The organism is Microbacterium phyllosphaerae (assembly GCF_050628115.1).
Taxonomy (GTDB): Bacteria; Actinomycetota; Actinomycetes; order Actinomycetales; family Microbacteriaceae; genus Microbacterium; species Microbacterium phyllosphaerae_A.
The window spans coordinates 1,753,011-1,864,340 of record NZ_CP192502.1; the positions used below are offsets into that span (position 1 = coordinate 1,753,011).

Genomic DNA, 111,330 nt, shown 5'->3' on the forward strand with positions numbered 1-111,330 from the left:
CCGGGACGCCGCGGTCGGAGAAGACCTTGGCGACGCCCGTCCAGACGAGGTGCATGTTGATGGCGAGGGCGGTCGCGGGGGCAGCCGTCGCGAGGCGCTGCTGCAGGATCGCCGCCTCGGCGAGGCCCAGACCCGCGCCCCCGCGTTCGGTCGGCACGAGGATCGAGAGGTAGCCGGCATCGCGGAGCTCGTCGAGGTCCTGTGCGGGGAAGGTGTTGTCTTGGTCGTGGATCGGCGCCCGGTCGCGGATGCGCTCGAGCAGGTCGTCCGGGAGGAAGGCGGTCGGGTCGAACGTGCTCATGCGAGTGCCTCTTCCAGCTGTCGGATGGTCTCCTCCGGCTTGTCGCGGTGCAGCGAGTGCCCTGATCCCGCGACCACCGACATCGTGATGAGCGGGTTCGAGGCGAGCACGCCGGCGGCGACGTCTCCCGTGAAGATGCTGTACACCGCAGGGTCGGAGGCGATCACATGCGTGGGGACGGTCAGCCGCGCGGCATCCGCCGTGACGTCCCAGGGGGTGTTCTGCTGACTCGTCTGCTCGACCGCCCAGGCGCTCGTGCGGTGCACCGCGTCGACCTTGAGCTCCCAGTCCTGCGGATGCCAGTGCGGATGCTCCTGCTGCACCAGCTCGACCCTGTTGTCGGCGAACGCGCGCTCCTGGCTCTTGCGCACGATCGTGGCGTCGCGGCCGCCGACGAGGATCGCGGGGTCGAGGAGTACAAGCCTGCGGGTCCACTCGGGGGCGGATGCCGCGGCCACCGTGGCGGAGGCCCCTCCGAGCGAATGGCCGATGACGGCATCCCAGGGTCCGCCGCCGTCGGGCGGCGTCGAGACGAGGTCGGCGCCGTACGCGGCGACCGAGTAGTCGAGCGCGCGCGGCGCATCGCCGTGGCCCCGCAGGTCGATCGCTGTCGCGTACCAGCCGACGTCTGCCAGAGCGGTGCCGAGGCGCCACATGAGCGCGCCGGACGAGCCGAGTCCGTGCACGAGGAGGACGCGGCGATCAGACGCCGGGTGGCCCCAGGAGATGCGAGGCAGCGTGAGCGGTGCGGGCATGCTGCAAGCCTACGACCGGGTTGCGCGGGGCAGCCAGGTCGCGGTCACGCGGGGTCAGATCAGCGGAGGCAGATCACCGTGCGTCGTGAGCACCAGGGCGGCGGCGGCGTGCCCTGCAGAGAGGCGGTCGGCGAGGTCGGCGCCGTCGAGGGTCGCGGCGAGGAACCCCGAGGCGAAGGCGTCGCCGGCGCCGACCGGCTCGACGACGTCGACCAGGGGAGCCGGCACGAAGACCGGCTCGTCGTCACCGCGGAACGCGGTCGCGCCGACGTCGCCGTCCTTGACGATCAGCAGCCCGCAGTGCGGCAGGTGCGCGCGGATCTCGGCGGGCGTCGCAGTGCCCCAGATGCGCTCGGCCTCGTCGCGGCCGACGAACGCGATGTCGGCGGCATCCGCGAGTCTGGCCAGCGTCTCGGCGGCGTCCTGCATGGTCCACAGCGCGCGGCGGTCGTTGACGTCGAACGAGACGAGCGCGCCGGCCGCGCGGGCGTCGACGAAGAGCTGGTCGACCATCGCGCGGCACGACGCAGAGAGTGCGGGGGTGATGCCGGTGGTGTGGACTATCCGCACGCCGGCGAGCTGTGCGGCGTCGAGGAACCCGGGACCCATCAGCGAGGCCGCCGATCCGCGGCGGTAGTAGTAGACGGAGGAGGACTCGACGCCGGGGTCCTTGAACATGACTCCGGTGGGAGCATCCGCATCGGTCGTGACCCAGAGGTCGACGCCCCGGCGCGCGAGCTCGGTGGAGATGCGGTTGCCGATCGGGTCGTCGCCCAGACGTGAGGCCCATGCCGCCGTGTGCCCCGCCGCCACGAGCCCGACCGCGACGTTGCCCTCGGCTCCCGCCAACCCGAGCGCTGCCGTCTCGGTCTCGGCGAGCGGTGCTCCGAGGGCTGTGACGAGGCCCATGGACTCACCCACGCAGATGACCTCGGGGGCGGCTGCGGTGCTGTCTGCAGCGGAAGAGGAGGGGGAGTCGGAGCTCATGAAGGGGTGACCGCCAGGGGTTCGGTGTCGGGGTGGGGGCTCGCGTCGCGGTGACGCAGATCGGGGAAGAAGCGGACGAACACGATCGAGACGACGAGACCGGCCGCCACGAACAGGGTCGCTGCGAGGTAGGCGCCGCGGGGGTCCGTCGCGTCGACGAGGAACCCGGCCACGGCGGATCCGGCGGCCGCGCCGATGAGCTGGCCGGTGCCCGCCCAGCCGAACGCCTCGGCCGTCTCGCTGAACTTGACGCTCGCGGTCGTGATGGCGAACAGCACGGCCAGCGCCGGGGCGATGCCGATGCCGGCGACGATCAGCGTGCCGCCGAGCCAGAACTCGTTGAGAGAGAACATCGTGAGGGCGAGGCCGATCGTGACGATCGTGAGGCGGCGGGCCATCGCCCAGGGGCCGATCGGGATGTGGCCGAACGAGAGGCCTCCGGCGAGGCTGCCGACGGCGAACACCGCGAGCACCAGACCCGCAGCGAGGCTCCCGTGCTCGAACGTCGCGACGACGCCGACCTCGACGGCTGAGCAGGCCCCGATGAGCAGGAAGCCGATGACTGTGGCGAGGAGCACCGGAGGCTTGAGCACGACCTTGCCGAGCGCGCTGCGACTGCGGGGGATGCGCACGCGGCCGACCTCGGGGGAGAGGATGAACCAGGCCCCTCCGCCGACGAGCACCGCGGCGACGAGGAGCAGGCCCTCTGCCGTGCCCACCTGCGTCGACACGAGCGTGATCACGACGGGCGCCAGCACCCAGATGATCTCCTGCAGAGAGGCGTCGAGCGAGAACAGCGGTGTGAGCTGCTTCGAGTTCACGAGCTTCGGGTAGATGGTGCGCACCGCGGCCTGCACCGGCGGCGTCGAGAGCCCGGCGATCATGCCCAGGATCATGTAGCCGGGAACGTTCAAGGGGAGGAACGCGAGACCCAGCACCGCGACCACGCACACGCTGAGCGTGAGGGTGAGCACGCGGCGCATGCCCCAGGCACCCATCCATCGGCTGGTGATGGGGCCGGCGACGGCCTGCCCGACGCTGGTCGCGGCGAGCACGAGGCCTGCCGATCCGTACGAGCCGGTCTGCTGCTCCACATGCAGGAGGATCGCGAGCGAACTCATGCCGTTGGGGAATCGAGCGGTCAGCTGTGCTGCGATCATGCGCGCCACTCCGGGCGTGCGAAGAAGGTCCCGATATCCCGCCACGTGTCAACGCTACCGGGAGCCGGCGGCGGGGGTCGAAGCGGCTCCTCGGCGACACGCCGCGACACGCCCAATCGGAGTTTCCACAGAAAATCCGATGTCCGAGGTCGGTCGTATCGTGCCACCTGTGGATGGATCTCTCACAGCTCCCTCCCAGCCGCGATTTCTCGCGGTTCGGAGGTGCCTCCGACGCGGCTCAGCCTGTGGAAGAAACGGTGGAGAACCTGTGTTGTACCAGTGGAGAGCGGTGGAAAACTACACGTATGTAACTACTACCCCTAGTGGTCACCCCGAATGTCCGTACCTATATGTAGTATTGAGATCCCGGTGAGGGTCTACCGGAAAACAGCCCGATTCAGAACCGGGCCAGAGATTTGAGGGGAAGCGAAAAGATGTCGATCACGGTCTACACGAAGCCGTCCTGCGTTCAGTGCAACGCCACCTACCGCGCGCTCGACGCCAAGGGCATCGAGTACGAAATCCTCGACCTGTCGGAGGACCCGACGGCCCTGGAGCAGGTCAAGGCGCTCGGCTACATGCAGGCGCCCGTCGTCGTCACCGACGAGGGCCACTGGTCGGGCTTCCGTCCCGACAAGATCGACGAGCTCGCCTCGCGTCTGGCGTAATGAGCCATGAGCGCCGTCGCGACCGCTGCGCCGCTCCTGGTCTACTTCTCGAGCGCCTCGGGTAACACCGCGCGCTTCGTCGAGAAGCTCGGGCTTCCGGCCCGACGCATCCCACTCCTCCGGCAAGAAGAAGAACTCGTCGTCGACGAGCCCTTCGTGCTGGTCACCCCCACCTACGGCGGGGGTGAGGGGCGCGGCGTCGAAAAGGGTGCCGTGCCCAAGCAGGTGGTCCGGTTCCTCAACGACGAGCGAAACCGGCGCCACATCCGCGGAGTGATCTCGGCGGGCAACACCAACTTCGGCGAGTCCTTCTGTCTCGCCGGTGACATCATCAGCCGCAAGTGCCACGTGCCTCACTTGTATCGGCTCGAGATCTTCGGCACACAAGACGATGTTGATCGCGTGAGCGACGGATTGGAGCGACGGTGGGTACCGCAGTTGACGAGCAGGCAGGAACGGACTCAGTGACCGACACGGTGGCGTTCAAGATGAACCCGACCTACGAGGGCCTGGACTATCACGCCCTCAACGCGATGCTGAACCTGTACGACGCGAACGGCAAGATCCAGTTCGACGCCGACAAGCGGGCGGCACGCGAGTACTTCCTGCAGCACGTCAACCAGAACACGGTGTTCTTCCACTCGCTCAAGGAGCGCCTCGACTACCTCGTCGAGAAGGAGTACTACGAGCCGGCCGTGATCGAGCAGTACTCGCTCGAGTTCATCCAGCAGCTCAACGACCTCGCGTACGGCAAGAAGTTCCGCTTCGAGACCTTCCTCGGCGCCTTCAAGTACTACACGAGCTACACGCTCAAGACTTTCGACGGCAAGCGCTACCTCGAGCGCTTCGAAGACCGCGTCGTGATGACGGCCCTCGGCCTCGCCGGCGGCGACGAGAAGCTCGCGATCGCCCTGGTCGAGGAGATCATCTCCGGTCGCTTCCAGCCCGCCACCCCGACCTTCCTGAACTCGGGCAAGGCACAGCGCGGCGAGCTCGTCAGCTGCTTCCTGCTGCGCATCGAAGACAACATGGAGTCGATCGCCCGCGGCATCAACTCCGCTCTCCAGCTCTCCAAGCGCGGCGGCGGCGTGGCGCTGCTGCTCTCGAACATCCGCGAGGCCGGTGCACCGATCAAGCAGATCGAGAACCAGTCCTCGGGCATCATCCCCGTGATGAAGCTCCTCGAAGACAGCTTCAGCTACGCCAACCAGCTCGGAGCCCGTCAGGGTGCAGGGGCCGTGTACCTCAACGCGCACCACCCCGACATCATGCGCTTCCTCGACACCAAGCGTGAGAACGCCGACGAGAAGATCCGCATCAAGACGCTGTCGCTCGGTGTCGTCGTTCCGGACATCACGTTCGAGCTCGCCAAGAACGGCGAGGACATGTACCTCTTCTCGCCGTACGACGTCGAGAAGGTCTACGGCGTTCCCTTCGGTGACATCTCGGTCACCGAGAAGTACCGCGAGATGGTCGACAACCCGCGCATCAAGAAGACCAAGATCAACGCGCGCGAGTTCTTCCAGACCATCGCCGAGATCCAGTTCGAGTCGGGCTACCCGTACATCATGTTCGAGGACACGGTGAACAAGGCCAACCCGATCAAGGGCCGCATCAACATGTCGAACCTCTGCAGCGAGATCCTGCAGGTGAACACGCCGACCACGTACAACGACGACCTGTCGTACGACCAGATCGGCAAGGACATCTCCTGCAACCTCGGCTCGATGAACATCGCGCTGTCGATGGATGCCGATGACCTGGGCCAGACGGTCGAGACTGCCATCCGTGCGCTGAGCGCGGTCAGCGACCAGAGCCACATCCGCTCGGTCCGTTCGATCGAAGACGGCAACGACCGCTCGCACGCGATCGGCCTCGGCCAGATGAACCTGCACGGCTTCCTCGCTCGCGAGCACGTGCACTACGGCTCCGAAGAGGGCATCGACTTCACGAACATCTACTTCTACACGGTGCTGTTCCACGCGCTGCGCGCCTCGAACAACATCGCGATCGAGCGCAAGCAGGCCTTCGACGGCTTCGAGGACTCGACGTACGCGTCGGGGGAGTTCTTCGACAAGTACATCGAGCGCGCCTGGGAGCCCGAGACCGAGAAGGTCAAGGAGCTCTTCGCGGGCAAGCACATCCCGACGCAGGCCGACTGGGTGGCGCTGAAGTCGTCGATCCAGGAGCACGGCATCTACAACCAGAACCTGCAGGCGGTGCCGCCGACCGGCTCGATCTCGTACATCAACAACTCGACGTCGTCGATCCACCCGATCGCGTCGAAGATCGAGATCCGCAAGGAAGGCAAGCTCGGCCGCGTCTACTACCCGGCGCCGTTCATGACGAACGACAACCTGGAGTACTACCAGGACGCCTACGAGATCGGCTACGAGAAGGTCATCGACACGTACGCCGCCGCCACGCAGCACGTCGACCAGGGCTTGTCGCTGACGCTGTTCTTCAAGGACACCGCCACGACGCGTGACATCAACAAGGCTCAGATCTACGCATGGCGCAAGGGCATCAAGACGATCTACTACATCCGTCTGCGTCAGATGGCACTGGAGGGCACCGACATGGCGGAATGCGTCTCCTGCATGCTCTGAGCCCGTCACTGAACACGAGAAACGACGAAGACATGACTCCTCACCCCCCGATCAAGCTGGTTGCCGAGGTTCAGGCGATCAACTGGAACCGCATCATCGACGACAAGGACCTCGAGGTCTGGAACCGTCTGGTGAACAACTTCTGGCTGCCCGAGAAGGTGCCGCTGTCGAACGACATCCAGTCGTGGAACACGCTGACGCCCGACGAGCAGCTGCTCACGATGCGCGTCTTCACAGGCCTGACCCTTCTCGACACGATCCAGGGAACCGTCGGCGCCGTCTCGCTGATCCCGGATGCGATCACCCCTCACGAAGAGGCCGTGTACACCAACATCGCGTTCATGGAGTCGGTGCACGCGAAGAGCTACTCCTCGATCTTCTCGACGCTCGCGTCGACGAAGGAGATCGACGAGGCGTTCCGCTGGTCGACCGAGAATCCGAACCTTCAGAAGAAGGCTCAGATCATCATGGATTACTACCAGGGCGACGACCCGCTCAAGCGCAAGATCGCCTCGACGCTGCTCGAGTCGTTCCTGTTCTACTCGGGCTTCTACCTGCCGATCTACTGGTCGTCGAAGGCGAAGCTGACGAACACGGCCGACCTGATCCGCCTCATCATCCGTGACGAGGCCGTGCACGGGTACTACATCGGGTACAAGTTCCAGAAGGGTCTCGAGAAAGAGACCGAAGAGCGTCGCCAGGAGCTGAAGGACTACACCTTCAACCTGCTGTTCGAGCTCTACGACAACGAGGTGCAGTACACGCAGGATCTCTACGACGGAGTCGGCCTGACCGAAGACGTCAAGAAGTTCCTGCACTACAACGCCAACAAGGCGCTGATGAACCTCGGCTATGAGGCGATGTTCCCCTCGACCGTCACGAACGTGAACCCGGCGATCCTGTCGGCGCTCTCGCCGAACGCCGACGAGAACCACGACTTCTTCTCGGGGTCGGGCTCTTCCTACGTCATCGGCAAGGCCGAGGCCACGGAAGACGACGACTGGGACTTCTGAGTCACTGTACGTCGTCAAATAACGTGACCCTAGCCACTATCTAACTTGACCCGGTCAGAAGAAGATGACCCAATCAAGCAAGATGGCCCACGGAATTTCGCGGATCTCTGACGATGCGCTCCCAGAAGCTCTGAGATGAGCAGAGTATCGCGTCCGACTCCGGCTGACCTGACCCCAGGTTGGCCGGAGTCACGGTCGTCGGATCATGCGGCGTAGACGGCGCGACTGTTCGCTCAGAACTTGCGGATTTCGCTGCAAGGGCGGAGCGTACGTTCGGTTGCGGACGCAGCTAAGGCCGGCGGAATCGGGACTCCTCTCGCGGGAACCGCGTCTCGGCTTGGCGTGTCGTGGGTGACACCCACTGACGCCGCCCGCCGAAGCTGTGGTTAAGCCCCGGCACAGCCATGTCGTGGCGCGAACTCAGAATGCCCCTCTTGGTTCTTCTGAGAAGCTTGCATGCACTCTTGGCCATTCCGGGGATTCAACAGTGGGACAGCGACAACTGGGGGGCGATCGGGGCGAACGCGACGTTCACATCGTCCAGGATGGCGATCTCACTTACCACCTCGAGAGCCTTAGGGGCAGATTTCATTCAGGCGCTCCGCGTGTGCGCTGGGTGATCGCGGCGGCTCGATGTGCAGGCAGAAGCCTAATGCATGTAGGATTGGGCCATGGATCGAAAGGGAATCACCCACGATTTCGTTATCTCTGCAGCGGCTGACCTAGCCGACAGTGAGGGGTTCGAATCGATCTCCGTCTCCGCGCTAGCGCGACGAGTTGGAGTTCAGCCGGCCAGTCTCTACTCCCATGTGCGCGATCGGGCTGCCGTACTAAACGGGGTTCACCAAGTGGCCCTCGCAGAACTCGCCGACCGCATTGCAACGGAAACTTCGGGTCGTTCCGGCCGCGACGCTCTCGGCGGCTTCGCCGACGCGCACCGCGGCTACGCGCTCGAACATCCGGGTCGCTGGGCCGCACTGCAGCGACCGGCCGCTGCCAGTACCGTGAGCTCGGACGCGGCGGGCAGACTGGTCTCGTTCACGTCGGCCGTATTGCGGGCGTACGCGCTCGACGAGGCCGAACTGGTGCACGCTACTCGGTTTGTGGGGGCTGCCATCAACGGGTACCTCGCCCTGGAGCGGTGGGGGTCCTTCGGGCATAGCGAGGTATCGATTGTCGAGTCTTGGACACGGTCGATCGACGCTCTTGACCGGTCATTGCGGTCGTGGCCCGAGGCATCGAAGGAGACTTCATGATCACAATTCCAATCACGCCCGAACTCGTGGGCGGAGTCGCCGAACTCGAAACCACCGGACGCGGAGTGCGGCTGCACCGCCTCCCCGCTTGGGTGCGCAGCTGTTACGCCGACCCGCAGCTGCTCTCAGCAGAGAGTCAGCCCTCTGGTGCACGACTGAGCTTCTCGACCCGGGCGAACCGTGTCGAGCTACAGACGCACTCGAGCCGCACGGTCTTCCGTGGCGTCCACCGCCCGCGTGGTCGCCTCGACGTCGTCGTGGATGGGGAACTCCTACTGCGCGACACGCTCACTGGAGGCGACCTCACCGAGATCGACTTGCAGACAGGAACCGCGTCGTCGCATACCGGGGAATTCCATACAACGGTGATCGAACTGCCGAAACCGACACCAGCCAGGGGCGAGATCGAGAGGTTGGTAGAGATCTGGTTACCGCATAATGAAAGTCTAGAACTCATCGCCCTGCGCACCGACGCCCCGATCAGGGCGCTGTCACCTCGCGGCACTGCGGCAGACCCGTTCCGCACTCCCACCCGTTGGCTGCACCATGGCAGCTCGATCAGCCAGGGCTCAAACGCCGTTGGTCCGAGTGAGATTTGGCCCGTGGTGGCGGCTCGCCGCGCCGGAGTGTCCCTGCGAAACCTCGGCTTCGGAGGGAGCGCTCTGGTCGATCCGTTCATGGCCCGGGTTATTCGCGATACGCCCGCCGACGTTATTAGTGTGAAGCTCGGCATCAATGTGGTGAACCTCGACGCCATGCGCGTGCGCGCCTTTGTGCCGGCAGTGCAGGGATTCATCGACACCATACGCGAGGGCCATCCGAACACCCCTCTGCTGCTGGTGTCGCCGATCTTCTGTGGGATCCACGAGCACGCCTCCGGGCCCGGTGCCATCGATCCAGAGGGCCTCGCCGTGGGGCAAGCAAAGTTCCTCGCCACCGGCGTACCCGGTGACGTGGCCCAAGGTCGGCTCACGCTCGACGTCATTCGTCGTGAACTGCGGGCTTTGGTCGAACGCCGTGCGGACGACTCGAATCTTCACTACCTGGACGGCACCACTCTCTACAGCGCAGACGACGCCGAGACCTACCCGTTGCCCGACAACCTGCATCCTGACTCGGCTACACACGAACTCATCGGGTCCCGCTTCGCCGCCCACGCCTTTGGGCCGTCGGGGGTGCTCGTCCGCTGAATGCTGGTCAGGGCCTCACGAGTGTGCGCATCATCCCGACGCGGTGTCGCACGATTCCGAGGCTCAACTGCTCCAAGATTTCCATGCCCTGGCGACCACGAGTGCACGTCGCTCGACTCAGGCGCGAGGGCGGCGATCAGGTCCGCCGGGTGAGGTCTGCTGAGATGGGACCACGCATGCTCGCGAATACCCGAATGCGGCGATCAGGTCGGCGAATATGCCCTTGGTTCTGGACCGTAAAGCTGTTGCGCCGCGGCCCCTCGATGCCCGAGTCAACGGGAGCGATGACGCGGGAACAAGCGCTGAGTTGCTCGGCGATGGGAGCCCTCGCGGACGGGGCGCGGGACACTCCGTCGACGAGCGCCCACCGAGGCGCGTGCCCTCGACGAACTGGTTACTGAGGTCTGGCCAAACTGTGCTGAGCTCGGATGCCGGGCGTTTCCTCTCCGGTGTTGTGCAGGACGAGTGGCGATCAGACGGAGCCGGGTCGGATCGCAAGTCGAAGGGAGTTGATGCGGTCCTCTAGGGTGGGCCCCTGGTGAACGAGCATCAGCTCGTCCGCCCGACTCGCCCGAGCAATTTCCTCAAGCTGCCCGATCACCTCCGGCCCGGTGCCGACCGCAGCGAAGCGAAAGATGGCCGCGGCCTTCTTGCCATCGGCGCTGTCCAGATAGACATCGACGTCATCATCTCCCCAGTGCATGTTCGGACGGTCAAGCAATTTGCGGGCTTCTGTCCTCAGCATCTGTCGATATTGTGTTGCGGCCGCTTCGGCGTCCGCCGCAGCTAGCACGTTAGCGGTGACTATGACGCGGGGTACTGCCTGTTGCGCGGAGGACTGAAAGCGCGAGTGATAGAGGTTGGTCGCCTGCTCGAGCGAGTCGGGCGAGAAGTGCGCAGCGAAAACTAAAGGCATTCCGAAGTCGGCGGCTAGTTGCGCGCCACGAACGGAGGAGCCGAGGATGTGGATGGGGGTGCGAGCTCCGAACCCCGGCGTTGCTCGGAAGTCTCCGACCATCGGATCCCCCGCAAGTAGGTCGCGCAACTCGCTGACGTCCTCGCGGAAGCGATCCGGAGCGGTTGAGTTTCGACGCAAGAAACGTAACGTCCGCGCGTCTCCGCCCGGCGCGCGACCGACGCCCAGGTCGATGCGCCCGGGGTGGAAAGCTTCCAGAGTTCCGAACTGTTCGGCGACGATGAAAGGAGGATGGTTCGGCAGCATCACCCCTCCCGCCCCGACTCGGATCCGGTTGGTTCGGCTCGCCACCTCGGCGATCAGCACCGACGGCGAGGACGCGGCCACGCGAGCCTGTCCATGATGCTCGGTGTACCAGATTCGCGAGTATCCGGCCTCCTCGGCCGCGCGCGCGGACATCACTGCGCCGCGTATTGCCTCATTGACGGTCCCGTGTTCAGTGACTGGTACATAATCGAGCACCGACATGGGAACCATCACAGCGAGTCCTCGCCTGCCATCGTGACGACGACCTTGCCGAAGGTACCTCGCCGAGCGAAGTGCTTCATAGCCGAAACTGCCTCGCTGAGCGGATATCGAGCACCGACGGTAGTCGTCAGAGTCCCAGCTGCAGCGTGGCGGGCGACGTCGCTCATTCCTCCCGGAAGCGTGTCCACGTCGCGGACGTAGGTATAGCGCACGTCGGCCCGACCCAACTCCACCGCACTTGTACCGGGCCAGATGATGTCGACGATGTGTCCGCCGGGGCGCAGCTTGCGTGCAACCCGGCGGAGGGGTTCGGCAGGCAGAGCGAGATTGATGATGACGTCGAGGTCGTTCGGATACTCGGATGCATCGGGCCGAATGATCTCGTGGGCACCGAGAGCGCGCAGGGCTTCGCCCGCACCGTCTTGACGGGACGTTGCAAACACCTTCGCGCCAGCTCGCGACAGGAGGGGAAGAGCGGCCGTGCCCACTCCACCCGTCGCCCCGATGACGAGAACGGTCGCCCCGGGCTGCGCCGCTGCCGTGACAGCCACCGAATAGGCTGTGGCGCCCGCGATCGGAAGACTCGCGGCCTGTAGTACCGATACGTTTGATGGTCGACGTGTGATGAGCGGCGTGTCCGCCTCGAACACAGCGAACTCCGCCAAGGCGCCGGTGCCGAGCGACGGACGGTCTGGAGATGCCATAGCCGAGAGCGCATGCGGCATCGCCGAGCCAAACACGGAGTCGCCGACCTGGTAGTCCCGGACCCCGCTGCCGACATCCGTCACGGTTCCCGCGAATTCGTTTCCCGGAACGTACGGGAATGGCACGTTCAGGAGCGACGCGTAAACACCCGTCACCACGGCGAGATCAGTTGGGTTGATGCTTGCAGCAGCTATCTGCACTTGAATCTGACCAGGGCCTGCTTCCGGGGTCGGGATGTCGAGGATTGAGAGACTGCCAGGAGCTCCGTACGCCTTGGCCGCCAGCGCCTTCACTTGGCCCCACCTGCATTGCGCACGACGAGGGCCGCCGCTTTTCGCACTAGTACTGACACGGCGTTCATGTAGGCTCCGATCTTAGTGGGGAGTATCCCCGTTAACGATTATATGGGGACTTCCCCCACTTAGGTCGAAAGATGAGATCAGTGATCGAGCGAACACGGGATTCCACCGACGGCAACCGGCGGCTGCGGGCTGATGCTCAGCGCAATCGCGAAGCGATCCTGAGCGTCGCGGAAGAAGTGTTCGTCGAGGAGGGTGTGCTGGTACCGCTGGACACCATCGCGATGCGAGCCGGGGTGGGCAATGCGACCCTCTATCGACACTTCCCCACGAGAGACGACCTTCTCTTCGCTGCGATGGAGGCTGGTATCGGCGAAGCGAAGAGATACGGCGAGACACTAGCCTGCGCGGACAACCCGGTCGAAGCGCTAGCGGAGTGGATGATCTATCTGGCTTGGCAGTTGCGCACTTGGCACGACCTTCCTTATTGCGTTGCGAACGCGCACATGGATCGAAATTCCCCTGTGGCGCCGTCGACCGTTGCCCTCGTCGACCAGACGCGAGTGCTACTCGAGCGCGCGCAGCCCGTAGAGGAGCCGTGGTTCGATGTCACGGCGCAAGAGATCTTCGAGCTGGTGACTGCCCTCTCCTGGGCCATAGACCGCTTCAACGACGACGCCCGCGCGGCTCGTCGGCGCGTGCTTCTCGCCACGGCCAGCCTCGCGTCGGTCGCTCCGAGTCGACGATGAGTCGCACCTCGCCCGATGCCATCACCGCCGCAGTGAACCTGAGGGGGCGCAGCGCGCCAAACTGCGGCAGATGAACGTCTGCTTCGCTAGCAACTCGCCTTGTTAGACGTGAGCGCGTTCCGAACGACGACGCATCTTAAGCACGTTTCCGCATCCGTTCATCGAGCACCATCGCCGAGAGCGGTTGCGCGACTCGTCGAGGTAGGCCCACTGGCATGTTTCGCGGTCGCAGGCTTTCAGCCTCATCCAGGATCCGTCCGCCTCACAGGCCTGCACCGCTGCCGCAACACCAGCCACGACGTGGTCGATCGCGCGCGATGCGTCCACGTGCAAGCTGATTCCGCTTGCCTCGATGCGGATTCGAGGCGCGTGCAATGCGATGAGCTCATTCATCCGGCGGATCGCAGGACCTTCACCATCGTGCCCGGCGTGTTGGCGGAGTGTCTGCCGCAACCCCTCGCGGATCTGTCGCACGTGTTCTAGTTCCACATCGGTGAGGCGCTGCTCTGATGTGACAAGACCATGGCCGACGAGCCAGCCGTGCAGCGCATCGGGCTCTCCCCACCGCTCCTCGGCGGTCTGTGGCTCGAAGCTGTTCACAAAGTCGCGCAAGACGAGCGCGGAGGTTGCTGCGGCCATGGGTTCCTCCCGACACCAGTGTTTGCTGTTGACCAGTGTAAGGCATCACGCATAGCCTGACACCTGTGAATGCAAGACGATGGTGTCGCGAAGGCAACGCAGCTATGCCTGTGCCGATGTCAGCGCGCCTTATCCTTCTCCTCGGGTTTGTCAGCGCACTCGGCCCGCTTTCGATCGATCTGTATGTGCCAGCGTTCCCGGACCTGCAGCGCGACTTAGGTCTCGACGACGTCGCTGTGCAGGTCACGCTGGCGTCGATGACAGGCGGTCTGGCCTTGGGGCAAGCTATCGTCGGTACCTGGAGTGACCGGGTTGGTCGACGACGCCCTCTGATCATTGCATCGGCGATGCACTGCGGCGGATCGATCCTCTGTGTATGTGCGCCGGATCTGGAGGCGCTGCTGGCGGGACGGGTGCTGCAGGGTGTTGGCGCGTCCGGCGGTGCGGTACTTGTCGTAGCCGTGATCAGGGACATCGCGACACGCGAGCAATTCCTGACGCTCCTAGTCCGCGTTAATCTTGTTATCACCGGCGCGCCACTTCTGGCGCCCGTGGGCGGCGCGTTGCTCCTGCCGCTCGTGGGGTGGCGTGGGTTGTTCGCTGTGCTCGCCGCGCTTGGTGGCTTGCTCCACATCCTGATCTTCCGCTTCGTGCCGGAGACTGTGACGCAAGCCGCCGCGAGGCCGCACCGTCGACTCCGAGTCGTGCTCGGCGATGCTCAGTTCCGCTGGGCGGTGCTCGCGGGAGCTGCGACCTACGCCGGCGTGTACGCGTACGTTGCTGCGTCCCCATTGCTTCTGCGAAACGTCCTCGGCCTGCCGCCTACAAGCTTTGCTCTCGTGTTTCTCTTCGGGTCGATCGGGTTGCTCGGTGGTGTGCAGCTCGGTGGCGCCCTGGCGAAACGGCTCTCGCCTGGGATTGTGTTGCTCGGCGGTTCCGTGGCCGCATGCATAAGTGCTTTGCTGCTCCTTGCTATCCCGAGTGCTGGACCGGGAGGCGTCGCGGTCACCCTCTGGATGTTCGTCTCTAGCTGTGGGGTCTGCTTTCCGTGTGCCTCGACTCTCGCTCTATCGGACCATTCGAAGCAAGCAGGGACGGCGTCGTCTGCGTACGGGTTCATCACCTTTGCGAGTGCCGCGCTTGTGTCGCCGTTGCCGGGGCTGATAGGGGTGCACGACGCAAGCTCAGTCGCCGTAGTGCTCGGCGCAACTTCGTCGCTTTGCGTGGTCGTGGCCGGCATCGGGCTCCGCCGGGGGGCGAGATGTCGTTGCTAGGTAGCGGGCGAGCTAGTTTCGCACCCGCGTGGCCGCGATAGCAGCGGTGCAGCACAGGATCAGTAAGACGGCGGCGATGAATCCGAACCGGGTGTCTTCGATGGTGGCGAGGGCACCAAGTACCGCGATTCCAACCGCCTGTCCCACTTGACGAGAGGTGTTGTATATGCCGGACGCGAGGCCGGCTGACTCCCCGCCGAGGGATGTGCTCGCCGTCTTGTTCAGCGCCGTTGAATAAATCGCAGTCCCCGCGCCGATCACGAACTCTGCGGTCACAAGGATCCACCAACGCTCGGGCGTCGTCGCAGCGAGCAGAAGGAGTGTCCCGCACGCGGCAGCGGCCGAACCAGCAACGATCATCAGGCGACCACCGCGAGGGAGGAGGTAGGGGTTGATCAACGCGCTGGCCAGAATAGTTCCAATCGCGAACGAGATGAGCAAGAGGCCGCCGGTCAAGGCTGAAACTCCCCACGCGGCTTGAATATATAGGGCAAGGAAGAACTGAAGACCGTAAGCGCCAAACTGGAATGCGAAACCCCCGATGGCCGAACCCGTGAATTCTTTGTTGCGAAATACGCCAAGTGGCATCATCGGAGCTCTCGAACGCCGCTCTATCAGAACGAAGGAGGTGAGCATCGCGGCTCCAATGACTAGGAGGGTCGTGATTAGCGCCACGTCGGTGCTTCGTCCGGCTTCGATAAGCCCGGCGACGACTGCTAGAAGGCCCGCCGTGCCAGTCAGCTGTCCCGCCAGGTCGAACCGAGCGCGATACGACCGAATGCGGCCGGGGCCGCCGGCTCCGACGAAGATTGCCGCCGTGATCGCTATCGGAGCAGTGAGCCAGAACACCGCACGCCACCCGGTGGTGTCAGCGAGGAGACCACCGAGAAGAGGGCCGACTGCCATCCCGGCCCCGCCGAACAGGGTCATCAAATTGACGACTCTCGAGCGTTGCTTCGGATCTTCGAAGCCCTTTCCAGCCAGCGCGAGAACCATGGGAAGAAGCAGCGCAGCGAACACACCCTGCGCCACGCGGAATCCGATCAGCAACCCGAATGTTTCGCTCAATGCGCATGCGATCGACGACGCCGCGAATCCGATCGCGCCGATGCGGAACAGCCTCTCGGCGCCTAGGCGGTCGCCGAGGCTTCCGCCGAGCAGAAGCAATGAGGCTAAGGGAAGTGTGTAGGCATCCACGACCCACGAGATTCCGTCTGCCGAAGTGCGCAGGTCCCGGACGATTGCCGGGAGCGCGAGATTCAACGCACTTCCGTCGAGAGTGATGACGATCCATCCGAGGTAGATCGCCCACGCCCGCATCGACCACGCCGTTCGGCTGGGGGCAATGGTGGTTGAACTCACGCTCGTGCCGCCTCGAGCAGTGCCAGCACACCCTCGACCGCATCATCGAATACCGACGGGTCTTGCGCGGCGCGAGCGAGCACATACGCTCCCTGCAAGGTTGCGGCCACAGTCGCCGCTGTCTTCGCGGAATCAAGACTCGAACTAAACTCTCCGGCTTCGATTCCGGCGGAGAGGACGTCGGCGAGTCGCCCGCGCACCCACGCGAACATGTCCTGAACCCCGCCGCGGAGCAAGGAGGAGTCCACGACTCCAGGCTCCTGCACGAGGCGGCCAAATTGACATCCTTTGAGAACGTCGCGCTCTCGTGTCAAGTACGCCCGCATCTTTGCCAGCGCGCTCTCGCCAGAGTCTAGATCGCTCGCGATCTGGGTTTGCATCTCCTCTGTGTTTCGCTCGATTGCGGCCTGCGCCATCGCCTCCTTCCCTCGAAAGTGGTGATACATGCTTCCTTTACCGGCCCCGGCGGCTTCCAAGATCTCACGAGGCGTTGTCGCCCCATATCCGCGTTCCCACATCAGACTGCGCGCGGCTCCGATTAGCTTCTCCCGAGTGTCCACGATCAAACTGTACCTACCTGTAGGTACAGAATCAAGTTTGTGGATGACGCTATGCCTCCCACTGATCGGTGGCTGCCGTGGAAAGAGCCAGACACCTTCTCAGCGACCGGGCAAGCTGCTGAGTGAGAGCGAGCGCGCGGCCAAGAGATCGGCGTAAGTGCCGTCGCGTTCGGCCCACCTCAGTCGCTCGGCGGCGCGGACGATGATCTGCTCGGGCGTGGGGTTCATCGTGATCAAGCTGATCACGTCGTCGAGGTAATCGTCGAGCGGTAGAGCTGCGGGGTTCAGCTTCTCTTGTCCGGACGTGGCGACGGCGGGCGGAACAAGCTCGGTGACACTTACTCCGGTGCCCGCGAGCTGGGGGTGAAGGGCCTCCGTGAAAGCGTGCACTCCGGCCTTGGACGCCCCGTACGAAGGCATCAGCGGGAAGGGAAGGTACGCAATTCCTGACGTCACGGTGACGATGTCCGCGGCACCACGACTGGCGAGATGCGGCGTGAACGCACTGATCGTTCGGATTGTCCCCAAGAGGTTGACCGCGATTGTTTCCTCTGTCGCCGTGATGTGTGTCGGATCACGGAGGTCCTCCAGAAGCATGACTCCCGCCATCGTGACTAACAGGTCGAGTGTGGGGTGGGCCCGAACGATGCGATCACGCGCGTTGTGAATGGCTTCGATATCGGTGACATCGATGATCTCCGTTTCGAAGGGGGTTTCTGTAGACGGGTGGCGTCCCGTGACTATGACTGTGCTGCCCGCGTTCGCAAGGCGTCGAGCGAGGCCCAGTCCGATTCCGGACGTCCCGCCAACGATGAGAGCGGTGCGATTGTGGATGTCCATTGCTGCGTCCTTTCGATGCTCAATGGATCGATGATCGCCCGCCGCGCGGGGCAGAGGTATATGCCTGCGGATCCAGGGGAGTGACAGGACCTCCCTGCAGTCGGTCCGGACGAGTATGTTCGACAAGGTGAAGGACGCGCGCCAATCGAATGAGCTCGGCGAGTATCTTCGCGCGCGTCGCGGATTGGTTCTTCCCGAGGATGTGGGCCTGTCGGCGCATGGGCGCCGCCGAGTGCCTGGGCTGAGACGCGAAGAGGTGGCGCTTCTGGCCGGCATCAGCGCGGACTACTACCTGAGGCTAGAGCGCGGCCGCGACGTGAACCCGTCCGAGCAAGTGCTCAATGCGTTGGGGCGAGTACTGCAACTGGACGAGATCGAACTGACTCATCTTCTTGGACTAACGACTCCACGATTGCGGCAAAAGCGTTTTCACCACGTTGATCGTGTGCCGGATCGGATACAGCATCTCCTGAGTGCTGTTCACATCCCAGCATTCGTGGAGAACAGATACTTTGATGTCCTCGCGTCAAACTCGCTTGCAACAGCGCTCTCGCCGCGACTTGGTTCGGGCGAGAACCGCTTGTGGTCGCTTTTTCTCGACCCGGAGGAGCGGGAGTTTCACACGGATTGGGAAGGCTCGGTCGCCTCGTTCGCGGCGGCTGCTCGTCACTCGCTTGGACGCGCGGTGAACGAACCTCGGGCCGTCGAGCGCATCGGCCAACTTTCGCTGGCCAGTGCGCGATTCAGATAATTATGGGCTCGGCATGATGTCAGGGTGCTCGAGGGCGGAACTGTGGTGCTGCGGCATCCGCTGGTCGGTAGATTGAAGCTGCATCGAGAGAAGATGCCGATCGGGGATGTGATCCTTGTGATGTACTACCCAGGGGAGGACGCGGAGTCCGTTGAGAGACTCGCCACACTCGGTGCACTTGCGGCCACTCCCGGCTGACCCTGATCGAGCCTGGGTTGAAATCTCGCGTCATCCCCTGGTGCACCCGCGCGATGACGAAGGGTCAATGCTAGGAGCGCCCTCTGAGGGATCAGTCTGACGGCAGTTGGGCAGATTTTCGATCTGCCCTGTCGCGCTCGACCGACCTGCCGGACGGCGCCCAGCTCGGTTGAACCCTTCTCCCGGAGAAGTGTTCCCGCGCGGAGCTCATCGCCTCCGTGCCGAACGAAAGAGCCCCTCCTTCTCGCTTATCCCAGGTGCGAAAAGGAGGGGCATGGTACCCGGGCGGTGTCGTCCCCAGATCGACGTCGCCCGGATGTGGTCAGGCCTGCTCGATGTCAGAGAACAGGCCGACGAACGGCACGCCGGTGCCGATCAGTCGCTGGAAAAACTCTCCCGCAACAGGCGTGGCGACAGCGGCCGAGGCCGCGTCATAGGTCTCGAAGTACAGGTCGAGCGTCCGGTGCGCGGGGGTCGGGGTCCCGTCCTCCTTCGGCCAGACCTTCGCCGATTCGAGGCGCTGCAGGGCCGGGAGCTGTGCGGCGAGGTCCGTGATCTCCGCGTAGGCGTCCTCGAAGCGGGGCGGGTCGGCGGGGTTCTCGATGACGAGGGTGATCTTCGTGGGCATGGTGACAGGGTCCTTTCGTGGATGGTGAATCAGTCGCTATGCGGCCGGTCGGCCGTACGTCTCGAGGAGGCGGAGCCATACCTCGCTGATGGTGGGGTAGGCGGGCACTGCGTGCCAGAGCCGCTCGATGGGGACTTCGCCCACGATGGCGATGGTCGCGGCGTGTACGAGTTCGGCGACGTCCTGCCCGACGAATGTGGCGCCGACGATCACTCGCCGGTCCTCATCGACGATGAGCTTTGCGTGTCCGGTGTAGCCGTCGGCATGCAGCTTCGCGCCCCCCACCCAGCCGAGGTTGTACTCGACCGCGCGGTAGCGGAGTCGCTTCTGCTTCGCGCCCTCCTCGGTGAGGCCGACCGCGGCCACCTCGGGGTCGGTGAAGACGACGCGCGGCACTGCCGAGTGATCCGCTGTGGCGACGTGCTGTCCCCACAGCTCGTCGGAGACGGGTGATCCGTCGAGTCGTGCCGCGATGGCCTCTCCGGCCGCTCGCGCCTGATACTTGCCCTGATGGGTGAGCAGTGCGCGTCCGTTGACGTCGCCGACCGCGTACAGCCAGTCGGTCCCGGTGACGAGCATGGTGTCGTCGACGGCGATGCCGCGTCCGACCTCCAGACCCAGATCCTCGAGGCCCAGGTCGTCGGTGGCGGGGCGGCGCCCGGTCGACACGAGGAACTCGTCGGCGCTGACCGTAGTGCCGTCGTCGAGGGTGATGGTGACGATGCCGTCTGCGTCGCGGTCGATCCTGGTGGGGTTGGCCGCGGTGTCGACCGTCACGCCCTCCGCGATCAGGGCGGCGGCGACGTGCTCGCCGACGAACGGCTCTTCGCGCTCGAGCAGACGAGTGCGAGAGAGCAGCGTGACCTGCGAGCCGAGAGACGAGAACGCGAAGGCGAGCTCCGTGCCGGCGACGCCGCCCCCGATGATCGCAAGCCGAGGCGGGACGCGGTCGGCGGAGGTGGCTTCCCTCGTGCCCCACGGCGCCGCGTCAGCGAGACCGGGGATCGGCGGAAGCACCGGAACGGAACCGGTTGCGACCGCGACGGCCTTCGCGGAGTAGGCACGATCGCCGACGGTCACCTCTCCGGCGCCGGTGATGCGGCCACGGCCACGGATGAGATCGATGTCGGCGGATTCGAGCCAGGAGACCTGACCGTCGTCCTTCCAGTCATCGGTGAACGTCGTGCGTCGTGCGAGCACGGCCGCGGCATCCAGGTGATCGGCGACCGCCTCCCGCGCTCCGGCGAGGCGCCGGGCGGCGCGGATCGCATGCCCGCTGCGGAGGAGCGCCTTCGAGGGCATGCACGCCCAGTACGAGCATTCGCCGCCGACAAGTTCGGATTCGACGATGGCGACGCGAACGCCGCGCTTCGTGGCATAGTCGGCCACGTTCTCACCGACAGGCCCTCCGCCAATGACGATCAGGTCGTAGTCGTATGCTGCGGGGGCGGTCATGCGGCCACCTGCTTCTTGAGCACGACGGACAGGCGGATGGCGGAGATCAGGAAGAACACCGCGCCGAGCAGGGCGTAGCCCGCGACTCCGGTGATCATCCCGCTGCCCTGCAAACCTTGGGCGGCGAATGCGGCGCCGGCGAACAGCGAGATCCCGCCGGAGAGCATCTGCGGCACCTGGCCGCCGGAGCGGCGATTGCGGATGGCGGTGATGAGCTGGGGGAGTCCGGCGCCGATCGCCCAGACGCCCCACACGGTCAGTGCGGTCGCGGCGGACACCGTCGACGCCCAGCCGAGGGTGATCGCGACCAGCACGCTAACGACGACGTTGATCCACTCCGACACCTTCGCCCGGCGGTTCTCGCCTTCAGCGCGGATCTGCCAGAAGACCGACCCAGCGTCGAAGAGGGGATACAGGATAAGCAGGATCGTGAGGAACGGTCCCAAGGCGCCGCCGGCCAGGAACAACAGTGCGGCCCAGACAACGGTGAAACCGAAGCGGACAAAGTAGAGGCGGCGCAGCGCGCTGCCCAAGGTGGTCGAAGGACGGAGGTCGGACATTTCAGCTCTTTTCTTGTCGGAAGTCGATTGGTAGAGTTACTAGTACGTCTACGTAGGAAACCATAGACTGCTTTCAGCGCTGGCGCAACCAGCCCGATCCAGACCGGAGTCAAAAGTGCACGAAGAAACCGACCTCCCCGAGGCGAGGAATCGCGGCGCGGGCACACGACAGCGGATCCTCGGCGCCGCGAATGAGCTCTTTTACGAGCAGGGCATTCGCGCGACGAGCGCTGACCGCATCATCGAGCAGGTCGGCATCACGAAGGTGACTTTTTACCGGCACTTCCGTGCGAAGAGCGACCTCGTCGTCGCCTATCTCGAGCAGCAGTCGGCCGCTGAGCGAGCCTGGCTGGAGAGCACAGTCCACGACGGCGATCCACTTGCTACGGCCCGCACCGTCGCAGCAGGCATTGGGGCGGCGAGCTGCAGCCCCGGGTTTCGCGGCTGCGCCTTCATCAACGCAGCGGCGGAGTATCCCGATCGCGACGACCCGGTGCGCATCGCCGTCGATGTTCACCGCGGCTGGGTTCTCGACTTCTTCGCTCGTATCGCCGAACAATCGGGCACGGGTGACGTCGGCTCGGTGGCGAACCAGCTCATGATCCTCAGGGACGGTGCGATGGTGAACGGCTACCTCGGCGAGTCGCCCGCGGTGGCCGGGTCGCTCGAAGCCGCCTACGCCTCGATCCTGGGTGGCTAACCTTCATTCAGCATTGCGTGCAGGGAGGTGTTCGCGGTGGTCAAAAGATGTACACAGCCTGATTCCTCCTCCACGGACTGGCGATTTCGGTCGCCGCAGTGGCCGCTCCGGCAGCGCCGCGTGATCCACGACTGCACCGTCCTGAGGGATCGCGTCAATGCGCTGCTAGTTCTCCGCGAAACGGCATCGAGCCCCCGGTCGGTAACCTCCCCGGCTCCAGCGAACCCTGCCCGTCGTCCATGCGAAGGTGATCGGCGGTGGCTTCGAGCCGCGCGGGTGCGTCCGTCGCAGTAGCCGCTTCGCCGTGCCGCATCCTCACTCTCGCCCGGCAGCCTTGTAGGAGACGCAGTCGCGGTGGGGGAGCGGTGGTGATCGAGTGGACGATCTAGGGACTGCCAACAAAGGTGCGTGTTCCCGCGCCCACTCCTCAGCGCGCTTGAAGCGCAGTATCTTCCCCGCGTCGCGCGCTCGGACTCCACGTCGAGCGTCGTACTAGAGCGTGGCTCGGAGTTCAGTGCTCGCCCTCAAGAGGCCGAGCACTGAACTCCGAGCGAGTCTGTTCATCGGCGGATAGTTCCACCGCTTTCGGCTGTCCCAGATCTCCGCCCGGCGGGAGAATCGTGGGACTTCTGTACTGATCCCTGCACGTTCGGGACCGTCGCGCTGCGCAGTCGCACAAGATTCACGACGTTGATAGCGACCAGAGCCGCGTTCATCGCAATCATCGGCCACGAAGGCAACCAGAAGTTGTATACGAGCAACACCACGCACGCGGCGAGATTCAGAACGCGCAACCACACGATCCTCGTCTGAAGTATCGAGATGACCAGGAGAAGGGATCCGGCCCAACCGAGAATCTCGAACACCAGATCGATGTTCAACATCCGCGTCGACTCTCCGCGGCTTGATCAGCAGCCTCCAGCAGGAACCGACACATCAGTTGACGTCTAGCGCCGACGCGACCGTCTGCAGTGGCTCGGCTTCGCCGTCGGTCACGCGGAAGCCATCTTCGATACGCAGCCCACCGAACGGCGCATGGAACATCGGAATGTCGATCGAGAAGATCATCTCGGACTCCACCGTGGTGTCGCCGAAGCTGGCCAGGATCGGCGCCTCGAACTCCATCGTGCCGATGCTATGAATACCGGAGTACAGGAAGTAATCGCCGTATCCGGCGTTGTTCAACACGCTTCTCGCAGTTCGATCCGCCTCTACCGCTGTAGTGCCCGGTCTCAGGACAGCGGCGGTTGCACGCTGCGCCTCGATCGCGATGTCCCGTGCCTCTCGGACGCGAGAGTCGACGTCGCCCACGAGCACCGTGCGACCGATCGCTCCGTGATAGCCCTCGTATCGCGGCGCCACGGTGAGGATGACGCTGTCCCCTGACCGAATGAGGCGATTGCTCGTGCGATGGAGGATCGGGTAAGTGTGCTCACGGCCCGCGGCTACGATCGTGTCGATGCCGGTGCCTTCAGCTCCCCAGCGCCGCAGCACGTAGTCGATTTCCGCACCCACCTCGCGTTCAGTGACATCGCCTGACGCGATGGCAGCCATGGCGGCCAGCACACCCTGCTCTGCGATTTCGTATGCGTAGCGGATGACTGCTTGTTCCGCGGGCGTCTTGCGGGCACGGAGCTCCGAGTACTGCTTGTCGACGACGGTGATGTCAGCGAGCTGACGCAGGCTGGCATTGATGAGAGGCGAGATCATCTCCGCTCCGACCAGGCCCAGCTGTGGCCGCGAGCCCGGTCGGATCGAAAGAACACGCTTCAGTACTGAATCGAGCGACACAACCGTCGCGTAGGCGTACTCCTCGTCCGGGTGAACGAACTCGTCGGTGACTGCGATCTCGCCATGGAAGCGCGATGACGCCTCGATGTAAGACCCTGATTCGGGCCCGGTGATCGCGACCGGATCTCTGCCCGGTGCGACGAGGATCGCGATGGGCTCGAAGTGGGGGAAGTAGTCGACCAGCCACCGGACGTGGCCGGCGCCCATCGTGGCTCGGTCATCCCCGTACACGATGATCCCGTCGAGCTCGAGGGACTCAGCGAGGGTCTGCACGCGGGTGAGCCGCTGAGCGAGCTCTTCGGAGGGGATGGTCGGTCGTTGGGAGACGGGCGCGGGCGCCTTCTGGATACTCAGGTCTGTCATGCCTCGATACTGACAGCAAGCTCGCACAAAAACAACACAAGTTGTTCTACTGTTACGCAACAACACTGAAATTGCGTAAGCGGTGACGCCTTGTAAGCTCTGAGGAGCGCTTCGCCGGTGCGCTCTACTTCCGAGAAGGTGACAGGTGACGATTCAACAGGTAGCCAAGGCCGCGTCGGTGTCTCCATCGACCGTCTCCCGGTACCTGAACGGGTCGCTCACCTTGACCGGCGAGACCAGATCACGGATTGATCAGGCGGTCGCAGCTCTCGGATACGTGCATCGCCCTCGAGTCAGACGCGCGGAAGCGAGACCAGCGGTGACCGTCGGGCTTATCGTCCCTGAACTCACCAACCCGTACTTCGCCGTCCTCGCCGAAGAGATCATCGCTGCGGCGACCCAGAAGTCGATATCCGTTGCGGTATTCTCTGCCGCTTACCTCTCTCGGAATGAGCGCAGTCATGTGGAGCTTGCCCAAAGTCTCGGGCTGCACGGGTTGCTTTACGTAGGCATGACAACACGGAATGAGTCCCTCGACGAGGGAGTTCGCTCTGGTCTTCCTGTCGTAGTGGTCGATGAACCGCAGGAGCTCTCCGAGGACTCGTCAACGGTCTTTCAGGACGACTACTCCGGAGCGTTCCAAGCGGTGTCCTATTTGGTTGGTCTCGGCCATCGCGAGATCGGATTCGTTTCGGGGTCGAGTGCGACGCGGACCGCTCAGGAACGCTATCGCGCGTACATCGACGTGTTGCGTGCGCATGACATAGATCCGGACAGCCAGTTCTACGGAGTCGGATCGTTTACGGAAGAGTACGGTGCGACCGCATTGACCCAAATGCTCGCCTCGCAGTCCCGTCCGACCGCGGTGTTCGCTGCTAGTGACATCATCGCCGTTGGTATAGCTGTTGCAGCGAAGGCGATGCGAGTCCGGATCCCGGCTGATCTGTCGATCGTTGGCTATGACGACATCCCTGCAGCGAGATACTTGAGTCCTCCTCTGACGACCGTTCGCTCACCCCTGCCAGAAACTGCGCGCGCAGCCGTCGAGTTGATCTCGGCAGCGATTCGCAATCCGGGCTCGCAGTCCCAGCATGTTGTCGTTCCGGTGGGAATGGTGATTCGGGAGTCGGCCCAAGCGCGCTCATAGGCGACGTCCGACGCGCCGCGGCGCGCAGGCACTGCTGTAAGTAATCACATCGACCAGCTGTCGCGGTGCACGGTCCTTTGCGAGCGAGCTGATTCGATGCATGCGAAGAGCAGGGATGTCTCTTCCGCGGCTCGAGTGATTGAGGTAGGAAATTGTGCCCGGAGCGATGGGGTGTGAACAGCGTCGGCGAGATCAGCGAAAAGAGCAGCTTGCGCTTGATGGTCATCGCGAGGCCACTGGGTGATCCCCGAGCTGACCTCATCCTCTGCCCACATCTCCCAACCTCTTGTCAACGACGCCCACAAGCGGCCTCTGGAGCCGATGATCTCGACTTGCTGTTGGAAGTAAATCAAGTCTTCCTCGGCAGAAAGGGGCGCGGCGCCTCCTGCGAGAACCTGCAGCCGGGCGGGGCCAAGATCCATGACGGCAGTCAGATCTGACGGGACGCGAATCTCGCCGTAGTGGCTATCTCCGGAGCCACCTGCGAGCACCCACGTCGGCATCGGCAGGCCGGCCGCCCTCGCGGCAGTGAGCGCCAGGCTCAGGAGGTGAGGACCCTGTTCCAGGATGTCAACGCCGGTGCTAGCCCGGATGTTGCGTATTTCACCGATCCGCCCGTCTCGCAGTGTTTGCCAAAAGCGCTCCCAATGGGTCATCCATCGGTATTGCGTATTGACAGCGACGAACACATCAGAGGTCATAGCCTCGATCTCCCGCAGCTCCGCGGGCGTGAGAGCGATTGGCTTCTCAAGCAGGATCACCCGAGCGCCAGCTGCGATGGTCTCCCTGAGAAGCGCCAGACGCGCCGTCGGATGCGTGACCACACTCACCACGTCCGGTACCGTCGCTTGAATCATCTCGGTGATTGTGGCAAACCCACGGTCTAGACCGGCCTCGCGGGATCGGGCATCAGCAACCGCCTGCGTTCGATTCCAAAAGCCGACGGGAACTGCCCGCCCACTTCGTCGCATCGACTCAACCTGGGCGCCGGCTCGTCCGCCGGAACCCACCATCGCTACCCGAATCGACGGCCCAGCGTGCTCAATCTGATCGCTCATCACGCGGGGCTCGCCGACTTCGTCCGCGCGATCACGTTTCGAATTGCACCCACGGCGATTGCGTGATCCTCCTCTTGAGACAATCCCGTGATAACCACCCAGCCGCGTATCTCTCCAGATGCGCTGGATCGCACCGGCACTGCGCCGCCGAACGGCGCATGGTCCGGGAACGCAAGGCCGGTCTCTTCCTCGAAAGTTGTCAGCCGCGCGATCCGCAAATTCCGCTCGTAGAGGCTGGAGTGTCCACCGCGGGCGGCAGTCCTGTACTTCGCATCCAACACGACAGTGCCTATCGGTGGCGAGCCGGGCAACATCACCCGGAAGGTCTCGCGATCCTCCACACGGATTGAGATACTCAGCGGAAGTCCCAAGGCAATTGCTCGATCAGCAACCTCGCACCCCATCTCGTAGCTGATCCTCTCATCGAACCTCTGGATCACCAGAGTGTTCTCCTCTCGCAGCAGTTCCTGCGGCGACATAAATCCCGGAGGCACAGCGTCGTCGTGCAAATGCATTGCCAATCCCTTCGGCTCAACCATTGGTACTTGGGGAGTCTTGCGTTGGAGGTCGTGAGCGAAGGGCAGCCCCGGGACTCTCAGCCCCGCGGCTGCCCAATCCGCTACTTTGACGAGAGATGGACGCGCCACGGTCCGCGGAGGGTCAGCCATGCCGCGAAATGCGCCGCGGCGGCTCCAGCCAAAGGGGGAGGCCCTGGGAGCCTGGGCTCGCTCCCAACCACCAGATGCGGCGTGGTGCCTGAGGTGTATATCGGAGACTCAGCTTCCTCGTGGAAGTACATGACCCCTATCTTCCGCCGCATCGTTTCGCCGTGGGGTCTAGCCATCGGAGACCTACGACTGCGTCTCAACGGAGGGGGGCACCGTGGCCGCCTCGGAGTCAGCGGTGGCGTCTTCCCGTGCTTCCGCGGCGAACTGTGTTCGCTGTACGCGCCGGAAGGTGATCCAAGCTGCGAGGAGACCAACAGCAACGATGATCGTTAGGCCGAGGTAGAGACCCTGGAAGCTCACTGCGGCGATCGCCGGGGTGAAGAACGCCAGGCCAGCGGCGGCCACTCGACCGACGGCGAAGATCACTCCCTGAGCTGTCGAGCGAAGAAGGGTCGGGAAAGACTCTTGCGCCCAAATCTTCAGAATCCCTTCGAAGGCGAAGGCGCCGCCGATGGCCGTCAGCACATTCATGATGATGATCGTGGTGACGTTGAATCCGAACGCCGCGGGGATGCCATAGCCCAGCAGCAACGAGATCCCCCCGATAACGAAGAACGTCATTCGGTAACGGGTGTCTACGATTCGCATGAAGACGAGTCCAAGGATGATATACACCGGGAGGGTGCAGAAGCCGATGATCGAGTTCAGCTGCACTGAGATGTTCGCGACGTTCACGGCAAGGTACGTGCCGAACTGCCCATTTGTGTTCGACGCGACGTTGGTCAGCGCGTAGAACACGAGCAGCGCAAGGAAGAAAACCCCGTACGGGCGCTTCAGCAGATCTCGAATGCCCGCCTTCTCCGCGCGGTTTGTGTGCTTGCCCGCTAGGCGCTCTGCGCGCGCCTGCTCCCACATCGGCGACTCAGGAATGCTGATTCGGAGGAGGAGAAGCACGAAAGCGACTACCCCAACCTGGCCGAAGAGAATCTGACCGCCCGCGTGACCCCAGCCGCCGATGAAGATCGAAAGCGTGACGGGAACTAGCACTCCAACTGTCCAGAGGACAGCCGAAAGGCCGATCTGCGCTCCGCGGTGCTTGTCGCTGGCTGCCTCCGCGATCGTGGCCAGGGAGACAGGCAGGTCGGCTCCGGTCCCTAGTCCCGCGAGAATGATCCCCAGAAGCAGGAGGGGGAACTCTACGCTCAGAACCAGTAGCGAAGCACCCAGCATGATCATGGCCATAGTGGTCATGAAGACGCTCCGACGGCCGAAGCGGTCACCAAGCCTTCCCCCGACCAGTGCCCCGAGCGCGATGCTCAGTGTCAGCGCTCCGGACAGAATTCCAATCTGGTCGGGAGTGATGCCGATCGACTGCTGGTAGAGCACGAGAGCGATACCCGTGCCAACGATTACTGCTGCGTCAACGTACGAAGCCATGCCACTGACTGTCGCAACCCACCAGGGGTTGGGACTGTGTCGGGCCATCCCAGTACGGCTCATAGTGCTACTCCTTTGTAAACGACTGTCAGGGGCGGTGTCGCGCTCAGGGTGGCGACTGCCTTGAGGCGAGATTACGGCAAGTTGTATCGATTCACAAGATAGATCGATACAACTCCCTTCGCGCAACCGCGACAGGCCAGGTTCCCCGAAGTGATGAGACTGTTGCGCCGGTCGTATGCTCGCCTCGATCTCGCAAATAGGCTGTACTCGTGAACAGCGCAATGAAGGCCCCCCGCGTGAAGGACGTCGCGCAACTCGCTGGCGTCTCGGTCTCGACTGTGTCCAACGTTCTCAACATCCCTGGACGAGTTGCGGCTTCAACGCGAGAGCGGGTCGAGTCCGCAATGACGGAGCTCGGTTTTGTACGGAACGAGTCCGCGCGGCATCTACGTGCGGGGAAAAGCCGAACCGTCGCTTTCGTGGCGTCGGATGTGGCGAACCCCTTCTTCACTGAGATCGCTGCTGGCGTGCAGGAGGTCGTCGAGCGCGAAGACCTTTCGTTGTTCCTATGTAACAGCCACCAGGAGGTGCAACGCCAGGCGGCGTATCTGGGTCGGCTGGAACAGCAGCGGGTACTCGGAGTGGTCATCACTCCCGTCGCTGACGCAGATAGGCTCATTGATCTGCTGCCGCAGCGTGGCACGCCGGTCGTCCTCCTCGACGACGCGACCCCTACCGACCTGCACTGCTCTGTAACCGTTGACGATCACTATGGCGGGAGACTAGCGGGGGAGCATCTCGCTGAGCGGGGGCACTCGCGAATCGCCTTCGTCGGCCCAGAAGGCGTGCGCCAGGTAAGGGCGCGCCGCGCCGGATTCTTTGGAGCGGGATCGAGTACTGGTGATAACAGTTGGGCCCCTTTCGATGTCGTCTCGGCGGGTCTTACAGTGCAAGACGGCCGACAGATCGCCGAGCAGATTGCGGCCATGCCCGCGTCGTCTCGTCCTACGGCAGCGTTCTGCGCCAACGATCTGTTGGCGATCGGGCTCATCCAGGGCTGTATTGAGGCCGGCTTGTCCATACCGAAGGATCTCGCCGTGGTGGGTTACGACGACATTGAGTACGCCCGCTCCGCAGCGGTGCCGCTTACATCTATTGCGGGTCCCACGCGGGAGCTAGGACGTGCTGCGGCACGACTTCTGATGGACGAATCTGAGAACCCGACGCATGAGCACCAGCACACGAGGTTTACGCCGCGCCTCGTGATCAGAAGATCTTCAAATTAACGGCCGCCTGACTGGCGGATCGTGACCCCGAGGTTGACACGACGCCGGACTCGATTACGATGTGAATCGATACAAGTCTGCAAGGAGGCTCATGAGTACGTCATTTGATGCAACACCAGTCGCCACAGGGCTGAGCAAGGAGTATCTGCTCGCTCTGCCTAAGGCGGAGATTCACTGTCACCTCGGAGGGTGTGTGCCCACTGAGATGGCAGCTCGGCTGGCAAAGAGCCACGGCGTCGCGATCCCGGAATCCGCGGTCCGGGACGGGGGGCGTTACCGCTTCGCGAACTTCGACGAGGGCTTGCAGGTCCTTCACGCCATCACCGATTCGATGCAGACCGCCCGTGACTTCGAGGAGATCACGTACGAGAGCCTGAAGGTCGCAGCGAGCGGAGGTGTGCGCTACCGCGAACACTACTTCGACCCGCAGGACCATCCGCACCTCAGCTACTCGGAGATGCTCAAAGGAATCACAGCGGGCGCGCAGGCGGCTGAAGAGGAAGTGGGTGTTGTCTCACGTATCGTTCCGGCGATCAATCGGGAGCGAGGCGGGGAGGCTGCACTGGAACTCGTCCGGGAGATCGTCAGCCACCCGCACGAGTGGGTTGTCGGAATCGGACTGGACTCCGACGAGAAGGCAGGGCGTCCCTCGGAGTTCATCGCGGCATACGATCTTGCGCGCGAAGCCGGCCTGAAGCTCTCCGCACATGCTGGCGAGCACGGGAACCCAGATGAGGTGCTGGAGGCGCTGGACCTCCTCAAGGTTGATCGACTCGACCATGGTTACGCGGCGCTCGAAGATGAAGAGCTGCGGAACCGCATCGCCAAGTCCCAGCTTCCGGTTTCCGCTTGCTGGTTCGTCGATTACCCGGCATGGGAGGTCCCCGGTCGTATCCGGGACTACATCGCGATGCAGGAGGCGGGCTGGAATATCTCTGTCAACTCGGACGATCCTGCGCTGATCGGACCCGAACTCCATGACTGCTTCATCGATGCAGCACTTCACATGAAGTGGACTGTCGAGGACGCCGAACGCTACTCACTCGCCGGCGTCAAGGGAAGCTTCGCTGACGATGCAACGAAGGCGCGCCTCGAGGCGGAGTTCAAAGCGGAGTTCGAACGGATCCGTTCGCTGGCCTAAACGGTCGACTCCGACACAACTGACGATCGGAGACGCTTGCCCGGCACCCTGCGAGGGGGCCGGGCAAGCGCGATTACATCCGACCCCGAGATGGCGTCGCACGCTTTGGGCAGGCATGCAGTCGAGGTCACGACGGGCGAGGCAGGCGTCCGAAACTCCACACGCGCTAGACGTCGCACTGATGGAATCGCGTACAGCAAGCGAATTCGCTCGATCGGATGCACTTACGTCCACATCACACTGGTAGATCAGAACAACGATGTTGTCGCAACAATCGAACGTCCAGCGGCTGCGACCTTTGAGTAACATATGAGGGCAAGCCGACACCAACGGTTCATGGTCCAGCGCTAGCGCGGCAACTACTGCCCTCGGTGAAGGAAGAAGCATCACGTCGATCGGCGAGACGTTCGATGCCATCCGAGCCACGGCCTGGTCGCGTCGAGCGCCTTCCCGACTCCGTCTTTCGGTCGCTCAGGGGTGCGTGATCGCAGTTCTGCTCGCGGTGAGATCGGCATCGATCGCATCCGGGCTCAGGATCGCATCGAGAAGCAGGCGGATGCCGCCGCGGCCCTCTGCGGTGCTACCATCCTCGATCTCACGGATGGACAGCACCGACGACACGACGGGAAGACAGTGCTGGAACAGGACCGCTCGCACGGACGCGACGAAGTCGGGGATCGATGACATCGCGCCGCCCAGTATCACGGCGTGCGGGTTGACGAAGTTGACCGCCTGAGCGAGGACTTCACCTACCAGGGATCCTGCTGTACGCACGAGCTCAATGATTACCGCATCGCCATGCCCGGCGAGTGTGACGATCTCGTCGACAGTCGTCACATCGGCGCCCAGCGCACGCAGGCGAGCCACGACCGCTGCCCCGCTCGCGACGGACTCCAAGCATCCCGAGTTGCCGCAGGAGCAGGCGATGACCGATGCCGCGCCTGTGGGCGTGTGGCTGAACTCGCCTCCGGCACCCGATGCGCCTCGATGGAGCACGCCACCCGAGACGAAACCCGATCCGATTCTGCTGCCCGCCTTGACGGCGATCAGGTGCGGGTTCGGGACGGGGACGGTGTCGAGGGCGGCGACCGCCAGAAGATTCGCATCGTTCTCGACCAGTGCGTATCCTCCGACGCGAGAACGCAGCTCGCCGAGGATGTCGAGTCGATCCCATCCGGGCGCCTGGATGGATGCGGTGGCTGTGCCAGTGGTGGCGTCGATGGGAGTGGGCAGCCCGAGCGTGACTCCGAGCAACGCCGCGGTGCTGCCGCTCTCACTGATGATCTCTGCGAGTTGCGCGCATCCGAAATCCAGCGCTGAGGCGGGGCCGTCGACCGCAGAATACGGAATAGATCGGGTCGCGATGCTCGCACCCGTCGCATCCGCGATGTCGACCGACATATGATTCGCGCCCAGAGAGATCGAGGATGCGATACCTCGATCTCGATTGACGGCAAGTCGTCGCGCCGGTCGTCCGGCCATGCTGCCGTCGGTCCGTTCCGACACCCATCCGGCATCGATGAGTTCTTCGACGCGGAGCGAGGCGGTCGACGGCGCGAGCCCGGTGGCACGTGCCACTTCGCGACGCGTGGTGGCCGCGCCGCCCCGGATCAGGGCGAAGATCGCGCCGGGAGATGCGGGTGATTCCGCTCTGGACGCTTTCGAACCCACAGGGCTCTCCTCTCGCTTGCGTACGATAAGCATAGTATCTTGTTTGACAATCGAACTAGCTAGTGCGAAACTCGAAACGTCCGACGAGCGCGCCGGGCATTCATCCTGCTGCCTCTTGCGAGAACTGAAGAAGGATCGTCCAGATGTCCGAGAACCCCTCGTCCGCGGTTGCCGACTCAGCGACGGGGCCGAAGCCCCGTCGCACGGTCCCGCTTCTCATCGCACTCATCGTGATGAACATCGGCGGCTACGCCGCCATCGCGGGCATCCTTTCGGTGCTCCTCCCCAGCCAAGTTCAGATCGCGGCCGGCGCCGATGCCGTATCCACCCTCGGGCTCATCACGGGTATCAGCGCTATTGCTTCGGTGAGCGTCCCCCCGATCGTCGGACTGCTCTCCGACCGCACCCGGTCGCGGTGGGGCCGCCGCACCCCGTGGATTTTCTTCGGAGGGCTCGCCGGAGCTGCCGCGATGCTCCTTCTGGGGACGGCGCAGACGGTGCCGCTGCTGCTCATCGGATGGTTCCTCGTCCAGGGCACGTTGAACATCGGCCTCAACGTGATCCTCGCCGTCATCGCTGACGGCGTCCCCCTCAATCGCCGCGGGCTTGCGAGTGCCCTGCAGGGGCTGGGTCTCCCCGTGGGCAGCATCATCGGTGTGCAGATCGGAGCGAATCTGATCAGTGACGTGGTCGTGGCGTACGTCATCCTCATCGCCGTCTTCGTCGTCGCGTCCACCGTGGCTGCCGTCCTTGTGCGTGAACCAGCCTCCGACGCTGCGGTGGTCGAGGCCAAGCGACGCGACCCTCTCTTGCGGTCCTTCTCATCGATCTTCTCCAGCCTGCGCGATCGGGACTATCGCTGGGTGCTCATCGCGCGTGCTGTGCTCTATCTCGGATACAACATGGTGAGCGTGTACGGCCTGTACATCTTGCAGGACTACATCGCCATGCCTGCTGACATCACTCCGGCTGCGGGGGTGGCGACCATGACGACCATCAACCTCGGCACGCTCGTGGTCACCTCTCTCGTCATCGGTCCGCTCGTCGACAGGTTCGGACGGCACAAGAGATGGGTGCTGTTCACGGGGGTGCTTCTCGCCTTCGCCGTCTTCATTCCGCTTTTCGTTCCGACATGGACCGGAATGCTCGTGCACTCCGCGGTCCTCGGGCTGGCCTTCGGTGCGTATCTCGGTGTCGACCTGGCGCTCGCCGCCATCACGATGCCGAGGACGGGAGACAGCGGTCGAGACATGGGCGTCTTCCACATCGCCTTGAACCTGCCGCAGGTCATCGCACCGTTCGTCGCCTCAGTGGCGGTGACCAGTCTGGGCGGGTACCGGGCGCTCTTCGCTCTCAGCGGCGCCTTCGCCCTCATCGGTGCTCTCGCTGTCCTGCGAGTTCGCCGGCCTTGACCACTGACGCGATCATCGAAACGTTGAAGGAAACAGAATGACACGTGCAGATCTCACCCAGCGCGAGAATGCGGTTCGCGAAGCAATCGCCCGGCTCGGAGGCCCCACCGGAGCCGATCTCGAGGTCACTATGGAGCTCGATCCGGCCGACGAGAGCTGGACGATCTCCACCTCCGACGCGGGCGCGCTGCGGATATCCGCGAGCAGCGTGGTTGCTGGTGTGTCGGCCTACACTCGCTACACGAGGCTCACTGGAGCCGGAGCGGTATCGCGCTACGGCACTCGCGCCGCGTCGCCTATGAGGTCACTGCAGCAGCAGACCACGGCAGTGACGCGTTACCCGCACCGAGTGGCATACAACCTCACCGTCGCTGGATACACCGACCCCTACGCCGATTGGGCGTCCTGGGAGCGCGAGCTCGATCTGCTCGCAGCGAGCGGGGTCAATCGAGCGCATCTCACTCTCGGACAGGAAGCGGTGTGGATGGAGACCTTCACCCGCTTCGGATATACCGAAGACGAGGTCCTCGCATGGATCGTGCCCCCATCGCACCAGGCGTGGCAGTGGCTCAACAATGTGCAGTACATGTCCGGGGGAGTGTCGCGCAGACTCGTGGAACATCGGGTCGACCTCGGTCGTCGTGTCCTGGCGAGGATGCGAGAACTCGGAATCTCTCCTATCCTCCCCGGTTTCAGCGGCAGTGTTCCGCGCGACTTCGACGTGCGCAACGCCGGTGCCGAGATCGTGCCCCAGGGACTGTGGTTCATGGATGTGGCGGGCCCCCAGCGCCCGGATTGGCTTCGCAGTGACGGGGCCGAATACGCCGCAGTCGCCGACCGGTTCTATGCGGCTCAGGCCGAGCTGTTCGACGGCGCCTCGATGTGGGCTGTGGATCTCTTGCATGAAGGTGGACGGGTCGGAGGAGCGAGCATCGCCGACGCCACCCGCGGCGTCGAGGCCGCCATGCGGAGGGCCAACCCCGAATACGTCTGGTTCGCGCAGGCGTGGGCGGCGAATCCTCGCGAGGAATTTCTCAGAGCCGCCGACTCCTCGCATCTGGTCGTGCTCGATCTGACCGGCGAAGGATGGAATCGCGAGAGTGGCTTCTCCGGCGTGCCTTATGTGCATGGAATCCTTCCCAATTTCGGCGGGCGACACGGGCTCTACGGCGACCTCGCTGCGATCGCTGCCATCCCGGACTCTCTTGCACAGCGCGGCGAGGACCAGCCGATCGGTTTGACGAACATGGCCGAAGGCGTGTCCAACAACCCCGTGGTCTGGGATCTGTTCTCCGATATGACCTGGACGTCTACGTCGATCGATCTCGACACGTGGCTCGACGACTGGGTGGTCTCCCGCTACGGCTCGAGTCATGACGGAGCGCGTCGTGCGTGGTCGTTGCTCCGTGACACCGCGTACTCGACCTGGCGTGCATCCAGCTCGGGCCCGCCCTCTTCTGAATCGTTCCTGGCGCGCACGGGGCAGCCCGTGGACGCCGCGGTACCCATGGTGATGTCGTCCTCGACTCCTCTTCCGATGAGCGACGATTCCGCCAAGGAGTTCGAGATGTTCGAGTACTACGCGGGAACCGATTCGATCATCGCCGCCGTGCCCAGCCTTCGAGCTACCCAGGCGAGCACGGTGGGACCGGGGGCGCTGCCGTACGAAGACCTCGCGTTGTTGCCCGCGTTGCGCCTGCTCGTGGACGCGGGTGAGGAACTCCCGGCGACGCCCGCTTACGCCTACGACCTCGTTGACATCGGACGTCAGGTGATCGACGATCTCGCGCGCGTCGTGCTCCGGGCCGTCGAAACGGCGCACGGCGACGACGACCTGGAGAGATACGACGCCTCCGTCGGGGAGTTCCTCGAACTCATCGAGCTCCAGGAGCGTCTGCTCGCCACTCAGGAGGATTTCCTTCTCGGTCGTTGGCTCCGACAGGTCGCTCAGTCGGCGGGGGACGATGAGGAGGAGCGGCGCCTCGCGAATGACGTGCGGCGCCTCATCACCACGTGGGGCTACGCGGACTCGGCCATGCTCATGGAGTACGCCAACCGCAACTGGGCCGGAGTGGTCGGTGACTACTACGGCGCTCGGTGGCGCTTGTGGTTCGGTGAGGTGCGTCGCGCGATGCGCGGGGAGAAGACGACGCCGATCGATTGGTACGGGTTCGGGGCGGCATGGGCGGAGACCCACACGCCCGTGATCTCGGAGCCGCAGGGTGACTCGCTCTTGGTGGCGGCAGACGTCGTCGCTGCGGCGGAGAGGATCTGGGAGTCAGCCACCTCCGTAGAGCGCTGATCGGCAAATCATCACTTCGAGAAGTGAGGACGTGTCGCGTCGGGCGCTTCCAACCCGGTGCGAGCCTGGGCGAGGTGGTCGGCCATAGCCCGTGCTGCCGACCTCTCGTCCTCCTGCCGAATGGCATCGAGGATGGACACATGCGCCTCCACGATGCTGTCCAGGCTGCCGCCGGTGCCCACCCATCCGCTCCACACCCGTCGGCGTAGACGGCGGAGCACCGGTTCGAGCGCTTCGAGCGTGAGCTCGCACAGATCGTTGGCGGTGGCGCGTGAAACGGCGGCGTGGAAGGCGACATCGGCGGCGTGCAGCTCCTCGGAGTCACGCACGGTGCGCATCTGGTCGACGGCTGTCTGCATCGCGATCAGGTCGTCGTCGGTCCGGTGCGTGGCCGCGAGCTGAGCGTTGCCGACCTCCACGATCTCTCGGAACTGCTGCAGGCGCTCGTCTTCGATCTCGACGCCTGCGACGCGCAACGACAGCAACTGTGCGAGGTGAGAGGAACCAGGAACGGAGACGGTGGTCTCCCGACCCTGTTGCCGCTTCAGCAGGCCGATCGCAGCGAGGCCGGCGATCGCCTCCCGGATCACAGGAACGCTCACATCGAGCATCTCGGCGAGCTCGGATGTCGGCGGGAGCGCGTCTCCATCGCGAAGGCGACGCCCATCGATCAACTCGACGATCGCCTCGGCGGCCTGCTCAGTCAGCGAGCTTCGTCGGAGTGACGACATGTCTCGACCCCCTCGTCTGGCCTTCATCACAGGCGTGACGTCTTGTTGCCAACTTATCTGATTCTCATATAAGTTAACTCCGGCCGCAACTCTCCCGATCGTGAGGACATTCCAGTGATCAGTGTCTTGATACTGCCGATACCCCGACAGGGAGTCGAGCGAATACGGGCTTCGAATGAGCGTCGCCGAAGCGGGCGGGGATCATGGTGACCATGATCGAACCCGTGTTGGCGGGCACGGCGCTTGCGCGGGAGATCCGCACGACCGTGCCTGATCCGGGGTCCGTTGCAGTCTGGCGTCTCGGTCAATCGGGCGTCGTGCTCCGTTTCGCGGGGAGCACCGTCCTCATTGACCCTTATCTCAGCAACCATTGCGAAGCAGTGCTCGACGCTCCTTTCGACCACCGCCGGCTCACGCGCAGTCCGCTTGACCCCGTCGAAATCGACATGATCGACCTCATCGTCTGCAGTCACGACCACCTCGACCACCTCGATCCTCCGACCATCCGAACGCTCGCGCGACAGAATCCCCGAGCTCGGATCGCAGCACCGGGCCCGAGTGCTGCAACGCTGCGTGGGCTGGGCTGGGAATCGAATCGCATCCTCTTGTTCGATGACGGCTTCGACATCCGCGTCGGCCACCTGCGCGTCGAATCGTTCGCCGTACCCCACGACGATTTCGACGAAGGGCCGGACGGGCATCCCTACCTGGGGTGGATCGTGAGCGAGGGAGGCGTCCGGGTCGCTCATCTCGGCGACGCCCGCGATCATGGGCGGATTCGTGCGGCTCTCCGCGGCGAGCCCGTCGATCTCCTTCTGGTGCCGATCAACGGGCGCAGCCCGCATCGATCGGCAATGGGGTTCGCGGGGAACATGAGTCCCCTCGAAGCGGTGCGTCTTGCCCAGGATTGCCACGTGCGAGTCACCGTCCCGATGCACTACGACATGTTCGCGCAGAACGTCGACGAGGGAGCGCTCGATGATTTCGCCGCCGCCGCAGCCGCGTCGGGAATCGAGTCGATCGCGCTCCCTGTAGGCGGCCTGCACATTGTGAGCAGCGGCCGATGAGCGATGCGCTGAGTGCGTTGCGTGAATCTCGGCTCGTCCCGGTCGTCACGATCCACCATCCGTCCGAGGTCGAGCCCATCGCCCGTGGACTCGCTGATGCCGGCATCCGTTGTATCGAGATCACCCTGCGCAGCGCGCTCGGACTCTTCGCCATCCGACAGATCGTCGAGGCAAGCATCCTTCACGTCGGGGCGGGGACCGTTCTCGACGAGGAGAGTCTTCACGCCGCGGTGGACGCCGGCGCCGAGTTCGCCGTGAGCCCTGGTCTCGACGAGGGCATCGTCGCAGCGGCCCGTCGGCGCGGTGTGCTGGCATTGCCGGGCGTGGCGACGGCGACGGAGATCCAGCGAGCGCGACGCTCGGGGCTCGACCATGTGAAGGTGTTCCCGATCGCTTCGATCGGCGGCATCGGGGCGATCGAGGCCCTCCACCAGCCGTTCGCCGGGATGTCGTTCATGCCGAGCGGTGGGGTCACGGCCCAGACGGCGAACGACTTCCTCGCGCATCCTGGCGTGTTCGCCGTCGGCTCCAGCTGGCTCGTGCCGAAAAGGCGCGACGATTCGCTTTACGCCGAGGTCCGCGCCCTCGCCGAGGACGCGCTCCACGCGTTGGATCCGGAGGGTGAACATGCATGACATTGTCACGATCGGGGAGTCTCTCGGGCTTCTGCGAGCGGTGCCGCCGGACGGGGTCGAGATGGCCGGGTCCCTCAGGCTCGGTGTCGGCGGCGCGGAGTCCAATGTGGCGATCGGAGCGAGTCGCCTCGGAGCAGATGTGATGTGGATCGGTCGCGTGGGCGACGATGAGATCGGACGACGCGTGGTTCGCGAACTCAGAGCGGAGAACGTGCGGACCCAGGACATCGTCGATGCCGATAGCGCGACGGCCCTCATGCTCAAAGAGGACCGGGGCTCGGGACTCTCGCGCGTGCGCTATTACCGGACTGGGAGTGCAGGGAGCAGGCTCACTCCCCGCGATCTCGACCCCGCGTGGATCGCCGGGGCACGCCTCGTCCACCTGACCGGCATCACCCCGTCGCTCTCGCCTGGCGCGGAAGCGACAGTATGGCAGGTTCTCAGCATCGCCGAGCAGAACGGTGTGCCAGTGTCCTTTGACGTCAACCACCGCAGCACCCTCACACGGCATCGCGAACCGGCGCCGATGTATCGAGAGATCGCTCGGCGGGCGACCATTCTCTTCGCAGGGGAGGACGAGGCTCGTCTACTGGTGCCGTCAGCTGAAGGGCGCCAATCGCTGCTCGAGGGGATGGCCGCCCTCGGTCCCCGTGAGGTGATGCTCAAGCTGGCAGCAGAAGGGTGCCTCGCTATGATCGACCGCGCATATTTCGAGGTGCCGGCGTTTCCCGTCGATGTCGTGGACACGGTCGGGGCGGGAGACGCATTCGTGGCGGGCTACCTTGCGGAGCGGGTCCGCGGGAGGTCGGCTCTCGAGCGCCTTCGAACAGCGGCATTCTGTGGCGCTCGCGCCTGCATGGGCCCCGGCGATTGGGAGCACGCCCCGCGACGCGCGGACCTCGCCGCCGCCGATGCTACCGGCGACACCGTTCTTCGTTGATGGGACGAACAGCCACTTGACACATAACAACTTGTCATAGAGGATGAGAAGTGGCAACGCTGCCATGCACGCTTCAAGGAGGATGCTGTGTCCCAAAGAACTCGCTTCGGGGGAATCGCCGTCGCGGCTGCCCTCGTCTTCGTCCTCATCGGATGCGCCGGCGCAACGGAGAACAGTGAAGGGACGGAGCAGGCTCTGGACATCGGTGTCATCACGGATGTCGCCTCTTTCGATCCATCACAATCGGACGTTGGACAGTTCTTGCAGTTCCTGCAGCCCTCGTACGACACCCTGATCCGGCTCGATGACCAGGGCGAACTCCAGCCCATGCTCGCGACAGCATGGAAGTACGTGGACGACAGCAATGTCGTGCTCCAGATCACGATCCGCGATGACGTCCAGTTCTCCGACGGCACCCCGTTGACCGTCGACGCGGTGATCGAGTCGCTCAAGCGTTTCAAGGCGTCAAACGGACCGCGCGCCAGTGCTCTCGCCTCTGTCGAAAGCTTCGAAGCCGTCGACGATTCGACACTGACTCTCCACCTCTCCGAACCCGACCCGGCGCTCGCTCACAATCTCGCCCTCGTTGCAGGAATGATCACCAATCCCGACGTCGAGGCCGGCGAACTCACCAGTATTCCCGCCGGAACCGGCCCCTACATCCTCGACCTCGATGCAACCCGTCGCGGCGATGTGTACGTCTTCACGCGGAATCCCGGATATTACGACAGCGAGTCCTTCCCTTTCGACGAGGTCAATCTGCGAGTGCTCACCGATCCGACTGCTCGGATGAACGCCATCAAGACAGGGCAGGTCGACGCGATCTACGGCGCGCCGTCTCAGCTGGGTGAAGCGCAGGCGTCCGGACTGACCGTCGTCTCTTCGCCGGGCGATTGGCAGGGGCTCTTCTTGATCGATCGTGACGGCGTCCTCACTCCGGCGCTCGCGGATGAGCGCGTGCGCCAAGCCATCAACTACGCGATCGACGGTGACGCCATCCTCGACACAGTTGCTTTCGCCCAGGGCACTCCGACGACTCAGATGTTCTATCCGGGCACCGGCGCTTACGACGAGGCGCTCGACGATGCCTACCCCCACGATCCCGAGAAGGCGCGAGAACTGCTCGCGGAGGCAGGATACGCCGACGGCTTCGCGCTCGTGATGCCCTCCTTCGACACTTTCCTTCCCGAGGTGTATCCGATCATCACCCAGCAGCTCGCGGAAGTGGGCATCGACGCCCAGTTCCAGCCAATTCTCGGGTCAGCCGGATTCGGCCCGATCCTGGGCGGGGACTATTCCGCCTTCTTCATGAGCTGGGGGGCCTCGCAGAACTGGCTCGACGCCACGCTGCTCCTCAGTGGATCCGGGGGTTGGAATCCCTTCCACGTGGCAGATCCTCAGATCGCCGATCTTCTGTCGCGCATCGCCGCGAGCAGCGGTTCCGAGCAGGATGACCTCTACGCGCAGCTCTCAGCCTACGTGGTGGAACAGGCCTGGTTCGCGCCGTTCTACGTCATAAACAACCTGGCATTCGTCGGACCCGATGTGACGGTGACGGCGCAGCCGCAGCAATCGAACCCAGCCCTTTACAACTACAAGCCGGCCAAATGACGAATCCCGTCGAGAGTAGCCAGACGATCTGCTCTCCGCGGGGGAGGTAACCAATGTTCATCTTCGTACTTCGCAGAATCGGCGCGGCCGTCGTGCTGATCTTCGTCGTCTCGCTCGTGTCGTTTCTGCTCACTCGGCTCAGCCCGGGAGACCCGGCTCGAGCGATCCTCGGGATCAGCGCCACCGAAGAGCAGATCGCGGCCAAGCGCTCCGAACTGGGGTTGGATCAGAACATCTTGGCGTCGTACTTCGAGTGGCTACGCCACGCGGTCACCGGCGACCTCGGAAACTCCTGGTTCACGAACCAGTCCGTCGCTGCCTCCATCGGGACGAGACTGCCGGTCACATTGTCCATCACCGTCGCCGCAGTCGTACTGGCAGGCGTCGTCGGAATTGGTCTCGGGCTTTGGGCTGCGGCGCGCCGAGGACCGGTCGATAGCGCCATTCAGCCGTTCGCCGTCCTGGGGTTCGCCATTCCGAACTTCATCGTGGCGATCGTCCTCATCACCGTCTTCGCCATCAACCTCAGACTGCTCCCGGCGACGGGCTGGGTGGATCCGTCCGATGATCCCGGGGCGTGGGCGAGGTCGATGACGTTGCCGGTCGTCGCGCTGGCGGTGGCCGCGACGGCGGCGGTGGCACAGCAGACCCGGAACGCCGCGATAGCGACTCTGCAGCAGGATTACATCCGCACCCTGCGGGGTCGTGGGCTCGGAAACAGCTCCGTCTATCTCCGTCACGTGCTGAGGAACTCTGCGCCGGTGGCACTCACCGTGCTGTCCCTGCAATTCGTCGGTCTGCTCAGCGGTGCCGTCGTGATCGAGTACATGTTCGCGCTGCCCGGAATCGGCGCGCTCACCGCAAGCGCCGCCGCGCAGCAGGACCAACCGGTCGTCCAAGGTGCCGTGATCACGGTCGTGATCGCGGTCGTCCTTGTCAACCTCCTCATGGATCTCGCCTACGCCTGGCTCAACCCGAAGGTTCGCTCATGACTCTCCCTCCCGACACCGTGACCTTGGCTACGGCGTCCATCGTTCGTCGCTCCGCCGCCCAGCGGCTGGTGCGGAGTCCCGGCATGCTGATCCCCGCCCTGGTGCTGCTGCTCATCATCGTTGCCTGCGTGCTCGCCCCGCTCTACGGATTGCCATCCCCGGACTTCGCCGACGTCTCCGCCGTCCGTCAAGCGCCCAGCGCGGATCATCTGCTCGGAACGGATGCCTCGGGGCGCGACGTTCTCAGCCGCCTTCTCTTCGGTGGCCGGATCTCGCTGCTCGCTGGGCTCACGGCGACGGCGGTGACTTTCGTCCTAGGGGTGCCGCTCGGGCTCGCTGCCGGCTATTTCGGCGGGACCCTGGATGCCGTCGCCAACTGGATCTCCAACCTGATCCAGGCGCTTCCGGCGATCGTGGCTCTGCTGGCAGTCTCCGTGATCATCGGAGCGAGCCCGATACCGATCATGGCTGTCTTCGGCGTTCTGATGGTTCCGGGAATGTTCCGCCCTGTCCGCGCCGCGGTGATCGATGTTCGCCAGGAGCTGTATATCGACGCGGCGAAGGTCTCGGGGATCGGCGACTTCTCGATCATGGGCCGTCACATCCTCGGCGTGATCTTCCCTGTCGCATTGATCCAGACAGGATTCCTGTTTGGCGTCGGGATCATCGTGCAGGCGGGACTAGAGTTCATCGGCATCGGCGAGACCGGATCTTCGAGCTGGGGGGCGATGCTCGGCGACGCGTTCACGGACATCTACAACGCTCCGTTCTTGCTGGTCCCGCCAGCCCTCGCAATCACCGTCACCGTGCTCTGTCTCATTCTTCTCGCCTCCGTCGGGCGCGATCTGATCAGCGACGGTGCGAAGCCGTCCAAGAGACCCAGGCGAGCGAGGGCTACTGCCCCCGCTGCTCCCGTGTCACGCGATGAGGGAGCTCTGCTCGAGGTGCGCGACCTCGTGATCGAATACCGTCTGGACGGGGCGGACCGGCGGGTCGTCGACGGCGTCGGATTCTCGGTATCGCGAGGCCGAGTCCTCGGCCTCGTCGGCGAGTCGGGGTCAGGGAAGACGCAGACGGTTCTCGGCGTGCTGGGTCTGCTCTCGGCCGGTGGAGCCGTCACCTCGGGGTCGGCGGTCTTCGAGGGTCGGGATCTGACGCAGGAGAGTGCGGCCGCGCTCGGCGCGATCCGCGGACGCGAGATCGGATACATCCCGCAGGAACCGATGTCGAACCTCGACCCGAGTTTCACCGTCGGCAGCCAGCTCATCGAACCGATGCGGCGGCATCTGGGGATCTCGCGGCGAGCCGCACGCGCCCGAGCTCGGGAACTGCTGGAGCGAGTGGGGATCGCCGACCCCGATCGAACCATGGACAGCTACCCGCATCAGATCTCCGGTGGAATGGCGCAGCGAGTCCTCATCGCCGGGGCGGTTTCCTGCGATCCGAAGCTGATCATCGCGGACGAACCGACGACAGCTCTCGACGTGACCGTTCAGGCCGAGGTTCTCGATCTCCTTCGCTCACTCATCCGAGAACGCGATATCGCAGTCGTCCTCGTCACCCACGATTTCGGCGTCGTCGCCGATATCTGTGACGACGTCGTCGTGATGCGCGACGGACGCGTGAGGGAGTCGGCCCCGGCTCTGCGACTGTTCGCGCAGCCGGAGGATCCGTACACCCGCACCCTGCTGGCGGCGGCGCCCGCCCATCTGCCGCCGCGCGAGGCGAAGACACTCGATTCGGCGGAGCAGCTGCTGCGCGTGGATGATCTCGAGGTCACCTACCCTGGGCGACGAGGGCAGACGTTCGTCGCCGTGAACGGGGTCTCGTTCTCTATTCAGAAAGGCGAGACCCTGGGGTTGGTCGGGGAGTCCGGCTCGGGGAAATCCACCATCGGGCGCGCCATCCTCGGACTCGCGCCCGTGACCGGCGGAGAGATCCTGTGGGACGGCGGGAGTATCGCATACGCTGACCGCAGTCGGCGGCGCGAGCTCAGCTCTGACATACAGGTCGTATTCCAGGATCCGTACAGCTCATTGAACCCGGCGATGGCGGTCGAGGACATCCTCGTCGAACCTCTCCTTATCGATCCCGAAGTGACCCGACCCGATGCGCTCAAGAGGGTCCGAGCACTTCTCGACGCGGTGCATTTGCCTCAGGATGCCGGACGCCGTCGGGCCCGAGAGTTCTCGGGAGGCCAGCGTCAGCGGATCGCAATCGCGCGAGCCCTGTCGCGCGCGCCGAGATTGATCATCTGCGACGAAGCGGTCAGTGCGCTCGATCTGTCGACGCAGGCAAGCGTGCTCGACCTCTTCTCGGAGCTGCAGCAGCGAACCCAGGTGGCCTACCTCTTCATCTCCCACGATCTCGATGTCGTCCGCCACATCGCGGACCGCACGGCGGTGATCCAAAAGGGCGTCTTCGTTGAGGTCGGAGACAGCGAGGACGTCGCGACGAACCCGGTGGACACGTACACACGTCGATTGGCTGCGGCGTCTCCGTATCCCGACCCGATCATCCAGGCAGAGCGGCGTGAGCGCCGGACCGCCGATCTCGCATCCCTCAGTGATGGGGATTGAACTCATGGAAGGTACTCACATGGCTGGCGAAACGATTTCGAGCACAGGGTCGATCGCGGATGACGCGGCGCGTCTGAACCTGATCCGCACCGAGCTGTACACCCCGGTCGTGGGTGACATCCTGGACAACCTCGGCTACCGGCGCCAATTCCTGCCCCCCGGTATCCGAGGAATGACAGACGAGATGAAGGTGGCGGGCAGGGCGATGCCGGTGCTCATCGCGGATGTCACCGGTCCGCAGAAGAGACCCTTCGGCAAGCTCACGGAGGCTCTCGATCAGCTCTTGGCCGGCGAGATCTACATCGCACAGAATGCGACCATCCCCTGTTCCGCTTGGGGTGAGATTCTCACCGCCACGGCACGACAGCGTGGAGCGGTTGGCGCGGTGGTCGACGGGTATCACCGCGATACCCCGCGCATCCTGCAGCAGGATTTCCCTGTCTTCAGCCGAGGCGCATACGCCCAGGACGCAGCCGTTCGCGCCTCCGTGCTCGACTACCGTTGCACGATCCGATTGGGCGATGTGGAAATCGAGCCGGGGGATCTGATCTTCGGTGACATCGATGGCGTCGTCGTCATTCCGGCTGCCGTGGAGGACGAGGTCATCGAGCGCTCGTTGGCCAAGGCTCGCACGGAGAACGTCGTCCGGACGGCGATCGAAGCAGGCATGAGCTCGACCGAAGCGCTGCGCATGTACGGGGTGCTGTGACCACGGCGTCGTTCCCCGACCTCCCGGGCGCTGTCGCGTTGGTGACCGGGAGCACCCGCGGCATCGGAGCAGGTCTGGCGGCCGCGCTCGAAGCCGCGGGCGTACGCGTGCTCCGCCACGGGTCCGGTCAGTCGGACGTCGCGGCGATGGAGGAGGTCCTCCGCGCAGACCTCTCTGATGATGCCGGAGTGGCGCAGTTGGCTCGTCTCGTGGCCGAACGGACGGATCGCCTTGACCTGCTGGTCAACAACGCGGGCGTCGAGGTTCCTCGTGCGCTGAAGGACCTCGACGGTGACATCCTGCGTCGAACGCTCGATGTGAATCTCGCAGCACCCGTTCTTCTGACCAGAGCCTTAATTCCTCTCCTGTCGAGCGGACGAAACCGATCCGTGGTCAACATGACGAGCATCCACGACGAGGTGGCGTATGCGGGAAACATCGCGTACGTCGCATCGAAGGCCGGGCTCGAGGCCGCAACCCGCACGATGGCGCTCGAACTTGCGGTGCACGGCATCCGGGTGAACTCGATAGCCCCGGGAGCTATCGAGACCGACATGAACCGGGAGGTCATCGAGCAGATGGGGCGACACAACTTCGAGTCCTGGATTCCCCTGAAACGGGTCGGCGCGATCGATGACCTTGCCGGGGCGCTCCTCTACCTGGCTTCCGATGCCTCGCGCTACGTGACCGGATCGCGCCTGGTCATCGACGGCGGCTACAGCCAGGCGCTGCTGCGGTATGGACTCGACACCTGACCCCCTCCCCAATCCCAGAGAAAGGCATCCCATGAGCACCGCAACGATCCCGCGCTGGCGCGGCTTCAACATCGTCGATCTGTTCTCAACGAGCGTTCGATGGAAGGAGTTCTTCCCGATGGACGATGGCGTCATCGCCGAGGAGGACTTCGTCATGATCAAGGAACTCGGATTCAACTTCGTTCGGATTCCGATGTCCTACCTGTTCTTCGGCAAGGGCCCCTTCGGTCGGATTCCCGATCCGGAGCGGCTCACTCTGCTCGACCGCGTGATCGAATTCGGCCAGAAGTACGACATCCACGTCATGCCAGGCTTCCATCGTGCACCCGGGTACTGCGTCACCGCCGGCTCGCAGTTCGACTTTCCCGAGAGAGGGAGCCTCTTCACGGAAGACGAAGATCTGCGGGACTTCGTGACATGGTGGCGGACACTGGCCGAGCGGTATGCGCACGTGCCGTCGGAGGCGCTCAGTTTCAACTTGGTCAACGAGCCGTTCAACATCGATGATGCGACCTTCGAGCGCACGTTCCTCCCTGTCATCGAGGCGATCGAGGCGGTGAGCCCCCATCGACTCATCCAGGTCGAAGGCAGCTTTGTCCTCGACGGCTCGTCCATCACGCTGCGCCCCGCTCCGAAGAGCATCGCGACCCGGCACAACGTCGTCAACTCGGTGCACCTCTACCACCCGATGACGCTGACCCACTACGAATGCCCGTGGGCCGAAGGGATGGTGTCGGAGGACCTCGAACCCCCGTCCTGGCCGTACCAGCCGTCTGTCCGCGAAGGGGTCGAGCGAACACTCACCGGAGACGACGCGAAGCGCTGGGACAAGGAAGCTCTTCGCGAGCTCCTCGCTCCGTACCTCGACCTCGCCACCGCCGGATACCGCGTGCATGTCGGAGAGATGGGGGCGTACTCGAAGGTCGCTCACGACGTGTACATCGCGTACGCGAAGGACGTCGTCTCGCTCCTGGACGAGTACGGCCTCGGCTACGCGATGTGGAACTTCCGAGGTCCGTTCGGTGTCATGGACACGGGCCGAACTGATGCCACATCGGAGGATTTCCACGGGCATCAGCTCGACCGTGCACTGGCCGACGTGCTCCGAGGGAGCGACTGACTCGGTAGCTCAGCGGCGGCATGGCGCTCGGTCGACACCTGCGAGGAGTGACGGCCGAGCATCACGCCCCATGGGTCGCCTGCTCAGTGAGCCGGAAACCCCGCGCGGGGGTCGACCGGCTGGTCGCCGCGTCGGATCGACTCTTCCAAACCGACACGCGCCTGGGCGAGGTGGGCGGACATCGCCTCGGCCGCGGAAGGCTCGTCGCCTTCGCGGACAGCGTCGAGGACAGCGCGATGAGCATCGAGAATGGCGGTGAAGCCGCCGCCCTGTGTGACCCATCCTCCCCAGACCCGCCGGCGGAGCCGAGCGAGAAGTGGTTCGAGAGCGCCTAGCGTAAGCTCGCAGAGGTCGTTGTCCGCGGCCCTCGCCACTGCGGCATGGAACGCGACATCTGCTCCGTGGAGCTCGTCCGCGGTCGTGGCGCCGGCGAGGTCTCCCATCGCCTGCTCCAACGAGGCAAGCGTCTCGGTCGTGCGATTCCGTGCGGCGAGGCGGGCATTGCCGACTTCGACGATCTCGCGGAACTGCTGCAGCTCTTCGTCGTCGATCTCTGCTCCAAGTACGCGGAGGCTGAATAGTCGGCTCAGATGGGAGGAGTCCGGGGTAGCGATGGTGGTCTCTCGCCCCTGCTGTCGCTCGAGGAGTCCGATCGCCGCCAGGCCGGCTACTGCTTCGCGGACGACGGGAACGCTGACATCCAGCATGGTCGCGAGCTCGCCGCTGGCGGGGAGTCGGTCGCCCGCCCTCAGGTTGCGTTCGGCGATGAGCTCGATGATCGCCTCTGTGGCTTGGTCGGTGAGTGAAGTGCGTTTCAGTGATTGCGGCATTGTCGTCCAGCTCCTGGCGCAACGTGTTGATCGCGCTCGTCTGCTTCACAGGTTAGCAACTCACCTCATATGTCGTGAGGCCTGCCACACGGCTTGCGACAGGAGAGATCTTCTCAGATAACAACTACTATGATAAGTTGGTGAGCAGCAGGACGTCACCATTCACTGGCATTCAAGGAGGAAGCCGTGTCCCGAGGAAGATTCATCGGCGGAGTCATCACATCCGTGGCGATCGTCGTCGCACTCGTCGGCTGCGCGGGAGGTGCGACCGATGACGCCGACGACAGCCTCGACGACAAGGTCCTGACGATCGGAACGACATCCGACGTCGCGAGCTTCGACCCGGCTCAGGTCTACTACGCGAACGCCCATCAGTATCTGCTCCCCGCCTACGACACCCTTATCCGTCTGGATGAGAACAATCAGCTCGTGCCCATGCTTGCCGTGGAGTGGGGTTACCTGGACGAGGACAAGAAGGAATTCGAGCTCACGCTGCGCTCCGACGTGACGTTCTCGGATGGCACGCCACTCACCGCGGAGGTCGCGGCCGCCTCCCTGCAGCGATTCAAGGAGGCGAACGGGCCAGGGGCCAGCGGCCTCGCCACGGTCGAGTCCATCGAACCAGTCGACGATGAGAAGTTGAGACTGACGCTGTCGATGCCCACGCCGTCACTCGAATACGTCCTCACGCAGGTTGCCGGGATGATCACGAACCCGGCCGCTGCGGCCGATGAGCTCGCGAGTGTTCCCTCCGGTGCGGGGCCGTACGTGCTGGACGAGGAGGCGAGCCGCCGCGGCGACGTCTACGTCTTCGTCCGAAACGACGACTACTACGACTCCGAGAGCTTCCCGTACAGCGAGATAGACCTTCGTGTCGTGACAGACTCCACCGCGCGCCTCAATGCGGTGAAGACGGGGCAGATCGATGTCACCTATGGCATCGCCTCCCAGTTGTCGGAGGCCAAGGCATCCGGGCTCAACGTGGTCTCAGCACCCGGCGACTGGTACGGCGTCTTTCTGAGCGATCGCCTCGGTGCCAGCACACCGGCACTCGCCGATGTCCGTGTGCGTCAGGCCATCAATTATGCGATCGATGGGGATGCGCTCCTGGAGACCGTCGGCTTCGGGGAGGGCACCCCGACCACGCAGATCTTCGCCGCAGGCACCCCCGCATACGACGACGGGCTGAACGACGCCTACCCGTTCGATCCGGACAAGGCGCGAGATCTCCTGGAGGAGGCCGGCTTCGAGGACGGATTCGTTCTACGGATGCCGTCGCTGGACTCGCTTCTTCCTGAGGCGTACCCGATCGTGCAGCAGCAGCTCGCGGACGTCGGCATCACCGTCGAATACGACCCCGTCACGGCCTCCGCAGGGGTCACGCCGTTTGTGAGCGGTGAGTACAGCGCGTACATCTTCCTCTGGGGTGCTTCGCAGAATTGGATCGATGCCACTCAGTTGCTGAGCGCCGCAGGCCCTCTCAACCCGTTCCGTGTCGACGACCCGAAGGTGTCCGCTCTCATGGCGGAGATCGCCGTCGCGCAAGGGGACGAGCAGGAGGCGCTGTATCGGGAGCTGTCGGACTACATCGTCGAGCAGGCATGGTTCGCGCCGTGGTATGCCGGCAACACCCTTACCTTCGCGGGTGCGGACGTCGAGGTGACGCCCCAGCCGCAGGCGAAGCTGCCCCCGATCTACAACTACCGACCGGCAGACTAGGCACGCGCGGAACTCTTCGATCGCTCCCTGCAGTACGTCAGAAAGGTGTCGGCATGATCCGGCTTTCCGAGTTCCTGTCCCCGCGGCCCGAGCCACTGTGGGACCTCATCCGCCAAGCCGGAGTGATGGATGTCGTCGCGGTGTTGCGTGGAGGGGAGCAGGAGCAGCGGATGTTCGCCTCGCTGCACCACGGTCATCAGGGGCGGCACGCACAGGACCATGTGCCGTGGAGTGAAGCATCGATCGCTGAAGATCAGGCGGTCTTCGCCGATGCGGGATTCAGCGTCGCGGCAATCGAGGACACTGTGCCGATGGACCGCATTCGACTGGGGCTTCCCGGCCGCGACGAGGACATCGAATCCGTGATCGAGCAGATCCACGCCATGGGCAATCTCGGAATCGGCGTCCTCTGCTACAACTGGATGGCCATCTCCAGCTGGTCTCGGACCTCGATCGACAGGCCTGGTCGGGGAGGAGCGCGGGTGACCGCCTTCCGTGCGCGGGATGCTGACGCTCTCCCGGATGTCGAGGGATCTGCGGTCGAGCCCGAGCAGATGTGGAGTGCGCTCGAATATTTCCTGCACGCCGTCATACCGGTCGCTGAGCGGTCCGGAGTGCGGTTGGGAATGCACCCCGATGACCCGCCTCTGCCACGCCTGCGCGGGGTCTCTCGCATCATGGGATCGGCCGACGCCTTCCGTCGGCTGCTCGGCCTCGACCCGTCGGGCCACAACGGCATCACCTTCTGCCAGGCGAACTTCGCGCTCATGGAGAGAGACGTGCCCGCGCTGATCCACGAGTTCGGCTCGCGCATTCCGTTCGTGCACTTCAGAAACGTGCGCGGCACGGCGGACGATTTCGTCGAGACCTTCCACGATGACGGCGATATCGACATGCTGGCGTGCATGAGAGCCTACGCGGAGATTGGCTTCGATGGTCCGCTGCGTCCGGATCACGTTCCGACGATGGCAGGCGAGAGCAATGCGCGCCCCGGCTACGAGAGTCTCGGCCGACTCTTCGCCCTGGGATACACGCGGGGACTGGCACAGGCGGCGTACGGCGTCGATGCGGCGGGAGGGCTCCGATGAACGCGGCCACCACCGAGCCGAAGAGGATTCTCATATACTTCGACGAGCCAAATCCGACATGGGGCTACCTTCCCTGGTTGCTCCACGACCCTCTCCTGCTCGCCGAGCGGATGATCCTGACCGAGACGCGGGTCGCCTCTGCGGACGGAGGGCGATTCGAGCCCGACCTCTCGGCAGCCGTCGTCCGCTCGTTCGATCTGGTCATCGTGCCGTTCCCGCATACGATCCGGGACGAGTTCGTCGGTGATCTTCTGTCTTACCTCGACACGGGCGGTGCTCTCTTCCTGGTTCAACCCTCGACCGCCACGGGCGAGCTCCCTCGAGCGATCGCCGACCGGGCCGACATCCGAGATGAGGGATGGGTGGCGGAGTTGCCGTATCATTCCTTCTCGCTGACCGCCGAGCATCCCGGTGCGCGCGTGCTGGGAGTCCCCGAGGGAACGAGCGCCTACCCCCATGCGAAGCACGCTCGTCACCCGAGATACTCGGCCGACGGTGCTGCCGTCCTCACTCGCATCGGCGGTGGAGGAGACCCTGACCTCGTCGTCTCCTCGTCATCGCGGATCATGCTCGCCGCGACTGATGTCTTCGCCGATCTGCAGGCGCACGAGAAGGAGACCCTCGACTATTACAGATACCGGCGCGCCATCGGCTACCTGATGCTCAACGGCATCCGCGAACTTCTCGGTTACGGCTTCGTCGTTCAGCCGATCCAGAAGCCGCAGCAGCGCTGGAGCGACATGTTCTCGGCGTATGCCGCAGGCAAGGCCCACGTCATGTCCGTGCGCGACGTCTTCCCGGAGCGGCTGTCGCCCGAGGAGGCATTGACTCGACTGCACGACGCGGATTCGCTCATCGAACGCTCTGTTCGTTCGCTGACCGGGGGGCGCCTCGATGAGGGGCGCGAGCACTACGACGCGGCGATCCGCATACTCTCCGAGTGCATGGCCGCCATGACTCAGGTCGATCGCTTTCTCATACGCGGGTGGCAGGCCAACGCCCTCTTCGACCATGACTACGGAGGAGGGCTGCTCGGATTCGCTCAGACGCAGTGGATGGATCTGCTCCTCGAATGGATGACGATGCAGCTGGACTGGATCACCCGGTCGGGTGCGAAGCGCGTGCATGCCATCGCATCGATGACGTGGGAGATCATGGCGAAGTACTATCCCGAAGAGGTCCGGCAGTTCGCTCGGGCCACCGACGAGGGTCGACTCGAGGCAGTGAGCGGGCTCTACACGCAGGCGTACCTTCCGCTGCTGTCGGCCGAGTCGAACGTCCGGCAGTTCGCGCTGGGTCACCGGGCACTTCGGAGCATCCTCGATGCGGATGTCGAAGTCTTTCTCGAACCGCGCGATCATTTCAACTTCCATCCTCAGTTGCCGCAGATTCTCAAAGGCTTCGGTTTCGAATACGCCATCCTGAGATGCCTGGGACACCTGGGTGAACTGTCGCCCGTTCTCGCACATCGGATCCGCTGGCGGGGACTCGATGGCACGGAGATCGAAGCAGTGCCGACGTATGAGGGCATCCCGAGTCCGCATCTGCCGCAGTTCTGGTTGGACGCCGAACTGCTCGGGAAGGCCGACGCGCTCGGGTATCCCTCGCTGCTCCTCGGCGACTCATTCGACTCGACCCTCGATTTCCCGGGGGAGAAGGAGCACACCTTTCTGAACGCCGTCGCGCCGGTCGCGGGCACATGGGTGACTGCGAGCGAATACTTCGAGCACACGACGCCCGCCGAGCAGTCCATCTACTTCGGCGTGGATGACCTCTACGCGCGCCTGATGGAGGTGTGGTCGAGTTTCGGCTGCCTGAACGAGGCCTACGGCTGGAACCGGGATGTCGAGGCGAGGATACTCTCCGCCGAGAAGTTCGGTGCCGTGGCATCCCTTCTGTCTGATCGAGCGAAAGAGCGCTCACGTGGGGATCAGCAGAGTCTCGAGGGCGCATGGAAGCAACTGCTCGCGACCCAGGATCGGATGGCGCTCGGTGCCCCGAACTACGACGAGCAGACTCCGCCCTTCCCCCTCGAACCGGGGGGTGAGAGGGCGGCCAAACACTATTGGGGTTTCCACCTCGGGCTTCTGCCGGAGCGGGAGAAGTTCAACACGATGGGTATGGAGAACCTTCAGGAGATGCTCACCGAGAACTATGCGGGGCCCATGGTTCCGGTGAGCCGCTATCAGAAGGTCGTGGAAGCGATCGAGTCCAGCCGATCCTCGGCGGATCGGGTCCTCGGCGACGCGCTGAGCTCGCTTGCGTGCAGGATCGGCCCGCCGAAAGATGACGGTCTCGTCCCCGTCGTTGTCTACAACCAGCTCGGCTGGCGCAAACGCGACATCATCACACTGGAGCGTGAGTTCCCTGCAGGCCGGATCCGCTCGTTTATCGTGCTCGACGGTGAGATCGAGGTGACCCATCAAGTGCTCTCTCAGCAGACGCACCCCGACGGAAGCATCAAGACAGTGAACTTCCTGCTGATGGCCGATATCCCGTCGATGGGATACAAGACCTACTTTCTGAAGCCTGTAGAGGAGCGAATCTGATGCGAAAACCTCCGATCCTCGAGGCGAGTGATCACCACCTGGAGAATGACTTCTACATTGTGGAGCTCGATGCTCACCACGGCGGAGTCCGTCGGATCTTCGATAAGGAGCTGCAGGTCGAGCTCCTGGATACCTCGGAGCACTACGGAAACGAACTGTACTACCCCGGGGATCCGCGCGTCAGTTCGACGGATGCCCGCGCCGAGGTGCAGCTCGTGGAGAACGGTCCGCTCCGAATCACGACCAGGGTGCGCTCCCGAGTGGGCGATGCACCGTACGAGTGTGCCATCAGCCTGTCCGCCGACGTTCGGCGCGTCGATTTCGCCCTGGACATCGACTACGGCCGCGGAGTGGAGTACGGCGAACATCGTCTGAGCCTCGATATCCCCCACTTCCCCGACATGACGGGTGCCAAGGTGGTCCTCAAGGACGGCACCGGCCTCTCCACCCTCTTCCCCCTGGCCTTCTCAGGGAAACTGTTCATCAATCAGCCGTTCGGAGTGTACGAGACCGAGAAGAAGGACCAGTTCTCGCTCGACTTCGCAGACGTACACCAAGGGGACTACGGCATCGGTCTGCTGCATCGGAATACGCCGGGGTACCACTACGACGGCAGAATTCTGGCGCTGCATCTCGCTCAGGGGCGGCCACTCGTGGTGGGCAAGCAGAGTTACCGGTACTCGGTACACAGTCACCGAGGGGACCCCGTGGCCGCGCACGTGTTCCGGGCAGCGCAGAACGCGAGTACGCCCTTCGACGCGGTGTGGACGAAGGAACTGTCCGGGCGGCTTCCTCAGGAAGGATCTTTCGTGAGCATCGATCACGAGAACGTCGTGCTCTCTTCGATGTACGCCGAGGGGGACAGCATCTTCGTACGCTTCTATGAGAGCGACGGCGACGCCTCGAGCGTGCGCGTCGAGATGCCGTGGATCCAGTCGGGCGAATTCCTCAAGGTGCAACTCGACAACCAGCCGGTGCATCCAGTCGTTTTCGCTGACGGGGCCCTCGAGCTCGACTTCGCGCCGTGGGAGATCGTCACCGTCGAGATGAGGAAAGTGGAGGTCCTCGCATGACGCACGCAAAGGCGAACGCCGCAACCGCCCTCATGACTTCCGTCCACCCATCCGAACCCGAAGGAATCTCATCATGAACGCGCTCACCCAGACCGTCGACCTGCACAACGGAGTGGAGCTGCCTACGCTCGGCTTCGGCACCTGGCTGCTCAAAGAGGGCGACGAATGCTATACGGCAGTCTCGAACGCGCTGCGCCTCGGCTACCGCCACATCGACACCGCCCGCGGATATTACAACGAAGCGTCAGTCGGACGCGCGATTCGCGACTCGGGGATTCCGCGAGAAGACATCTTCGTCACGTCGAAGTTGCCGGCTGAAGCGAAATCGCTCAAGAAAGCGCTCGAGGACTTCGAAGTCACGATGACCGAGATCGGCCTCGACTATCTCGATCTCTTCCTCATCCACGCCCCATGGCCGTGGGCCGAGGAGGGCGCGGATTACCGATCGGAGAACCGTGAGGTGTGGAAGGCGATGGAGCAGTTCCTCGCGAGTGGTCGAGTCAAGGCGATCGGCGTCAGCAACTTCAGCCGGGCCGATCTCGAGAGCCTTCTCCCGTCCTGTGACGTCAAGCCGATGGTGAATCAGATCCGGTGGTTCATCGGGCTCGACCCCTCGGAGACCGTAGATTACTCCGTCGCGAACGGTCTGATCGTCGAGGCCTACTCGCCGTTCGCGCACGGTCTGATCGTGAACCACCCCGAGATCGCGGACATCGCTGCGTCCTACGGTGTGACGGCCCCGCAACTGTGTATCCGATACCTCCTGCAGAAGGGCGCGGTGGTTCTTCCGAAGGCGACGAGTCCCGATCACATCCAGCAGAATGCCGAACTCGACTTCACGATCAGCGACGCAGACCTGGCGACGCTCGGGGCCATGCGCGATACCGAGCAGCACCCCGATGCCATGGAGTTCCGTCGGGAGTGACGCGAGGGGCGGGTTGCACGCGGATCGAGGGAACGGGCGAGCGAGGGCCCCGTCGAACGACGAGCAACGAGAAGTCATCGTTGTCACCGGGGCTGCCGGAACGATCGGGACGGCCCTGCGGCCGCGTCTTGCCCGCTCCGGACGGTCTTTGGTTCTTGTCGATCAGAGAAAGCCGGCTGGGCAGGTCGGCACGAACGAAACGTTCCATCGCATCGATCTCGGCGATCTCGAGGCGATGACTGCCGTCTTCTCACGCAGCCGACTCGTCGTGCATCTCGGTGCGATACCGACGGAGGAGCCGTGAGAGGAGCTTCTTCGCGTCAATTGATGGTACCCGCAACGTGCTCGAGGCCGCCGTCTAGGCGGGCGTTGGGAGGGTGCTCCTCGCCAGCTCGGTCCACGCGGTCGGGATGCGCCCGTCCACTTCGGTTGCCGACGACCGTGAGCCGCGCGTCCGACCGGACGGCTATTACTGAGTGAGTAAGGCGGCGTCGGAGGCACTCGGCAGCATGTACGCGGATCGGTACGGCATGCTCGTCGTGTCGCTAAGGATCGCCCACTTCGCTGAGGCGCCGACGGATGAGCGCGGGCTCTCACTGTGGCTTTCGCCGGATGACTGCGCTCGAGCCGTCGAAGCCGTGCGGGAGGCTTCAGCGACCGGGCACCATATCGTGTGGGGTGTCTCAGCGAACACCCGGAATTTGGTCAACAGATCCGCGGGAGAGGGGCTCGGTTTTCTGCCCGCGGTCGATGCCGAGAACCATGTCTCCGAGATCCGACAGGGACCGACAGCACATCATAATCTCCGCGGCGGAGCGTTTCTTGCGCCGGGACGGACACCAGGCGCGCGCTTCTCCTTCTGATTGTTCTCATCATGAGCGCATTCACAGGCGCCGATGGTTGATGACAGAGCGCAATCGCAGGCCCCGCACCGAAGAACTCGGCACTGCTTCCCTTTCATCGTCAAGCCCCGTGAGGGTGACACAACTTCGATGGATCACTGCGTTGTGGCCCTCCTCCTCTCGCGATCCGCGTACCGGTTTGGCTGCGTGGTTCGTTCCGGGCGTAATCGTGTGGCAATGATTCCTCTGGCGACCTCGATTTCGGCCCTGGGGATGATTGTGGTTTCGTATGCCTCGAGGAAGCGAGCGGCGTATGCGACGTCGATCGGGCGCCCCGCGATTCGTGCGCCGGCGGCCATTGCTTGCTGACGCTCCATTTCCTCGGGCTCCCAGAGAGCCTCCTCTCCTTGAACACTCACCGACGAGTGGCGGCGGCAGCCCGAGAGGTCGAGCCGCCGAGCCGCCGAGCTGCAGCTCGGGCGCGAGGCGCTTGCGGCGCAAGGCCCCGCTCCCGCCCTGGATCCGGTCGACCAGCACGGCGACGGCATCCGCGGCGATCGACGAGAGCGGCTGGACCACGGTCGTCAGCGTCGGCCAGAAGACGCGCGAGAGCTCGCCTCCGTCGAAGCCGGTGACCAGCACGTCGCGAGGCACGTCGTGCCCGCGTTCCCGCCGTTCTCAACACTGAACACGCGGCACGTCGCGCCCACCTCGATGTCATGTCGTCGGACGAGCCGGTGGAAGCTCTGCCAGCGCTCGACGCGGCTCGTGGTCGCGTCGTCGGTCCCGGCGTAGCCGACCGAGGTGACGCCCTGCTCGACGAGGTGCTCGAAGAGCAGTTGGATGCCGAGCTCGTTGTCGACCCCGCCGAAGTCGGCGATCGGCTTGTCCAGCGCGCGGTCGACGGTGACGACGGGGATGTCGTCGGGGACGTTCGAGATCGAGGGCATCGATGCCGTGCGATCGGAGGAGACGATCAGGATGCCGTCGACACGGCGATCGCCGAGAAGCGGCCGCAGACATTGTCAACATCTTCTTCGGAACCAATCGATGGATAGAGTTACTGGTACGTCTACGGCAAAAGGTAGCTCCTATCGCCGTCGAGCGCAAATGGCGAAGCCTGTCGCTGCGGGCCCTCCTGAGGCTCGACCTCTACGACGCAGAAGCGGTTGCCCTCGGGATCGGCGAGTGAAGTGAGCCGCATGCCGGGGTTTTCGTTAAGTGCGTGCCGGCGCAGCGTGGCACCTAGCTCGAGGAGTCGATCCGCCTCAGCCTCCCTCGCCCCCCAGGGGACACGGAAGTCGAGGTGAAGCTTCTGAGAGCTCGGCCCCGGTGTCGAGGCGCGCTGGAAATGAAATCGGAGGTGGACGGCGTCGGTCAGCAGGAACACGTCGTCATCGGTACCGATCGGTTCGCCGCCGGCGGCGCTGGCCCAGAACTTTGCGAGTGATCGTGGGTCGGCGGCGTCGATGGTGATGCTGCTTAGGCTGAGGACGGGGTTGTTCATGGTCGGTCTCCGGTCTTGAATCGGGTGTCAAACGGCGGGGATGATGCCGCCGTCGATGCGGTACTCGGCGCCGGTGATCCAGCTCGCGCGGTCGGAGGCGAGGAATGCGACCAGCTCGGCCGCTTCCTCTGGCGTTCCTGGGCGGCGCATGGGGATACTCAGATGGTCGACGATGTTCTGCTGCATCTGATCAAGGGAGATGCCCTGCGCTCCGGCCATGTGTCCTATCGATGCCCGGGCACCTTCGGTCATGATGAAACCTGGGAGTACGTTCACGACTCGCACGCCGGATGGGCTCACTTCTGTTGCGAGGGTGCGGCTGTATGCATTCAGGGCTGCCTTCGACGCCGCGTACGACGCCTGTCCGGCTTGGGGGAAGTGGCTGGAGATCGAGGAGATGTGCACGACTACGCCGCGGCCACGCTCGATCATGGCGGGGACCAAGTGGCGGTCGAGGCGCACGATGCCTAGGAAGTTCAGCGACAGGTCTGCCGACCAGGCCGCATCGGGGATCTCGAGAGACGGAGCGTCGGCGCTCAGAACCGCCGCGTTTTGCACCAGCACGTCGATCGGGCCATAAGAGAGCGCGGCCTCGGCGAAAGCTTTGACGCCGTGCGGCGTTGCGAGGTCCGCGTGGACGAAGGTGGCTTCGAGAGACTCGGGCGGCGCTGATCGTGCACCGACGATCACCTCTGCGCCGGCGGCGCCGAACCGCCTCGCCATGGCCAAGCCGAGTCCGCGTGACCCTCCCGTGACAAGAACGCGCTTTCCGGAATATTCCTTTTCACGAATGTGCATGGTCGCAACTATATCGATGATCGTCGATCATAGATAGGTACTAGGCTGGAAGCATGCGAACGGTCTTCCATCCGGCCCTCGAGGACGTCAAGTTGCACGAGGTCATGCACGCCCTGGGCAGTCCCGTGCGTCTGGCGGTCGTGAGAGGACTGCTGGATGGCGGAATCCACCAGGGGAGCGAGTTCGATCTTGGGGTCAGTCAGTCGACGATGAGTCATCACGTCAAGATCCTTCGCGAAGCGGGGATCGTCCAGAACGACCCGCAGGGAACGCGATGTCTGCTCTCGTTGCGCACGACGGAATTGGAGTCACGATTTCCAGGACTGGTCGAACAGCTCAGAATTCTGCTGCCGCATTCAGTGAACGACGGGCCCTGCCAGTGAAGAGCATCGGAGTGCTCGGCGGCATGAGTTGGGAGTCGTCGCTGCAGTGGTACCGGCTCGCGAACGAGCGTGTGCGGGAGCGTCTGGGCGGCCATCATTCCGCCCGCATCATCCTCGATTCGCTCGACTTCGCCGACATCGAAGAGCTACAGGCGCAGGACGACTGGGATGCCGCGGGAACCCTGCTCGCCGACCATGCCCATGGTCTCGAGCAGGCGGGCGCCGACCTCATCGTGCTCTGCACCAACACGATGCACCTGGTGGCCGACCGAATCGAAGACGCGATCGACGTTCCGTTCCTCCACATCGCCGACACCACGGCCGCGGCCGTGCTCCGCGCCGGCATCCTTCGGGTGGGGCTGTTGGGCACCGCCTTCACGATGGAGAAGCCGTTCTATCGCAAGCGGCTCGAGAGCCAGGGGATCGAGGTGCTCGTCCCGGATGCCGCGCATCGGGCCGGCGTGCACGCGGTGATCTACGACGAGCTCGTGCACGGCGTCATCCGACCCGAATCCCGCGCGTACTATTGCGAGGTGATCGACGCGCTCGTCGCCCAGGGCGCGGGGGGCGTCATTCTCGGGTGCACCGAGATCGAGTTGCTAGTGTCCGCGTCGGATTCACCGGTGCCGGTTTTCCCGACGACAGCTCTGCACGTAGATGCCGCGCTCGCTGCGGCGGGGGTCGCCGCCCCGCCTGAGCGACCCCGATCCGGGATATAGTGACTGGTTCGTCTACGCCGTCCTGACCTGAGGGAGGCCTGAAGTGCCTGAGGACACGATAGCCCCGAAGGCAAATACAACGCGCGGTGCCCACACGTGCCAGCGAATCCTCGACGCGACCAACGTGCTGTTCTACGACCATGGCATCCGCGCGACGAGCGCCGACCGAATCATCGAGCAGGTCGGCAAAACCAAGGTCACCTTCTACCGACACTGTCGCTCAAAGAGCGACCTCGTGGTCCCCTACCTCGCACAACAGTCGGCTGCCGAGTAGGCATGGATGAAGAGCACCGTACATGTCGGAGAACCACTCGCGACGGCACGTACGATTGCTGCCGGCATCGGGCGGGCCAGCTGTAGTCCCGGGTTTCGCGGCTGCGCGTTCGTAAATGCCGCCGCAGAGTATCCCGATCGCGACGATCCGGTGCGCCTCGCCGTCGATGCGCACGTGGCTGGCTGATCGACTTCTTTGCAGCGATCGCAGACCAGACCGGCGCGGGCGACGTGACCTCGGTTGCGAACCAGCTGATCATCCTGCGCGACGGGGCAATGGTGAACGGGTACCTCGGGGACTCAGCCGCCCTCGTGAGCTCCCTTGAGGCCGGGTTTCTTGCGATTCTTGGATCCGATCTCAGCATTGAGCGTTGAAGTCCTTGATCGCCTGTGTCGGTATTGAAGACGACATGATGTCGGCTCGGTGTCCGCTTGCATCGCCATATCGTGACCTCGGCACGTTCCGAATCCCCAGGAAGAAGTCGGACGCGCCGCCGTCGACCTGCTCATCGGTCGGCGTGAAGGCCGGTCAGATCGCGGTAACTTCGTGTCTCTGAGGTGTTCCGTGGTTCCGGGGCGAACTGCACGTGCCATCATGCCCTAGTAGCCGACAGGCATCGGTGATTTGTATACTGATTTGGGGTTTCTCCGATAATCTACCTTGTGTCTTGTGTCGTCATCCCGTGGCGGAAACGATCGTTCTCGGTGAGGTTGCCGCCCCGGTGCCCAGGCGCGCGACACGCGGGGATCAATCCGCCGAACCCCCCTGCCGAAACCGAATCGCGCCGAAACCTGGGTCGTAGCGTATTCGGCGGGCACACTCGCCTTAACCGCGACGGGCACTCACGCTGGAGGGTATGGACTTCAACGGAGTGGTTCCCGTCGACGCAACCGATCCAAGCACTGCGGTCGAGGCCCGCGTCCAGGCGCTGCCATACCCGGTGATCGAGTTGCAGCCCCAACCCGCGTTAGCACGGGTGCCAATTCCGGGTTTCCTGGAGAGCGCCGGCACCCTTGGTCTGGAGTTCTCGTCGGTGTCATTCACCTACGCGCGCTAACGTCGCCCAGAGAATCACGCCGACCCCCGCAACGAGATCGACCTCGACGATCACCTGCGGCATTCAATCGAGGATGAGCTGCCCTGGGGCTGTAAGTCGCGGAATTAAGTGATGTGTCTTCGACGATGATAGCTGTCGGGGGCGTTGCCCCGGCCTGCGGACAGATAAACGACCCGATAGGGGGCACTATACTTCCCATCGGCCCGGGCTAGAAAGCGTGACAGTTCGACGCCCGAAAATGGACCGGGAAGCCGAGTCATGAGCACTCGTTCCATGGGATCTCGCCTGGGGTGAGAACGTATCGTCCCATAAAGGGTTGTGGGGCAGGCCGATCCCCCTCGGCCTGCGCCACAACGTACTTTCGCGCGCGTCAGCCCCGAATGGTGAGGTAGCGGATCAGCCCGTCGGCAGTGAAGGTGAACGCGATCCTGCAGAGCGCTGACACGCCCCTATCTGCGGGCGAACTGCTTCTCCTTGACGAGATGCTCGGGCGGATCAGCGCGATGCCCAATCCTAAGAAGGTCTCGCTGAGATCGTCGCTTGAGGGGCACTGGTGATCGTAGGATGCGGTTTCGTTGAGCTGATCGGCGAAGGCGGACGCGCTTGATGCGAGCATCCACGTTCAGTGTCCTGTGGCTCGATGATCTTCGGTGGGGTCGAGCAATTGATCGTTTGCCTGTGGCATCAGAGGCGCCAGGGGCTGGGGCTAATCCTCGCTCGGGTCTTGAGTCGACGGTGCGGAGTCGAGGGCAGTTCCGAGGATGGTGATGAGCTGCTCAAGAGCTTCCGGCGGGAGTTGCGCAAGCGGGCTGGTAGCGAGCGCGGCGTCAATGATTGCCTCGCGGACGTAACCGCCCTGCTTGGTCAGGGATACGAGTCGTGAACGCCGGTCGTTCGGGTCCACAACCCGTTCGATCAGGCTTCGATCAGCGAGCTGATTCATGACGAAGGTGAGGTTCGGTGCGTTGCAGAAGAGTCGTTGGGCGATGGACTTCATCGACGGCGGCTCGGACTCTGGATCGATCGCCCACAGCGCCTGCGCGGTCGCGTGGGTGAGGTGGTGCTCCGCGAGAGCGGTGTCAAGGCGATCGTTCGCTTGCATCACCACCGACTGCGTGGCTACGACGGCGATCTCCAGCAGATTTCTGGTCACCTCCTCAGTCTAGGCAACTTGCTTCAAGTCTCGAAACACCTATATAGTTTGAGTCTCGAAATATCATGCTGGTTGACGCTGGCGCTTGGAGGAATAATGCGAAGGCTTGACTACGCGGGGGCGACTGCGCTCATCACCGGTGCTTCCAAGGGGATCGGAGAGGAACTCGCCCGAGCCCTAGCGGCGCGGGGTGCCCGCCTCGTTCTCGTCGCTCGTTCGGCCACACGGTTGGATGAGGTCGCCGAACAGCTGAGGGCCCGTGGCGCTGATCGTGTTGATGTCATCGCTGCCGACCTCTTCAATCGTGAAACAGCTCGCTCGGTCACCGAGGAACTCGATGCCCGGGGGCTGACGGTGGACATTCTGTTCAACAACGCGGGTCTTGGCGCTGTGGGCCCGTTCCTCGACCGTCCCCTTGCTCATGACCTTGGCTCCGTGGATCTGAACATCACCGCGATTCTCGGGCTTACCCACGAGCTAGGGGGACGGATGAAGCAGCGTGGCGCGGGCGGGATCATCAACGTCGCCTCCGCGGCGGCGTTCCAGCCCATGCCGTATCAAGCCAGCTACGGCGCATCGAAGGCGTATGTGCTCTCCTTTACTGAGGCTCTCGCAGAGGAGCTGAGGGGGAGCGGGGTGCGTGTGATGGTCGCGCACCCCGGCCCCGTCAAGACGGGGTTCTTCGACAGCACCACCGCCAGAATCGACCCGCGCGCTGTGAGTCCTGCGCAGATCGCCACGCGTATCCTCGACGACTTCGTGCGAGGACGATCGACGTCGTTCCCGGGACGGTTCTCTGATCGGGCGACGGCGCTCGTTCCTCGGTTGCTTCCGCGAGCGGTCATCGCACGCGTCGTCGGGAACCTCAACCGCAAGAACGGCTACGACCATGTGGAAGACGTCACCCCTTCATCGCCGACACACAGAGTCCAGCGCTGAACCGAGATATCGAACAGAGAGAAGCCATCGTGGCAGAGAACTCAGTCGCCCCTTCAGGCGAGACCGCGTGGGTCATCACCGGACCCACTTCCGGCATCGGCTACCGCACCGCACTAGAGCTCGCAGCTCACGGCACGGTTATTCTTGTCGGCAGAAATGCTGACAAGCTCTCCGTCGTCGAGAAGACCATCACCGAAAACGGCGGTCACGCGACCTCGATTGTTGCGGACATGTCTGACATCGTGAGCGTCCGCCGCGCTGCGTCGGAAATCCTCGGGCTGGGTCTACGAATAGGCGGGGTGCTGAACAATGCCGGAGCGATGCCTGCCACATCGACCCTCACGCCGCACGGATGGGACTCTACCTTCGCCACAAACCACCTAGGGCCCCTCGCTTTCACCGATGCCCTCGTCTCAAGTCTCCCGGACCGGGCGAATGTAGTGTTCATCTGCTCCTCCACCGAGGACCCCACCGATAAAGCAGCGACTCGCTCGGGCTTCCGCGGCAGCCGTTACATCTCCGCAGAGGCCAGCTCGCGCGGCGAGTATGAGCCAGGCGGATCGACCCAGGCCGGCGCAGATGCGTACGCGACGTCAAAGCAGGGCAATCTCGCGACCGTTTTGAGCATGGCACGGCAGGTACCGCGACTCCGGTTCCGAGCCGTTGAGCCCGGCTTCAACCCCGGCTCCAGCCTTTCCCGGGACCTGCCCCTCGGCTTGCGGATCATGACCAAAGCACTCATGCCCTTCGCCGCATTCATCCCGGGCCTGAATACCCCGCGCCGCGCTGCGCGCACGATCGTGCGCGTCCTCACCGACCAATCACCCGCGACCGGCGTGTATTACGACGGGACGGGCCGCACGATGAGCGGGTCCGAGCGGGTCAGGGACCTGCGTTTCAGCGACCGGTACCTCGCCGAGAGTCGCGCGCTTCTCGCCACCATCCCGCAAACCGGGCCAACCTGGCCACAAGATGAACCTATCTAGTTGCGTCGTGGTCCTATATCCGTGAGCTGGTGCTGTGACTCTTGGGTAGCACCACCACTCCAGAACCTCTCTGATGCTCAGGGAGGTTCAATTGGCGCTGGCCCGGTGCGGATCGATGCCTCATGTGCGGTATACGGCCGAGCGTCGAGGGGATCGATCCACCGTTCCTTGGGTGGTCTCTTGATTCCAAAGAGTGAGCCGGGGCATCCCATCCAGCGCATCAGGATCTGAATCGCCCTGGGTTTGGTTCCTAGGGGTTTCCAAGGCTGACGGTTGTCGGCTCTGGTGATTCGAGGTCAGCGTAGTGGGCGGCCTCGACTTCCGGGGGGGGTAGTCGAGTTCGGCGTGGAGACGCTGGCCATTCCACCACCACCCCCATTCCAGGGTCGCGAGCTCGACCTGCTCGATGGTCGGCCAGGGCCCTCGGCGTCGGATCAGCTCCGTCTTGTAGAGCCCGTTGACGGCCTCGGCGAGGGCGTTGTCGTAACTGTCACCGACGGATCCGACCGAGGGCGTCGCCCCGAGCTCGAGGATCCGGTCGGTGTAGACGAGTGAGACGTAGTTCGATCCTCTGTCGGAGTCATGGACCAGCCCGGTGATGTCGCCGCTGGACCACGCCGCCATCTCCAACGCTGGCAGCGGCGATGCTTCCGTGCGCAGCGAGGCGGAGACGGACCAGCCCACCCACGATTCGGCGAGAGAACACATCGGTCACGAACGCAACGTAAGCGAACCCGGACCAGGTCGCGACATAGGTGCTGTCCGAGCCCCAGAGCCGGCAGGGTGCGTCCGCACGGAACTGGCGCCTCACGAGATCCGCGGGCCGGAGGGCTGCCGGATCGGGGCGGGTGGTGAACACCCGGCGAGAGCGTCGGGCGCCCTCCAGGCCGAACGCGCGCATGATTCGACCGGTCTGGTCTCGTCCGATCAACCACCCTTACCGGCGCATCAACGCGTGCATCTTCCGGGCCCCGTAGACGCCGTAGTTCTCCACATGGAGGCGGGCGATCTCGGCGCCGAGAACATCATCACGAGTCACGCGGGACGACCGGGGCCGGGACTTGGCGGCCCGATAACCGCGCGCGGTGAGGAACCCACTGGCTGTCGCACCCAGAGTGCGGCAGATGGCCTCGACCCCGAAACGATCCCGGAACATGTCGACGTACCGGATCATCTCGTCGTGGGGCGGTCGAGTTCCGCCGCGAAAAAAAGCGGACGCGGCGATCACTGCCGATTCTCCCATCGACCTCGGCCCGGAAGGCGCGGACCACGAGCAACGCGTGAACTGAGTTGGAAGCGCGGCTGCGCGGGGGTGCGCGTTTCGCAGAAGCTTCTCGTAGGGTCAAGTCGTTTGAGTGAATAGCGGGAGATGCTTCGCGTAGGACGCTTGATTTCTCGTGGGTCAAATACTTGATCGAGGGCCAAGTTGAGTGACGACGCACAGTCACGTGTAGGTTCCGCAGCGATCGTGCAATAGCCACGTTCTCGCAGAGAAGGGACGCGGGATCATTCGATCCCGCGTCCCTTGTTGCGTGCTGCGGTTCTTCGACGCCCGCCCAGCCGTCGACGACGTGCGCTTCCCCGGTCAGGGCCCCTGGGGTCAGTTCAGGCCGCTGAAATGGAACGGCACGACATGTCCGCCCGCGTGGGGCGCTGTCGGCAGCTGTCCAGGTGCGAGATGTGCGGGACCGGGCGCGGGCGCGGCGGGGTACCCGTACGGCGCCGGCGGCCCGTAGCTCGGCGGGGTGGCCGGACCCTCGTCGGGGAGCGCCGAGGGCTTCGCGCTGCTCCCGCGGAGGATGAGGGCGAATACGGTGACGGCACCGACGAAACACAGGAACAGGAACCCCACGTACAGAGCCATAGGGTGCCAGAACCAGGAGATGACGTCCACGGTGAGCCTTTCGATGCGATCCGCTCCGCAAATGCGCGATCCCGTGAAGGATACCTGTTGCGCCGGGGCACCTCATGGCAGCCCGCACCGCGGATCTCGGGACCTCTACGACGGCGTCGGCCTCACCGAAGACGTCAAGAAGTTCCTGCACTACAACGCCAACAAGGCGCTGATGAACCTCGGCTACGACGCGATGTTCCCCTCGACCGTCACGAACGTGAACCCGGCGATCCTGTCGGCGCTCTCGCCGAACGCCGACGAGAACCACGACTTCTTCTCGGGGATCGGGCGCCTCCTTCGTCATGCGTCGTCGCCGTCTCAGGTGCGCTCGTCCGCCAGGCGGGCGCGTCGCTCCTCCTCGCGCTTCGAGTAGGTGGCGGCACGGATCGCATCGTCGGACTCGAGGCCGGTGCCCAACGCTCCGCCGAGGGTCGCCGCCGACGCGACGAACCAGGTGAGTACGAACAGATCGCCGACCTCGACGGTTCGGCCGAGAGATTCGCTCATCACGGCCGTGTCGAGCACGAAGAGCGCCCAGGCCAGGTTCACGAGATACAGCGCCAGATAGCAGATGACGATGCCGATGGTCAGAGTCAGCAGCGTCGATGTGTTGTAGAGACGGGACCGCTCACGGGCCTGAGGCGAGTCGTCGTCTGGACGATCCCAGAGCCTGCCGTCGATCACTATCCAGGCGATGATGATCGCGATGGAGGCCACCGTCGCCGCGACCAGACGCCAGCCGGACAGCGCGCTGGCGAGCGACCACACCGTCGGCTCGATCGTCGCCACCGCGCCGGTCGCCAGGGCCGCGACCAGCGCGGACTTGAGCCCGGCGGCGAGCAGCCAGGGACGATTGGCGAGCACCATGCCCAGAAGCACGCGCCCACGGGCACTGAGTCCGGGGAGCGGCAGGCGCTGCTCCCCGGGCGAGGCGGGCTCAGCCATCCCGTCGACGAGCCCCCTCACCGCGTGGCGGGCGCGGCTCTGCACCCGAAACCCGCCCAGAGCGGGGAGCGACAGCACTGCGGAGTGGCGTCGAGAATCGATGGCCGCCAGCAGATAGCGGCCGTCATCATCCCGAAGCGGAAGCTCGGTGACCCCGATGACCAGATCCCACCGGTTCTGGTCGGCGTGTGCACGAAGGCGCTCCAGGGCGATATCGACGTCCTCAGACCCGAGGGTGAACGGCTCGCTCACGAGTTCGACGATCCAGTCGTCGGCCGCGGCGGCGAGGGGCGGCGTGAGGTCGGTCATCCGACGCGCAACGGTCGTGGGTGAAGCAGGATCCGCCATGAGGCCCACTCGGATCGGCTCCATGTTCGCAACCTACACCCGCCTCCCGGCGGCCAAATCGGCATGTGCGATCGCCGCGCTGCTCGGTCGAGGGACAGGTCTGCCAGCGAAGGGGTGGATGCTGCGGCATCCGCCCCCTTCGTCGTGCAGTCCGCCGGTCAGGCCGGAGTGTCGTTCGGATCGAGCGTGCGAAGAGTGTCGCGCTCGACCTCGTTGTCGGCCGTCAGCTGGTCTTCGGTGTTCTCGTCGCCGCCGATCGCCGCATCGCGGTCGGGGCTCGCGTCGCCCTGAATCGCCCCGCGGGGTGATTCGCCGTGCGAGCTGTCGCCCTGGATGGCGCCGCCCTGCGCTGCGCCCTGCGCGTTCTCTTCTTCGGCGTCGCCCTGAATCGCCCCGCGGGGTGATTCGCCGTGCGAGCTGTCGCCCTGGATGGCGCCGCCCTGGGTGGAGCCCTGGGCGTTGCCGTCGAGCTCGTCGGTGTGACGCCCGGCATCCGCCCTCGCCTGTCCGTCCGGCGCAGTGTTGTGCTCGGGGATCGCCTCGGGGGAGCCTTCTGCGGGCTGCTCGGGGTGCGGGGTGCGTCCTGTGTTCTGGTCCATGGGGCGAACGTACGTCCGCCCCAGCCACGCGTGGAGGGCATTGACAAACGCCTCACATGCGCTCGGACCCCGGTCAGTCTTTCTTCGCCGTCCGGATCGGCGTCGTGGCGGCGACCTCGTCGCTGAACTCCGCCGGGTCAGCCTTGTCATCGAGGATCTCAGCCTCGTCGATGACGTTCAGCGGCCTGGTCTCATCGAGCGTCATCAGGAAGCGACTGTTCTCGGACCGGTGCAGGCGACCGGAGGTGAAGACCCAGATCGCGCCGATCGCGCAGGCCACGAACCCGGCGGTGCCGCCGAGCATGATCGCGCTGCGAGGGCCGAACGTGTCGGCGACCCACCCGGCGATGGGGGCTCCGACCGGAGTCGACCCCATGATGACCGCCATGTAGAGCGCGAGCACGCGGCCGCGCAGAGCAGGAGCGGTCGTCATCTGCACGTAGCCGTTCGCGGTCGTCAGCAGTGTGACGATCATGAAGCCGGTGAACGTGAGCGTGACCGCATAGGAGATGTACGTCGGCATCGCCGACGATATGAAGGCCGCGACGCCGAAGCCACCGGCCGCGAGGATCACGACTCGTACCCTGGCGCGGTCGCGTCGGGCGGCGAGCAGTGCGCCGGCGAGGGAGCCGATCGCGAGGACCGAGCTCAGCACGCCGTAGCCGTCGGCTCCCGCCCCGAACTCCAGCGCCATGGTCGACGCGAAGATCGGGAAGTTCATGCCGAACGCGCCGATCAGGAAGACCGTCACGAAGACCACGCGCAGGTCGCTGCGCCCCCACACATAGCGGAAGCCCTCGGCGAGCCCACCGGGGCGCCGGTTCTTGAGACGCGGTGCGAGCTGGCCGGTGCGCAGCAGGAGGAGCGCGACCAGCATCGCGAGGAACGTGACGGCGTTCGCGATGAACACCCACCCCGATCCTATCGCCACGATCAGAAGGCCACCGACCGCCGGGCCGATCATGCGGGCGAGGTTGAAGGATGCCGAGTTGAGGGCGACCGCGTTCGACGTGTCGCCCGACGAGACCATGTCGGAGACGAACGCCTGCCGGGCCGGGGCGTCGAACGCGTTGACGACACCGAAGCCCGCGGCGAAGCAGAACATCATCGGCAGGGTCATCACGCCGTTGAGCAGCAGCACACCCACGGCGATCGCGAGCAGCAGCAGCGCCGACTGCGTGGCCATCAGGATGCGCCGGCGCTCGAATCGATCGGCGACCCATCCGGTCAGGCTCACGAGCACGAGCGGCGGGCCGAACTGCAGCGCCATCGTGAAGCCCATTGCCGCAGCGTCGTTGTCGGTGAGCTCGGTGAGCACGACCCAGTCCTGGGCGGTCGCCTGCATCCACCCGCCGATGTTCGAGACGAGGGCGCCGGCGAACCAGATGCGGTAGTTGATGTTCGAGAACGAACGGAACATCGCGCTCATCGGTCGACCACCTTTCGCATCAGGGCGCTGGCGTCGCGCAGCGTCGCGAGTTCTTCCTCCGTGAAGTCGAGCTCGGCGAGCATGTCGGCGAGCAGCTCGTCTCGGCGCTTGATGGTCTGCGCGACGATCTCGGTGCCCGCCTCGGTGATGTCGACCTGCACGCGACGGCGGTCTTCGGCATCCGGAGTGCGGAGCACGAAACCCTGCTCCTCGAGCCCGTTGATCATGTTCGTCATCGACGGTGCAGTGACGCGCTCGCGCTCGGCGAGGGCCGTGATCGTGCGGCGACCGTGCATGCGCAGCGTGGCGAGCACGGCGAGCTGCGCATCGCTCATCGCGTCGACGGCTCGTGCGCATCGCAGGCGCCGTGCGAGTCGGAAAGTCGCCATGCGCAGGTCTGTCGCGGTGAGGTGGAGGGATTCATCAGACGCAGACATTACTTAGACAGTCTAAGTAATTTCCCGCAGAATCGGAAGTCGGATGCCGAAGTCGGTCGGGAGCACACGCCAGAATGGACGGGTGACCCGCACCCCCGCCATCGAAATCGCCGTCCAGGATCCTGCCGGAGTCCGCATCGCCGGAGCTGTCGGCGCCGCCCGTGTCGAACTCGCGCAGGCGCTGCCGCTCGGTGGCCTGACGCCCTCACTCGCCACGATCGAACTGGCGGTCGAGACCGCTCGCGCCGCGGGGCCCGAGGTGCACGTGCTGATTCGCCCCCGTGCCGGTGGGTTCCATTACGACGCCGACGAGATCGCCCTCTCCGAGCGTGACGTCCGCGCGGCGATCGAGGCCGGCGCCCACGGCGTCGTGATCGGGGTCCTCGATGCCGAGGGCCGCCTCGACCTCGACGCGATGGCCCGGCTGCGTGACGCAGCGGGCGGAGCATCCGTCACCCTCCATCGGGCGATCGATGTGACCGCCGACCCCATCGCCGCGCTCGTCGCCGCGCGCTCGCTCGGCCTCCGCCGCGTGCTCACCTCGGGTGGCGCCTCGGTCGCGATCGACGGCATCGACACGCTTCGCGCCCTGGTCGCCGAGGCCGGAGGTGCGATCGAGGTCATGGCAGGGAGCGGAGTGGATGCCGCCAGCGCCGAAGCCCTCGCCGCGACCGGAGTCGACGCCCTGCACTTCTCGGCCAAGCGCACCGTGCACGAAGACGGCGGAGTTCGCATGGGGTCGGCCTCCGACGGCGTCGGCGGCTACGAGGTCACCGACCTCGCCATCGCCCAGGGCGTCATCGCCGCGCTGTCGGCCTGACTGCGCCGCGCGCGGCGCCTGACCTGGCCTGACGCTGGCCTGACACGCGCGCGCACTCTCAGTAGGGTGGGGGCGTGACGGATACGCGTGAGTTCACGGATGCTGACGGCATCGCCATCGTCTACGACGTCCACGAGGCGGCGGGGGATGCGCGGGGAGTCGTGCAGCTGCTGCACGGCGTCGGCGAGCATGCGGGTCGCTACGGCACGCTGGTCGCCGCTCTCACCGAGGCGGGCTTCCACGTCTACGCCGACGATCATCGCGGGCACGGCCGCACTGGCATCCGGCAGCACGGGGGCCCTGCGAAGCTGGGCCGACTCGGCAAGGGCGGTCTGATCGCCGCCAAGGAGGCCGTCTGGCAGCTCACCGGCATCATCAAGGACGAGCATCCTGATCTTCCGCTCGTCCTGCTGGGGCACTCGTGGGGGTCGTTCCTCGCGCAGATGCTCGTGAACGACCACCCCGAAGCGTGGGATGCCGTGATCCTGTCGGGCTCCGCCCTGCGGATGCCGGGTTCTCTCAACGCCGCACCGCTGAACGCCCGCTGGGCCGCAGACGACGCGACGGGGCTCGAGTGGCTCAGCCGCGACCCCGCGGTGTGGAAGGAGTTCGACGAGGACCCCCTCACCACAGACGTGCCGCTGCTGAAGCTGTTCGGCCCGATCGAGGCCGCGAAGCTCTACGGCCGCCCCCGCAAGGACCTCGGCCGCGACATCCCGATGCTGCTCCTCGTGGGCCGCGACGACTCGGTCGGCGGTCCCCGCAGCGTCCACAAGCTCGCCGACGAGTACCGCACGCGCTCTGGGCTCACCGACATCACGACTCTCGTCTATCCGGATGCGCGTCACGAGATCTTCAACGAGCTGCAGCAGGACGAGGTCCGCGCCGACATCCTCTCGTGGCTCGACACGCACATCCCTGCGCGCTGAGCCGCGTCGCACCCTCCCGCGCGTCCGCGTGTTACGCCCCGTGAACGGGTGTTACAGCGGGTGAATCCGCGTGACGTCTACCCGACATATCGGTCTCCCCTCCGCATAGATTCGCGGCGAGAGGGAGGTGCGTGGTGGGTTTCGAAGACGAGTGGCGGGCGTGGCACGAGTCGCGTGAGCGGTATGCCGGGGCGGAGTACGGTCCGGCCGCGCTCGAGTCGACGAACTGGCTCATCACCGAGCCCGCTGCCGTGGAGGGGGTTCCGGGGCTCTGGGCGCTCACGGGAGACGGAGGTATCCGCGGCAGTGACCTCGGCACATCCGGGTCGGTCGTCACTCTGCGCGGCAGCGAGTCGCTGAGGCTCGGACGGCGGGAGCTGCGCGTGTTCGATCGACGCGGCACGGTCGCCCTGCGGGTGTTCAACCCGAGGCGACCCGAGCGTGAACGGTTCAGCGCGATCGACGCGTATCCGCCACGGGAGGGCTGGCGGATCGCGGCGGTGTTCGAGCCGACGCCGGGGGAGACGATCGCGGTGACGTCGATCGACGGGCACGTCCACGATTCCGACCTGGCGGGCAGGCTGCACTTCACCCTCGACGGCGTCGCCGTGACGCTCGCGGCCACCCGCACCCCGCAGGGCGCTCTGACGGCGGTCTTCGCCGATGGGACGAACGGCACCGAGACCTATCGGTTCCGCTTCCTGCCGATCGAGGAGCCGGACGCAGGCGGATCCGCGGTGATCGACTTCAACCGGGCCTACCTGCCGCCGTGCGCGTTCTCGGACCAGTACGTCTGCCCGCTTCCGCCGGCCGGCAACCGCTTCTCTGCGCCCATCCGCGCAGGAGAGCGGGCGGTGGTCCTCGGGCGCTGATCCGCGGGTTCGACGCCTGCGCGACGGTGGCGGCTTAAGCTGTAACCGTGCACGGTGAATACAAGGTTCCAGGCGGAAAGCTCGTCGTCGTCGACCTCGAGGTCGACGACGGCAGGATCGCTCGCTTCCACCTCGCCGGCGACTTCTTCCTCGAGCCCGACACGGCGCTCGACGACATCGACGCGGCGGTCACCGGCCTGCCGGTCGAATCCGATGCCACGGCCATCGCCGCGGCAGTGCGCGGTGCCCTGCCCGAGGGCGCGCAGCTGCTCGGCTTCACGCCCGAGGCGGTCGGCACCGCGGTGCGCCGTGCGCTCGTGACGGCACCCGGCTGGAACGACTTCGACTGGGAGATCGTCCATGAGAAGGCGGTCTCTCCCCGCATGAACCTCGCGCTCGACGAGGTGCTCACCTCTCGCGTAGGCGAAGGGCGCCGACGCCCGACCCTGCGCATCTGGGAATGGGATCAGTCGGCCGTCGTCATCGGCTCGTTCCAGTCGTACCGCAACGAGGTCGACCCCGAGGGTGCCGCTCGCCACGGCTTCGACGTCGTCCGCCGCATCTCGGGCGGCGGCGCGATGCTCATGGCCGCGGGGCAGATCATCACGTACTCGCTGTACGTTCCGGCATCGCTCGTGCAGGGGATGACCTTCGCCGACTCGTATGCCTTTCTCGACGACTGGGTGCTGCAGGCGCTGCGCTCGCTCGGGATCGATGCGATCTATCAGCCGCTCAACGACATCGCCAGCTCGTCGGGCAAGATCGGCGGAGCAGCCCAGAAGCGCCTCGCGAACGGGGGAGTGCTGCACCACGCGACGCTCTCTTACGACATCGACGGTCAGATGATGACCGAGGTGCTGCGCATCGGCCGCGAGAAGCTCAGCGACAAGGGCACCACGTCGGCGGCCAAGCGCGTCGATCCGCTGCGCAGCCAGACCGGCCTCGCGCGGGCCGAGATCATCGAGCGCTTCAAGGACACGTTCCGCTCGCTGACCTCTGCCGAAGACGGCGCGATCACCGCCGACGAGTACGCCGATGCCGAGGCGCTGGTCGAGTCGAAGTTCGCCACGGACGCGTGGCTGCAGCGGGTTCCGTGACCGACCCCGCGCCTGTGCCGGCGGCTGCGTCAGAGGATCGAGCGCCCAGCGATCCTGCTCCCGTCGATCCTGCTCCCGTCGATCCTGCTCCCGTTCGCGGGGAGGTCTCGATCCTCCAGGGCGACAATCTCGCCGCAGCGGCGACCCTTCCGTCCGCGTCTTTCACGCTCGTCTACCTCGATCCGCCGTTCAACACGGGTCGCGCGCAGGAGCGGCAGGTCGTCACCGCCCGGCGTACGTTCACACCTCCGCATGAGGGTGACGCGGTGGGAGTCGAGTCCCCGGAATCCGGCGGGTCCGCCGCCGTGGCCGCCTCGATCGTGCTGAATCCTGAACCGGTTACGGCGCCCTCCGAGGTGCGGCACGGGTTCCACGGCCACGCGTACGAGCGGGTGCGCGGGATGCTGCGCACCTACGACGACCGCTTCGACGACTACGGCGCCTTCTTGATGCCGCGACTCGAGGAGGCGTGGCGGCTGCTCGCCGACGACGGCACGCTGTACCTGCACCTCGACTACCGCGAGGCGCACTACGCCAAGGTCATGCTCGATGCGGTGTTCGGCCGCGACTGCTTCCTCAACGAACTCATCTGGGCCTACGACTACGGTGCGAAGTCGCGTCGCCGCTGGCCCACCAAGCACGACACGATCCTCGTGTACGTGAAGAACCCGCGCGAGTACGTGTTCAACTCCGATGACATCGACCGTGAGCCGTACATGGCGCCGGGCCTGGTCACGGCCGAGAAGGCCGCCCGCGGCAAACTGCCCACCGACGTGTGGTGGCACACGATCGTGCCGACGACCGGCCGCGAGAAGACCGGATATCCGACGCAGAAACCCGAGGGCATCCTGCGGCGCATCGTGCGGGCGTCCAGCCGTCCGGGCGACCGTGTGCTCGACCTCTTTGCCGGCAGCGGCACCACCGGGGCCGTCGCCTCGGCTCTCGGGCGCGACGCGGTGCTCGTCGACGATAACCCAGAGGCCGTGCGCGTCATGACCGAGCGGATGCCCGACGCCGTGGTCACGCGGGTCGGCGCGTAGTTCTCATGTGCGTGACCGGACCGCGTCCGGCTGACGATCTCGAAGAAGAAGTGTCTGACCTCACGCGCTTCGGGGATCAGGCCGTCGCGACGGCGGGCGATGGCCCGGGGAACGAGCTGTTCGTTCGTGAGGACGAGCGGCGTCTGCTCGAGCACTCCGACTGGTGATCCGCTGCGGCGCTTCGTCCGTCACTGCGGTCCGTGTCGGTTCGTGTGCGCGTGGCAGCGCGCGAGCAGGTCGGCGCGCCGTCTGATGGCGGCTTGGGCGCTCTCGGTGACGCTGCGTCCCACGCTGCTCGGGGTGGTCACATCGAGTTCGGGGCGGGCGAACAGGACGTCGTAGAACGGAGCGAGAGTCTCGTCGGAGAACTTGAGCGTGCGACAGAGTGTCTGCAGCGGCGTGCCCCATCGACTGCCGCTGTCGGCATTGATGTCCGCGCCTTCATCGAGCAGGCGGGCGAGCAGAGCTGCTTCAGCGATGAAATCATGAGCCGTCGCGCTCAGTAAGACGTGCAACGCGTTCACGTGGCTCTCGGTCGCTGCGGCGGCATCAGCGCCGTCGTCGAGCAGTCGCGTGGCGATCGCGACTCGGCTGGCGGGATCGGCGTTGCGCAGAGCCCGCATGAGCAGCGTCGATCCATCCTCGTCCGCCCATGTCGCGAGCGATGGTTCGTAGTCGGCAAGGAACTCGGCCTCGTTCTGGATCGCGGAGAAGTAGACGCGGGGGTAGACCATGACGTCGAGACTAGGCGACGGGCGCGATCCGTGACGGGAGCAAGCGGGACGAGGATCGGCCGACGGGACACATCCCGGGATGCCGTTCGGCGGGAGAGAGTCTCGGCGTGAGAGTGTGAGAGTCATGACCGAGTACGTCGAAGTGCAGACCGCCGCGGGGCGGGTTCGCGGGGGCTGGCGCCCGACCACCGGGGGGCGAGGGGCTGTGCGCTCGGCCGCTTTTCTCGGCATCCCGTTCGCAGAGGCGCCGATCGGCGACTTGAGATTCCAGGCGCCCGTGCCGAAGGCGCCGTGGGAGGGCGTGCTCGATGCGCTCGAGTTCGCCGCCACCGCACAGCGTGGAGACCCCGGGGTGACGCTGATCCCCGAGCCGAGCGTCGAGGGCGACTCGACCCTGAACGTCAACGTGTTCACGCCGGATCCCACGGCTGCGGGTCTTCCCGTCCTCGTGTGGATCCACGGCGGCGGCTACTTCGCCGGCTCGCCGGCGAGCCCCTGGTACGACGGGCGCAACTTCAACCGCGACGGCGTCGTCACCGTGTCGATCTCGTACCGGCTCGGCTTCGACGGCTTCGGCTGGATCGAGGATGCACCGTCCAACCGCGGCGTGCGCGACTGGCTGCTGGCCCTCGAATGGGTGCAGCAGAACATCGCAGCATTCGGCGGAGACCCCGGTCGCGTGACGATCGCCGGACAGTCCGCGGGCGGCGGGGCGGTGCTCACGCTGCTCGGCATGGAGAAGGCGCAGCACCTGTTCCACGGCGTCTATGCGATCTCGGGAGCTCTCGGCGATGTCGCGGCACCGCGGGCCGAGGCGTTCGGGCGGGCGCTCGCCGCATCGGGTGGGGTGCCTCCGACCGTGGCCGGACTCTCGACGCTGTCGGAGGACCGCGTGCTCGCTCTGCAGAAGAAGGCGACCCAGCTCGGTCCCTCGTCGATGACGACGATGATCGAGGAGGGGCTGCCGCTCGGCCCGGCGATCGACGGCGACCTGCTGCCGCGGCCGACCCGCGAATCGCTGCGTGCAGGCGTCGGCGCCGACAAGCCGCTCGTGATCGGCGCGGCCGACGACGAGTTCACCATGGCGTTCGCGGGCAGAGCGGCGAAGGCGCTGCGGTGGGTGCCGCAGGCGGTGCTGCTGAACCGGTTCGGTGTGCCCAAGAGGATCCGCGCGCAGTATCTCGCCGCGAACTCCGACGTCGTCCGTCTCGGCAAGGCCCGTCTCGCGGGGCGCGTGCTCACCGACCGGATGTTCCGCACCTCGGTGCCTCGCATTGCGGGCGACCGAGGTGATGCGCCCACCTGGCTCTACCGGTTCTCGTGGCCCTCGGGACACTTCGGCTTCGCGGAGCACTGCCTCGACGTGCCGTTCTTCTTCGACTGCCTCGACGGCCCCTCGATGGAGCCGCTCGCCGGGCCGAACCCGCCGCAAGAACTCGCCGACGACGTGCACGGCGCCGCCGTCGCCTTCGTCAGCACGGGCGACCCCGGGTGGACGAGACACGACGGGGATGCCGGTGTCGTGCGCGTCTACGATCGGCCCACCCGCGAGGTCTCCGACGCGTACGCGTCGGTGCGGGCGCTGCTCTGAGCCGGGCGTCCGAGGGGATGGCGCCAGATGCGGATCAGCCTTCGGCAGGGGGTTTCGGCGGAGCGTTTGACGGCGAGCCGTTCTCTACGTCGTCGGACATGCACTCACCGGACCCACGAGATGCAGAGTTCGCCGTGCGTCCGCACTCCCAGCTTCGTAACGAGTTCGGGGTAGTCCACGTATGACGTCGTCACCTGGATAATGAACTGACCGCCTCTCTGTGAGGTGACGTCGAGCGTATAGCCGTCGAGTTCTGGCATGTCGGAGTTCACGCCTCCGAGAATCGGCCCGCACGACAGTCCCTGCGCGGCGTCTTCATCCCCTCGCTGACTCGCATCCACCCACCGCTCCGCGATCTCCCGGGCACGTTCTTCGGGAGTCTGCTCGCGTGGCGCGCAGGCGGTCAGCCCGAAAGAGACGAATCCTGCGACCATGAGAAGGACGGCAATCCTCGACCTGCCCCTTCTCGAGCCAAAACTGCCGGCGGATGCGTTCTGCTGGTGCCGCTGCAACATTCTCATCGCTGCGGCGGGAGGATGAAGCTCGTCTCGTAGGCGAACACTTCGCCGTTGACGTCACCCACGGACGTGATCGTGTAGGGGCTGAGATTCACAGTGTCACCGACATGGAGGTCCGGGGGGTACACCTGGCGGTTCGGGTCCACGGAGCTGCCGCCTCCGCGCCGTACCGTGTTCAGCGCGTCCAGGTAGTAGAAGCCCACGCAGAACCGATCCAGGATGGCGTCGTTGTAGTCGCCGGACGCGACTTCATAGGAGATGAGTGAGCCGTCGTCGGCGTACTGCACGGTGCCGGTCGCCCCCTCGCGGGCTCCGTAGTCGTGCATTCTCGAATACGGATCCACATTGAGCAGTCCGCTGGGCAGGATGATTCCCCCTCCGTCCGCACGCATGCAACTGGGTGTGGGCTCGGCCGCAGGCAGCGACTCGGGCGTCGGTTCATTCGGGGTTGAATCGGCCGGCTGCTGAGTCGGGGCCGCGCCTGGCGCCGACGTGATCGCTGAGGGCGACCCGATAGTGCCTGTTGCCGGAGCGCCGCATCCGGACAGAAGGGCCGTTGTGCCAGACAGGAGACATATGAGCGCTCCCAGCGCTACAACACTGATCCGCTTCGCCATTCCTGCATTCTGGCGTGATTCGCGATCCAGCGTCTGTCCTCTCTTCGGCGGACAGGCCATTGCGCCAGTCGCAGATATCAGCGCGGGCCAGCCCCCGTCTCGGTCGTGGCCCCGATCCGAACCGAGCGGCCACACATCGGCCTGCCGAAAAGGTATGCCGCTTGGCCGTTGTGACGAGCGTTTTCTGCCACCCTCCGAGCGCCGAGCCTGGGCCCCGCCGCTAACGATCGTTTCCGGCAGGGCTCATAGGATTTGCTACGCGGAACCGGACGGGGGAGCCGCAGCGCGGCGACCGATCAGCATCCAGCACAGCGGGCCGACCACAGGCACGAACAGGATGATCGCCGTCCATAGCAACGCCTGCGTGCCGGTGAGTCGTCGGGCGGTGCGGACGAGCGAAACGAGTGCCACGATGAGGAGCACGAACGTCAGGATCGCGACGGACGACCACGCGATGTCGTAGCCGGCCGGGATCAGCGGGTTGTGCACCTCCATGGGTCCACACTATGGGGTGCCTTGACCACAGACATGGGGCGATTCCTCGGACCATCAACCGATCAACCTGATGTGAGCGATCGGCCACACGACGAGAAATGCTTTGCCGACGACGTCTTGAATGGGGACGAACCCTTTGCCGGGTGATGACACGTTCGCGCGCGAGTCGCTGGACGAGTTTCTGTTGTCGCCCATCACCCAGAGAGAGTCTTCAGGTACCTCAACATCGAACGGCTGGCTCGAACTCGGGCGATCCGGTTCACGGATGTATGGCTCATCGAGGGGGGTCCCGTTCACCGCGATCTGCCCGAGGTCGTTACAGCACACCACATGATCGCCGGGGAGTCCGATGATGCGTTTGATGAGATGGTTCCCGCTGTCAGAAGCGGTGAGGCCTGCGACTTCGAGGGCTTGTTCGATGAGCGTCGGCTCGGTTCCGGGGGCTCCGTCGAGCCAACCACCAGGGTCTTGAAAAACGACGATGTCGCCTCTGTTGAGGGTCGATCGGTTGATAGCGATCTCGTTGACGAGGATCCGATCGTGCACTTGCAATGTGTTCTGCATCGACCCTGAGGGGATGAAGAAAGAGCGCACCACGTAGGTTTTCACGAACCATGAGACGAGCAGCGCGATCACGATGATTATCAGGATGTCTCGCAAGAACGTCAAGAAATATCGCGGTCGGATTGCGGCATCCAGCACTGCTGTGGAGACGTGTTCAGAAGCGTCGTCCGTGTGGGTCGCTCGCAGATTCATCGTGTCACCTCAGGGCTTGTGTCGGTGGACAACGGCGACATCACCGCTGCGGACATAGGGTTCTCGGTTTGAGCACTCGGAGGCTGCGATTCGTCTTCGATGAGCTGGAGATGCTCGGCGAGGCGCGCGCGAGCGCGCGCGTAGCGGGTGCGCGCTGTCGACGGATTCATCCGCAGCTGTTTGGCGGCGTCTACGAGAGAGAAATGGTCCCAGTGAACGAGGATGACAAGTTCTCGGGAACGGTCGTCAAGCGTGCCGAGGGCAGCACGGACCGCGCTCGCCCGCTCTGCCCGCTCCGCAGCTTTCGCAGGGTCCTCGCCCAGAGTTGACTCCTCAGCTCGCCGAATCTCGCCGATCAGCACGTTCGAGAGCGCTTCGCGACGAGAGTGTGCGCGTCTGCCGTCGCGGAGCATGTTTCGCGCGATTCCGAAGAACCACATCCTCGCTTTCTCATCGTTACTCGGGACCGCGCCTCGCCGCCGCCAGATCACGAGAAACGTGTTGTGCAGTAGATCAGCAGCGTCCTCGCGCTCGGCCGTTCTTCGCAAGAAGTAGCTCAGAAGGTCGGGGCCGTTCTCCGCAATGAGCCGTTCCACTCGGTGAGTGTGTGGTGTTGGTTCCTTCACGGTTGCACGTCCAGACAGTCGGAGCTCACCGACATCGAGAGTGCGGATAGTTCCTCAGGCAGTTGCTCTCGGAAGACGTCACCCGCGACTTCGACCCACCTTGAACCGGGGACGGCGATGACGCGGGAGTCGACTCGCTCCTTGAAGTGGTCCCATCTGCCGGGCGTGCTGAGGTCGGCGATCAGCTCATCGAAATTGGTCGGCAACGGGTCGGAACCGTTTGCGGAGACCCCACCGAATTGGACCGCATAGGTGCATTCTGCGGCTGCACCCTGCGGAGTCGTGTATTCGATCGAGATGACGACATCGCCAGCCGTCTGCTCTCCATCCCGGTAGAACCACAGCGGCGATAGCGCTGCCGCTGCTGCACCCGTGAGGACGACAGCTCCAACGAGCACGAGGGGAAGAGCGAACTTGCCGCGCCGAGAGTGACGGCCTACACCGGTCGAGTTCCGGGCTGCATGGGACATTCTCGCCAGAACATTGTCGATGCGCGGATCGACGACGTCGGGTGCTGGATCCGAATCGGCAAGATATCGGTCGATTAGTGACATGTGGCGCTCCCTAACAACGGCTCGTACAGTACGTGGCCGGTCGCCGCGATTTCGTCTCAAGCCCGCCGACCCCCCTCCGCGCGGCTCATGGGGGCCGGCCAGGTGCGCCTATTCCTCGACGGTCCACCACGCGACCGCGACGAGGCAGAGGCCCGTGTCGGTGTTCCGGAAGAAGATGTCGCCGGGGTATTCCTCGCCGGGGTTCACACGGTCTGCGGGGAGAGAGAGGTTGATGCTCCACGAGGGGTCGAGTGGCGCTTGCTCGGGCCAGTATTCGGGCGTGAACACTCCGGGCTCTTCTGCTGAGAGCCCCTCCCAGTCCTCGGGATCGCGGAGTTCCGGCGCGCTGTCCGCGCACACGTAGGTGGCGACGTCTCCCTCTGCGGCAGCATCGATGACTCGGTCCGTTGTCTCGATGACCTGCGCGCCGTCCGATCCCCAGAGCATGGCGTCGACAGAGCACCCCGTCCCGAACACACCGACGATCACCAGGGAGAAGCCCGCGAAGAAGCATCGCACGATGGTCGCGCGTCGCGTCGTCGCGCTCATCGAAGGGTTCCAGTCGGAGACGTGTCGATAGAAGCCCCGTACAGGGCCGGCGTGATGTCGATGGACTGGGTGGGAGGCAGGAGGAGCGCGCTCGGGTTGATTCCGTAGAGGTTCATGTCCGCTGCCTATCTATCGCAGGTCGCGATATCGGTGGGCGCAGCGTCGACGACCGACGTCGTCACGGCAGTCCAGCTCGTCGCCGTCCCTGCGGGGAAGCTGGCGTATGCGGTGAGTGTGACCTCTCGTTCGCCGATGTACTGTCCGGTCTCGGGGTCGATGATGATGTCGTACTGGACGTTGTTCGCCGGTTCGAGCCGTCCGATCGCGATGCCGGTGATGCCGTTCAAGGTCGCTTGCTGATCCGTGATCGCCACACCTGGGATCAGTGCGGCCGCTTTGTACAGCGCTGCCCTGAACTCGGCAGGCGCGGTCCCTCGATAGAGGGCGCTTCTGATCCACTCGAGCGCCTCCCCATCGCGAGACTGTCCAGCGTTGCCGTTCAGTTCGTAGATCTTGCTGAGGAGCTCGGCCGGGTCACGCGGGAGTGCGTCGTAGTTGACGCTCGTGTCCGTCAGGGTCTGGTACCCGACGACGCTGCGCCCATCGGGGCCGATTCCTCCAGGAAATCGCCGGATGACGCTCGAATCGTACTCGTAGAAGCTCGCTGCCTGTTCACTGGCAAAAGCTTCTGATCTGGGACCGAACGTCTGGAGTGGCCGCCGTCCGCATTGAATCCATACCCAGTCATCGTCGCGATCAGCCGGTACGTAAAGCTCGTCGTGATAGCTGTCGATCATGGAAACGTTGTCTTCGGGCAGGATGTTTCCGTCGTTTGCTTGAATCTTCTCGGCGTCCTCTTCCAGAGTTCCGATCGCCCCGAAAGCACCATCGGTGCGAATGAACAGATACTGGCCGGGTCCGACGATGGGATCGCTGACTTCCATGGTTGCGAGGGCCGCAGAGTGGAGCGCACTCGCCGCAGCGGGATCGGCTCCGCCGTTCCAGCCGGCAACCCCCAGGACGTTGGTCGCCACGAGTGCGACGGCCACGCTGGTGGCACCGAGAACTGAGAATCCCGCCCACGCGACCGTGCGACGGCGACGTGCAGGTGTCGGGCAGAACGCGGTCTTCTCGCCCACCTGCGCGAAGAGCGCCACAGGTGTCTCGCCATCGATCCGTGCGGCGAGAGCAGCGCGTCCTCGAGCCAATACCTCAGAGCCTGGCTCACGTGAGTCATCACGCGTGTTGCGGAGCAGCGTCAGCTCGTCCATGATCCGTCTCCTGTTCGGTAGATGTGAGTACAGCCGCGCGGCGCAGTTTTCGCCGCGCGCGGTTGAGTCGCGAGCGCACGGTGCCGATCGGCACATGCATGGCCTCCGCGATCGACGCGTAGTCGAGTTCTCCCCATGCGTAGAGCAGCAGGGTGTCCCGGTCCACCTCTGGCAATCGCCGCAGGGCCTTCGTCAACCGTCGAGTAAGCCGTGCAGCATCGATGCGTGCGCCGGCCTGCTCGATGAAGTCCGGAGTGATCTGCGCGGCGAGCTCCGCTGACATACCTTTCCATGCGGTGGCTTCCAGGCGGGCGTGTTTGTGCATGAGCCGCGTCGCGATGCCCAGCAGCCACGGTCTTGCACTCGGCACCGTCACGTCGTAGGCCGAACGTCGGTCGAACGCCACAAGGAACGTCTCGGACATCACATCCTCGGCCGCGTGATCGCCCAGCCGTTGCGCTACATAGCGATACACCGACGTCGCATGCCGGGCATACACCGTCTCGAAGACAGCTGGCTCGAGGACCGAGCGTTCAATCACCTCGTTATCGGGGCTCACATCCGTATTGCTCGATTCCCTCGATTCGGTTCACACCAATCTTGCAAGACACGATCCCGGGTTGACGCTCACGGCACGGCTCGAGCCAAACGCCACACCGCCGAAAACGTCCGCCGAAAGCGAGTTCCGGAGAGCGATATCGGCAGCCGTTTGAAGGCGAGCAACTCGCTCCCGCCAGAAAAGATCGACTCCGGCAGGCCATCGCTCCCGTCACTGGGAGGCCGACGTTTCGGCGGATCAGCTGATCCAGCAATGGGCGGAGGACAGCTTCGCGACCGGCCCGATATGTTCGTCGTGTGAGACATAGAGTCGCTGCCGTTGCAGCGGTATGCGTGATCGCGGCCGCTGCACTCACTGCGTGTGATAACTCAGCGCAAGGCGTGATCGTTCCTCCAGGAGGGGAAGCGCTGGGCATCTGCGCGGAGGAGCAGATGCCCATCTCGGCCTTGCCTGAACTCGGCGCCCCCGGGTGCGACCTCGTAGGATCGACGCTCACCTTCGAAGAGCTCGAGGGGCGTTTCGATACCGAAGCTGTGACCTATCCCGGCGGAATTCCGAGCCTCACCATCACAGCCGTCGGCGCGACCTTCGCCCAGGGAGATGGGCACCGCCGCGAACTGATGATGGTGAACTGGGGCGTACCAGGCGTCGCGGTTGCGCTCATCGATAACGGCCAACTCGTTGAAGTCTGGGCCAGCAGCGACGCGGCCCTCGACCTTCATCTCGAGGCGCTGGAGGCGGACGGCATCCCTATCGAATGAAGGCCGGCCCTCCCCGCCGAAACGGTCTGCCACGGCCGAGCTACGGGGCCCGTCTTACGCGAGCAAGCGCGTGGCCAAGCTCGACATGAGAACCCCGCCGAAAACGATCGTTTTCGGCAGCACGCCGCTCCCGTCACTGGATGCAGAGGCTTCGCTCCGCCGAAGATGTTCAGGCGTCCAGCGCGATCGCTGAGTTACTTTGAAACCGTGACTCAACGCGCATCGAGACTGATGGCCTTCATCGGTGCTTCAGCTGCGCTGTTGGGCGCCGCGACAGCAGTGCTGTTCGTCTTCCAGCCCTGGAGAAGCTGTCCCTACGAGGACACCTCCGTCGGGTGCGCCATGCTGCCTCACGACGCCGCAGTGATGGTGACTGCGTGTGCTATTGCTGTCATTGGTGCCGGGATGTTCGTTGTCGGCAGGCTTCAGTCCCGTTGATCTACCTGCAGGTACAGATTCAAGCCAGCGTCGACAATGTCCTGGTCAGCGACAGTTACCTGGTTGCAGTGAATACGCGGGCATTCCCTCAACGACGAGTGGCGCGGATCTTTCCGTACACGCGCATCAGCTGAGGAACGACGAGGTAGACGGCGACGGGGACCACCACGATGGTGAGGAGGAAGGCGCGAAGGATGGGGTTCCAGTCCTCCGCGAAGGGCGCGATCGCCAAGAACCCGAGGGTGACGAGTGGAAAGATCGCGATCCAAGTGATCACGGCTCTGACGTGCACGGACGGGGGCTGTGGTGCGGTTGTGGGAACTGTTGTCGGCTGAGACATCGTGAATGCCCTTTCTGTCGGGTTACTGCGGTCGGGTTGCGGATGCGGTGTCGAGGTCTTGCTGGAGAAGCCATCCGTTGATGGCGATCCCGGTCGCACTGCCGTTACCTGCGGCGGTGATGACCTGAGCGGTGGGAGTGACGACGTTGCCTGCTGCCCAGACGCCGCGGACGCTGGTCTGGCCGAATCCGTCTGCGACGACGAGTCCTGTGTCGGGGTGGGTCTCGCAGCCGAGCGATGTGAGGAGTGAGTCTCGCGGCGTCTGCCGCGGAGCGACGAACGCCGCGTCGCATGCCACGACGTTCCCGTCGTGGAGCCGGACAGCTTCGATAGTGTTGTGCGCCCCTGTCACTGCTGTTGCGGAGCCGTGCACGACTGCGACCCCGAATGCGGCGAAGCGCTGCAGCTCATGGAGAGTGAGATCGATGCCGTTGGTGATGAGTGTCACGTCGTCGCTATATCGGCGAAGGAGCCCGGCTTGCTTGAGCGACATCTCTCGCTGCGGGCCTCCGATCACGGCAATGCGCTGACCGCGGACTTCGTACCCGTGGCAATACGGACAATGGTGCACCATCGTCCCCCAGCGCTCAGCAATGCCCGGAATGTCGGGAAGATCGTCGACAAGGCCGGTCGCCACCAGGACAGCACGTGCGCTCTCGACCGTGCCGTCGTTCAGTGTGACTCGGAAGCCGACAGCGCCCGAGCGTTCGATCGGCCCGACCGATCCTGCGACGAACCGGGCACCGTAGGCCGACACCTCAGTTCGGCTCGCTGAGAGGAAATCTCGTGGCGGCATGCCATCGCGGCTGATGAAGCCATGCATGTGCTCGGCAGGCGCATTGCGCGGCTGGCCCGCATCGATCAGGAGGACATCGGCTCGCGCTCTGCTCAGCACCAGTGCTGCGCTCAGGCCTGCCGCGCCCGCGCCGATGACGATGACATCGTGTTGTCGTTTCTCGCTCATACGACCACGGTGACAGGCGGGCACGCAGTCTCGGGAATTCCGTTGCCGAAACTGGAACGAAATGCTTCCATGAGCAGGTGAGCACATTTCAGCGGATCGAGACGGAACTCAGCCAGATCGCCCCGCGTCTGCGTCATGCGCGGCAGAAGAAGAACATCACGCTGGAGGATCTTGCGAAGTCGACGGGAATCTCGAAGAGCACGCTCTCGCGCCTCGAGTCAGGTCAGCGCAAGCCCAGTCTCGAGTTGCTGCTTCCCGTCGTCGCCGCGCTTGCGATCTCACTGGATGACATAGTCACGTCCCCGAAGATCGACGACCCGCGGGTTCCGCAAAGAGCCACCCGCACGGAGGGCCGCACGCTCACCCGTCTGTCGCAACCGCACAGCGAACCACAGGCATTCAAGATCACCATCCCAGCCACCGAACGTGACCCCGTTCTGCGCACTCACGACGGCTACGAATGGATCTACGTGCTCAATGGCCGACTTCGCATGGTGCTGGGCGAGCATGACATCGTGATGGGGCCCGGCGAAGCAGCCGAGTTCGATACCAAGAACCCCCACTGGTTCGGATCCGCCGGCAACGGGCCGGTCGAGATCCTCAGCATGTTCGGCAGGCACGGCGAACGCATCCACATCCGGGCGAGGGCGACGCCCGCCATCTGACACGACGGCCGCCATCGGCGCTGAGCGGCGCTGTAGGGTGCCGCGAGAGCATTCCGATGAGCGTCGCTGCGGCAGCGAGAGAGACACTGCCGACGATCCGCACGGCCCCATATTGGCACGTGACGGCGGGTCAGCCCAACGCCTGACCGTCCGCTGTCCGAGGCGTGCCGCGTCGTGGCCGGCGTCAGGAGAACAGCTGGCGAAGCGCGTCGAGGTCGCCGGAGTCGACGACCTTCTGGACCGCGTCAATGGTCTCCTGTGTCGTGAACATGCCCTTGAGCGTGTCGTTCCAGATCGTCCGCACGGTGTCGACATCTCCGGCGTCAACCGCCCTGCCCGCGGACTCGATCGCCTGCTGATACGGGATCTGCAGGAACCCCTCAGGGGCGTCCCACGGGCTGTAGTACGGCACCCACGGGGTATCGGGGTCCGGGGTGAGCCAGAGCACCTGCCCGGGCTGCATCACGCGTACGTGGTTCATCTCGCCGAGGGTCGGCCATGCGCAGAGCCGCTCAGCGATCACAGGCTCGACGTCGCCAGGCTCAACGGTATAGGTCAAGGGAGTGCCATCAGCGTCCAGAGATACCTCGCCTTGCGCGAACTCTCGTGCGCCGAGATCTCGGAGAGTCCCCTGACGCTCCCAGTACAACCCGCCTCCGTCGCCGTAGACCTGAGACATGCCGGAGCAGGTTCCCGGCTCGGTCGATCCCGGCGCAGGCGTAGCCTCGGCAACCGGTTCGGCGATATCCGTGGGCGCGGATGCCTTGGGCGTCTGAACCGCCGCTGGTGCTGTGGCGGTGCACCCGGTCAGCGCGGCAGCCGTCAGGGCGAGCGCGGCGAGTGCAGGGACGAGCTTGCGTGTGCCGGACATGACGACATCTTGACAGAGTGCGTGAGGATGACCCGATGGTTCAGGATGCGAAGTCGATCCTCAACTCCATCGATCTCGAGAGCCATCCACCGGCAAGCCCGTGACCTGCGGATAGGGTTCACAGCATGCGCATGCTCGGCGGAGTCGTCCTGTGGGTCGTGGCCACTCTTCTGGGTCTCATCGCTGCAGCGGGATTCAGCGGTGCAGGGCTCGGATGGGCGAACGGGTTCATCAAGCGGAGCTTCTGGGAAGACGCCGAGAGCGAGATCGGGATAGGACTCTCGGTCTTCGGTCTCCTGGGTTGGCTCGTCCTGCTCGGGTTGGCGGCTCTCACGATGCGCGGTGGAGACCAGACTCCGTCGAAGGTTGCCAGGGTCACGTCGTCCGTTCTCGTCGCGCTGAGCACCGCCGCCGTCGTCGTGGCGTGCGTCGTCTCGATCGGCTGGCCGGAACCCGCCAGCGAGTATCCGCTGCCGCCCTGGAATCGCGCCTGACGCGCATCCGCGATCCTGCCGCGCCTCAGGCGATGTAGATCTTGCGCAGCGTCTCGGTGACCGTCCACACCGTGCGCTGGCCCGAGGCCAGGCGCACGACCGACCCGGGGTCGACCTCGATCGCAGGCAGCGCCGGCTCGACGAACTCGATCCGGGCGTGACCTGAGAGCACGACAAAGACCTCGTCGACCTCGACATCGGATGCCGTGCCCGGCGTCATCTCCCAGATGCCCACCTCGACCTCGCCGAGCGTCGCCAACGCATGCATCGCCGTCATCGGGCGACCGATGACCACCTCATCCGGCGGGAGCGGTTCGTGCACCAGCGGCAGTGCCGCAGCATCCACTCCGGTTCCCTGTGTGAGTTCGCTCACGAGTCGAATCCCATGCCGACGGCATCCAGGGTCTTGAGGAACAGGTTGCGCTTGCCCTCGTTGTGGTCGGCCCGGTTCATCGCCGCGCGCACGAGGTTGACGCCGATCGAGGCGACGGGCTCGGGCGGGAAGGGGATCGGCTTCTCGCGCACCATCGCGAGCTCGGTGCGCTCGGTCGGCTCGCCCGACAGCTTGTCGAGCATGACGTCGGCGGCGAACCGGGCGGCGCCGACGCCGAGGCCGGTGAACCCCGTCGCGTAGGCGATGCGTCCCTTGCGGGCGGTGCCGAAGAACGCGCAGAAGCGGCTCGACGAGTCGATCGCCCCAGCCCAGCGGTGTGTGAACCGCAGGCCCTCGAGCTGCGGGAACGTCGTGAAGAAGTGCGAGGCGAGCTTGCGGTGGCTCTCGGCGCGGTCCTCGTATTCGGGGCGCACCTTGCCGCCGAAGTGGTACACCGCGTCGTAGCCGCCGAAGAGGATGCGGTTGTCGGCCGTGAGCCGGTAGTAGTGGAACTGGTTCGCGCTGTCGGCCAGGCCCTGCCGGTTCGACCACCCGATCGAGTCGAGCTGCTCGTCGGTCAGCGGCTCGGTCATCAGCACGTAGTCGTAGACCGGAACGGTCATGAGTCGGTTGCGCTTGAGCAGCGACGGGAAGACGTTGGTGGCGAGAGCCACGGCATCCGCTCGCACCTTGCCGCCGTCGCGGGTGACGAGCGTGATCGCACTCGATCCGTCGCCGACGATCTCGCGCACGAGCGACTGCTCGTAGATCTCGACGCCCAGTTCCACGGCGACGCGCGCCAGCTCGAGTCCCAGCTTGGCGGGATGCACCAGCGCGCATCCTTCGCGCTCCCACGACCCCGCGAGGAACGTGTCGGAGTGCACCTCGGCCTGCACGGCCTCGCGGCCGAGGAAGCCCTCCTCCTCGCGCAGCCACTCGACCTGGTGCGGCTCGACGGCCACGGCCAGCTGTCCGGTGCGCTCGAAGTCGACATCCATGTCGTACCTCTTCACGGTCGATTCGATGCCGTCGAGGTTCTCGAGGCCCAGCTCTTCGAGACGATCGATCTCGTCGGGCCAGCGCGTCAGGCCGTTCTCGTGTCCGTGCGTCAGGCTCGCCTCGCAGAACCCGCCGTTGCGGCCGGATGCCGCCCACGCGATGCGCGACGCCTCGAGCAGCACGACTCGACGCTCGGGGTCGCGCTCCTTCGCGCGGACGGCGGTCCAGAGGCCCGCGTATCCACCGCCGACGATGGCCAGGTCAGTGGTGATGCTGCCCGAGAGCGCGGGGTGCGTGACCCGCTCGACGTCATCGAGCCAGAACACGCTGAGGGCGGTGTCCTGCAGCGAGGCGTCGATCACGGCATCCGCGGGGCGGCGACGTTCGAAGACCGTGGTTCCCATGATGTGCTCCTGGTTCCGGGCCCGCGCCTCAGCGCGTGCCCCAGTTGTAGAGGTCTTTGTAGAGGCCGGCGTAGAGCAGGCTCTCGGTGTGCGTGATGCCCGGAATCGTGCGGATGCGCGTCGCGATCAGATCGAGCAGATGGGTGTCGCTCTCGCACACGGCCTCGACGAGGATGTCGAAGGTGCCGAGCGTGACCACGACGTAGGCGAGCTCGGTGATCTTCGTCAGCGCCTCGGCGATGAGCCGCGGGTCGCCGGTGACGCGGATGCCGATCATCGACATGCGGTTGAAGCCGAGCTGCATCGGGTCGGTCACGGCGACGATCTGGATGATCCCGGCCTCGGTCATCCTCTGCACGCGCTGGCGGGCCGCGGCTTCGCTGAGACCGACCTCGCGACCGATCTCGGCGTAGGGGCGGCGGCCGTCCTCCTGCAGGAGTTCGACGATCCGCTTCGAGATGTCATCCAGTACAGGTTGCTTGGGCGTGGCGCTCATGTGTCGATATTGACAGGATCGTGCGCTTGAAGCAACTGATTCCATCGTTTGAATCAGAGGACTCTTCTGTATTCGTGATCCGGTCGCTAACATGGCCGTCATGGCCACAGAACTCCTTCAGAACTTCATCGGCGGGCAATACGTTCCCGTGAACGGGCAGGGGCGCATGCCGCTCATCGACCCCGTGACGGAGGAGACCTACGGGGAACTGCCCGTCTCAGACGCGTCAGACGTCGACGCCGCCTACGCCGCCGCATCCGCCGCGTTCCCGATCTGGCGGGACACCACTCCCGCCGATCGGCAGCTGGCGCTCTTCCGCATCGCGGACGAGATGCAGGAACGAGCCGAGCAGTTCGCCGACCTCGAGTCGAAGGACACCGGCAAGCCGCGTGCGAGCCTCGTGACCGATGAGATCCTGCAGTCGATCGACCAGCTGCGGTTCTTCGCCGGCGCGGCGCGCAGCCTCGAAGGCCGAGCCGCGGGGGAGTACCTCGCCGGTCACACCTCTTTCGTGCGCCGAGAGCCGATCGGAGTCATCGGTCAGGTCACCCCGTGGAACTATCCGCTCAACATGGCCGTGTGGAAGATCGCGCCCGCGCTCGCCGCAGGCAACACAGTGGTGCTGAAGCCCGCCGAATCGACGCCGCTGACCACGTTGCTGCTCGCCGAGATCGTCGCGCTGCACACGCCCGCCGGCACGCTCAACGTCGTGCTCGGCGACCGCGACACGGGGGTTGCCCTGGTCGAGCATCCGACCCCGCAGATGGTCGCGATCACCGGGTCCGTCCGTGCCGGCATGGCGGTCGCGCGGTCGGCGGCGAACGACGTCAAGCGCGTGCACCTCGAGCTCGGCGGCAAGGCGCCGGCGATCGTCTACCCCGACGCGAACCTCGACAAGGCGGCATCCGGCATCGTCACCGGAGCGTTCTTCAACGCGGGGCAGGACTGCACGGCAGCGACGCGAGTGCTGGTGCACTCGTCGGTGCACGACGAGTTCGTCGCGGCACTGGTCGAGAAAGCGAAGACCGATGCCCGCACGGGTGCCCCGCACGAAGAGGGAGTGCTCTACGGTCCCCTCAGCAGCGCGGCCCAGCTCGCCCAGGTGCAGGGCTTCGTCGACCGTCTGCCCGCGCACGCCACGATCGAGACCGGCGGCCGGCGCCAGGGAGACACGGGCTACTTCTTCGAGGCGACCATCGTGTCGGGTCTGCATCAGGACGACGAGGCCGTGCAGGGTGAGATCTTCGGCCCGGTGCTGACCGTGCAGTCGTTCGACACCGACCAGCAGGCCCTCGAGATGGCGAACGACGTGCCCTACGCGCTGGCCTCGTCGGTGTGGACGACCGATCACGCCCGCGCGATGCGCTTCTCACGCGACCTCGACTTCGGATGCGTGTGGATCAACACCCACATCCCGTTCGTCTCGGACATGCCCCACGGAGGGTTCAAGCACTCCGGCTACGGCAAGGACCTCTCGCAGTACGGCTTCGACGACTACACGCGCATCAAGCACGTGATGTCGGCTCTCGACTGAGAGCGCGGTCAGGTCAGGAGCCTGCGAGACGCTTGACCCTGCGGTGCTCCCGCAGACTCAGGCCCGGCCGCTCCTCGACCTTGCTCGCGCCGTCGGCCTCCCAGCCGCGGCGCGCGTAGAACGCGTCGGCGCGCTCGTTGCCGTCGAGCACCCACAGGTAGGCGCGCGTGTGCCCTGCGCTCAGGATGCGCTGCTCGGCGGCGTCGAGCAGCGCGCGTCCGACACCCGTCGACCACGCGGCGGGGTCGGCGTAGATCCCGTAGACCTCGCCGTCGCCCGCCCCCTCCTCCTCGCGCCCCGAGCCGAAGGAGGTCCATCCGATGATCTCGCCGTCGCGTTCGGCGACCAGGATGCCGATGATGGTCGGCAGCGGGTCCGAGAGGTTGCGTCGCCAGCCGTCGGCGCGGTCGGGGATCGAGAGTCTGTCGAGGACCTCCTGATCGATGAGCCCGCGGTACGCCGCCTGCCAGGAGCGCACGTGCACGCCGGCCACCTGATCGGCATCATCGACCACTCCGTCGCGGATCAGCAGCGTCGTCATCCCACCACTCTAGAAGCGGTGTTCCGCAAGCGCCGTCGAATGTGACGAAGGACCACTCGACCAGTGAGACGCGATGTGTCATGCTGGGCGCACGTCGAATCCGGGGGGATCATCATGGCAAGACCACTGGCGGGCCCGCAGACCCTCTTACGCACCCTCAACGGCCGGGCTATCCTCGAGACGCTCGCTCGCCGAGGACCGCTCACACGCAACGCGCTCGTCACCGAGACCGGGCTCTCCCGCACCGCGGTGACGCAGGTGCTGCGGATGCTCGAGAGTGCCGGCGCCGTGGCCCCGGCCGGCGTCGATCGCGAGACACGCGGACCCGCCGCCGGACGCGTGTCTCTGCACCCGCAGCTCGGGCTCGCCGCCGCCGTGCACGTCGACAACCATGCGGCCCACATCGTGCTCGTCGATCCGACCGGCGCGGTGCGCGCGGAGCATCACGCGGCGTTCCCGGTGCGGGGAGATCGGGTGGAGCACATCGTCGAACTCGTCACCGCCTGCCGACGCGTGGTCGCCGGGCCGCTCGAACTCGTGGTGGTCGGCATCCCCGGCATCGTGACGGCCGACGGCGGCATCCGCGACGACCAGGGGCCAGACGGCGGGGCCTTCAAGAACGCCCTGTCGGCGGGACTCGGCTGCCCGGTGCGCGTCGAGAACGACGTCAATCTGGCGGCTCTCGCCGAGCTGACCGCAGGCACAGGCGCGGAGCTCGCCAGCTTCGCGCTGCTGCTCCTGGATGACGGACTCGGAGCGGGCATCGTGATCGACGGCGTCCTGCACCGCGGGTTCTCGGGTGTCGCAGGCGAGGTCATGTACCTGCCGCAGACGCCTCTGCCCATCGGTGCCCCTGTGCTCGGCGATGACGTGGTGCGCGACCTCGCACTCGCTGGAGGCCGCGACCCCGAACTCACGATCGATCAGCACCTCGATGCCGCAGTGGCCGGCGACCCTGCCGCGATCGCGATGGCCACCGAGATGGGACGCCGCCTCACCCTCGTCGCCGGCAGTGTCGCCCTCGTGCTCGACCCCGAGGCGTTCATCCTGAGCGGATCCGCCGCACACCCCGCTATGCTCGACGCGGTCGCCGACTACGCCGAGCAGCTCGCCCCTCGGCTGCCGTTGAGATTCATCGTCTCGTCGTTCGGACCCGAGGCGCCGCTGGTGGGAGCGGCGGGGGAGGCGGCATCCGCTCTTCGCGCGACCGTCTTCTCCCGTCTTCTCCCCGGCTCGGACAGGAGCAGCAGATGATCTCAGACCTCGCCGACCGGCTCGGACTGCCCCCAGGGGCTCGAGCCGTGATCATCAACGCCGACGACTTCGGCATGTGCCACGCGGCCAACACCGCGATCGTGCAGCTGCTGGATGCCGGGCACATCGACTCCACGACAGTGATGGTGCCGTGCGCCTGGGCGCCGGAGGCGCTCGCGTTCGCCGCCTCACGCACCGACCTCGACGTCGGTGTGCACCTCGTGCTCACGAGCGAGTGGAGCGACTATCGGTGGCGTCCGCTCACCGGCACCGGAACGAGCCTGGTCGACCAGGCCGGCTACTTTCCGGCCGGGGTGCTCGAGATCGAAGAGCATGCCTCCTCCGATGACGTCGCCGCCGAGATCGGCGCCCAGCTGCAGGCCGCGTTGGATGCCGGAGTCGACGTCACGCACCTCGACAACCACATGGGGTCGGTCTACGGGCTGCTGACGGGACGCGACTTCCTGGGGCCCGTCTTCGAGCTCGCCGCGCGCCACGGACTGCCGTTCCGACTGCCGCGGAGCATCGAGGGCACCGGCGACGACGCCGCCCTGCAGGAGAAGCTCACGACAGCCTCGGCGGCCGCGGATGCCTTCGGCGTCGAGATCATCGACCGCCTGTGGAGCCATCCGTTCGAGCCCGCGCCCGATGAGTCGTACGAACAGGTGCGAGACGGCTTCATCGCGCTGCTGCGCGCTGTGCCCGCCGGGGTGACGGAGATCTATCTGCATCCGATGGTCGATGACGACGAGTTGCGCGCGGCCGTCGACTACGCCGCCGTCAAGCGAGGGCACGAGCTGCGCCTGCTCTCGGATCCTGTGGTGCTGCAGGCGATCGCCGACGAGGGGCTGGTCAGGCTGGGATGGCGCGATCTGCGCGATCTGCAGCGGAGAGAGAGCGTATGAGTTCGCTGACGTCGCGTCTGCGCGACCGGAGGTTGGATGCCGCGCCCACGAGGGCGCAGGCGATCGCGTTCGGAGCATCCGGATTCCCGACCCAGCTCATGGCGCAGACGTTCTCGGCGTTCGTCGTCTACTTCTACGTCACGCACCTCGGCGTCGAGCCGACCTGGGTCGCCGCCGCGATGATCGCCCACGGCGTGCTCAACGCGGTGCTCAACCCCGTGGTCGGGGCGCTGTCCGACCGCATCCGCACGCCGTGGGGCCGTCGCATCCCCTGGATCGGGCTCGGCATCGTGCCGCTCGTCGTGGCGTTCGCGCTGGTGTGGATGCCGCCGGCGCTGCCCGCCGCGGGTCTCATCGTCTGGTTCCTGGTCGTCGTCGCGGTCTACGACATCGCGTTCGTGGTCGTGGTGCTGAACATCTCTGCGCTGTTCCCCGAGATCTTCCGCACCACCGAAGAGCGCGCGCGGGGCAACGTCCCCCGCCAGATCTTCGCGATCCTCGGAATGGTGCTGGGCACCGCGGGCGCGCCCGCACTGTACGGGTCGATCGGCTGGCCTGGCATGGCCGTCGCGCTCTCAGCCGTCTGCCTGGTGCTGCTCGTGTGGTCGTTCTTCGGCGGCATGATCGAGCGCCAGGTGCCGGAGGCGGCATCAGAGGCGATGCGCTGGGGCGACCAGCTGAAGTACACGTTCGCGAACCGGGCGTTCGTGCCCTACGTGCTCGGCTCGCTGTTCATCCAGACGGCGATCGCCGTGATCCTCGCGGCGATCCCGTTCTACGTGCGGTACTCCCTGGGTGCCCCCGAGGGTGAGGGCAGCCTGCTGCTCGGCGCGATCTTCGTCACCGCGATCCCGTCGATCGTGCTGTGGAGCGCCGTCGTACGGCATACCTCACCGCGCACGGCGCTGCTGTGGAGCGTCGCGGTCTTCGGCATCGCGATGCTCGGCTTCCTGCTGCCGTCGACCGTGCTGGCGGCGGCCCTCGTCGGCGTCGCGGTCGGAGTGGGCGTCGGCGGTCTGCTGCAGCTGCTCGAGGTGGTGCTCGCCCAGATCATCGATGAGGATGCCACGCGCACGGGCCACCGACGAGAGGGCGCCTACTTCGGGGTCAACGGCTTCGTGGTGCGCGGCTCGGTCGTGCTGCAGGCCGTCGTCGCGGCGGTGGTGCTGACTGCATCCGGCTTCGACGCGTCGCTGGGCGATGCGCAGCCCGAGGCGGTCGACGGCGGCATCCGCGTGATGGTCGCGGTCGTGCCGATGGTCTTCGCCGCCCTCGCCTGGCTCTGCTTCTGGCTCTACCCGATTCGCACCCGAGACCTCTGAGCCGCACTTTTCGTCTCGCTGTGCTCGCTCGACGACCGGCGCTCCGGGTCAGGAGGCGGACCGACGCGCCTCCCAGCCCGTCCGCACCATCTCGTCGACCGAGTACCGCATCTTCCAGTCGAGGTCGCGGGCGGCGAGCTCGCCGGTGGCGACGATGCGGTCGGGGTCACCGGCACGGCGGGGGCCGATCTCGGGCGTGAAGTCGATGCCGGTGACGCGTGCCACGGCATCCATGATCTGCTTCACGCTCAGGCCGTCGCCGGAGCCGAGGTTGTAGGCCGCCTCGATCGACTCGCCGGCGGCGAGGCGCTTCGCCGCAGCCACGTGGGCGGCGGCGATGTCGCCGACGTGCACGTAGTCACGCACGTTCGTGCCGTCTTCGGTGTCGTAGTCGTCGCCGTTGATGCGCGGGGTCCTGCCGGCGATCAGCGCCTCGAAGACGATCGGGAACAGGTTGTGCGGGCTGACGTCGTAGACGGTCGGGTCGGCGGATCCGACGACGTTGAAGTAGCGCAGCGACGTGTGACGCAGCGGTGTCGCCGAGTCGGCGGTCGCGATCGCCTGATCGCGCAGCAGCCACTCGCCGATGAGCTTGGACTCGCCGTACGGGCTCGCCGGCTTCTTGGCGGTGTCCTCGACGACCAGCGCGACGTCGGGAGTGCCGAACACGGCGGCCGAGGAGGAGAACACGATGTTGCCGACGCCCGCGGCCTCCATCGCCTCGAGGATCACGCGGGTGCCTTCGACGTTCTGAGCGTAGGTGTGCAGCGGGCGCTGCACCGAGACCCCGGCGTACTTGAACCCGGCGACGTGGATGACACCCTCCGCGTCGTGGTCGCGGAGCGTCTTCTCGACGAGCTCGCGGTCGAGGATCGAGCCCTGTACGAACGGCACTCCCTCGGGCACGAACGACGCGACGCCGCTCGAGAGGTCGTCGAGGATGACGGGCGTGAGCCCCGCATCCGCGAGTGCGCGTACGACGTGCGAGCCGATGTATCCGGCGCCGCCGGTCACGATCCAGGACATGGTGCTCCTCAGGTGGTGGAGAGTTCAGTATCTCAGGTCTGGTTCCGCGGATCCGGTCGGTCCCGATCAGCGGGGTCGGTCCCGATCTGCGGACGGATCGGTCGGATTCGGCCGCGCTTCGGGGCGGGCTCCGCAGATCGGGACCGACCAATCCGCGTCAGGCGTCGCGGTGCGCGCCGGCCGACGGGGTGACGGTGAAGATCACCGGAGCGGTGAAGGCGGATGCTGCGAACGCCGCGTTCACGGCATCCGTCACCTGCTGCACGGCATCCTGCTCGATCAGCGCGATGGCCGCGCCGCCGAAGCCGCCGCCGGTCATGCGGGCGCCGATCGCCCCGGCGGCGAGGGCCGCCTCGACCGCGGTGTCGAGCTCGGGCACCGAGATCTCGAAGTCGTCGCGCATGGAGGCGTGCGAGGCGACGAGCAGGTCGCCGATCGCGCGGGCGCCCTCTTCGCGCAGCACGCGCACGGTGTCGAGCACGCGCTGGTTCTCGGTCACCACGTGGCGCACCCGACGGAAGGTCACGTCATCCATGAGCTCCTCGGCGCGGGGCAGGTCGTCGACCGAGACGTCGCGCAGGCTCGGCACGCCCATGATCGCGGCGCCCCGCTCGCACGCGGCTCGGCGCTCGCCGTAGCCGCCGGTCGAGTGCGCGTGCTTGACGCGGGTGTCCATCACGAGGATCGCGAGCCCGGCCTCGGCGATGCCGACGGGCACGAGGTTCGCGTCGAGCGAGCGGCAGTCGAGGAAGATCGCCGCGTCGGGCTCGCCGAGCATCGAGGCCATCTGGTCCATGATCCCGGTCGGGGCGCCGACGGCCTCGTTCTCGGCGCGGCGACCGACACGGGCGAGGGCGGTGCGATCGAGTCCGGCCTCCCACAGCTCGTTGAGAGCGGATGCCGTGGCCCCCTCGATCGCGGCGGACGACGAGAGCCCCGCGCCGACGGGCACATCGGAGGCGATGGCGATATCGAGGCCCGTGCCGGCGATGACGGCGTCGGAGGCGCCCTCGGCCTGACGGAGCGCCCACGCGACGCCGAGCGGATAGGCAGCCCACTCGGGCACTGCCGGCGCTACACCGGTGGGAGTGGGGAACAGCTCGGCGAGCTCATCGATGGCGACCTCGACCGGCTCGTCGGCGAAGGTCGAGGCGACGCGGATGCGGCGGTCGTCACGGGGCCCGACGGCTGCGACCGTGCGGTGCGGGATCGCGAACGGGAGCACGAATCCGTCGTTGTAGTCGGTGTGCTCGCCGATGAGGTTCACGCGGCCGGGAGCCGACCAGACTCCGGCGGGGGCATGGCCGGTGAGCTCGGTGAAGAGGGCGGTCGCGGCGTCGTCGGTGGTGGTCATGCGGATGCCTCGTCTGCGATGTCGGTGCTGTCTGTCAGTGCGGTGTCGGCGCGCTGTGCGTGCGCGGCGTCTGCCTTGGCGATCGCCTCGCGGATGCGAGCGGCGCCCTGCTCGGGGGTGACCTCGGCGGCCCAGGCCCACATCGCGGCCTCGGAGCCGGCGAGGAACTTGAGCTTGTCGGCGGCGCGGCGCGGGCTCGTGAGCTGCAGGTGCAGGCGCACGCTGTCACGACCGACGTTGACCGGGGCCTGGTGCCAGGCGGCGATGTAGGGGGTCGGGGTGTCGTAGAGCGCATCGACGCCGCGCAGCAGGCGCAGGTAGAGCGGGGCGAGCTCGTCGCGCTCGGCATCCGTCGTCTCGGCGAAGTCCGGAACGTGGCGGTGCGGCATGAGGTGCACCTCCAGCGGCCAGCGGGCGGCGAAGGGCACGAACGCGGTCCAGTGCTCGCCGCGGAACACGACGCGCTCGGATGCCTGCTCGGACTCGAGGATGTGCTGGAAGAGTTCGGGCGCCGTGCGGTCGATCGACTCGAGCACGCGGGTGGTGCGCGGCGTCACGTATGGGTAGGCGTAGATCTGACCGTGCGGGTGGGGGAGCGTGACCCCGATGGCCTCGCCCCGGTTCTCGAACGGGAAGATCTGCTCGATGCCGGGCAGCTTCGAGAGGGCGGCGGTGCGGTCGGCCCAGGCTTCGATGACCGTGCGGGCGCGAGTGACGGACTGGGTGCCGAAGGATCCGGTGTGCTCGGGGCTGAAGCACACGACCTCGCAGCGGCCGACCGAGGTGCGGGTGCGGCCGAGGCCGAGAGCTGAGAGGTCGTCGAGCCCGCGGGGCGGGTTGCTCGCCTCGGGGGCGATGCCTGTCGCCTCGGCCAGGGCGGGGCCGAAGGCGGGGGAGCGGTTCTCGAACACCGCGACGTCGTAGAGCGAGGGAACCTCCGACGGGTTGGTCGGCGACTGCGGGGCCAACGGGTCGGCGTCGGCGCTGGGCATCATGACGCGGTTCTGGCGGTTCGCGGCGACCGTGATCCAGTCTCCCGTGAGCACGTCGAGGCGCATCGTGGCGGTCTCGCCGCGCGGGTCGAGGGTGCGGGAGTCGACCGCGCGCTCTTCGCCGAGCGTCGTGTCGGGGTCGTCGAAGTAGATCAGCTCGCGGCCGTCGGCGAGCGTGGTCGCGCGCTTCGTGATTCCGGCGGAGAGGGTCTCGGTGCGCATCTCAGGAAATTCGGGCGTGTTCACGTAAACATGGTACGCACACCGCCGTGGTAACGTCAACATTGCTGAGTTGCGAACGCGAGATGGGGTGCCTGCGGTGGATGACGACCTCGTGCGCGAGCCCAGCAGACCCCGCCGACGACGCCCCTCGTCGGGGCGCGTGTCGATGGCGATGGTCGCCTCCCTCGCCGGGGTCTCGGGTCAGACGGTCTCGCGCGTCGTCAACGACAGCCCCCGCGTCGACCCCGCAACCCGGGAGCGCGTCGAGAAGGCCATGGTCGAGCTCGGCTACCGGCCGCACCGAGCGGCGCGCGCGCTGCGCACCGGCCGCTCGCAGACGATCGGGCTCGTCGTCACCACACTCGCGACGGTCGGCAACTCGCGCATGCTGCAGGCCACGGCCGAGGCAGCCGCCGAGCGTGGCTACGCCCTCACCCTCGTGACCGCGGGCGAGAACGTCGCCGACGCGTTCGAACGCCTCGCCGAGCAGGAGGTCGACGGCGCGATCGTGCTGAACGAGGCCTCAGCGCTGGTGCCGGCGGCCGAGCGGCCGGCCGGTCTGCGCCTCGTGGTCGTCGATGCCCCCGGGGCGGCGGATCTCGCCGTCGTGCACAGCGACCATCTCGGCGGCGCGGCCACCGCGACCGCGCATCTGCTGAGCCTCGGCCACGAGACCGTGCACCATCTCGCGGGTCCCGCCGACTCGTTCGCCGCGTCCGAGCGCGAGCGCGGCTGGCGTGAGACCCTTGTCGCCGCGGGCCTCGAGCCGCCGACGATCGTCCGTGGTGACTGGTCGGCCGAGGCCGGTTTCGCCGCGGGCGACGCGCTGGGCGCAGCATCCGCCGTCTTCTGCGGCAACGACCAGATGGCGCTGGGGCTGCTGCGCGCGCTCGCCCAGGCGGGGCGCCGGGTTCCCGAAGATGTCAGCGTGATCGGATTCGACGACGTGCCGGATGCTGCCAACTACCGCCCGCCGCTGACCACGATCCGTCAGGACTTCACCGCTCTCGCGCACCGCGCCGTCGACCGACTCGTCGCCGAGATCGAGGGCACGCCGGGCGCCGACGCATCCGCAGTGGTGCCGACGCTCCTGGTCGAGCGCTCAAGCACCCGCTGAGGTCAGGCGGGAGGCGCCGCGGTGCAGTCTCGAGCATGCGCCGGGACCGTGACGGGTCAAAAAGCATCGGGTTCGCGGTGGGGGTCAAAAGCGCACCGGGTTCTCGGTGCGGGGTCAGTTCGGCATCGGGAACAGCGGTTCGGGATGCGCAGCTGACCCGGTCTGGTGCGCGGATGCGCAATTGGCCCCGCCTGATCCGTCGCCGTCGCGCTGCGGGTTGGGCGCGCCCGGGCTTGCCGTGCGGGTCGAAAACGCACCGGGTTAGCGGTGCGGGGTCAGTTCGGCATCGGGAACAGCGGTTCGGGATGCGCAACTGACCCGGTCTGGTGCGCGGATGCGCAATTGGCCCCGCCTGATCCGTCGCCGTCGCGCTGCGGGGTCGAAAACGCACCGGGCTCGCTATGCGGGGTCAAAAGCGCACCGCGCCCCCAGCCGGGGTCAGTTTCACATTGGAGTCGGCTGTTTCGGATGCTGAACTGGCCCCGCATAGCGGGCCGGATGCGCAACTGGCCCCGCATGGCGTGCGGGGAACGCGAGCTCCAGCACCCGCTGAGGTCAGGCGGGAGGCGCCGACGACTCCCTGGCGTGCATCGTCGGGCTCAGCGACACCCGATGCACCGGACGCGCGGGGTCGGCGATGCGCTTGGCGAGAAGGTCGATCGCGGCGGCGCCGACGGCGGCACGCGGAGGACTGACCGCGCTGAGTGCGGGGGTGAACAGCTGCGCGACCTCGTCGTCGTAGGCGACGACCGAGAGGTCTTCGGGCACCGAGAGCCCGCGGTTCAGGGCGATGTCGATGAACGCCATGGCCTCGGGGTCGGAGTGGATGAGCAGACCCGTCACGCCGGCGTCGAGTGCCTTGTCGATGGCCGCGTTGACGGCGGTCGCGAAGCCCGGCCCGTTGCGGTCGGGGAAGAGGCTCTCGAAGTGGTCAGCCGGTGCGAGTCCGAGCTCTTCGCAGGCCGTCGCCCATCCGGTGACGATCTTGCGGCCGGTCGGTGACTCCCGCGAGAGGATGAGGCCGATGCGGCGGTGGCCGAGGCTGGCGAGGTGACGTGCGGCGAGCACGGCGCCCAGGGCGTGGTCGGTGGTGACGTTCTCGACGGGCGCGCGGTCGGGGAGCACCACGGCGTCGCGTTCGACGAACACCGCCGGTACTCCGGAGGCGTCGAGCCACTGCACCACGTCCTGCGCGTGCGTCACGTCGGGGTTGGGTGCGACGATCAGTCCGCGGATGTCATCGGCGGCGATGAGGCGCTCGAGCACGGGGCGCTCGTCCTGCAGCTCGTACGAGGCTCCGCGCAGCACCAGGCGAAGTCCCCGCTTGCGTGCCTCGGCCTCCATGCCCCGCACGACACCGGGCCAGTAGTACGCGAGCGACGGCACCAGCACGCCGATCGCGCCACCGGTCTGCGGTGGCGCGGGGTCTTCGCCAGGGAGGACCGGCGCCGAGACGGCGCCACCGTGCACCCGCTCCAGACGCCCTTCCTCTTCGAGCTGCTGCAGATCGCGGCGCAGTGTCACCGGCGCGACTCCGAGTTCTTCGGTCAGCCGCGAGACTCGCACGATCCCGTCGCGTTCGAGGGCGGCGAGGATGTGCGCGTGACGCGCGGGCGCCAGCGGAGCGTGCTGCTGATCGGTCATCGGTCGTCCTCGCTGTCACCCGTCCCCGGGGTGGCGTCGTCTCTTTCTACCGTGATCCACGCGCGATCGTGCGCGCTCACGTCCAGTTCGATGCGGGTGAGTCGCTCGCCCCACACATCGCTCAGCATCGGGTCGTCGAGCAGTCGCACCGTATGGGCGGAGCGGATGCCGGCGGGCCAGCGGATGACGACGGCTGCCGCCCCGTCGAGCGGCGCGATCCGAACGCCGTCTTCGAGGGCGGAGACGGCGCCGGCGGCGACGAGGTTGAGGGTGGTCGGCCCGCCGGACAGGGGAGCGGACCACTCGTCCGACACCCGCACGACCCTCGCCGCACGGTCGAGGGCGGCGGTGCGCCGCCACGTCAGTCCATCGACCTCGTACGCGGCGCCGAGGTCGAGCGACAGCGACGAGACCGCATCCGCCACTGCGGCCTCGATCTCGGATGCGGCGAACTCCCGACCGGGCGACTGGTCGACGCCGGCGATCGTGGGGGTGTTGTGCCACGCGCTCTGCATGGTCCAGATCGAGTAGCGGTCGGGCCCGAACGTGGCCGTCGTGTACGTCGGGCGTCCGGCGTCGACGATCACGGGAACCCCATCGGACGTCACGATGAACGAGCCGACGTCGTTGTGATTGTGGTGCTCGGCGTTGTGCCCGCCCTTGATCACGAGGCCGAGACCTGCGGCCGATCCCGCCCGTTCGCGGGCGAGCAGCACCTGCGTCGAGGGCAGCCACACGTCGCGCGGAAGCGGAGAGGCGGCGGGGGTGGCGGCAAGCCAGTCGGCATCGGTCAGCTCCTGCACGAGACGCCCGAGACCTGCGACCTCCGACGGAGCTGCGTCGCGGTGCGAGGCGGCGTGCGCCGCGGCATCCGCATCGCCGATCCGCCGGGCGGCGCGGTGCAGGGCATGCCAGGGGAGATCTGCAGACGGGCGGGCCTGTCCGTCCGCGAGGTTGGCGTACCAGTCGCCGCCGAGGTGGCAGCGGTGCGGAAACGCGACGGTCTCGCGCAGCCCGGCGAGGTCGGGGCGTGAGCGGTCCGTCGCGTACTCGAGCAGGTCGAGCGCCTCGAGCGCCCGGCAGGCCCCGTTCCACCAGTACGAATAGCCCTCGTCGATCGCGCCGTCGTGTGGCAGCGAGACGAGGTAGCGGTCGAGACCCTCGACGACCAGATCGACGATGTGGTCGGGGTGCTCGTGCAGCTGCACGGCTGCGGTCAGGACTGCCGAGTGGATCCACGGATTCCAGTTGTGCACGTCGCCGTCGAGGCCCAGCCAGTGCCAGTCGCGGCGCTCGACGAAGGGGCGGAAGACGCGTACCTGCGCCTCATGCCGGATGCGGGAGCGGATGCCGGGGGTGCGGGCATCGAGCTGCATGCCGAGCACGTGGTCGATCCATGCGAGCTGGGCGACGACCTCACCGGCGCCGAGGTCGAGGTAGGGATCGGTGACGGTCGCGAGCACGCTGCCGTGCCTGTCGAATGTGTCGTCGTGGGCGGGCCAGCACCACGAGCTCTGCTCGCACAGCAACTGCACCCCGTCGACGACCTCGTCGATCCACTGGTCGTCGAGAGTCACGGCCGCGGCGACGACGGCTCGACTGAGTCGGTGCTGGCGGGCGAAGGCGGGATTCTCCCAGGCGAGGCGATCACCGTCGCGGTGAACCCGGGCGGCCTGACTGGCGAGGGGCTGCGGCCAGGGCGTGCCGAGATCGGCATCGGCGCGGGCGCGCAGATCGGCCGCATCGATGCGCGACCAGGCGGCGCGATCATCGGCGGTCGGCGCGGGGAGCGTGTTCACGCACTCAGCCTAGCTGATCGAAAATGATCGATCTAGTATTATTTGAGTCTTGTCTTGATCGAAATGCGGTGATAATCTCCCAACGATCGCAAAGAGACGGCATCCGTCGCGGTCCACCCCGAAGCAGTCTTCAAAGGAGAACCCTGTGGCGTACGAGCGCACCGGTGCAGCGACAGCTGTGAGCCCCCGTGAAGCGGAGCGCTCCCTGAATGCGGAACGGTCCCCGGCCGCGGAGTGGTCTCGCGACGATCTGATCGCCTACGCCGACCGACTGCTCGCAGCCGTGCGTCCATGGGCCTCCGAGAACAACGCCCGCATCACGCTGCCCGGTACCTCAGGCGGATACGGAATCGACGTCGACGGCCTCGAGGGATTCGTGCGCACCTTCCTGCTCGCGGGCTTCCGCATCGCGGGTGCACGCGGCGAAGGGGTCGACGACCTCATCGACTTCTACTCGCGCGGCATCGTGGCCGGCGTCGATCCGTCGAGCCCCGACCGGTGGGTGCGACTCGACGAGCATGCACAGGCCAAGGTCGAGGCGGCATCGATCGCCCTGATCCTCGACCTGACGCGTCCCTGGATCTGGGATCGCCTCGACGAGACCACTCAGCACCGCATGATCGACTATCTCGCGCCCGTCGTGGGCGACGACAGCTACCCGAAGAACAACTGGCTGTGGTTCCGCGTCGTGGTGCAGACCTTCCTGCGCTCGGTGGGCGGCCCGTGGTCGCAGGCCGACATCGACCGAGACCTGGCGCAGCACGACTCCTTCATCCGCGAGGGCGGCTGGCTCTCCGACGGCGACGACCGCTCGTACGACCACTACGTCGGCTGGGCGCTGCACCTCTACCCGGTGCTGTGGTCGCGGATGCAGGGCGCCACCGACCTCGCCGGCGACCGCACCGCGGGTGACCTCGCTCGTCTCGACACGTTCCTGCAGGACGCGAGCGCCCTCGTCGGCGCCGACGGCGCTCCGTTGATCCAGGGCCGCAGCCTCGTCTACCGCTTCGCCGCAGCGGCCCCCTACTGGGCCGGTGTGATCGCCGAGGTGCCATCGGTGCCGGCCGCGCAGCTGCGCCGCGCGGCATCCGCCATCGTCCGCCACTTCGCCGAGAACGGCGCCCCCAACGAGCAGGGGCTCCTCGACCTCGGGTGGCACGACGAGTGGCGCCGGCTCGCGCAGAACTACTCCGGCACCGGATCCCCGTACTGGGCGTCGAAGGGTCTGCTCGGCATCGCGCTCCCGGCCGACCACCCGGTGTGGTCGGCACCCGCCGAGCCCCTGCCCGTCGAGAGCGCAGACGTCCTCCGGGTCGTCGAAGCCCCGGCGTGGATCATCTCCGCGACGACCGACGACGGCATCGTGCGCGTGATCAACCACGGAGCCGACCACGCGCGACCCGGCGACCTCGTCGGCGACTCGCCGCTCTACGCCCGCCTCGGCTACTCGACGGCTGCGAGCCCGCTGCTGAACGGCGACGCCTGGGCAGAGCCCCTCGAGCAGTCGGTCGCACTGCTGCACGCCGACGGCCGGGCGACGCATCGTGCCGGCATGCGCGTGCAGGGCATCCGGCGCGACGGGGATGCGGCGATCACCGGATCCGAGGCGACCGCGCACTGGATCACTCCGGACGCGACCCAGACCCGACACGGCTCCGGCATCACGGGCGACGTCGAGATCGCGGGCACCGTCACCACCTGGTCGATCGTGCGCGGTGCATGGGAGGTGCGAGTCGTGCGCATCGACCGGATCGAGGTGGATGCGGCCCCCACCGCCCTGCGCATCGGCGGCTGGGCGCTCGCCGCCGACGCCGTCGACGACACCGTCTCGGAGGCCGCGGCCGCCGCGAGCGCCCGCGGTCGCCGCAGCGCCATCGCCGCGCTCACGCCCGGGGGAGTGCCCTCGATCGAGAACCGGCGCGACGCGAGCCCGCTCGGCGCCACAGCCTCCGTGCCCGTCATCACGTACCCGGTGTCGACGGGTGAGTGGATCGCGACCGCGGTGCACCTCTCCGACCGCGCCGCGGCATCCGCCCCCACCGTCCGCATCGACGGCGACGACGTCGCCGTCGTGTGGCCCGATTCCACCACCACCGAACACCGGCTCGCCTGAGCCGTATCCCGACCCGCAATTGCAAAGGAGCAGTATCCCCATGAACCGCAAGATCCTCGCCGCCGGCAGCATCGCCGCTGTCGCGGCCCTCGCCCTCGCAGGCTGCTCCGGCAGCAGCGACGCCGGTGAGAGCACCGACCCCGACGCCCCCGTCACGCTCACGCTCTCGGGCTGGAGCATCGACACCACGCCTGAGTTCCAGACGCTCGCCGATGCGTTCACCAAGGACCACCCGAACGTGAAGATCGAGCTCAAGGAGTACGACGCGGCGGAGTACAACACCCTCGTCACGGCCGACCTCGCCGCAGGGTCCGGCCCCGACATCATCACGCAGAAGGAGGTCAAGTACGTCACGACCTTCCAGGAGGGAGGCCAGCTGCTCGACGTCTCGGACGTGGCGCTGCCCGACGGCATCAGCGGCGCGGACTCCTACGAGGTCGACGGCGCCGCCTACGCCGTGCCGTACCGCCAGGACTCCTGGGTGCTCTTCTACAACAAGGCGCTCTTCGAGGCGGCCGGCGTCGCCGAGCCCGACGGATCGTGGACGTGGGACGACTACGCGGATGCAGCAGAGGCGCTCACCACCGACGCCTCCAAGGGCACGTACCTGCACCGCTGGCAGTCGACCGTGCAGGGCTTCGCGAACGCGCAGACCGACACCAGCGTGCTCGACGGCGACTTCAGCAACATGAAGGACTACTACAACAACACGCTCGCACTGCAGGATGCCGGCGACCAGGTCGACTTCAACACCTCGACCGCCAACCAGCTCACCTACCAGGGCGAGTTCGGCACGCAGAAGGCCGCGATGATGCTGATGGGCACCTGGTACACCGCGACGCTCATCGCGCAGCAGGCATCGGGCGAGGCGAACGACTTCGAGTGGGGCATCGCGCCCGCACCGCAGCTCGACGAGAAGACCACGGGCACCGACAACACCCCGGTGACGTTCGGCGACCCGACGGGCTTCGGCATCAACGCGAACATCGACTCCGCCAAGGTCGACGCCGCCAAGCAGTTCCTCGAGTTCGCCGCATCAGAGGAGGGCGCGCAGGCGCTCGCCGAGATCGGGATCACCCCGGCGCTCACGAACGACGCCGTCGTCGAGTCGTACTTCGCGGTCGAGGGCGCGCCGACGGATGACCTGTCGAAGTTCTCCTGGTCGACGCACGAGGTGCTCCCCGAGAACCCGACGTCGAGCAAGACGGCGACGATCCAGGGGATCCTCGCCGACCTGCACACCGCCGTCATGTCGGGATCGACCTCGATCGACGACGCCATCAAGACGGCCGAGGACCGCGTGAAGAACGAGGTCGGCTGATCCACTCGGGGGTCGGCCGCCGGTCGGCCCCCGACATCGCCCTCGCGCAGCATCCAGGAGACGAGAGACATGACCACCACCGAGGCCCCGAGCCGCGACGCGGCCCCGCCGCAGACGAAGCTGCCCCGCAGACGCTCGGCTCTGCGTCGCCGCAATGCCCTGATCGGCTGGAGCTTCATCCTGCCGAACTTCATCGGATTCGGGTTCCTGACCCTGCTCCCGGTGCTGATCCTCTTCTACATGGCGTTCACGAACTGGAACGTCTTCGGCAAGGCCGACTGGGTGGGGTTCACGAACTTCCAGCGCCTGATGGGCGACGGCAGCTTCCACATCGCGTTCTGGAACACCATCTACTACTCGGTGATGCACATCCCGCTGACGATCGTCGTATCGCTCGGACTCGCGCTGCTGCTCAACAACAAGCTGCGCGGCGTCGCGTTCTTCCGCACCGCCGCCTTCTTCCCCTACATCACCTCGATCGTCGCGATCGCCGTGGTGTGGAACCTGCTCTTCAGCCCCGACTACGGGCCCATCAACGAGGTGCTCCGGGCGATCGGCATCTCCGAGCCTCCCGGCTGGCTCACGTCGTCGGAGTGGGCGATGCCGGCCGTCGTGATCGTCAGCACCTGGCGCGACATGGGCTACTACATGATCCTGTTCCTGGCGGGCCTGCAGACCGTGCCGCGTGAGCTGCACGAAGCCGCGCGCGTCGACGGCGCCAACGTGTGGCAGCGCTTCACGAACGTCACGATCCCGTCGCTGCGGCCGACCATGTTCTTCGTCACCGTGATGCTCACCATCAACTCCTTCAAGATCTTCGACCTGATCCTCGTCATGACCGACGGCGGCCCCGGCCAGTCGACCCTGGTGCTGTCGCAGTTCATCTACAAGAAGGGCTTCGAGGAGTCGCAGTTCGGCTACGCGTCCGCCGCCGCGGTGGCGCTGTTCTTCCTCTGCATCCTCGTGACCATCGGCCAGTTCCTCTGGAACAAGAAGCGGAGCGCATGATGACCGAAACCCAGGTCCTCGTCACCGGGGGGACGCTGCACAAGCTCAACGCCCCCGCCCCCGTGGGTCGCACCCGCTCCCGCCTCACGATCGGTCGCACCCTCGGTTACATCGCCCTGATCATCGCGGCGGTCGGCCTGCTCGCACCGTTCTTCTGGATGGTCATGAGCTCGCTGAAGAACGCCAACGAGGTGTTCTCGGTTCCCGTCGTCTGGGTTCCCGAGACGTTCGTGTGGCAGAACTACATCGACATCTGGACGAAGTCGAACATGCTCGTCTGGATCCGCAACACCCTGTTCCTGGCCGTCAGCGTGACGTTCCTGCAGGTGCTGACCGGATCATTCGCCGCCTACGGCTTCGCGCGCATGAAGTTCGCCGGCCGCGACATCCTGTTCCTCGTCTACATCGGCACGATCGCTGTGCCGTGGCAGTCGTACATGATCCCGCAGTTCATCCTGCTGTCGAATCTGAAGGTGTCGAACACGCTGTGGGCCATCATCCTGCTCCAGGCGTTCGGTGCCTTCGGGGTGTTCCTCATGAAGCAGTACTACGAGACGATCCCTGAAGAGCTCAGCGAGGCCGCGCGTCTCGACGGGCTCAGCGAGTACGGCATCTGGCGGCGCATCATGCTGCCGCTGTCGGTGCCGGCCATCGCGAGCCTCACCCTGCTCACGTTCGTCAACACCTGGAACGACTACCTCGGGCCGCTGATCTATCTGCGAAACCCCGATCTGTGGACGATCCAGCTCGGACTCAAGAGCTTCGTCTCGAACCTCTTCGACACGAACTACGCGCTGCTGTTCGCCGGACTCACGATCTCGGTCGTGCCCATCGCGATCATCTTCCTGCTCGGGCAGAAGTACTTCGTCGAGGGCATCGCCACCAGCGGGCTGAAGGGCTGACCTATGAAGCGCATATCGCATGATGCCTGGGCCACGATCCTCGGAGTCGTCTATCTCGGCCTGATGGCGAACTTCCTCGTGCTCATCGCGGCGTCACCTCTCGTGGTGCTGCTGATCACGACCGATCCCGCGCTGTCGTGGCCGCTGCTGGCGCTGGCGGCTCCGCTGCTCGCTCCGGCGCTGACGGGCGCATTCACGGCGTTCCGCGAGTTCGGCCGCGGCGAGCCCCAGGTGGTGCGCTCGTTCCTCCGCGGATGGAAGGCCACGGCACGCAAGGGCCTGCTGATCGGCGCGGCGGCGACGGCATCCGTGGTGGTGCTCCTCGTCGACGTGCGCGCGGTCAGCGCGTCGCCCGCCTCCGTCATGATCGTCCCGGTGCTGGCCCTGCTCTCCGTGATCGCGGTGGCGACCGCCCTCGTGGCTCTCGTCGCGCTGGCCGAAGAGCCGGGTGCGCGGATGCGCGACATCGTCAAGGCCGCGCTGTACCTGTGCGTGCGCCGCTGGTACCTCACGGCGCTGTCGCTCGTCGTCCTCGGAGTGCAGATCGGACTGTTCACCACCATGCCGGCGATCGCGATCGGCCTGACCTGCGCGCCCGCCCTGTACGTGGCGTGGGCGAACAGCCGCTACACACTGCGTCCCGTGCTCGATGTCGACGCCGCGCTCGATTCCGACATCGTGCTCGAAGGAGTGCGCGCGTGACCGTCCGTACCGCGATGAGTCCCGAGGTGTTCGCGCTGCTCTTCGATGAGTCGCGTCTGCAGCGCCTGCGCGCGCTGGCGCCGTCGCCGCGGTCGGGGATCGACGAGGGAGACCTCTCGGACACCGAGATACTGCTCACCTCCTGGGGTGCTCCGCGCCTCGACGCCGAGCTCCTCGACCGGATGCCGAGGCTGCGCGCCGTGGTGCATGCGGCGGGCAGCGTGCAGCAGCTGGTGTCCGACGAGCTGTGGGAGCGCGGGATCACCGTGACCTCGGCCGCCGACGCCAACGCCGTACCGGTGGCCGAGTACACGTTCGCGACGATCATCCTCGCCTTCAAGCGCGCCTTCGTGCACATGCGCTCGCCGTCGACGGTGGTCGAATGGCGTGACCTGGTCGGCTCGACCCGCTACGGCAGCGTCGGTCGCACGGTCGGCATCGTCGGATTCTCGCGGATCGGACGCAGGGTGGTGCGGATGCTGGGGCAGCTCGACGGCATCCGGATCATCGTCGCCGACCCGTTCGTCTCCGCGCAGGCGGTGGCCGACGCCGGTGCGGAACTGATGCCCCTCGACGACATGCTCGGCCAGGTCGACGTGCTGTCGCTGCATGCGCCGGCGCTGCCCGAGACGAGGCACATGATCGGTGCGACCGAACTCGCGGCTCTCCACGACGGCGCCACCGTGATCAACACGGCGCGCGGATGGATCCTCGACCACGACGCACTGCTCGCCGAATGCGAGTCGGGGCGACTGGATGCCGTGCTCGACGTCACCGAACCCGACCCGCTGCCGACCGATTCGCCGCTTCGAACGCTGCCGAACGTCGCTCTGACCCCGCACATCGCGGGCTCGATGGGCAACGAGGCGCGGCGCCTCGCCGACTCGGCCCTCGACGACGTCGAGGCGCTGCTGCGCGGCGGGGTGCCTTCGCAGGTGATCACGCGTCTCGACATGGAGCTGAGCGCATGAGGGCGGGTGAGCACGATGCCTGCCGCACGCTCGGTGCGGGGTCAAAAACGCATCGCACGCTCGGTGCGGGGTCAAAAACGCATCGCACGCTCGGTGCGGGGTCAAAAACGCATCCCAAACGGCCGGTTCGGATGCGGAATTGACCCCGCACGCGGCGTAGCCCGGCGAGATCCGTCGCAGAAGCGCACGGAGAGCGTTTTCCGCACCCGCTTGCGCACCGGCTCGCAGCATGGCATGCTGTCGGAAAGCGCTTACCCGCGAAGTACGCCCACAGAGTTTGCCCGCAGAGCATGCGGGATCTGAGAGAAGAGAACGGACCAGCAATGTCGCAGACGACAACCCGCGAGATCGGGATCATCATGAACGGCGTCTCCGGGCGCATGGGTTACCGCCAGCACCTCGTGCGGTCGATCCTCGCGATCCGTGAGGCGGGCGGAATCGAGCTGCCCGACGGATCCCGCATCACGGTGAAGCCGCTGCTGGTCGGCCGCAACGAGGCCAAGCTCGCAGAGCTCGCCGCGAAGCACAGCATCGAGGACTACACGACCGATCTCGACGCGGCTCTCGCCGACCCGAAATGGGAGATCTACGCCGACTTCCTCGTGACGAAGGCCCGTGCCTCGGCCCTCCGCAAGGCGATCGCCGCAGGCAAGGCCATCTACACCGAGAAGCCCACCGCCGAGTCGCTGGATGAGGCCCTCGAGCTCGCGCGCCTCGCCGATGAGGCCGGCGTCAAGACCGGCGTCGTGCACGAC

Annotated in this window: 111 protein-coding genes, 2 pseudogenes and 1 other annotated feature (2 of these 114 running past the window's edge); of the genes and pseudogenes, 57 read left to right on the forward strand and 56 right to left on the reverse strand. The window is 65.7% G+C overall.

The window, feature by feature from the left end; all coding sequences use genetic code 11:
- The 4 genes in view from ACQ4LY_RS08115 to ACQ4LY_RS08130 are tightly spaced (at most 54 nt apart) and all read right to left on the reverse strand, a layout consistent with a single transcriptional unit that may run on beyond the window.
- Window positions 1–301: the beginning of an acyl-CoA dehydrogenase family protein gene (locus ACQ4LY_RS08115; RefSeq protein WP_431075508.1), read on the reverse strand. It extends 860 nt beyond the left edge of the window; only the first 301 of its 1,161 coding nucleotides appear in the window; the start codon lies at window positions 299–301; its stop codon lies beyond the left edge, outside the window.
- Window positions 298–1,056 carry an alpha/beta fold hydrolase gene (locus tag ACQ4LY_RS08120; protein WP_431075509.1) on the reverse strand — a complete coding sequence of 253 codons (759 nt, stop codon included), beginning with the start codon at window positions 1,054–1,056 and terminating at the stop codon, window positions 298–300. Before ACQ4LY_RS08120 ends, ACQ4LY_RS08115 begins: the two co-directional genes overlap by 4 nt.
- 54 nt (window positions 1,057–1,110) lie before the next feature.
- Window positions 1,111–2,043, reverse strand: coding sequence for a sugar kinase (locus ACQ4LY_RS08125; RefSeq protein ID WP_431075510.1), 933 nt, complete (start codon window positions 2,041–2,043; stop codon window positions 1,111–1,113).
- Window positions 2,040–3,203, reverse strand: a complete 1,164-nt coding sequence (locus ACQ4LY_RS08130) for an MFS transporter (RefSeq protein WP_431075511.1) — start codon at window positions 3,201–3,203, stop codon at window positions 2,040–2,042. Before ACQ4LY_RS08130 ends, ACQ4LY_RS08125 begins: the two co-directional genes overlap by 4 nt.
- Window positions 3,204–3,637: 434 nt before the next feature.
- Here ACQ4LY_RS08130 and nrdH point away from each other — a divergent pair, with 434 nt between their 5' ends.
- From nrdH to ACQ4LY_RS08160, 6 genes are all read left to right on the forward strand, one after another.
- Window positions 3,638–3,871, forward strand: coding sequence for a glutaredoxin-like protein NrdH (gene nrdH, locus ACQ4LY_RS08135; protein WP_017828869.1), 234 nt, complete (start codon window positions 3,638–3,640; stop codon window positions 3,869–3,871).
- 6 nt (window positions 3,872–3,877) lie between these two features.
- Entirely contained in the window at window positions 3,878–4,339 is a 462-nt protein-coding gene (nrdI, locus tag ACQ4LY_RS08140) for a class Ib ribonucleoside-diphosphate reductase assembly flavoprotein NrdI (protein ID WP_431075512.1), read from the forward strand.
- A 20-nt stretch (window positions 4,340–4,359) separates the two neighbouring features.
- Window positions 4,360–6,480, forward strand: a complete 2,121-nt coding sequence (gene nrdE, locus ACQ4LY_RS08145) for a class 1b ribonucleoside-diphosphate reductase subunit alpha (protein ID WP_431075654.1) — start codon at window positions 4,360–4,362, stop codon at window positions 6,478–6,480.
- Between the two features lie 32 nt (window positions 6,481–6,512).
- A complete protein-coding gene (nrdF, locus tag ACQ4LY_RS08150) occupies window positions 6,513–7,493 on the forward strand; it encodes a class 1b ribonucleoside-diphosphate reductase subunit beta (protein WP_056313503.1) in 981 nt (326 codons plus the stop codon).
- A gap of 671 nt (window positions 7,494–8,164) precedes the next feature.
- Complete coding sequence (locus ACQ4LY_RS08155) at window positions 8,165–8,749, forward strand: TetR/AcrR family transcriptional regulator (protein ID WP_431075513.1); 585 nt, start codon at window positions 8,165–8,167, stop codon at window positions 8,747–8,749.
- Window positions 8,746–9,939 carry a GDSL-type esterase/lipase family protein gene (locus ACQ4LY_RS08160; protein ID WP_431075514.1) on the forward strand — a complete coding sequence of 398 codons (1,194 nt, stop codon included), beginning with the start codon at window positions 8,746–8,748 and terminating at the stop codon, window positions 9,937–9,939. The genes ACQ4LY_RS08155 and ACQ4LY_RS08160 overlap by 4 nt, the downstream gene beginning before the upstream one ends.
- Before the next feature lie 472 nt (window positions 9,940–10,411).
- Here ACQ4LY_RS08160 and ACQ4LY_RS08165 read toward each other — a convergent pair whose 3' ends face one another.
- Together ACQ4LY_RS08165 and ACQ4LY_RS08170 are read right to left on the reverse strand one after the other, a co-directional pair.
- A complete protein-coding gene (locus ACQ4LY_RS08165) occupies window positions 10,412–11,383 on the reverse strand; it encodes an MsnO8 family LLM class oxidoreductase (protein ID WP_431075515.1) in 972 nt (323 codons plus the stop codon).
- A gap of 8 nt (window positions 11,384–11,391) precedes the next feature.
- Window positions 11,392–12,381, reverse strand: a complete 990-nt coding sequence (locus ACQ4LY_RS08170) for an NADP-dependent oxidoreductase (protein ID WP_431075516.1) — start codon at window positions 12,379–12,381, stop codon at window positions 11,392–11,394.
- Between the two features lie 149 nt (window positions 12,382–12,530).
- On the opposite strand from ACQ4LY_RS08170, the gene ACQ4LY_RS08175 reads away from it, so the two are divergent.
- Entirely contained in the window at window positions 12,531–13,136 is a 606-nt protein-coding gene (locus tag ACQ4LY_RS08175) for a TetR/AcrR family transcriptional regulator (protein ID WP_431075517.1), read from the forward strand.
- A 102-nt stretch (window positions 13,137–13,238) separates the two neighbouring features.
- Here ACQ4LY_RS08175 and ACQ4LY_RS08180 read toward each other — a convergent pair whose 3' ends face one another.
- Window positions 13,239–13,775, reverse strand: a complete 537-nt coding sequence (locus tag ACQ4LY_RS08180) for a CGNR zinc finger domain-containing protein (RefSeq protein WP_431075518.1) — start codon at window positions 13,773–13,775, stop codon at window positions 13,239–13,241.
- A gap of 116 nt (window positions 13,776–13,891) precedes the next feature.
- On the opposite strand from ACQ4LY_RS08180, the gene ACQ4LY_RS08185 reads away from it, so the two are divergent.
- Window positions 13,892–15,049: a Bcr/CflA family efflux MFS transporter gene (locus ACQ4LY_RS08185; RefSeq protein ID WP_431075519.1), complete on the forward strand. Its 1,158-nt coding sequence runs from the start codon at window positions 13,892–13,894 to the stop codon at window positions 15,047–15,049.
- Window positions 15,050–15,061: 12 nt separating this feature from the next.
- On the opposite strand, the gene ACQ4LY_RS08190 is transcribed toward ACQ4LY_RS08185, so the two are convergent.
- The 3 genes from ACQ4LY_RS08190 to ACQ4LY_RS08200 all read right to left on the reverse strand — a co-directional run bounded on the left by ACQ4LY_RS08190 (window position 15,062) and on the right by ACQ4LY_RS08200 (window position 17,811).
- Window positions 15,062–16,411 carry an MFS transporter gene (locus ACQ4LY_RS08190; RefSeq protein ID WP_431075520.1) on the reverse strand — a complete coding sequence of 450 codons (1,350 nt, stop codon included), beginning with the start codon at window positions 16,409–16,411 and terminating at the stop codon, window positions 15,062–15,064.
- Entirely contained in the window at window positions 16,408–16,971 is a 564-nt protein-coding gene (locus ACQ4LY_RS08195; RefSeq protein WP_431075521.1) for a TetR/AcrR family transcriptional regulator, read from the reverse strand. Before ACQ4LY_RS08195 ends, ACQ4LY_RS08190 begins: the two co-directional genes overlap by 4 nt.
- Window positions 16,972–17,070: 99 nt before the next feature.
- Window positions 17,071–17,811 carry an SDR family oxidoreductase gene (locus ACQ4LY_RS08200; protein ID WP_431075522.1) on the reverse strand — a complete coding sequence of 247 codons (741 nt, stop codon included), beginning with the start codon at window positions 17,809–17,811 and terminating at the stop codon, window positions 17,071–17,073.
- A 115-nt stretch (window positions 17,812–17,926) separates the two neighbouring features.
- Here ACQ4LY_RS08200 and ACQ4LY_RS08205 point away from each other — a divergent pair.
- Window positions 17,927–18,760: pseudogene (locus ACQ4LY_RS08205) on the forward strand (helix-turn-helix transcriptional regulator).
- Between the two features lie 322 nt (window positions 18,761–19,082).
- On the opposite strand, the gene ACQ4LY_RS08210 reads toward ACQ4LY_RS08205, so the two are convergent.
- Genes ACQ4LY_RS08210 through ACQ4LY_RS08220 form a run of 3 tightly spaced genes read right to left on the reverse strand, consistent with a single transcriptional unit; the run spans window position 19,083 to window position 21,403 of the window.
- Window positions 19,083–19,388, reverse strand: a complete 306-nt coding sequence (locus ACQ4LY_RS08210) for an EthD family reductase (RefSeq protein ID WP_431075523.1) — start codon at window positions 19,386–19,388, stop codon at window positions 19,083–19,085.
- Between the two features lie 36 nt (window positions 19,389–19,424).
- Complete coding sequence (locus ACQ4LY_RS08215; protein WP_431075524.1) at window positions 19,425–20,843, reverse strand: dihydrolipoyl dehydrogenase family protein; 1,419 nt, start codon at window positions 20,841–20,843, stop codon at window positions 19,425–19,427.
- The gene (locus tag ACQ4LY_RS08220) at window positions 20,840–21,403 is read right to left on the reverse strand and encodes a hypothetical protein (RefSeq protein ID WP_431075525.1); all 564 of its coding nucleotides are present in this window, start codon (window positions 21,401–21,403) and stop codon (window positions 20,840–20,842) included. The genes ACQ4LY_RS08215 and ACQ4LY_RS08220 overlap by 4 nt, the downstream gene beginning before the upstream one ends.
- A 115-nt stretch (window positions 21,404–21,518) precedes the next feature.
- Between ACQ4LY_RS08220 and ACQ4LY_RS08225 the strand changes: the two genes are divergently transcribed.
- Window positions 21,519–22,103 carry a TetR/AcrR family transcriptional regulator gene (locus ACQ4LY_RS08225; protein ID WP_431075526.1) on the forward strand — a complete coding sequence of 195 codons (585 nt, stop codon included), beginning with the start codon at window positions 21,519–21,521 and terminating at the stop codon, window positions 22,101–22,103.
- A 560-nt stretch (window positions 22,104–22,663) separates the two neighbouring features.
- On the opposite strand, the gene ACQ4LY_RS08230 is transcribed toward ACQ4LY_RS08225, so the two are convergent.
- Both ACQ4LY_RS08230 and ACQ4LY_RS08235 read right to left on the reverse strand, forming a co-directional pair.
- Window positions 22,664–22,987, reverse strand: a complete 324-nt coding sequence (locus ACQ4LY_RS08230; protein ID WP_431075527.1) for a YgjV family protein — start codon at window positions 22,985–22,987, stop codon at window positions 22,664–22,666.
- Between the two features lie 52 nt (window positions 22,988–23,039).
- Window positions 23,040–24,257, reverse strand: coding sequence for a M24 family metallopeptidase (locus ACQ4LY_RS08235; RefSeq protein WP_431075528.1), 1,218 nt, complete (start codon window positions 24,255–24,257; stop codon window positions 23,040–23,042).
- A gap of 145 nt (window positions 24,258–24,402) precedes the next feature.
- Here ACQ4LY_RS08235 and ACQ4LY_RS08240 point away from each other — a divergent pair, with 145 nt between their 5' ends.
- Window positions 24,403–25,404 (forward strand): LacI family DNA-binding transcriptional regulator, encoded by a 1,002-nt coding sequence (locus ACQ4LY_RS08240; protein WP_431075529.1) that lies wholly within the window; start codon window positions 24,403–24,405, stop codon window positions 25,402–25,404.
- Window positions 25,405–25,448: 44 nt separating this feature from the next.
- Here the strand turns inward: ACQ4LY_RS08240 and ACQ4LY_RS08245 are convergent, their stop codons facing one another.
- The 3 genes from ACQ4LY_RS08245 to ACQ4LY_RS08255 form a co-directional block, all read right to left on the reverse strand.
- Window positions 25,449–26,462, reverse strand: coding sequence for a Gfo/Idh/MocA family protein (locus tag ACQ4LY_RS08245; RefSeq protein WP_431075530.1), 1,014 nt, complete (start codon window positions 26,460–26,462; stop codon window positions 25,449–25,451).
- The gene (locus ACQ4LY_RS08250) at window positions 26,462–27,001 is read right to left on the reverse strand and encodes a heme-binding protein (protein WP_431075531.1); all 540 of its coding nucleotides are present in this window, start codon (window positions 26,999–27,001) and stop codon (window positions 26,462–26,464) included. Before ACQ4LY_RS08250 ends, ACQ4LY_RS08245 begins: the two co-directional genes overlap by 1 nt.
- Before the next feature lie 312 nt (window positions 27,002–27,313).
- Window positions 27,314–28,567, reverse strand: coding sequence for an MFS transporter (locus ACQ4LY_RS08255; RefSeq protein WP_431075532.1), 1,254 nt, complete (start codon window positions 28,565–28,567; stop codon window positions 27,314–27,316).
- A 272-nt stretch (window positions 28,568–28,839) separates the two neighbouring features.
- On the opposite strand from ACQ4LY_RS08255, the gene ACQ4LY_RS08260 reads away from it, so the two are divergent.
- Both ACQ4LY_RS08260 and add read left to right on the forward strand, forming a co-directional pair.
- On the forward strand, window positions 28,840–29,856 hold the full coding sequence (locus ACQ4LY_RS08260; protein ID WP_431075533.1) for a LacI family DNA-binding transcriptional regulator: 1,017 nt from the start codon (window positions 28,840–28,842) through the stop codon (window positions 29,854–29,856).
- A 91-nt stretch (window positions 29,857–29,947) separates the two neighbouring features.
- The gene (gene add, locus ACQ4LY_RS08265) at window positions 29,948–30,997 is read left to right on the forward strand and encodes an adenosine deaminase (RefSeq protein ID WP_431075535.1); all 1,050 of its coding nucleotides are present in this window, start codon (window positions 29,948–29,950) and stop codon (window positions 30,995–30,997) included.
- Window positions 30,998–31,468: 471 nt separating this feature from the next.
- On the opposite strand, the gene ACQ4LY_RS08270 is transcribed toward add, so the two are convergent.
- A complete protein-coding gene (locus ACQ4LY_RS08270) occupies window positions 31,469–32,668 on the reverse strand; it encodes an ROK family transcriptional regulator (RefSeq protein ID WP_431075536.1) in 1,200 nt (399 codons plus the stop codon).
- Window positions 32,669–32,811: 143 nt separating this feature from the next.
- On the opposite strand from ACQ4LY_RS08270, the gene ACQ4LY_RS08275 reads away from it, so the two are divergent.
- Complete coding sequence (locus tag ACQ4LY_RS08275) at window positions 32,812–34,080, forward strand: MFS transporter (protein WP_431075537.1); 1,269 nt, start codon at window positions 32,812–32,814, stop codon at window positions 34,078–34,080.
- Window positions 34,081–34,117: 37 nt separating this feature from the next.
- A complete protein-coding gene (locus tag ACQ4LY_RS08280; protein WP_431075538.1) occupies window positions 34,118–36,382 on the forward strand; it encodes an alpha-N-acetylglucosaminidase TIM-barrel domain-containing protein in 2,265 nt (754 codons plus the stop codon).
- A gap of 11 nt (window positions 36,383–36,393) precedes the next feature.
- Here ACQ4LY_RS08280 and ACQ4LY_RS08285 read toward each other — a convergent pair whose 3' ends face one another.
- Window positions 36,394–37,113: a FadR/GntR family transcriptional regulator gene (locus tag ACQ4LY_RS08285; protein WP_431075539.1), complete on the reverse strand. Its 720-nt coding sequence runs from the start codon at window positions 37,111–37,113 to the stop codon at window positions 36,394–36,396.
- A 212-nt stretch (window positions 37,114–37,325) separates the two neighbouring features.
- Between ACQ4LY_RS08285 and ACQ4LY_RS08290 the strand changes: the two genes are divergently transcribed.
- The 9 genes from ACQ4LY_RS08290 to ACQ4LY_RS08330 all read left to right on the forward strand — a co-directional run bounded on the left by ACQ4LY_RS08290 (window position 37,326) and on the right by ACQ4LY_RS08330 (window position 47,521).
- Window positions 37,326–38,180 carry an MBL fold metallo-hydrolase gene (locus tag ACQ4LY_RS08290; protein ID WP_431075541.1) on the forward strand — a complete coding sequence of 285 codons (855 nt, stop codon included), beginning with the start codon at window positions 37,326–37,328 and terminating at the stop codon, window positions 38,178–38,180.
- Window positions 38,177–38,815, forward strand: coding sequence for a bifunctional 4-hydroxy-2-oxoglutarate aldolase/2-dehydro-3-deoxy-phosphogluconate aldolase (locus ACQ4LY_RS08295; protein WP_431075542.1), 639 nt, complete (start codon window positions 38,177–38,179; stop codon window positions 38,813–38,815). Before ACQ4LY_RS08290 ends, ACQ4LY_RS08295 begins: the two co-directional genes overlap by 4 nt.
- Window positions 38,808–39,755: a sugar kinase gene (locus ACQ4LY_RS08300; RefSeq protein ID WP_431075543.1), complete on the forward strand. Its 948-nt coding sequence runs from the start codon at window positions 38,808–38,810 to the stop codon at window positions 39,753–39,755. Before ACQ4LY_RS08295 ends, ACQ4LY_RS08300 begins: the two co-directional genes overlap by 8 nt.
- Before the next feature lie 327 nt (window positions 39,756–40,082).
- Window positions 40,083–41,366: an ABC transporter substrate-binding protein gene (locus tag ACQ4LY_RS08305; RefSeq protein WP_431075655.1), complete on the forward strand. Its 1,284-nt coding sequence runs from the start codon at window positions 40,083–40,085 to the stop codon at window positions 41,364–41,366.
- A gap of 53 nt (window positions 41,367–41,419) precedes the next feature.
- Window positions 41,420–42,358, forward strand: coding sequence for an ABC transporter permease (locus ACQ4LY_RS08310; RefSeq protein WP_431075544.1), 939 nt, complete (start codon window positions 41,420–41,422; stop codon window positions 42,356–42,358).
- On the forward strand, window positions 42,355–44,937 hold the full coding sequence (locus tag ACQ4LY_RS08315; RefSeq protein ID WP_431075545.1) for a dipeptide ABC transporter ATP-binding protein: 2,583 nt from the start codon (window positions 42,355–42,357) through the stop codon (window positions 44,935–44,937). Before ACQ4LY_RS08310 ends, ACQ4LY_RS08315 begins: the two co-directional genes overlap by 4 nt.
- The gene (locus tag ACQ4LY_RS08320; protein WP_431075546.1) at window positions 44,891–45,646 is read left to right on the forward strand and encodes an RraA family protein; all 756 of its coding nucleotides are present in this window, start codon (window positions 44,891–44,893) and stop codon (window positions 45,644–45,646) included. Before ACQ4LY_RS08315 ends, ACQ4LY_RS08320 begins: the two co-directional genes overlap by 47 nt.
- Window positions 45,643–46,401, forward strand: coding sequence for an SDR family NAD(P)-dependent oxidoreductase (locus ACQ4LY_RS08325; protein WP_431075547.1), 759 nt, complete (start codon window positions 45,643–45,645; stop codon window positions 46,399–46,401). Before ACQ4LY_RS08320 ends, ACQ4LY_RS08325 begins: the two co-directional genes overlap by 4 nt.
- Before the next feature lie 31 nt (window positions 46,402–46,432).
- Complete coding sequence (locus ACQ4LY_RS08330; RefSeq protein ID WP_431075548.1) at window positions 46,433–47,521, forward strand: glycoside hydrolase family 5 protein; 1,089 nt, start codon at window positions 46,433–46,435, stop codon at window positions 47,519–47,521.
- Between the two features lie 83 nt (window positions 47,522–47,604).
- Here ACQ4LY_RS08330 and ACQ4LY_RS08335 read toward each other — a convergent pair whose 3' ends face one another.
- Window positions 47,605–48,351 (reverse strand): FadR/GntR family transcriptional regulator, encoded by a 747-nt coding sequence (locus ACQ4LY_RS08335; protein ID WP_431075549.1) that lies wholly within the window; start codon window positions 48,349–48,351, stop codon window positions 47,605–47,607.
- A gap of 186 nt (window positions 48,352–48,537) precedes the next feature.
- Between ACQ4LY_RS08335 and ACQ4LY_RS08340 the strand changes: the two genes are divergently transcribed.
- The 6 genes from ACQ4LY_RS08340 to ACQ4LY_RS08365 all read left to right on the forward strand — a co-directional run bounded on the left by ACQ4LY_RS08340 (window position 48,538) and on the right by ACQ4LY_RS08365 (window position 56,009).
- Window positions 48,538–50,070 (forward strand): ABC transporter substrate-binding protein, encoded by a 1,533-nt coding sequence (locus ACQ4LY_RS08340; RefSeq protein WP_431075550.1) that lies wholly within the window; start codon window positions 48,538–48,540, stop codon window positions 50,068–50,070.
- A gap of 53 nt (window positions 50,071–50,123) precedes the next feature.
- Entirely contained in the window at window positions 50,124–51,158 is a 1,035-nt protein-coding gene (locus ACQ4LY_RS08345; protein ID WP_431075551.1) for a mannonate dehydratase, read from the forward strand.
- The gene (locus ACQ4LY_RS08350; protein WP_431075552.1) at window positions 51,155–53,707 is read left to right on the forward strand and encodes a hypothetical protein; all 2,553 of its coding nucleotides are present in this window, start codon (window positions 51,155–51,157) and stop codon (window positions 53,705–53,707) included. The genes ACQ4LY_RS08345 and ACQ4LY_RS08350 overlap by 4 nt, the downstream gene beginning before the upstream one ends.
- Complete coding sequence (locus ACQ4LY_RS08355) at window positions 53,707–54,780, forward strand: glycoside hydrolase family 38 C-terminal domain-containing protein (protein WP_431075553.1); 1,074 nt, start codon at window positions 53,707–53,709, stop codon at window positions 54,778–54,780. Before ACQ4LY_RS08350 ends, ACQ4LY_RS08355 begins: the two co-directional genes overlap by 1 nt.
- Window positions 54,781–54,853: 73 nt before the next feature.
- Complete coding sequence (locus tag ACQ4LY_RS08360; RefSeq protein ID WP_431075554.1) at window positions 54,854–55,705, forward strand: aldo/keto reductase; 852 nt, start codon at window positions 54,854–54,856, stop codon at window positions 55,703–55,705.
- The gene (locus ACQ4LY_RS08365; protein WP_431075555.1) at window positions 55,680–56,009 is read left to right on the forward strand and encodes an NAD-dependent epimerase/dehydratase family protein; all 330 of its coding nucleotides are present in this window, start codon (window positions 55,680–55,682) and stop codon (window positions 56,007–56,009) included. Before ACQ4LY_RS08360 ends, ACQ4LY_RS08365 begins: the two co-directional genes overlap by 26 nt.
- A gap of 580 nt (window positions 56,010–56,589) precedes the next feature.
- Here ACQ4LY_RS08365 and ACQ4LY_RS08370 read toward each other — a convergent pair.
- The 4 genes from ACQ4LY_RS08370 to ACQ4LY_RS08385 form a co-directional block, all read right to left on the reverse strand.
- Complete coding sequence (locus ACQ4LY_RS08370) at window positions 56,590–57,201, reverse strand: substrate-binding domain-containing protein (RefSeq protein WP_431075556.1); 612 nt, start codon at window positions 57,199–57,201, stop codon at window positions 56,590–56,592.
- The gene (locus tag ACQ4LY_RS08375) at window positions 57,132–57,497 is read right to left on the reverse strand and encodes a hypothetical protein (protein WP_431075557.1); all 366 of its coding nucleotides are present in this window, start codon (window positions 57,495–57,497) and stop codon (window positions 57,132–57,134) included. The genes ACQ4LY_RS08370 and ACQ4LY_RS08375 overlap by 70 nt, the downstream gene beginning before the upstream one ends.
- Window positions 57,498–57,619: 122 nt before the next feature.
- Window positions 57,620–58,054 (reverse strand): VOC family protein, encoded by a 435-nt coding sequence (locus ACQ4LY_RS08380; RefSeq protein WP_431075558.1) that lies wholly within the window; start codon window positions 58,052–58,054, stop codon window positions 57,620–57,622.
- A 27-nt stretch (window positions 58,055–58,081) separates the two neighbouring features.
- Entirely contained in the window at window positions 58,082–58,852 is a 771-nt protein-coding gene (locus ACQ4LY_RS08385) for an oxidoreductase (RefSeq protein ID WP_431075559.1), read from the reverse strand.
- A gap of 53 nt (window positions 58,853–58,905) precedes the next feature.
- On the opposite strand from ACQ4LY_RS08385, the gene ACQ4LY_RS08390 reads away from it, so the two are divergent.
- Genes ACQ4LY_RS08390 through ACQ4LY_RS08400 form a run of 3 tightly spaced genes read left to right on the forward strand, consistent with a single transcriptional unit; the run spans window position 58,906 to window position 60,228 of the window.
- Window positions 58,906–59,235 carry an ArsR/SmtB family transcription factor gene (locus ACQ4LY_RS08390; RefSeq protein ID WP_431075560.1) on the forward strand — a complete coding sequence of 110 codons (330 nt, stop codon included), beginning with the start codon at window positions 58,906–58,908 and terminating at the stop codon, window positions 59,233–59,235.
- Window positions 59,232–59,954: an aspartate/glutamate racemase family protein gene (locus ACQ4LY_RS08395; protein WP_431075561.1), complete on the forward strand. Its 723-nt coding sequence runs from the start codon at window positions 59,232–59,234 to the stop codon at window positions 59,952–59,954. Before ACQ4LY_RS08390 ends, ACQ4LY_RS08395 begins: the two co-directional genes overlap by 4 nt.
- A gap of 43 nt (window positions 59,955–59,997) precedes the next feature.
- The gene (locus ACQ4LY_RS08400) at window positions 59,998–60,228 is read left to right on the forward strand and encodes a helix-turn-helix domain-containing protein (protein WP_431075562.1); all 231 of its coding nucleotides are present in this window, start codon (window positions 59,998–60,000) and stop codon (window positions 60,226–60,228) included.
- Window positions 60,229–61,655: 1,427 nt separating this feature from the next.
- Here the strand turns inward: ACQ4LY_RS08400 and ACQ4LY_RS08405 are convergent.
- Together ACQ4LY_RS08405 and ACQ4LY_RS08410 are read right to left on the reverse strand one after the other, a co-directional pair.
- Window positions 61,656–61,901 (reverse strand): hypothetical protein, encoded by a 246-nt coding sequence (locus ACQ4LY_RS08405; protein WP_431075563.1) that lies wholly within the window; start codon window positions 61,899–61,901, stop codon window positions 61,656–61,658.
- A 90-nt stretch (window positions 61,902–61,991) separates the two neighbouring features.
- Window positions 61,992–62,438: a MarR family winged helix-turn-helix transcriptional regulator gene (locus tag ACQ4LY_RS08410; protein ID WP_431075564.1), complete on the reverse strand. Its 447-nt coding sequence runs from the start codon at window positions 62,436–62,438 to the stop codon at window positions 61,992–61,994.
- 72 nt (window positions 62,439–62,510) lie between these two features.
- Between ACQ4LY_RS08410 and ACQ4LY_RS08415 the strand changes: the two genes are divergently transcribed.
- Window positions 62,511–63,377, forward strand: a complete 867-nt coding sequence (locus ACQ4LY_RS08415) for an SDR family NAD(P)-dependent oxidoreductase (RefSeq protein WP_431075565.1) — start codon at window positions 62,511–62,513, stop codon at window positions 63,375–63,377.
- 29 nt (window positions 63,378–63,406) lie between these two features.
- The gene (locus ACQ4LY_RS08420; protein WP_431075566.1) at window positions 63,407–64,363 is read left to right on the forward strand and encodes an SDR family NAD(P)-dependent oxidoreductase; all 957 of its coding nucleotides are present in this window, start codon (window positions 63,407–63,409) and stop codon (window positions 64,361–64,363) included.
- A gap of 120 nt (window positions 64,364–64,483) precedes the next feature.
- Here the strand turns inward: ACQ4LY_RS08420 and ACQ4LY_RS08425 are convergent, their stop codons facing one another.
- From ACQ4LY_RS08425 to ACQ4LY_RS08435, 3 genes are all read right to left on the reverse strand, one after another.
- Window positions 64,484–65,071, reverse strand: a complete 588-nt coding sequence (locus ACQ4LY_RS08425) for an integrase core domain-containing protein (protein WP_431075567.1) — start codon at window positions 65,069–65,071, stop codon at window positions 64,484–64,486.
- Between the two features lie 229 nt (window positions 65,072–65,300).
- The gene (locus tag ACQ4LY_RS08430) at window positions 65,301–65,591 is read right to left on the reverse strand and encodes a hypothetical protein (RefSeq protein ID WP_431075568.1); all 291 of its coding nucleotides are present in this window, start codon (window positions 65,589–65,591) and stop codon (window positions 65,301–65,303) included.
- Window positions 65,452–65,577 (reverse strand) — a sequence feature (AL1L pseudoknot). (Overlaps the previous gene by 126 nt.)
- Before the next feature lie 372 nt (window positions 65,592–65,963).
- On the reverse strand, window positions 65,964–66,257 hold the full coding sequence (locus ACQ4LY_RS08435; protein ID WP_431075569.1) for a hypothetical protein: 294 nt from the start codon (window positions 66,255–66,257) through the stop codon (window positions 65,964–65,966).
- Between the two features lie 94 nt (window positions 66,258–66,351).
- Between ACQ4LY_RS08435 and ACQ4LY_RS08440 the strand changes: the two are divergent.
- A pseudogene (locus ACQ4LY_RS08440) lies at window positions 66,352–66,630 on the forward strand (hypothetical protein); the annotation flags it as partial.
- Here the strand turns inward: ACQ4LY_RS08440 and ACQ4LY_RS08445 are convergent.
- From ACQ4LY_RS08445 to ACQ4LY_RS08460, 4 genes are all read right to left on the reverse strand, one after another.
- On the reverse strand, window positions 66,576–67,574 hold the full coding sequence (locus tag ACQ4LY_RS08445) for a hypothetical protein (RefSeq protein ID WP_431075570.1): 999 nt from the start codon (window positions 67,572–67,574) through the stop codon (window positions 66,576–66,578). The pseudogene ACQ4LY_RS08440 and the gene ACQ4LY_RS08445 sit on opposite strands and share 55 nt — an antisense overlap.
- Window positions 67,575–67,708: 134 nt before the next feature.
- Window positions 67,709–68,149, reverse strand: coding sequence for a hypothetical protein (locus tag ACQ4LY_RS08450; RefSeq protein ID WP_431075571.1), 441 nt, complete (start codon window positions 68,147–68,149; stop codon window positions 67,709–67,711).
- A gap of 73 nt (window positions 68,150–68,222) precedes the next feature.
- Window positions 68,223–69,569 carry an MFS transporter gene (locus tag ACQ4LY_RS08455; protein WP_431075656.1) on the reverse strand — a complete coding sequence of 449 codons (1,347 nt, stop codon included), beginning with the start codon at window positions 69,567–69,569 and terminating at the stop codon, window positions 68,223–68,225.
- A gap of 5 nt (window positions 69,570–69,574) precedes the next feature.
- Entirely contained in the window at window positions 69,575–70,015 is a 441-nt protein-coding gene (locus ACQ4LY_RS08460; protein WP_431075572.1) for a MarR family transcriptional regulator, read from the reverse strand.
- An 82-nt stretch (window positions 70,016–70,097) separates the two neighbouring features.
- Here ACQ4LY_RS08460 and ACQ4LY_RS08465 point away from each other — a divergent pair, with 82 nt between their 5' ends.
- From ACQ4LY_RS08465 to ACQ4LY_RS08485, 5 genes are all read left to right on the forward strand, one after another.
- Window positions 70,098–70,835 (forward strand): copper homeostasis protein CutC, encoded by a 738-nt coding sequence (locus tag ACQ4LY_RS08465; protein ID WP_431075573.1) that lies wholly within the window; start codon window positions 70,098–70,100, stop codon window positions 70,833–70,835.
- A gap of 74 nt (window positions 70,836–70,909) precedes the next feature.
- Entirely contained in the window at window positions 70,910–71,764 is an 855-nt protein-coding gene (locus tag ACQ4LY_RS08470) for an alpha/beta fold hydrolase (protein WP_431075574.1), read from the forward strand.
- A 131-nt stretch (window positions 71,765–71,895) separates the two neighbouring features.
- Window positions 71,896–72,636: a DUF1684 domain-containing protein gene (locus ACQ4LY_RS08475; protein ID WP_431075575.1), complete on the forward strand. Its 741-nt coding sequence runs from the start codon at window positions 71,896–71,898 to the stop codon at window positions 72,634–72,636.
- Window positions 72,637–72,683: 47 nt separating this feature from the next.
- Complete coding sequence (locus ACQ4LY_RS08480; protein ID WP_431075576.1) at window positions 72,684–73,733, forward strand: lipoate--protein ligase family protein; 1,050 nt, start codon at window positions 72,684–72,686, stop codon at window positions 73,731–73,733.
- Window positions 73,730–74,773 (forward strand): DNA-methyltransferase, encoded by a 1,044-nt coding sequence (locus ACQ4LY_RS08485; protein WP_431075577.1) that lies wholly within the window; start codon window positions 73,730–73,732, stop codon window positions 74,771–74,773. Before ACQ4LY_RS08480 ends, ACQ4LY_RS08485 begins: the two co-directional genes overlap by 4 nt.
- 188 nt (window positions 74,774–74,961) lie before the next feature.
- Here ACQ4LY_RS08485 and ACQ4LY_RS08490 read toward each other — a convergent pair whose 3' ends face one another.
- A complete protein-coding gene (locus ACQ4LY_RS08490; protein WP_431075578.1) occupies window positions 74,962–75,507 on the reverse strand; it encodes a hypothetical protein in 546 nt (181 codons plus the stop codon).
- Between the two features lie 124 nt (window positions 75,508–75,631).
- On the opposite strand from ACQ4LY_RS08490, the gene ACQ4LY_RS08495 reads away from it, so the two are divergent.
- Window positions 75,632–77,098 (forward strand): carboxylesterase/lipase family protein, encoded by a 1,467-nt coding sequence (locus ACQ4LY_RS08495; RefSeq protein WP_431075579.1) that lies wholly within the window; start codon window positions 75,632–75,634, stop codon window positions 77,096–77,098.
- A 104-nt stretch (window positions 77,099–77,202) separates the two neighbouring features.
- Here the strand turns inward: ACQ4LY_RS08495 and ACQ4LY_RS08500 are convergent, their stop codons facing one another.
- The 9 genes from ACQ4LY_RS08500 to ACQ4LY_RS08540 form a co-directional block, all read right to left on the reverse strand.
- On the reverse strand, window positions 77,203–77,619 hold the full coding sequence (locus ACQ4LY_RS08500) for a hypothetical protein (protein ID WP_431075580.1): 417 nt from the start codon (window positions 77,617–77,619) through the stop codon (window positions 77,203–77,205).
- A complete protein-coding gene (locus ACQ4LY_RS08505; protein WP_431075581.1) occupies window positions 77,616–78,008 on the reverse strand; it encodes a hypothetical protein in 393 nt (130 codons plus the stop codon). Before ACQ4LY_RS08505 ends, ACQ4LY_RS08500 begins: the two co-directional genes overlap by 4 nt.
- Window positions 78,009–78,488: 480 nt before the next feature.
- Window positions 78,489–78,728, reverse strand: a complete 240-nt coding sequence (locus ACQ4LY_RS08510; RefSeq protein WP_431075583.1) for a PLD nuclease N-terminal domain-containing protein — start codon at window positions 78,726–78,728, stop codon at window positions 78,489–78,491.
- A 54-nt stretch (window positions 78,729–78,782) separates the two neighbouring features.
- Window positions 78,783–79,484 (reverse strand): signal peptidase I, encoded by a 702-nt coding sequence (gene lepB, locus ACQ4LY_RS08515; protein ID WP_431075584.1) that lies wholly within the window; start codon window positions 79,482–79,484, stop codon window positions 78,783–78,785.
- Window positions 79,481–80,080, reverse strand: a complete 600-nt coding sequence (locus ACQ4LY_RS08520) for an RNA polymerase sigma factor (protein ID WP_431075586.1) — start codon at window positions 80,078–80,080, stop codon at window positions 79,481–79,483. Before ACQ4LY_RS08520 ends, lepB begins: the two co-directional genes overlap by 4 nt.
- Window positions 80,081–80,106: 26 nt before the next feature.
- Window positions 80,107–80,664, reverse strand: coding sequence for a hypothetical protein (locus ACQ4LY_RS08525; protein WP_431075587.1), 558 nt, complete (start codon window positions 80,662–80,664; stop codon window positions 80,107–80,109).
- 108 nt (window positions 80,665–80,772) lie between these two features.
- Window positions 80,773–81,213 carry a hypothetical protein gene (locus ACQ4LY_RS08530; protein WP_431075589.1) on the reverse strand — a complete coding sequence of 147 codons (441 nt, stop codon included), beginning with the start codon at window positions 81,211–81,213 and terminating at the stop codon, window positions 80,773–80,775.
- 125 nt (window positions 81,214–81,338) lie between these two features.
- The gene (locus ACQ4LY_RS08535; RefSeq protein WP_431075590.1) at window positions 81,339–82,484 is read right to left on the reverse strand and encodes a hypothetical protein; all 1,146 of its coding nucleotides are present in this window, start codon (window positions 82,482–82,484) and stop codon (window positions 81,339–81,341) included.
- On the reverse strand, window positions 82,450–83,043 hold the full coding sequence (locus tag ACQ4LY_RS08540) for an RNA polymerase sigma factor (RefSeq protein ID WP_431075591.1): 594 nt from the start codon (window positions 83,041–83,043) through the stop codon (window positions 82,450–82,452). The genes ACQ4LY_RS08535 and ACQ4LY_RS08540 overlap by 35 nt, the downstream gene beginning before the upstream one ends.
- 431 nt (window positions 83,044–83,474) lie before the next feature.
- Here ACQ4LY_RS08540 and ACQ4LY_RS08545 point away from each other — a divergent pair, with 431 nt between their 5' ends.
- Complete coding sequence (locus ACQ4LY_RS08545; protein WP_431075592.1) at window positions 83,475–83,804, forward strand: hypothetical protein; 330 nt, start codon at window positions 83,475–83,477, stop codon at window positions 83,802–83,804.
- Between the two features lie 526 nt (window positions 83,805–84,330).
- Here the strand turns inward: ACQ4LY_RS08545 and ACQ4LY_RS08550 are convergent.
- On the reverse strand, window positions 84,331–84,519 hold the full coding sequence (locus ACQ4LY_RS08550) for a hypothetical protein (RefSeq protein ID WP_056313431.1): 189 nt from the start codon (window positions 84,517–84,519) through the stop codon (window positions 84,331–84,333).
- An 85-nt stretch (window positions 84,520–84,604) separates the two neighbouring features.
- The gene (locus ACQ4LY_RS08555; RefSeq protein WP_431075593.1) at window positions 84,605–85,546 is read right to left on the reverse strand and encodes an NAD(P)/FAD-dependent oxidoreductase; all 942 of its coding nucleotides are present in this window, start codon (window positions 85,544–85,546) and stop codon (window positions 84,605–84,607) included.
- A gap of 77 nt (window positions 85,547–85,623) precedes the next feature.
- On the opposite strand from ACQ4LY_RS08555, the gene ACQ4LY_RS08560 reads away from it, so the two are divergent.
- Window positions 85,624–86,211, forward strand: coding sequence for a helix-turn-helix domain-containing protein (locus ACQ4LY_RS08560; protein WP_431075594.1), 588 nt, complete (start codon window positions 85,624–85,626; stop codon window positions 86,209–86,211).
- A 184-nt stretch (window positions 86,212–86,395) separates the two neighbouring features.
- On the opposite strand, the gene ACQ4LY_RS08565 is transcribed toward ACQ4LY_RS08560, so the two are convergent.
- Window positions 86,396–87,082: a hypothetical protein gene (locus ACQ4LY_RS08565; protein ID WP_431075595.1), complete on the reverse strand. Its 687-nt coding sequence runs from the start codon at window positions 87,080–87,082 to the stop codon at window positions 86,396–86,398.
- 125 nt (window positions 87,083–87,207) lie between these two features.
- On the opposite strand from ACQ4LY_RS08565, the gene ACQ4LY_RS08570 reads away from it, so the two are divergent.
- Window positions 87,208–87,576 (forward strand): hypothetical protein, encoded by a 369-nt coding sequence (locus ACQ4LY_RS08570; protein ID WP_431075596.1) that lies wholly within the window; start codon window positions 87,208–87,210, stop codon window positions 87,574–87,576.
- Between the two features lie 25 nt (window positions 87,577–87,601).
- Here ACQ4LY_RS08570 and ACQ4LY_RS08575 read toward each other — a convergent pair whose 3' ends face one another.
- The 3 genes from ACQ4LY_RS08575 to ACQ4LY_RS08585 are packed head-to-tail and all read right to left on the reverse strand — an operon-like array spanning window position 87,602 to window position 89,848.
- Window positions 87,602–87,949, reverse strand: a complete 348-nt coding sequence (locus ACQ4LY_RS08575) for a cupin domain-containing protein (protein ID WP_431075597.1) — start codon at window positions 87,947–87,949, stop codon at window positions 87,602–87,604.
- Complete coding sequence (locus ACQ4LY_RS08580; RefSeq protein WP_431075598.1) at window positions 87,946–89,352, reverse strand: NAD(P)/FAD-dependent oxidoreductase; 1,407 nt, start codon at window positions 89,350–89,352, stop codon at window positions 87,946–87,948. The genes ACQ4LY_RS08575 and ACQ4LY_RS08580 overlap by 4 nt, the downstream gene beginning before the upstream one ends.
- 28 nt (window positions 89,353–89,380) lie before the next feature.
- On the reverse strand, window positions 89,381–89,848 hold the full coding sequence (locus ACQ4LY_RS08585) for an Lrp/AsnC family transcriptional regulator (protein ID WP_431075599.1): 468 nt from the start codon (window positions 89,846–89,848) through the stop codon (window positions 89,381–89,383).
- A gap of 100 nt (window positions 89,849–89,948) precedes the next feature.
- Between ACQ4LY_RS08585 and ACQ4LY_RS08590 the strand changes: the two genes are divergently transcribed.
- Window positions 89,949–91,382, forward strand: a complete 1,434-nt coding sequence (locus tag ACQ4LY_RS08590) for a gamma-aminobutyraldehyde dehydrogenase (RefSeq protein WP_431075600.1) — start codon at window positions 89,949–89,951, stop codon at window positions 91,380–91,382.
- Window positions 91,383–91,395: 13 nt separating this feature from the next.
- Here the strand turns inward: ACQ4LY_RS08590 and ACQ4LY_RS08595 are convergent, their stop codons facing one another.
- Window positions 91,396–91,923, reverse strand: coding sequence for a GNAT family N-acetyltransferase (locus ACQ4LY_RS08595; RefSeq protein ID WP_431075601.1), 528 nt, complete (start codon window positions 91,921–91,923; stop codon window positions 91,396–91,398).
- Window positions 91,924–92,037: 114 nt separating this feature from the next.
- Here ACQ4LY_RS08595 and ACQ4LY_RS08600 point away from each other — a divergent pair, with 114 nt between their 5' ends.
- Genes ACQ4LY_RS08600 through ACQ4LY_RS08610 form a run of 3 tightly spaced genes read left to right on the forward strand, consistent with a single transcriptional unit; the run spans window position 92,038 to window position 95,404 of the window.
- Window positions 92,038–93,177, forward strand: coding sequence for an ROK family protein (locus tag ACQ4LY_RS08600; protein ID WP_431075602.1), 1,140 nt, complete (start codon window positions 92,038–92,040; stop codon window positions 93,175–93,177).
- A complete protein-coding gene (locus ACQ4LY_RS08605; RefSeq protein ID WP_431075603.1) occupies window positions 93,174–94,082 on the forward strand; it encodes a polysaccharide deacetylase family protein in 909 nt (302 codons plus the stop codon). Before ACQ4LY_RS08600 ends, ACQ4LY_RS08605 begins: the two co-directional genes overlap by 4 nt.
- Window positions 94,079–95,404: an MFS transporter gene (locus ACQ4LY_RS08610; protein ID WP_431075604.1), complete on the forward strand. Its 1,326-nt coding sequence runs from the start codon at window positions 94,079–94,081 to the stop codon at window positions 95,402–95,404. Before ACQ4LY_RS08605 ends, ACQ4LY_RS08610 begins: the two co-directional genes overlap by 4 nt.
- A 48-nt stretch (window positions 95,405–95,452) precedes the next feature.
- Here ACQ4LY_RS08610 and galE read toward each other — a convergent pair whose 3' ends face one another.
- The 3 genes from galE to galT all read right to left on the reverse strand — a co-directional run bounded on the left by galE (window position 95,453) and on the right by galT (window position 98,998).
- Entirely contained in the window at window positions 95,453–96,430 is a 978-nt protein-coding gene (gene galE, locus ACQ4LY_RS08615) for a UDP-glucose 4-epimerase GalE (protein WP_431075605.1), read from the reverse strand.
- 157 nt (window positions 96,431–96,587) lie between these two features.
- Window positions 96,588–97,784: a galactokinase gene (gene galK / locus ACQ4LY_RS08620; RefSeq protein ID WP_431075606.1), complete on the reverse strand. Its 1,197-nt coding sequence runs from the start codon at window positions 97,782–97,784 to the stop codon at window positions 96,588–96,590.
- Window positions 97,781–98,998 (reverse strand): galactose-1-phosphate uridylyltransferase, encoded by a 1,218-nt coding sequence (gene galT / locus ACQ4LY_RS08625; protein WP_431075657.1) that lies wholly within the window; start codon window positions 98,996–98,998, stop codon window positions 97,781–97,783. Before galT ends, galK begins: the two co-directional genes overlap by 4 nt.
- 166 nt (window positions 98,999–99,164) lie before the next feature.
- Here galT and ACQ4LY_RS08630 point away from each other — a divergent pair, with 166 nt between their 5' ends.
- Window positions 99,165–100,115 carry a LacI family DNA-binding transcriptional regulator gene (locus ACQ4LY_RS08630; protein WP_431075658.1) on the forward strand — a complete coding sequence of 317 codons (951 nt, stop codon included), beginning with the start codon at window positions 99,165–99,167 and terminating at the stop codon, window positions 100,113–100,115.
- A gap of 555 nt (window positions 100,116–100,670) precedes the next feature.
- Here the strand turns inward: ACQ4LY_RS08630 and ACQ4LY_RS08635 are convergent.
- Window positions 100,671–101,759: a substrate-binding domain-containing protein gene (locus ACQ4LY_RS08635; protein ID WP_431075607.1), complete on the reverse strand. Its 1,089-nt coding sequence runs from the start codon at window positions 101,757–101,759 to the stop codon at window positions 100,671–100,673.
- Entirely contained in the window at window positions 101,756–103,558 is a 1,803-nt protein-coding gene (locus ACQ4LY_RS08640; protein ID WP_431075608.1) for a heparinase II/III domain-containing protein, read from the reverse strand. The genes ACQ4LY_RS08635 and ACQ4LY_RS08640 overlap by 4 nt, the downstream gene beginning before the upstream one ends.
- A 145-nt stretch (window positions 103,559–103,703) precedes the next feature.
- On the opposite strand from ACQ4LY_RS08640, the gene ACQ4LY_RS08645 reads away from it, so the two are divergent.
- The 7 genes from ACQ4LY_RS08645 to ACQ4LY_RS08675 all read left to right on the forward strand — a co-directional run.
- A complete protein-coding gene (locus ACQ4LY_RS08645; protein ID WP_431075609.1) occupies window positions 103,704–105,671 on the forward strand; it encodes a DUF2264 domain-containing protein in 1,968 nt (655 codons plus the stop codon).
- Between the two features lie 40 nt (window positions 105,672–105,711).
- The gene (locus ACQ4LY_RS08650; protein WP_431075610.1) at window positions 105,712–106,992 is read left to right on the forward strand and encodes an ABC transporter substrate-binding protein; all 1,281 of its coding nucleotides are present in this window, start codon (window positions 105,712–105,714) and stop codon (window positions 106,990–106,992) included.
- A gap of 69 nt (window positions 106,993–107,061) precedes the next feature.
- A complete protein-coding gene (locus tag ACQ4LY_RS08655) occupies window positions 107,062–108,000 on the forward strand; it encodes a carbohydrate ABC transporter permease (RefSeq protein ID WP_431075611.1) in 939 nt (312 codons plus the stop codon).
- The gene (locus tag ACQ4LY_RS08660; protein WP_431075612.1) at window positions 107,997–108,902 is read left to right on the forward strand and encodes a carbohydrate ABC transporter permease; all 906 of its coding nucleotides are present in this window, start codon (window positions 107,997–107,999) and stop codon (window positions 108,900–108,902) included. The genes ACQ4LY_RS08655 and ACQ4LY_RS08660 overlap by 4 nt, the downstream gene beginning before the upstream one ends.
- Before the next feature lie 3 nt (window positions 108,903–108,905).
- Window positions 108,906–109,604 carry a DUF624 domain-containing protein gene (locus ACQ4LY_RS08665; protein WP_431075613.1) on the forward strand — a complete coding sequence of 233 codons (699 nt, stop codon included), beginning with the start codon at window positions 108,906–108,908 and terminating at the stop codon, window positions 109,602–109,604.
- Window positions 109,601–110,575 carry a hydroxyacid dehydrogenase gene (locus tag ACQ4LY_RS08670; RefSeq protein WP_431075614.1) on the forward strand — a complete coding sequence of 325 codons (975 nt, stop codon included), beginning with the start codon at window positions 109,601–109,603 and terminating at the stop codon, window positions 110,573–110,575. Before ACQ4LY_RS08665 ends, ACQ4LY_RS08670 begins: the two co-directional genes overlap by 4 nt.
- 323 nt (window positions 110,576–110,898) lie before the next feature.
- Window positions 110,899–111,330, forward strand: partial view of a Gfo/Idh/MocA family protein gene (locus ACQ4LY_RS08675; RefSeq protein ID WP_431075615.1) — the 5' end (the start) only. The gene runs 732 nt beyond the window's last position; 432 of the gene's 1,164 nt are visible here — the first part of the coding sequence; the start codon lies at window positions 110,899–110,901; its stop codon lies beyond the right edge, outside the window.

Excerpts from the sequence above, each read along its gene's own strand:
- ACQ4LY_RS08120 (WP_431075509.1), bottom strand. The coding sequence starts at position 1,056 with ATGCCCGCACCGCTCACGCTGCCTCGCATCTCCTGGGGCCACCCGGCG.
- ACQ4LY_RS08125 (WP_431075510.1), bottom strand. The coding sequence starts at position 2,043 with ATGAGCTCCGACTCCCCCTCCTCTTCCGCTGCAGACAGCACCGCAGCC.
- ACQ4LY_RS08130 (WP_431075511.1), bottom strand. The coding sequence starts at position 3,203 with ATGATCGCAGCACAGCTGACCGCTCGATTCCCCAACGGCATGAGTTCG.
- nrdH (WP_017828869.1), top strand. The coding sequence starts at position 3,638 with ATGTCGATCACGGTCTACACGAAGCCGTCCTGCGTTCAGTGCAACGCC.
- nrdI (WP_431075512.1), top strand. The coding sequence starts at position 3,878 with ATGAGCGCCGTCGCGACCGCTGCGCCGCTCCTGGTCTACTTCTCGAGC.
- nrdE (WP_431075654.1), top strand. The coding sequence starts at position 4,360 with ATGAACCCGACCTACGAGGGCCTGGACTATCACGCCCTCAACGCGATG.
- nrdF (WP_056313503.1), top strand. The coding sequence starts at position 6,513 with ATGACTCCTCACCCCCCGATCAAGCTGGTTGCCGAGGTTCAGGCGATC.
- ACQ4LY_RS08155 (WP_431075513.1), top strand. The coding sequence starts at position 8,165 with ATGGATCGAAAGGGAATCACCCACGATTTCGTTATCTCTGCAGCGGCT.
- ACQ4LY_RS08160 (WP_431075514.1), top strand. The coding sequence starts at position 8,746 with ATGATCACAATTCCAATCACGCCCGAACTCGTGGGCGGAGTCGCCGAA.
- ACQ4LY_RS08165 (WP_431075515.1), bottom strand. The coding sequence starts at position 11,383 with ATGTCGGTGCTCGATTATGTACCAGTCACTGAACACGGGACCGTCAAT.
- ACQ4LY_RS08180 (WP_431075518.1), bottom strand. The coding sequence starts at position 13,775 with ATGGCCGCAGCAACCTCCGCGCTCGTCTTGCGCGACTTTGTGAACAGC.
- ACQ4LY_RS08185 (WP_431075519.1), top strand. The coding sequence starts at position 13,892 with ATGTCAGCGCGCCTTATCCTTCTCCTCGGGTTTGTCAGCGCACTCGGC.
- ACQ4LY_RS08200 (WP_431075522.1), bottom strand. The coding sequence starts at position 17,811 with ATGGACATCCACAATCGCACCGCTCTCATCGTTGGCGGGACGTCCGGA.
- ACQ4LY_RS08210 (WP_431075523.1), bottom strand. The coding sequence starts at position 19,388 with ATGCCCACGAAGATCACCCTCGTCATCGAGAACCCCGCCGACCCGCCC.
- ACQ4LY_RS08215 (WP_431075524.1), bottom strand. The coding sequence starts at position 20,843 with ATGACCGCCCCCGCAGCATACGACTACGACCTGATCGTCATTGGCGGA.
- ACQ4LY_RS08220 (WP_431075525.1), bottom strand. The coding sequence starts at position 21,403 with ATGTCCGACCTCCGTCCTTCGACCACCTTGGGCAGCGCGCTGCGCCGC.
- ACQ4LY_RS08230 (WP_431075527.1), bottom strand. The coding sequence starts at position 22,987 with ATGTTGAACATCGATCTGGTGTTCGAGATTCTCGGTTGGGCCGGATCC.
- ACQ4LY_RS08235 (WP_431075528.1), bottom strand. The coding sequence starts at position 24,257 with ATGACAGACCTGAGTATCCAGAAGGCGCCCGCGCCCGTCTCCCAACGA.
- ACQ4LY_RS08245 (WP_431075530.1), bottom strand. The coding sequence starts at position 26,462 with ATGAGCGATCAGATTGAGCACGCTGGGCCGTCGATTCGGGTAGCGATG.
- ACQ4LY_RS08250 (WP_431075531.1), bottom strand. The coding sequence starts at position 27,001 with ATGGTTGAGCCGAAGGGATTGGCAATGCATTTGCACGACGACGCTGTG.
- ACQ4LY_RS08255 (WP_431075532.1), bottom strand. The coding sequence starts at position 28,567 with ATGGCTTCGTACGTTGACGCAGCAGTAATCGTTGGCACGGGTATCGCT.
- add (WP_431075535.1), top strand. The coding sequence starts at position 29,948 with ATGAGTACGTCATTTGATGCAACACCAGTCGCCACAGGGCTGAGCAAG.
- ACQ4LY_RS08275 (WP_431075537.1), top strand. The coding sequence starts at position 32,812 with ATGTCCGAGAACCCCTCGTCCGCGGTTGCCGACTCAGCGACGGGGCCG.
- ACQ4LY_RS08280 (WP_431075538.1), top strand. The coding sequence starts at position 34,118 with ATGACACGTGCAGATCTCACCCAGCGCGAGAATGCGGTTCGCGAAGCA.
- ACQ4LY_RS08285 (WP_431075539.1), bottom strand. The coding sequence starts at position 37,113 with ATGTCGTCACTCCGACGAAGCTCGCTGACTGAGCAGGCCGCCGAGGCG.
- ACQ4LY_RS08290 (WP_431075541.1), top strand. The coding sequence starts at position 37,326 with ATGATCGAACCCGTGTTGGCGGGCACGGCGCTTGCGCGGGAGATCCGC.
- ACQ4LY_RS08295 (WP_431075542.1), top strand. The coding sequence starts at position 38,177 with ATGAGCGATGCGCTGAGTGCGTTGCGTGAATCTCGGCTCGTCCCGGTC.
- ACQ4LY_RS08300 (WP_431075543.1), top strand. The coding sequence starts at position 38,808 with ATGCATGACATTGTCACGATCGGGGAGTCTCTCGGGCTTCTGCGAGCG.
- ACQ4LY_RS08305 (WP_431075655.1), top strand. The coding sequence starts at position 40,083 with ATGCTCGCGACAGCATGGAAGTACGTGGACGACAGCAATGTCGTGCTC.
- ACQ4LY_RS08310 (WP_431075544.1), top strand. The coding sequence starts at position 41,420 with ATGTTCATCTTCGTACTTCGCAGAATCGGCGCGGCCGTCGTGCTGATC.
- ACQ4LY_RS08315 (WP_431075545.1), top strand. The coding sequence starts at position 42,355 with ATGACTCTCCCTCCCGACACCGTGACCTTGGCTACGGCGTCCATCGTT.
- ACQ4LY_RS08330 (WP_431075548.1), top strand. The coding sequence starts at position 46,433 with ATGAGCACCGCAACGATCCCGCGCTGGCGCGGCTTCAACATCGTCGAT.
- ACQ4LY_RS08335 (WP_431075549.1), bottom strand. The coding sequence starts at position 48,351 with ATGCCGCAATCACTGAAACGCACTTCACTCACCGACCAAGCCACAGAG.
- ACQ4LY_RS08345 (WP_431075551.1), top strand. The coding sequence starts at position 50,124 with ATGATCCGGCTTTCCGAGTTCCTGTCCCCGCGGCCCGAGCCACTGTGG.
- ACQ4LY_RS08350 (WP_431075552.1), top strand. The coding sequence starts at position 51,155 with ATGAACGCGGCCACCACCGAGCCGAAGAGGATTCTCATATACTTCGAC.
- ACQ4LY_RS08355 (WP_431075553.1), top strand. The coding sequence starts at position 53,707 with ATGCGAAAACCTCCGATCCTCGAGGCGAGTGATCACCACCTGGAGAAT.
- ACQ4LY_RS08360 (WP_431075554.1), top strand. The coding sequence starts at position 54,854 with ATGAACGCGCTCACCCAGACCGTCGACCTGCACAACGGAGTGGAGCTG.
- ACQ4LY_RS08365 (WP_431075555.1), top strand. The coding sequence starts at position 55,680 with ATGCCATGGAGTTCCGTCGGGAGTGACGCGAGGGGCGGGTTGCACGCG.
- ACQ4LY_RS08375 (WP_431075557.1), bottom strand. The coding sequence starts at position 57,497 with ATGCCCTCGATCTCGAACGTCCCCGACGACATCCCCGTCGTCACCGTC.
- ACQ4LY_RS08380 (WP_431075558.1), bottom strand. The coding sequence starts at position 58,054 with ATGAACAACCCCGTCCTCAGCCTAAGCAGCATCACCATCGACGCCGCC.
- ACQ4LY_RS08385 (WP_431075559.1), bottom strand. The coding sequence starts at position 58,852 with ATGCACATTCGTGAAAAGGAATATTCCGGAAAGCGCGTTCTTGTCACG.
- ACQ4LY_RS08390 (WP_431075560.1), top strand. The coding sequence starts at position 58,906 with ATGCGAACGGTCTTCCATCCGGCCCTCGAGGACGTCAAGTTGCACGAG.
- ACQ4LY_RS08405 (WP_431075563.1), bottom strand. The coding sequence starts at position 61,901 with ATGCTCGCATCAAGCGCGTCCGCCTTCGCCGATCAGCTCAACGAAACC.
- ACQ4LY_RS08425 (WP_431075567.1), bottom strand. The coding sequence starts at position 65,071 with ATGTGTTCTCTCGCCGAATCGTGGGTGGGCTGGTCCGTCTCCGCCTCG.
- ACQ4LY_RS08445 (WP_431075570.1), bottom strand. The coding sequence starts at position 67,574 with ATGGAGCCGATCCGAGTGGGCCTCATGGCGGATCCTGCTTCACCCACG.
- ACQ4LY_RS08450 (WP_431075571.1), bottom strand. The coding sequence starts at position 68,149 with ATGGACCAGAACACAGGACGCACCCCGCACCCCGAGCAGCCCGCAGAA.
- ACQ4LY_RS08455 (WP_431075656.1), bottom strand. The coding sequence starts at position 69,569 with ATGTTCCGTTCGTTCTCGAACATCAACTACCGCATCTGGTTCGCCGGC.
- ACQ4LY_RS08460 (WP_431075572.1), bottom strand. The coding sequence starts at position 70,015 with ATGTCTGCGTCTGATGAATCCCTCCACCTCACCGCGACAGACCTGCGC.
- ACQ4LY_RS08490 (WP_431075578.1), bottom strand. The coding sequence starts at position 75,507 with ATGGTCTACCCCCGCGTCTACTTCTCCGCGATCCAGAACGAGGCCGAG.
- ACQ4LY_RS08495 (WP_431075579.1), top strand. The coding sequence starts at position 75,632 with ATGACCGAGTACGTCGAAGTGCAGACCGCCGCGGGGCGGGTTCGCGGG.
- ACQ4LY_RS08500 (WP_431075580.1), bottom strand. The coding sequence starts at position 77,619 with ATGAGAATGTTGCAGCGGCACCAGCAGAACGCATCCGCCGGCAGTTTT.
- ACQ4LY_RS08505 (WP_431075581.1), bottom strand. The coding sequence starts at position 78,008 with ATGCGTGCGGACGGAGGGGGAATCATCCTGCCCAGCGGACTGCTCAAT.
- ACQ4LY_RS08510 (WP_431075583.1), bottom strand. The coding sequence starts at position 78,728 with ATGGAGGTGCACAACCCGCTGATCCCGGCCGGCTACGACATCGCGTGG.
- lepB (WP_431075584.1), bottom strand. The coding sequence starts at position 79,484 with ATGAATCTGCGAGCGACCCACACGGACGACGCTTCTGAACACGTCTCC.
- ACQ4LY_RS08525 (WP_431075587.1), bottom strand. The coding sequence starts at position 80,664 with ATGTCACTAATCGACCGATATCTTGCCGATTCGGATCCAGCACCCGAC.
- ACQ4LY_RS08530 (WP_431075589.1), bottom strand. The coding sequence starts at position 81,213 with ATGAGCGCGACGACGCGACGCGCGACCATCGTGCGATGCTTCTTCGCG.
- ACQ4LY_RS08535 (WP_431075590.1), bottom strand. The coding sequence starts at position 82,484 with ATGGACGAGCTGACGCTGCTCCGCAACACGCGTGATGACTCACGTGAG.
- ACQ4LY_RS08545 (WP_431075592.1), top strand. The coding sequence starts at position 83,475 with ATGCCCATCTCGGCCTTGCCTGAACTCGGCGCCCCCGGGTGCGACCTC.
- ACQ4LY_RS08555 (WP_431075593.1), bottom strand. The coding sequence starts at position 85,546 with ATGAGCGAGAAACGACAACACGATGTCATCGTCATCGGCGCGGGCGCG.
- ACQ4LY_RS08565 (WP_431075595.1), bottom strand. The coding sequence starts at position 87,082 with ATGTCCGGCACACGCAAGCTCGTCCCTGCACTCGCCGCGCTCGCCCTG.
- ACQ4LY_RS08570 (WP_431075596.1), top strand. The coding sequence starts at position 87,208 with ATGCGCATGCTCGGCGGAGTCGTCCTGTGGGTCGTGGCCACTCTTCTG.
- ACQ4LY_RS08580 (WP_431075598.1), bottom strand. The coding sequence starts at position 89,352 with ATGGGAACCACGGTCTTCGAACGTCGCCGCCCCGCGGATGCCGTGATC.
- ACQ4LY_RS08585 (WP_431075599.1), bottom strand. The coding sequence starts at position 89,848 with ATGAGCGCCACGCCCAAGCAACCTGTACTGGATGACATCTCGAAGCGG.
- ACQ4LY_RS08590 (WP_431075600.1), top strand. The coding sequence starts at position 89,949 with ATGGCCACAGAACTCCTTCAGAACTTCATCGGCGGGCAATACGTTCCC.
- ACQ4LY_RS08595 (WP_431075601.1), bottom strand. The coding sequence starts at position 91,923 with ATGACGACGCTGCTGATCCGCGACGGAGTGGTCGATGATGCCGATCAG.
- ACQ4LY_RS08600 (WP_431075602.1), top strand. The coding sequence starts at position 92,038 with ATGGCAAGACCACTGGCGGGCCCGCAGACCCTCTTACGCACCCTCAAC.
- ACQ4LY_RS08605 (WP_431075603.1), top strand. The coding sequence starts at position 93,174 with ATGATCTCAGACCTCGCCGACCGGCTCGGACTGCCCCCAGGGGCTCGA.
- ACQ4LY_RS08610 (WP_431075604.1), top strand. The coding sequence starts at position 94,079 with ATGAGTTCGCTGACGTCGCGTCTGCGCGACCGGAGGTTGGATGCCGCG.
- galE (WP_431075605.1), bottom strand. The coding sequence starts at position 96,430 with ATGTCCTGGATCGTGACCGGCGGCGCCGGATACATCGGCTCGCACGTC.
- galK (WP_431075606.1), bottom strand. The coding sequence starts at position 97,784 with ATGACCACCACCGACGACGCCGCGACCGCCCTCTTCACCGAGCTCACC.
- galT (WP_431075657.1), bottom strand. The coding sequence starts at position 98,998 with ATGCGCACCGAGACCCTCTCCGCCGGAATCACGAAGCGCGCGACCACG.
- ACQ4LY_RS08630 (WP_431075658.1), top strand. The coding sequence starts at position 99,165 with ATGGCGATGGTCGCCTCCCTCGCCGGGGTCTCGGGTCAGACGGTCTCG.
- ACQ4LY_RS08635 (WP_431075607.1), bottom strand. The coding sequence starts at position 101,759 with ATGACCGATCAGCAGCACGCTCCGCTGGCGCCCGCGCGTCACGCGCAC.
- ACQ4LY_RS08650 (WP_431075610.1), top strand. The coding sequence starts at position 105,712 with ATGAACCGCAAGATCCTCGCCGCCGGCAGCATCGCCGCTGTCGCGGCC.
- ACQ4LY_RS08655 (WP_431075611.1), top strand. The coding sequence starts at position 107,062 with ATGACCACCACCGAGGCCCCGAGCCGCGACGCGGCCCCGCCGCAGACG.
- ACQ4LY_RS08660 (WP_431075612.1), top strand. The coding sequence starts at position 107,997 with ATGATGACCGAAACCCAGGTCCTCGTCACCGGGGGGACGCTGCACAAG.
- ACQ4LY_RS08665 (WP_431075613.1), top strand. The coding sequence starts at position 108,906 with ATGAAGCGCATATCGCATGATGCCTGGGCCACGATCCTCGGAGTCGTC.